Here is a 112646-nt window from a genome sequence, read left to right as displayed (position 1 = left end):
GGCCCCCACTGTCAACGCGATCGACGCCACCGGCGCGGGTGACTCGGTGATGGCCGCGCTGATCGCCGACCTGCTCCTCGACGGCGAGCCGGAGGGCCCGGCGGGCTGGACCGACCGGGTGGCCTTCGCCCTGCGGGTAGCCGGTCTGGTCTGCGAATCCCCGGGCGGTGCCACCGCCATGCCCACCCGAGCCGCCGTGCAGAAGCGCTTCAACCCCTAACCCCACCCCCGTGCCCCGCGCCCCGGTGGCCCCGTGGCCCCACCCCAACCCCCGCGCCGATCTTGCACTTTCGGTTGGCGTTTGGTCCGTCTTGCCCTTGTTTCTCCCCGCACAAAATGCAAGATCGCGGCAGGAGTGGCGGCGGGGGTCAGGCCGTACCGGTTAGTTCGAGGTAGCCGCGGTGGGCGGCGATCAGGGCGGGGCGGGCGCCGAAGGGGGCCTCGGCGGCCACCCGCTCCGGCGGGGCACTGCCGGTGTGCGCGGCCCGGATCAGCCAGGCCAGCTTCGCCAGCTCCGCGTGCTGGGCTCGGACGAAGTCGACGTCCACCGGGTCGCCGTGGCCCGGGATGACCACAGTGCGCGCGGTCGTCAGCCGCAGCAGGTCCGCGACCGCGTCCGGCCACTGCAGGGGGTACGAGTCCTCGAAGGCGGGCGGGCCGCTCTGCTCCACCAGGTCCCCGGCGACCACCACGTCGGCGTCCGGCACGTGCACCACCAGATCGGCCTCGGTGTGCCCCCGCCCCGGGTGTCGCAGCAGCACCCGCCGGCCGCCCAGGTCGAGGGTCGTCTCGACGTGCACGGTGTGCGTCGGCGCGAGCAGCGGGGTGTCGGCCAGCTCGGCGGCGAGCGCCGGGTGCTCAGTCCGCAACTCCTCGTACGCCTCCCGGCGCAGCCGCTCCGGCTCCTCGCGCAGGGCGGTGGCGGCCAGTTCGTGCGCGTACACCGGGCGGGGTGGGTCGCCGGCCAGGACGGCGTTGCCGAAGCAGTGGTCGTAGTGGTGGTGGGTGTTGACGAGCGTCAACGGACGGTCGGTGACCGCCCGGACGGCCGCGGCCAGCTCGGTGGCCTGGGCGGCCGACGAGAGCGTGTCCACCAGTAGCGCCTCGTCGTCACCGACGACAAGTGTGACGTTGACCCGCAGCAGCGGCTCGACCAGCACGTGCACCCGGTCGGCCACCTCGACGAAACCGGCGTTCACGACGCCCGCCCGGCGCGCTCGACGAAGCGTCCCCGGTCGACAAGGATCCGGTCCACCCGACCCCGGGCCACCGTCTGGTCGCCGTCGCTGACCGTGACCTCGAACGACAGTCGGCGACCGTCGACGGTCGCCAGCAGCGCCTGCGCGCGGACGGTCCGGCCGACCACTGTCGGCGCCAGGTGCTCCAACTCGACCCGGGTGCCCACTGTCGTCGAACCGGGCGGCATCCCGGTCGCCGTCGCCGCGACGGTGGCCGCCTCGGCCAGCGCCAGCACCCGGGGAGTGCCCAGCACCGGTACGTCCCCGGAACCGACCGCCTGGGCGGTGTCCGCGTCGGTGACGGTCAACTCGACCTGGGCGGTCAGACCCGGCGCGAAGGCCGGCTCGGGCTGCTCCTGCATGGTCGTCAGCCTAGGTGCTCGCCGGACGCGTTGAGCACGCGCCCGGTGATCCGGGCGCGCCCACCTCCAACGCCCAACGGGTGGTCCCCGTCGGTCGATGCCGTACCCGTCGTTAACCTTGACCCCGATGGCCGTCGTGACTGACCCCCAGCCCCCCGCCCGGACCGACCCGCCCGCGTCCCCGGACGGGGGTCGGCGGCGCGTCGTCGCCATGACCGTCTGGGCGGTCGCCTTCGTCGCCGCGTGGCTGGCCATCGGGCTGCCCACCGACCCGGCGTACGCCTTCGTCTGGATCTGGCTCGCGACCATCGCCTGGAACAGCGAACGGCCCTGGCGCAGCCACCTGCGCTTCGCCCGGGACTGGGTGCCGGTGGTGCTGCTCTTCGTGGTGTACAACCTCTCGCGGGGGTTCGCCGACAACGGGGCCACGCCGCACGCGATGGAGCTGATCGTCGCCGACCGGTTCATGTTCGGCTGGGCCACCGGCGGTGAGGTGCCCACCGTCTGGTTGCAGCAGCACCTCTACCACCCGCAGGTGCACTGGTGGGATGTCGCGGCGAGCTGGGTGTACTTCTCCCACTTCGTGGTGGCGCTGACCGCCGCCGCGGTGCTCTGGTTGCGCGACCGGCACCGCTGGGCCGCGTACATGCGGCGTTGGGGTTTCCTCTGCGCGGCCGGCCTGGTCACCTACTTCATCTACCCGGCGGCCCCGCCCTGGTGGGCGGCGCAGAACGGCCTGCTCACCGAGGTCGCCCGGATCTCGACCCGGGGTTGGAAGGCGTTCGGCATGCACGGCGCCGGCAACGTCCTCAACGCCGGCCAGATCGCCTCCAACCCGGTCGCGGCGATGCCGTCGCTGCACACCGCGTGGGCGTTGTTCGTGGTGCTGTTCTTCCTGACCGCCACGCGTCGTCGCTGGTGGCCGCTGCTGCTCGCGTACCCGCTGGCGATGACGTTCACCCTGGTCTACTCGGGTGAGCACTACGTGATCGACGTGCTGGTCGGCTGGGCGTACGTGGGGCTGACCTTCCTGGCGGTCGGTCTGGCGGAACGCGGTTGGGCGGCGTGGCGCGTCCGCCACCCGAAGGCAGCGGCCGAACGGCCCGAGAACCAGGCCGCCGACCCCGTCGCACCCCCGCCCGGCCAGCCCGAGCCCCCAACACCACGCGAGCCGGACACGACCACCCACCCAACAGTCCCCGCCGACCACTAACCCCACCCACCCACCCACCCCGGCCCCACCCCACCCCACCCACCCCCGGCCGGTCTCAGCCCGGTGATCATGAAGTTATTGCCCCGACACGCCGTGCGGGAGGGCAATAACTTCATGATCAACGAGGAGGGGGGCGGGGGAGGGGCGCGGGGTGGGGGTGGGGTCAGGGTTGGGTGCGGGCTTTGTGAGCTCTGGTGATTAGCTCGTCTGCCAGGGCCCAGGCCTCGGCCAGGTCGCGGTCCTGGGCGATGGCCCCGGAGCCGCCCGCGGTGTCCGCGTGTACCGAGGCCAACCCGAGACGGCGCTGGATGGGCCCCTGGACCACCCGCACGCTCTGGATCCGGGCGTACGGCACGATCACCAACTGCCGGGTGAGCCGCCCGGACCGGGTGGCGAACACCCGCTCGAACAGCCCCGCGCCGAACGCGGAACGACCCAGCGGGTGCAGCCAACGGGTCCGGCGCGGTGGTGGGCTGAGTGTGAGCGCGTCGAGGCGTACCCCGGGAAGCACCTCGGCGACGATCATCGTCGCCGTCGGCAGGTCGCCGACCGGCAGCAGCCGGTCGGGCCGGTTGCGGTCGTCGGCCTCCGCGACGGAGTAACCGGCCACCTCCAGCCGTAGCCGCAGCCAGCCCTTGGCGCGCCACAGCAACGGCCAGGTGGCCCGCACGGTCTGCACGCGCTCCAGCGGCACGGTCTGCGCCCGCGTCTCCAGCAGACCGTTGTGCACCCGCAGCGTGCCGCCGTCGCGGGCCAGTCGGAAGTTCCAGTCGTCGAGGACCCGGCGGATCGGTTGCAGCAGCACACCCGCCATCGCGGTCAGTGTGCTCGCCACCGCGACGAACGACCACGACCCGGCGGTGAGGAACTGCACCACGACGAAGGCCACACCGAACGGGAGCAGGAACGCCTGCGGCGTGAGCAGTTGGCTGACCAGGAGGTTCTGGTTGCGTACCGCGTGCAGTGGCCGGCCCGGCACCACCGCCGGCGGCGCCGTCGCACCCGGCGCCACCGGGGCCGCCGCGTCACCGGGCGCGGGCCGCTGCGCCACCCGCCCGGCCAGCGCCAGCAGACGCTCGCGCAGCACCGCCGCGTCGGCCACCCCGAGGTACGCCAACGGCGCCTCGGTCTTGCCTCCGCCGACCACCTCCAGGCGCAGCTCGGCCAGGCCGGTGAGCTGGGCGAGCAGCGGCCGGACCACCTCCACGGCCTGCAACCGTTCCAGCGGGATGGCCCGGGTACGCCGCCAGAGCAGCCCTTCGTACACCCGAAGCTCGCGGCCCACGACGTGGTAGCCGGTGTTGTACCAGCTGACCACCGAGAGCACTGTCGCGCCGAGCGCCAGCACCGCCACCATGGCGGCGAACCAGCCGAAGCCCACCCGGGACAGCGTCGACCAGGACAGCCCGGCGATCACCACGACCAGTGACTTCGCGCCGTGCAGGACCGGGCTGAGCGGATGCAGTCGCTGCCGCGGCTCGCCCTGATCGCCGCCCGGTGGTGCTGGCCACGGCGCGGGCACCCCCGCCGGCACCGGCCCGGACGGCGCCACGCCATCAGGTGCCGCGCCGGTCGGCAGCGGCCCGGCAGGTGCCGCGCCGACGGGCAGCACCGGCCTCGGGGGCGTCGGGCCGGTGGGTGGCACGGTGCTCGGCTCGGCGGGTCCGTCGCTCATCGGAGCGGCCCTCGACGCGGTCGGCGGTTGGCCGCGCGGGTGCTCACAGCCCCTCCGCCCGGTCCTCGCCGAGCGCGGTGAGTCGATCGCGTAGCCGGGACGCCTCCGCCGGGCGCAGCCCGGGCACCCGGGCGTCGCTCGCCGCCGCGGCGGTGTGCAACTGCACGGTGGCCAGATCGAAGGCGCGTTCCAACGGCCCGGCGCTCACGTCGACGAACTGCATCCGCGAGTACGGCACGATGGAGAGCCGGCGGACCAGCAGCCCGTGCCGGACGAGCAGGTCGTTCTCCCGCTCGGCGTACCCCCAGGCCCGGACCGCGCGGACGATCGCGACAGCCCGCCACGCGCCCAGCAGCAGCACGAGGGCGACGGCGAGCCCGAACAGCCAGTGGCCGCTGAACGCCCAGCCGACGGCCGTCACCGCCAGCCCGATGGCGACCACGATCGCCAGCCGGATCAGCTCAACCCAGATCAGGTCGGTGGAGATCGGCTGCCAGTTGACCGTGTCCGGCCAGGGCTCCAGCGGACCCCGGCCACCCGGCGCGGCCGTCAGCAGGGCGCCAGGGTCGGACGCGCCAGGGCCGGGGTCGGGCGGCAGGAGGCCGGGGGCCGGCAGGTCGGGTGCGCGCTGGTCAGCGGCGGGCGTCGGCCGGTGCCCGGGCGGCAACGCGCCCGGTGGCAGCGGGGCGGGCGTCGGGACATCCGGTGCGGCGGGCTCCGGGCCGAGCGTGCCGGGCGCCGGGAACGCGCCGGGCGGCGGCTCGACGCCGGGTGGGGCGGTGGCCGGGGTGGGCGGCCAGGACGGGGAGGTGGGGCCGGGGGAAGCCGGAGGGTCGCCGCTCACAGGTCGAGCGTAGGCGATCCGGGCACCGGAGTGACGGCACGCAGGAAGCCTCGTGCATCCAGGAAGTCACCGAGGCTGCCCCGGTGCTCGGCGCAGGCCAGCCAGGTCTTGCGCCGATCGGCGTCGTGCAGACGGGGATTGTTCCACTCCAGCACCCAGACGGCGGCGGACCGGCAGCCCCGGGCCGAACAGACCAGGGCCTCGTCGGCGGGGGAGGGGATGCTCATCCCGGCCAGTCTAGGGCGGCGGGACGGAGAGCTTGAGCGCCGGGCGACCACGGGGGGAGCCGCCCGGCGACGGGGTGAATCGTACACGCGGCGGGCCGGTCTTCGCACACCCGCGATGCGCGATTCGGCTGCTGGGGACGGCGCGGCCAAAATCGGCTTCTCCCCACCTCGACACTCAGCAAGGCGTGCGAGTCTTGATACCGCACGAACCGCGACGACCGACAAACGCTGTGGAGGACCGGTGGCCCAGCCGACCATGCCCGACGCCCCGACGCCGAACGGAGCGGCACCTGCGCCGGTGACCACACCCGCACAGGACGCCACCCTGCTGGAGAAGGGCCTGTTCGAGATCAAACGTGTGATCGTCGGGCAGGACCGAATGGTGGAGCGGATGTTCGTCGCGCTGCTCGCCCGCGGTCACTGCCTGCTCGAAGGTGTGCCCGGGGTGGCCAAGACCCTGGCGGTGGAGACCCTCGCCAAGGTCGTCGGCGGGTCCTTCGCCCGGGTGCAGTTCACCCCGGACCTGGTGCCCGCCGACATCATGGGCACCCGGATCTACCGGCAGTCGAGCGAGAAGTTCGACGTCGAGCTGGGCCCGGTCTTCGTCAACTTCCTGCTCGCCGACGAGATCAACCGGGCGCCGGCGAAGGTGCAGTCCGCGCTGCTGGAGGTCATGAGCGAGCGGCAGGTGTCCATCGGTGGGGAGAGCCACCGGGTGCCGGACCCGTTCCTGGTGATGGCCACCCAGAACCCGATCGAGCAGGAGGGCGTCTACCCGCTGCCGGAGGCGCAGCGGGACCGGTTCCTCATGAAGATCGTGGTGGGCTACCCGACCGACGCGGAGGAACGGGAGATCGTCTACCGGATGGGCGTGGCCCCGCCCGAGCCGACAGCGGTGTTCGACACCCCGGAGCTGATCGCCCTGCAACGCAAGGCGGACCAGGTCTTCGTCCACAACGCCCTTGTCGACTACGCGGTGCGGTTGGTGCTGGCCACCCGCGCCCCGGCCGAGCACGGCATGCCCGACGTCGCGCAACTGATCCAGTACGGGGCCAGCCCGCGCGCCTCGCTGGGCCTGGTCCGGGCGACCCGCGCCCTGGCGCTGCTGCGCGGGCGGGACTACGCGCTGCCGCAGGACGTGCAGGACATCGCACCGGACATCCTGCGGCACCGGTTGGTGCTCAGCTACGACGCGCTCGCCGACGACGTGCCCGCCGACCACATCGTGCAGCGGGTGATGTCGACGATCCCGCTCCCGGCGGTCGCTCCCCGCCAGCAGGCCACCCCGCCGTCGATCGCGCCGCCGCCCGGCGCTGGCTGGCCCGGGCAGCGGCCGTGACCTCACCCACCCCTCGTCCCGCCCCCCTCGCCGACCGCAGCGAGGCCGTGCTGTCCCGGTTGCAGCTGCTCGTCACCCGCAAGCTCGACGGTCTGCTCCAGGGCGACTACGCCGGCCTGCTGCCCGGACCGGGCAGTGAGGCGGGGGAGTCCCGGGAGTACCGCGCCGGCGACGACGTGCGCCGGATGGACTGGCCGGTCACGGCACGGACCACCACACCGCACGTGCGGCGTACGGTCGCCGACCGGGAACTGGAGACGTGGCTCGCGCTGGACCTCTCCGCCAGCCTGGACTTCGGTACGGGGCAGTGGCTCAAGCGGGAGGTGGTGGTGGCCGCCGCGGCCGCCATCACCCACCTGACCGTGCGCGGGGGTAACCGGATCGGCGCCGTGATCGGCACCGGCGGTGGGGTGTCCGCGCCGGCCCGACGCTGGCGCGGCGGACCACCGCCGGCCGGGCCCGGGGTGCTCACCCGGCTGCCGGCGCGCTCCGGCCGCAAGGAGGCGCAGGGTCTGCTGCGTGCCGTCGCCGGCACCGCCATCCAGCCCGGCCGTGGTGACCTGGGCGCCCTGATCGAGATGCTCAACCGTCCGCCCCGCCGTCGCGGGGTGGCGGTGGTGGTGTCGGACTTCCTCGCGCCGGCCGAGCAGTGGGCGCGGCCGATGCGCAAGCTGCGCGTCCGCCACGACGTGCTGGCGATCGAGGTGGTCGACCCGCGCGAGCTGGAGCTGCCCGACGTGGGCGTGTTGCCGGTGGTCGACCCGGAGAGCGGCGAGCTGCACGAGGTGCAGACCGCCGACCCACGGCTGCGGCAGCGCTACGCCGATGCCGCCGCCGCCCAACGGGCCACGATCGCCGCCGCCCTGCGCGGCGCCGGCGCGGCCCACCTGCGTCTGCGTACCGACCGAGACTGGCTGCTGGACATGGTGCGATTCGTGGCCGCGCAGCGGCACGCGCGTACCCGGGGGACGACACGATGATCCGTTTTCTGCAACCGTGGTGGCTGCTGGCTGTGCTGCCGGTGTTCGCCCTCGCCGCGTTCTACGTCTGGCGGCAGCTGCACCGCCGGGCGTACGCGATGCGGTTCACCAACGTGGACCTGCTGCGTACGGTGGCGCCGAAGGGCCTGGGCTGGCGTCGGCACGTCCCGGCGACCGCGTTCCTGCTCTGCCTGCTGGTGCTGGCCACCGCGCTGGCGCGTCCCGCGGTGGACACCAAGGAGCCGCTGGAGCGGGCCACCGTGATGCTCGCCATCGACGTGTCGTTGTCGATGCAGGCCGACGACGTGGCGCCGAACCGGCTGGAGGCGGCCCAGGAGGCGGCCAAGCAGTTCGTCAGTGAGCTGCCGAAGAGCTACAACCTGGGCCTCGTGTCGTTCGCCAAGGCGGCGAACGTGCTGGTGCCCCCGGGCAAGGACCGGGACGCGGTGACCAGCGCCATCGACGGCCTGGTGCTGGCCGAGGCGACAGCGACCGGCGAGGCGGTGTTCACCTGCCTGGAGGCGATCCGGTCGGTGCCGGCCGATGGCGCGGCGGGTATTCCGCCGGCCCGGATCGTGCTGCTCTCCGACGGTTTCCGGACCTCAGGTCGAGCGGTGGAGGAGGCGGCGGCTGCCGCGCAGGCCGCCAACGTTCCGGTCTCCACCATCGCCTTCGGCACCGACACCGGTCAGGTCGACATCGGTGGACAGTTGCAGCGGGTGCCGGTGGACCGGATGGCCCTCGCCGAGCTTGCCGAGACCACCGAGGGTTACTTCTACGAGGCGGCCTCGGTGAGCGAGCTGAAGCAGGTCTACCAGGACATGGGCAGCTCGATCGGGTTCCGCACCGAGCCGCGCGAGGTGACCCAGTGGTACGCCGGGGTGGCGTTGCTGCTGGCGCTCTGCGCGGGCGCGTTCAGTCTGCTCTGGTCGTCCCGGATGCTGTGACCCGGGTGCCGGCGGCGGTCAGTGACCGCCGCCGGCGAGCACGAAGACGATGGCCACCCAGACGGCGGCGAGGGTGAAGCCCAGCGGGGCGACGTAGCGGCTCATGACGGCTCCGGGTGGCGGCTGGACGGTCCGCGTGCGGGGGCGGACCGCAGGGGGTGGGGACGCGCACACGAAGTCGTGACCGGGCGGCTCCCGGCGACCGCCCGGGATCGGGCGGCGCGGCACACTCACCCCGGCAGGTGCCGAAGCGGTGGGGAGCGGAGCGGGGTCAGCTCACCAGACTGAGTCGTGGCTCAGCGGGTCTGACCATCGGCCCGGCCACGACTGGGAGGATCGCTATCTCGCACAGCGATCACCTCCTGCAAGTCGGGCCGGCCGGAACGTCGATGATCGTACACCTGCGGTGCCGACAGAACGCACTCGGCCGACCGGCCGGCGACCCCTCCACCGCCCGGTTGGTGACCCCGTTCACCACCAGCCCGTACGCCCCGGCGCGGGAGCGACCTCGGCTGGCCGACCCGCACGACCGTGACCAGCGCCGCCGCGAGCAGCGGCAGCCAGCAGCAGCGGGCCAGCACCCAGCCGGCGTCGTCCGGGACGGTGTGCAGACCGGGCAGGGCCAGCCCGCCGCGGGCGGTGAGGGCTGTCACCGCCACCAGTACCGGCTGGTGCCACAGGTAGATCCGGACCGCGGAGCGGTTCACCTCGGTCACCGCTCGGCCCGGCAGCGGCCGGGTCAGCAGCCGTTCCAGCGCCGGCCGCGCGAGCAGCCCCAGCCCGACCTGGGCGACCGCCAGCGCCACGACGAGCAGCGACGGCGGGTTCAGGTTGGACACCCCGTCGCCGGGCACGCCCACCGCGCTCACCGGGTAGCCCAGCGCCAGCAGCGCCGCCAGCGCGACCGCCCCACCGGCCGCCAGGGTGCCTCCGGCCCGCCGGCCGTCCAGCCGGCCGTCGGCGTGTGCCACGCCCAGCAGGTACGGCACCGACCAGGCCGCCAGCACGGTGACCGGGGGCAGGTAGGTGTCGGCCGGCAGCAGCCTGGTGGCCAGGTCGACCGCGGCGACCACGGCCACCGCCGGCGTCACGCAACGCGTCACCCCCCACCGGCGTACGGCGGCGCGCAGCGGGCCGGTCACCGCGACCAGGATCACCAGCGGTAGCAGGAACCACAACGGGCTGACCGCGAGCCGCAGCGCGACGGCGAGCGTGTCGTCCGAGGTGCCGACGACTGTGGCGGCGAGCAGCACGGCGGCGCCCACCCCGAGCAGCGCGACAGTGGGCAGCAGCAGCCGACGCAGCCGACCGGCCAGCCAACCGCCCGCGTCGCCCGGGTAACGGGCCAGCGACCGGGTCGAGCCGAACCCGGCGGTGAAGAAGAACAACCCGAGCGTCTGCAACACCCAGGTCACCGGGGCCAGGTCGGGCAGGGCGGTCAGCGGACTGGCCTGGCGCAGCGCGCCGTCGCCGGTCAGCACCAACCCGGTGACCAGCCAGTGCCCCAGCACCACCCCGCCGATGGCGTACGCCCGCAGCGCGTCGACGGCACGATCCCGGCTCACCGGGCATCCCCGATCGGGTCGGCGTCGACGTCGCCCAGCACGACCGCCGCCACCGCGACCAGCGCGGCGCTGCCCGGAGCGAGGTAGCCGTCGTGCCCCGCCACCCCACCCACCGGCAGCGGTCGGGCGCCGAACGCCGGGTCGCCCGGTCGACGGCCGAAGCCCAGGCCGGGCAGCCGCACCGGCGGTACCCGACGGATCCAGTCGGTCGGCGCCTCGGCCGCCCAGAACCGCCGCCCACCGGGCAGGTCGTCGGCGCGCTGCACCCCGGCGCCGACGCCGCCGAGGCTGACCACGTCGGTGACCTGGGGCGGGCCGTCCGCCGCTGCCAGCGACACCACGAGCGCCCCGTAGCTGTGCCCGACCAGCGTGATCGTCGCCGCCGGACGCCGCCCGGCCAGGTCCCGCAGCAGCATGGCCAGCCCGGCCGCGCCGCGCCGGGCGCTGACGCCACCTGCGGCCGTCAACACCCCGTCGGGCGGGTCGTAGCCGAGCCAGGCCAGCACCGCGACCCGCGCCGCCGGGTCGGTCGCCCGCAACTCCCGGAAGAGCTGCCCGGCCTGCACCGCCGGCGCCCGCCGGGCCACCCCGCCCAACCCCTGTCGAAGTCGGCGAGCGTGCTGCCGACCCCCGGCACCAGCACGACGATCCGGTCCGCGTCGGCGAGGTCGCCGAGCACCTCCACCGCGCGGCCGTCACCGCGCTCGTCGAACAGCAGGAACCGGCGTCCGTCGGCCGCCCAGTCCGCGTACGGGGGGCCGGCCGCACGCATCGCCGCCGCCATCACGGGGTACGCCTCGACGAACCCCGCCGCCGTGGCCGGCTCGGGTCGGGTCGGCAGGACCAGGTTCACGCCGAGCAGCGCGGCCACCGCCACCCGGCTGGCACCTCGTCGTCGCATCACGTTCTCCCTCCGGAATGTCGTCCAGAGGGAGAGTGCGCGGGTGGCTGCGGCCCGGTCGTCGTCCCGCAGAGCCGTTCCCGTGCTGGCTCCACGGGGCTACTCGCCGGCTGCCACCAGACCCGTCTCGTACGCCAGCACCACGGCCTGGGCCCGGTCGCGCAGACCCAGCTTGGCCAGGATCCGCCCGACGTGCGTCTTCACTGTCTGCTCGGCCACCACCAGGTCGCCCGCGATCTCCGCGTTGTTGCGGCCCCGGGCGATCAACCGCAGCACCTCGGTCTCGCGCGGGGTGAGCCCGGCCAGGTCGGTGGGGCGCGGGCGGCGGCGGTCCGGACGGGCCGCGAACTCGGCGATCAGCCGGCGGGTGACCGCCGGGGCGAGCAGCGCGTCCCCGGCCGCCACCACCCGTACCGCCTGCACCAGGTCGGCCGCCGGGGCGTCCTTGAGCAGGAACCCGCTGGCCCCGGCGCGCAGCGCCTCGTACACGTAGTCGTCCAGGTCGAAGGTGGTGAGGATGAGCACCCGGGGTCGCTGTGCCGACCGGTTACCGAGCAGCTTGCGGGTGGCCTCCAGCCCGTCCATGACCGGCATCCGCACGTCCATCAGCACCACGTCCGGGTCGAGGTGGCGGGCGGCGGTCACGGCCTGCGCCCCGTCGGCGGCGTCCCCCACCACCAGCAGATCCGGTTGGGCGGCGAGCAGCGCCCCGAAACCCTGCCGGACCATCGCCTGGTCGTCGGCGATCAGCACCCGGATCATCGGTCCCCACCCTCCGCGTCGTACGGCAACTCGGCAGCCACCGCGTAACCCCCGTCGGGCAGCGGCCCGGCGGTGAACGTACCGCCCAGCGAGGTGGCCCGCTCCCGCATGCCGGTCAGCCCGTGCCCGGAGCCGGCCTCGCCCGGCCGGGAGCCCGCCTCGGCGGGTGGCGCGTTCTGGACGCGTACCCGCAGACCGGACGGACCGGCGCGGACGGTGACCCGCACAGCGGCGCCGGCCGCGTGGCGGGCCGCGTTGGCCAGGCATTCCTGCACGATGCGGTACGCGGCCAGCCCGACCGGCGCGGGCACCTGGTCGTCGTCCACCGGATCGGCGTCCAGGGTCACCGGCAACCCGGCCCGACGTGCCGCGTCCACCATCGCGCCCAGGTCGGTCAGGTCCGGCTGCGGCGCGGTCTGCGGCCCGCTGTTCTCGCTGCGCAGCACCCCAGCAGCCGCCGCATGTCGGTCAGCGCGTCGCGGGCCGACGCGGCGATGGCCACGAACTCCGCGGCCGCCGGGGCCGGCACGTCCGTCAGCCGGTACGGGGCGGTCTCCGCCTGCACCGCGATCAGCGACATGTGGTGGGCCACCACGTCGTGCAGCTCGCGGGCGATCCGGGTGCGTTCCTCCAGCACCGCGCGGCGTTCCTGCTCGCGTTCGCTCAGCTCGGTCTGGGCGGCCAGCGCACGCCGGGACAGCCGGTTGCGTCGGATCAGGTCGCCGACGATCGCCAGCGCGCCGAGCAGCAGCAGGACCGGGACCTGGTTGTTGGGGTGGACCAGGGTGAGCACCGGCACCGTGCTGATCGTCACCACCCAGGCCAGCACCGGCCGGTCGACCCGCGCGACGACCACCGCCAGCACCGCGATCGACCCGAGCGCCAGCGTCGGGGTCCACGGCCAGGGCTGGTCGGCTGGGGCGTTGAACGTGCAGGTCAGCAGGGCCACCACCGTCAGCCGCCAAGCCAGCAGCGGCCGCCGGGGCAGTGCCAGCAGCGGTGCCACGGTCATCGCCGCGAACAGCATCGCGACCGGTAGCGGCAGGCCCCACTCGGTCTCCACGGTCAGCGTGATCAGGAAGAGGCCGAGGGCGGCGAGCAGACCGACCGGGGCGGCGTAGCGGGCCGGCCCCGGCCACCGGGCCAGCAGCGGCCGTTCGACCGGGGCGTCCGGGCCCAGCAGGGTCTGTCGCAGGGCCCGCAGGGGCGCGGCGATCGGTTGCCGGTTCACCACCCGGAGGCTACGGGCCGACCCCGTCACGAGGCGTGCCACCAGGGGTTGATCCCGGTGTCGTACCCCAGTGTGACGCGACTCCCGTTAGCGCTTACCTGCCGGTAACGCCTAGGCTCCGACGCGTCCGTGCTGACCATTCGCAAGGGGGAACAGTGGCTCGCACCGTGCTGGTGACCGGGGGCAACCGGGGGATCGGCCTGGCCATCGCGCAGGCCTTCGCCAAGCAGGGCGACCGGGTGGCGGTCACCCACCGCAGCGGCGAGGCGCCCGACGGGCTGTTCGGCGTCCGCGCCGACGTCACCGACGCCGCCTCGATCGACGCCGCGTTCACCGCCGTCGAGGCCGAGCTGGGGCCGGTAGAGGTGGTTGTCGCCAACGCCGGTATGACCGCCGACACGCTGCTGCTGCGCATGACCGAGGAGCAGTTCACCGACGTGGTGGACACCAACCTCACCGGCGCGTTCCGGGTCGCGAAGCGGGCCTCCGGCAAGATGCTCCGCGCCAAGTGGGGCCGCATGATCTTCATCTCCTCGGTGGTCGGCCTCGCCGGCGGAGCCGGGCAGGTCAACTACGCCGCCAGCAAGGCCGGCCTCGTCGGCGTCGCCCGCTCGATCACCAGGGAGCTGGGCAGCCGCAACATCACCGCGAACGTGGTGGCGCCGGGCTTCATCGACACGGACATGACCGCCGGCCTCACCGGCGACCGCAAGGCGGAGATCCTCAAGTCCATCCCGGCCGGCCGGATGGCCAGCCCGGACGAGGTCGCCGCTGTGGTCACCTGGCTGGCGTCCGACAGCGCCGGGTACGTCTCCGGCGCCGTCATCCCGGTCGACGGCGGCCTCGGCATGGGCCACTAACCCTTTTGACTACGGAGGAAATCTGCGATGTCCGGACTGCTCGCCGGTAAGCGGCTGCTCGTCACCGGTGTCATCACCGACGCCTCGATCGCCTTCTCGGTGGCGAAGCTCGCTCAGGAGAACGGCGCGCAGGTCGTGCTCACCGGCTACGGTCGGCTCTCCCTGGTCGAGCGGATCGCCAAGCGGCTGCCCGAGCCCGCGCCGGTCATCGAGGTGGACGTCACCAACAACGAGCACCTCGCCGGTCTCGCCGACCGGGTACGCGAGCACGTCGACGGCCTCGACGGTGTCGTGCACTCGATCGGCTTCGCCCCGCAGAGCTGCCTCGGCGGCGGCTTCCTCGACGCGCCCTGGGAGGACGTGGCGACCGCCCTGCACGTCTCCACCTTCTCGTACAAGTCGCTGGCCATGGCGGCGCTGCCGCTGATGTCGCCCGGCGGCGCGGTGGTGGGCCTGACCTTCGACGCGACGAAGGCGTGGCCGGTCTACGACTGGATGGGCGTGGCGAAGGCCGGCCTGGAGTCCGCGTCCCGCTACCTGGCGCTGCACCTGGGCAAGCAGGGCATCCGCAGCAACCTGGTGGCCGCCGGGCCGCTGCGCACCATCGCCGCGAAGTCGATCCCCGGCTTCGACCAGTTCGAGGAGGCCTGGGCCGAGCGTGCGCCGCTGGGCTGGAGCCTCACCGACCAGGAGCCGGCCGCGCGGGCCTGCCTGGCGCTGCTCTCCGACTGGTTCCCGGCCACCACCGGCGAGATCGTCCACGTCGACGGCGGCTACCACGCCATCGGTTCCTGACGCCGCACCGCGACGCTCCCTGGCCACCGTCCGCGTGATCTACGCGTCCGGACCAGGGGGCGTCGCCGGGACGTCCCGGCCGAGGGGCGAGAATGACCTCATGTCGTACGACGCGGTGGTGCTGGTGTCCTTCGGCGGGCCCGAGCGGCCCGAGGACGTGATGCCGTTCCTGCAGAACGTGACCCGGGGCCGGGGTGTGCCGCCCGAGCGGCTGGCCGAGGTCGCCGAGCATTATCAGCACTTCGGTGGTGTGTCCCCGATCAACGAGCAGTGCCGGGACCTGCTGGCCGCCGTCCGCGCCGACTTCGCCGCGCACGGTGTCGACCTGCCCATCTACTGGGGCAACCGCAACTGGGACCCGATGCTCGCCGACACCGTGACCCAGATGCGCGACGACGGGGTCACCCGGGCGCTGGCCTTCGTCACCAGCGCGTACGGCGGTTACTCGTCCTGCCGGCAGTACCAGGAGGACATCGCCGCCGCCCGTGCCGCCGTCGGCCCGGACGCCCCGGTGATTGAGAAGCTGCGCCAGTTCTGGGACCACCCCGGCTTCGTCGAACCGCACGTCGACGCGGTCCGGGCGGCCCTGGGCCAGCTCGACCCGGCGAAGCGGGACACCACCCGGCTGGTCTTCACCGCCCACTCCATCCCCAGCTCGATGGCGGCCAACGCCGGCCCACACGGCGGCCGGTACGAGGCGCAGCTGCACGAGACCGCCCGGCTCGTCGCCGCGGCCGCTGCACCCGACCTGGCGTACGACCTGGTCTGGCAGAGCCGTTCCGGGCCGCCGCAGATGCCGTGGCTGGAACCGGACATCAACGACCACCTGGCCACTCTCGCGCAGGGCGACACCACGGGCGTGGTGGTCAGCCCGATCGGGTTCGTCTCCGACCACCTGGAGGTCGTGTGGGACCTGGACACCGAAGCGCTGGAGACGGCGAAGCAGCTCGGCCTGGAATTCGCCCGGGCCGCCACGCCGGGCACCGACCCGCGCTTCGTGACCATGGTGCGTGAGCTGGTCACCGAGCGGACCGACCCGGACGGCGCGCAGCTGCGCCGCCGCCTGGGCGAGCTGCCCATGTGGGACACCTGCCCCACCGTCTGTTGCGTGCCGACCCGTCGCCCCTGACCTCTGAGGATCATCATGCATGACCGCAAGCCCGTGCAGAGTTGGCTGACCGACATGGACGGCGTGCTGGTGCACGAGGGCCAGCCGGTGCCCGGCGCGCCGGAGTTCATCAACCGGATGCGCGCCTCCGGCAAGCCGTTCCTGGTGTTGACCAACAACTCGATCTACACCCCACGGGACCTGACGGCCCGGCTCAGCCGGATGGGCCTGGACGTGCCGGAGGAGTCGATCTGGTCCTCCGCCCTGGCCACCGGCCAGTTCCTCGCCGACCAGCGGCCGGGCGGCACCGCGTACGTCATCGGTGAGGCCGGGCTGACCACGGCGCTGCACGCCGTCGGCTACGTGCTGACCGACTTCGCCCCCGACTACGTGGTGCTCGGCGAGACCCGCACCTACAGCTTCGAGGCGATCACCAAGGCCGTCCGTCTGATCAACGACGGGGCCCGGTTCATCTGTACCAACCCCGATGTGACCGGCCCGTCCGTGGAGGGCGCGCTACCCGCCGCCGGCTCGGTCGCCGCCATGATCTCCAAGGCGACCGGGGTCGAGCCGTACTTCGTCGGCAAGCCCAACCCGATGATGATGCGTTCGGCGCTCAACACCATCAACGCGCACTCGGAGAGCACCGCGATGATCGGTGACCGGATGGACACCGACATCCTGTGCGGCCTGGAGGCGGGGCTGGAGACCATCCTGGTGCTCACCGGGATCAGCAGCCGCACCGAGGCGGAGCGTTACCCGTACCGCCCGTCCCGGATCATCAACTCGGTCGCGGACCTGCTCGACGAGATCTGACCGGCCGGCCCTGGCGGGCCGCATTGCCGATCATGGTCGCCTGCCGTCAGGGGCGCAGTGGGGCGTTGCAGGCGGCCACCAGCGCCTGACGGCACGCCGCGGTGAGCGGCCGCAGTGCCGCGTCCCGCTGCTGCGCCTCGTAGTTGTTGATCGCGCCGCCCGGGGCGGCGTGCCCGGCCAACGCCAGCACCCGGTCGAGCACCGCTGCTCGGGCGAAGAGCCGGCGGGCGCGTGGGTCGAAGCCCGGTGGCAGGTCGGTGGTGCCGTCCGGGCGGCGCAGCGCGGCCAGCGCGCCCGCCAGCTCGGGCCGCCACTGGGCCACGTCGAGGCGGGTCAGCACGGCTGTCGTCTCGGCCAGCGCGGCGGCCAGCTCGGCCTCGGCCTCGGCGGCACCGGGCAGTGCGAGTGAGGCGGCGGGCGCGTTGGCCGGCAGCGGGTAGACCCGCCACAGCACCGTCTCGAAACAGTCCCCCGAGCCGGAGGTGTGCAACCGCACCTGGGGAATCAACCCGAGCCCGCCGGCGACCACCGCCTCGCCGGTGACCAGCGCCGCACCGGCGAAGTCGCCAGGGCCGGGCAGCCCTCGCGGGTCGCCCGGCGCCGGCAGCACCAGGCGGATGTCGTCCGGGGAGAGCTTGGCCAGAGTGGGCAGCGCGGCACCGAGCGGGACGTCGGTCCAGGTGCCGGGGGCGTCCGCCACGAGGTGCTCCTCGCCGCCGGCGATGGCGTCGGCGACCTCGTCGTACGGCACCAACCCGGCGCGCCACGCGCGCACCCAGGCAACGAACCGGCTGGACCGGCGCGGCGCGAGTGTGGCCGCGCCCGTTGCGGGGGTGGACATGCCGAAAGGGTACGTGGTCACGACCGGCCCTGTCTCGACTGCCGCTCCGGTCGCCCGGCCTGCCCCCAACTGCCCTGTTCGCCCCAATCCACGCTCGTGGCGGGTGGGTGACGCCGGTGTGCGGTGGGTGGGGGAGGACGCGGGGCGGTGTGTCGGGGGCCGGGGTGGGCGCGGGCTGGGGTTAGCGTGATCGACATGGCGGGGCGATACGGCGAGGACGTGTTGGCGGGCGACTGGCGGCGGCGCAAGGTCACCCCCGAGGTGGACGCCGAACCAGATCTCGTGGTCGAGGATGCCGACTCCGGGTTCTGCGGAGCGGTGGTGGGTGTCGAGGCCGGCGCGGTGGTGTTGGAGGACCGGCACGGCAAGCGGCGCAACTTCCCGCTGCTGCCGGCGGCGTTCCTGCTCGACGGCCGCCCGGTGACGCTGCGCCGCCCGACCCGCGCGGCGGTGCCGGCGGCCCGTCGCCGGACCGCGTCCGGTTCGGTCGCGGTGGACAACGTCCGGGCCCAGGTGGCGAAGGCCAGCCGAATCTGGGTGGAGGGCATCCACGACGCCGCGCTTGTCGAGCGGATCTGGGGCGACGACCTACGGATCGAGGGCGTGGTGGTCGAGCCGTTGGACGGCATCGACGCTCTCGACGCCGAGGTACGCGACTTCGGCCCCGGCCCGACCCGACGACTTGGCGTGCTCGTCGACCACCTGGTGCCGGGCAGCAAGGAGAGCCGGATCGTCGCCCGCGTGAACTCGCCGCACGTGCTGGTGACCGGGCACCCCTACGTGGACGTGTGGCAGGCGGTCAAGCCTGCGGCGTTGGGCATCGCGGCCTGGCCGGTGGTGCCGCCGGGACGGCCGTGGAAGGAGGGGGTCTGCGCGGCCCTCGGGGTGGCCGAGCCGGCCGACATGTGGCGGCACATCCTGTCCCGGGTGAACAGCTTCGCCGACGTGGAGACACCCTTGATCAACGCCATGGAACGCCTCATCGACTTCGTCACCGAGCCAGCCTGACCCGCTCGCCCCGGCGGGCTGCACCGCCGGGGCGACGGACGGGAGGCTCAGGGCTCCTGGTCGGGGGTGCGGGTGTAGACGAAGGTGGCGATGTCCAGCGCCACCGCTGCGCCGTGCTCGTCGCGGCGGACCGTGAGGATCTCGCCGTCCTGCTCACCGGCCCGACCCCGCCAGCGATCCGGGCCGTCGGGGACGAACCGCAGGTTCGGTCTGCCCATCCGGCCGGCGCGCAGGTTGCCGTCGGCGTCGGCGTACACCTCGATCGTGGTGCCCATCCACCACCAGCGGCCGGTCAGCTCGGCGAGGTCGGCGGGCGGCGGGGCGGCTGCCGGCCGCCAGGGGGTGACCGGCGCGGGTTCGGCGTCCAGCACCAGGGTGAGCAGTTGCCGTCCGAGGACGCCGAGGTGCACACCCCGCAGGGTGTACGCGTTGACCAGGCCGATCACGGCGGTCCGGCTGGGCCGGTGTACGGCCAGCGAGGCACCGTATCCGGGCATCGAGCCGCCGTGCCCGACGTACACCCGGTTGCCTTCCCGGAAGAGTTCCAGCCCGAGACCGTGGCCGTGGGTCCAGGCCTCCAGGTCGCTGATGACCACGGGGGAGCACATCTCGGTCAGGGTTTCGGCGGCCAGCACCGACGGGTCGGGTTCGGCCAGGAACGCGGCCCAGCGGCCCAGGTCCTCGATCGTCGACCAGAGTTGCCCGGCGGGGGCCATGGCGCCGGTGTCGGTACGGGGTTCCTCGCGCAGCGTGTCGTGCCAGGGGTGGACGACGTAGCCGCGGGCGTACGGCTCGGTGGCCGCGTAGGTGGTCCGGCGCAGGCCCAGCGGGGTGAGGATCCGTTCGTCGAGCAGGTCGGCCCAGGGTGTCCCGGTGAGCCGTTCGAGCAGCCCGCCGAGCAGCCCGTACGCCAGGTTGGAGTAGTGGTACGTGCGGTGCGGCGAGTAAGCGATCTTGTCGGCGCTGACGTCGGCGAGCAGGGCGTTCAGGTCGACGCCCGCGGCCCGCTCCCACCAGTCGCCCTCGGGTTCGCGTTGGATGCCGCTGGCGTGGCTGAGCAGTTGGCGCAGGGTGAGCGCGCCCACACCGGTGCCCGGCAGGTGCTGCTCCAGCCGGTCGTCGAGGGCCAGTCGGCCGGCGTCGCGCAACTGCATGATCAGGGTGGCGGTCATCGTCTTGCTGATCGAGCCCAACCGGTACTGCAGGTCGACGTCCGGGCGGGGGTGCTCGCCGGCGACTGCCACATGCGCCAGCGTGCCGTCGCGGACCACGCCCAGCACCAGCGACGGGGCGTGACCGTCGGCCTGTGCCTGGGCGACCCGGGTGTCGATCTGGCGGGCGGTCTCGGGTAGCAGGGTCACTGGGATCTCCTCGGGTCGGGCCGCCGATTCGTGGTGTTTTGTTGAGCCGGAAAGGGTCTCGCCGAGCGTACTGATCTTCGCGAAGAAGCCGCGCGTGCATTTGCGTGTCACGATCGTGGTGTGGACGCCGTGGTGTGGATCGTTTTGGGTGTGCTGCTGGCCGTCGCCGAGATCTTCACGACGACGCTATTTCTGATCATGTTCGGGGCCGGAGCCTTCGCCGCCGCCGGTGCGGCCGCCCTGGGCGCGCCGGTCGCCGTGCAGGCGCTGGTCTTCGCGGTGGTGTCGGCGTTGAGCCTGGTGGTGGTCCGACCGGTCATCAAGCGGCACAGCCGCTCCGCGCTGGAGAGCGGCGAGCAGCCGTTCGGCGTGGAGGCGATCGAGGGCTCCACGGCGCTGGTGCTGGAACGGGTGGACGCCGAGCACGGCCTCGTCAAGATCGACGGTGAGTTGTGGAGCGCCCGGTCGTACGACACGACACAGGCATACGAAGCCGGTCAACGGGTTCGGGTGATAAAGGTCCGGGGCGCGACTGCCCTGGTGTGGCAGGACGATGTTTCTTCCGCCGGCGAGCTGCCGGAATCGAGAGGGTGAACGGGATGACCTTAATCGGGGTGGTGGTGATCGCGGTGGCGTTGATCGCCGTGATAACGCTGGCCAAGGCGGTGCGGATCGTGCCGCAGCAACGCCAGGACGTGGTGGAACGGCTCGGCAAGTACAAGCGCACCCTCAGCCCCGGCCTCAACCTGCTGGTGCCGTTCATCGACGCGGTCCGTACCAAGGTCGACATGCGGGAGCAGGTGGTCAGCTTCCCGCCGCAGCCGGTGATCACCTCGGACAACCTGGTGGTCTCGATCGACACGGTTCTCTACTTCAAGGTGGTCGACTCGGTCCGGGCGACCTACGAGATCTCCAGCTTCCTCCAGGCCATCGAGCAGTTGACCGTCACCACGTTGCGTAACGTGATCGGCTCCCTGGATCTGGAGCGCGCGCTGACCAGCCGCGATGAGATCAACCGGCACCTCTCGGGAGTGCTGGACGAGACCACCGGCCGGTGGGGCATCAAGGTGACCCGGGTCGAGATCAAGGCGATCGAGCCGCCGGCCAGCATCCGCGACTCGATGGAGAAGCAGATGCGCGCCGAGCGGGACCGCCGCGCGGCGATCCTGACCGCCGAGGGCCACAAGCAGTCGGTGATCCTCACCGCCGAGGGCGACAAGCAGTCGGCGGTGCTGCGGGCCGACGGTGACCGGCAGGCCCGCATCCTGCAGGCCGAGGGTCAGGCGAAGGCGATCCGGACGGTCTTCGACGCGATCCACCAGGCCAACCCGAGTCAGAAGGTGCTCGCGTACCAGTACCTGCAGGCCCTGCCGCAGATCGCCCAGGGCAGCGCCAACAAGGTCTGGATCATCCCGGCCGAGCTGACCAAGGCCCTGGAGGGGATGGGTGGCGCGCTCGGCGGGCTGAGCCAGATGGTGGGGGACCTGCCCGCACCGGAGGCCGCGGACCAGGCGAGCCAGGTCGAGCGCGAGGCAGCGGAGGCGGCGCAGGCCGCGGCCGCCGCCGCTCAGCAGATCCACGACGAGGTACGCGTCGCCGAGGCGCAGGCCACCGGCAACAAGGGGTCGAAGGGGCTGCCCGCGCCGGAGCCGGTCTCGCCGACCAGCCTCGTCGAGGACCCGGCCGACCAGCGCGAGCGCGGCTGATCACCGCCTTAATACGAGAAAGACTCATGGGGCGCTCCGACGCCTGCCACGATCGGTCCTAGGACGGGTGGTGACCAGGCAATCGGGGCGCCCCGGCGCGTCGGTGCACCGCTCGACGACGAGCGAGGTGACGCATGAAGGATCCGGCGAATCGGATGTGGTCCTCGGCCCCGGTGCCCGGCGCGCACGACCCGGTCGCCCCGCTGGGCTCCCGGCGCAGCGGTGGCGGGTTCGGCGTACTGCCCTTCGTCGGCGAGCCGACCCCGGGCGCCCCTGCCACGAACGCCAGTTGGGCCTGGTCGGTGCGCCGGTTCGCGCGGGCGGCGGTCTGGCTGCTGCCCGCGTACGCGATCCTCTACGGCGCGGTGGCGATGGCCAGCGACGGCGGGGTCGGCAACGACCCCTATCCGGCCGACGGCCGAGCCGTGTACCTCATCGGTTGGGTGGCCGCGGTCTGGCTCGGCCTGCTCGCGCTGCTGGCCCTAACCGGGCTGCTGGCCGCGACCCGCAGCCGCCGGGTGGCCGCCGCGGGGCTGCTGGTCAGCATCGCCGGCACCGTGCTCATGCTGCCGTTCGCCGGGTTCGAAGAGCAGACGCCGGTCTTCGGCGCCACCGCGCGGTCGCTGGTCCTGCTCGGCGCGACGTTCTACAGCGTGGGCTGGTTCCTCACCGGGTGGGCGGTGGCCCGCTCGGGCACCTTCAGCCTCGGCGACGGCGTCATGTTGATCATCGCTGCGCCGCTGCTCGGCCTCGGTGGTGCCCTGATCGGCTCGTTGCAGACGTTCGGCGCGATCTTCGTGCTGATCGCCGGCATCGGCATCGGCTACCGCTCCGGCCGCCTGATGCCCCGCGAAGCCGCCAGAGACGCCGCCAGCGCCAGCCTGAACACCCCAACCCCCTAACCCACCCGCCCTGCCCCCGGTGATCATGAAGTTATTGCCATCCGCGTCGGCGTGTCGTGGCAATAACTTCATGATCAACCGGGATGGGGGTGGGTGGGAGTTGGCTGGTTGGGGGGCGTGAAGTTGCTGACAATTGCGGGGCTGGGGTGGTCGGTTGGCGGCTTTCGTGGCAATCCTGGGGAACATGGCCGCCCCCCGCTCGCCGCTGTCGCGGCTGTTCACCGTGCTGCTCGCCGGCGTGTTGGCCGGGCTTGTCCTGGCAGTCGCCGCGCTGCCGGGCAATCTGCTGCTCGGGCTCACCGCCCGCTCCGCGCTCGGGTCGTACGCCGCGTTGCCGGCCTCGCTGACGACCCCGGCCACGCCGCAGCGCTCGTACCTCTACGCCAACGACGGCAAGACGCTGATCACCACGTTCTACGACGTGAACCGTACCGACGTCCCGTTGTCGGAGATCGCGCCGGTCATGCGGCAGGCGATCGTGGCGGCCGAGGACCGGCGCTTCTACGACCACGGTGGCGCGGACCTGCGCGGCCTGGCCCGGGCGCTGGTGGCCAACGTCAAGGGCGGCGGCACCGAGCAGGGCGGCTCGACGCTGACCATGCAGTACGTCCGTAACGTGCTCAAGACCGACCCCACCCGCACCGCCGAGGAGCGCGCCGCCGCGACCGACCCCACCGTGGGCCGCAAGATCCAGGAGATCCGGTACGCGAGCGCGCTGGACAAGAGCCTCGGCAAGGACGAGATCCTCGACCGGTACCTGAACATCGCCTACTTCGGCTCCGGCGCGTACGGGATCGCGGCGGCCAGCCAGCGGTACTTCGGCAAGCCTCCTGCGCAGTTGACCCTCGGTGAGTCGGCCCTGCTGGCCGGTCTGGTGCAGTCCCCGGACGCGTACAGCCCGATCAGCGGGGACAAGGACGAGGCGGTGGCCCGCCGCTCGTACGTGCTGGACTCGATGGTCGCCACCAACGCGATCACCGCCGGGCAGGCGGCCCAGGCCAAGGCGGAGCCGCTGGTCCTGCACCCCACCGCGCAGCCCAACGGCTGCACCGGCGTGTCCCAGGGCCACGACGGCTGGGGCTACTTCTGTGACTACCTGCGGCAGTGGTGGCTGACCCAGCCGGCCTTCGGGGCGACGGTCGCGGAGCGCGAGCAGGCGCTGCGCTCGGGCGGCTACACGGTCGTCACCTCGCTGGACCCGAAGATCCAGGCCACCGCGCAGCAGCAGGCCACCAAGGTCTACGGGTACGACAACAAGCGCGCGCTGCCGATCGCGGCGGTCCAGCCGGGCAGCGGGCGGGTGTTGGCGATGGCGGTCAACAGGCACTACAGCCTCGCCGACAACCCGGCCGGGCAGGCGAACTACCCGAACACCGTCAACCCGTTGATCTCCGGCGGGTCCAGCGTCGACGGGTACCAGGCGGGTTCGACGTTCAAGCTGTTCACCATGCTCGCCGCGCTGGAGTCGGGCCGTACCCTCTCCACCGGTTTCGACGCGCCCGCCAAGCTGCCCACCCGGTACGCCGCCGAGGGGCCGGGCAGCTGTGACGGCCACTGGTGCCCGGCGAACGCCAACCCGGACTGGATGGACGGGTACCGGATGATGTGGGACGGCTTCGGCCGCTCGGTGAACACCTACTTCGTCTGGCTGGCCGAGCAGGTCGGCCAGGACAAGGTGGTCGAGATGGCGCAGCGGCTCGGCATCACGTTCCGCGCCGACTCGGACGCCGCCTTCGCCAAGAACGACGCCGCGGACTGGGGTTCGTTCACCCTCGGCGTGGCGGCCACCACCCCGCTGGACCTGGCCAACGCGTACGCCACGGTGGCCGCCGAGGGCACCTACTGCACGCCGGTGCCGGTGGTCTCGGTGACCGCTGCGGACGGCACGAAGGTGCCGGTCGGGCAGCCCTCCTGCAAGCGGGTGCTCGACGCCGACGTCGCCCGTGCCGCGACCGACGCGGCGCGCTGCCCGGTGGGCCAGCAGTCGGCGTTCGGGCAGTGCAACGGTGGCACCGCCACCGGCGTGAACGACATCCTCGACGGCCGACCGGTCGCCGGTAAGACGGGTAGCTCGGAGCAGAACTCCACCGAGACGTTCGTGGGCTTCACCCCGCAGGTCGCGGTGGCCGGTATCGCCGCCAACCCGGACGACCCGGCGGACTCGGTGGGGTCGGCGGTGCAGACCAAGGTGATCGACGCGGTCGCCCGGGTCATCGCCACCGCCGTGAAGGGCCAGCCGGAGAAGGCGTTCGTCGCACCGAGCCACGAGCTGGCCGGCGATCCGCACCGCCCGGTGGAGCGCCCAGCGGTCCCGGACCGCCAGCAGGCCCCGCCGACCGAGGACCCCCGCTCAGCCCTCCAACGTTGGCTGGACCGCCGAGGCTGACCGGGTCAGCGGTCGCGGCGGCGGGGGCGGTAGCTGGCCAGGGTCGCGGGGAGGCCGCGACGGATGATTCCGGCCCAGTCGGTGTCGCCGCGCAGCACCGCAGCCGCCGTCTTGCGGGCCTGCTCGACGGTGAAGTGTGGTGGCAGCATCAGCTCGGCCGGATCGACCAGGGCGTTGATCACCACTGGCCGGTCGGCGGTGAGCGCCCGGTCCCAGACGTCCCGGACCTGATCCGGTGAGTCGATCAACTCGCCGTGCAGCCCGAGCACCTGCGCCCACTGGTGGTAGGCGATGTCCGGCAACTGCTGGCTGTCCGGGAACATCGGCGTCCCCTCGGTGGAGCGCTGTTCCCAGCTGACGAACGCCAGGTCCCGGTTGTTGAGCACCAGCACCACGAAGCGCGGGTCGGCCCAGCTGCGCCAGTACTTCGCCACGGTGATCAGCTCGTTGACGCCGTTCATCTGCATGGCGCCGTCGCCGATCAGCGCGACGAGCGGCCGGTCCGGGTGGGCGAACTTGGCGCTCAGCGCGTACGGCATGGCGCCGCCCATGGACAGCAGCGTGCCGGAGAGGCTGGCCAGCATGCTGGGGCGTACCTGGATGTGTCGGGCGTACCAGGCGGTGGTGGTGCCGCAGTCGACAGCGAGCAGCACGTCGTCGGGCAGCCGCTCGTTCAGGGTGTGGAAGAGCAACTGCGGGTTCACCGGGTCGGCGGTCTGCTCGGCCAGGTCCCGTTGCACCCGACGCCACGCCGAGGTGGCCTCGGTGATCTCCGCCCGCCAGGCGGTGGGCCCGGGGCCGGGGCCCAGCTCGTTCAGCAACGCCCGCAGCGTGGGGCGGGCGTCGCCGGTCAGGTTCACCTCGGTGGGGTAGCGCAGCCCGAGCTGGGTGCCGTCCAGGTCGATCTGCACCGCGCGGGCCTGCCCGGGTGGCGGGTAGAACTCCGAGTACGGCATGTTGCTGCCCACGATCAGCAGCCGGTCGCAGCCGTCCATCAGCTGCCAGCTTGGCCGGCTGCCGAGCAGCCCGATCGCGCCGGTCACCCACGGCTCGCGGTGGTCGACGGCGGTGAAGCCGAGCAGCGCGGTGGCCACGCCGGCCCCGAGCCGAGCGGCGATCTCGCGGACCTCGTCGCGTGCGCCGAGGGCACCCTGGCCGACGAGCATGGCCACCCGCTGCCCGCCACGCAGCACCTCGGCCGCCCGGCGTACGTCCGCCTCCGGCGGCACCGTCGGCGTGCTGCTCGGGGCGTTGCTGGTCTGGTAGTAGCCGTGCGCGTGCGGCGGGTTCGGGACGGCCGGCTCGTCCTGGATGTCCAGCGGCAGGACGAGTGCGGTGACGGTACGCCGGGCCAGCGCCGTCCGGCATGCCCGGTCGACGAGGTGTCGTACCTGCGCCGGGTTGTCGAGCTGGGCCAGGAACGCCGCGGCCACGTCCTTGTAGAGGGCGAGCAGGTCGACCTCCTGGTAGTAGCCGCCGCCCTCGGCGGTGGTCGCGGTGTGCCCGACCAGGGCGATGACCGGTTGGTGGTCGAGCTTCGCGTCGTACAGGCCGTTGAGCAGGTGGATGGCGCCCGGCCCGCTGGTGACCAGCGCGCAGCCCAGCGGGCCGCCGCCGTACTTGACGTGCGCGGAGGCGGCGAAGCCGGCGGTCTCCTCGTGGCGGACCTGGATGAACTGGGCCCGTCCGTTGGTGCGTTGCAGCGCGGAGGTCATCCCGTTGATGCCGTCGCCGGGATAGCCGAAGTAGCGGTGTACGCCCCAGCTGAACAGTCGCGACACGATGTGGTCAGCGACGGTCGGACGCCGGGGCAGGGTGCCCGCTTCGCCCGGCGTGGTGTCGTCTGCGCTCACCTGGCTGGTCCTTCCCGTCGAGTCCGCTGCTCCGCCGGTCATTCCCCTTCTTCTCCGGACAAAACACCCGAGTCGGCGGGCGTGGAAGCGCGACGCCGCGCGTCCGGCAGAATCGGCGGGTGCCCGTCCACGAGATCACCGACCCTGACGACGACCGGATCGCCGACTACCGGGCGCTCACCGACGTCGAGCTGCGCACCCGCTGGGAGCCACCGCACGGCCTGTTCATCGCCGAGGGGGAGCTGGTGCTGCGCCGGGCGCTGCGCGCGGGCTACCCGGCCCGGTCGTACCTTGTCGACGCCAAGCGGGTCGACCAGCTCGCCGACCTGGACACCGGCGACGCGCCGGTCTACGCCGCGACACCTGATGTGCTGCAACGGGCCACCGGCTTCCACGTGCACCGGGGAGTGCTGGCGTCGTTCCACCGCCGGCCGCTGCCGACGGCGGCCGAGGTGCTCGCCACCGCACGCCGGGTCGTGCTGCTGGAGGACGTGAACAACCACACCAACCTGGGCGCGATCTTCCGGGGCGCCGCCGCGCTCGGCGTCGACGCGGTGCTGCTCTCGCCGACCTGCGCCGACCCGCTGTACCGGCGCAGTGTCCGGGTCAGCATGGGTGAGGTCTTCGCGATGCCGTACGCGAAGCTCGACCGCTGGCCCGGGGGCCTGGACCAGGTACGGGAGGCCGGCTTCACGGTGCTCGCCATGACGCCCGCGCCGGACGCCGTACCGATGCAGCGGTTGACCCCGGCGCAGCGCGAGCGGGCGGCGTTGCTGCTCGGCGCCGAGGGGCCCGGCCTCACCGCGGCGGCCCAGGCCGCCAGCGACGTGCGGGTGGTCCTTCCGATGCGGCGTGGCGTCGACTCGTTGAACGTCGCCGCCGCGGCTGCCGTGGCGTTCTGGGAGCTGAGCCGCGACGATCCGCCGTTCGGTGGCGAGTAGATCGCTTCGGCTTGCATGGCCATGCGTTCTATTGCATAATTTTCCCCGTGTCCAAGGTTCTCACCTCCCTGCCCACCGGCGAACGTGTCGGCATCGCCTTCTCCGGCGGCCTCGACACCTCGGTCGCGGTCGCGTGGATGCGCGACAAGGGCGCGATTCCCTGCGCCTACACCGCCGACATCGGCCAGTACGACGAGCCCGACATCGCCTCGGTGCCCGGTCGCGCGCTCAGCTACGGCGCCGAGCTCGGCCGCCTGGTCGACTGCCGTGCCGCCCTGGTCGAGGAGGGCCTGGCCGCGTTGACCTGCGGCGCCTTCCACATCCGCACCGGCGGGCGGGCGTACTTCAACACCACCCCGCTGGGGCGCGCCGTGACCGGCACCCTGCTGGTGCGGGCGATGGTCGCCGACGACGTCCAGATCTGGGGCGACGGCTCGACCTTCAAGGGCAACGACATCGAGCGGTTCTACAGGTACGGCCTGCTGGCCAACCCGATGCTGCGCATCTACAAGCCGTGGCTCGACACCGCCTTCGTCACCGAGCTGGGTGGGCGTAAGGAGATGTCGGAGTGGCTGCTGGAGCGCGGCCTGCCGTACCGGGACAGCACCGAGAAGGCGTACTCGACCGACGCCAACATCTGGGGCGCCACGCACGAGGCGAAGACCCTGGAGCACCTCGACACCGGCATCGAGACGGTCAACCCGATCATGGGCGTCCGGTTCTGGGACCCGTCGGTGGAGATCCCGACCGAGGACGTCACCATCGGCTTCGACCAGGGCCGCCCGGTCACGATCAACGGCAAGGAGTTCGGCAGCGCCGTCGACCTGGTGCTGGAGGCCAACGCCATCGGCGGCCGGCACGGCCTGGGCATGTCGGACCAGATCGAGAACCGGATCATCGAGGCCAAGAGCCGCGGCATCTACGAGGCGCCCGGGATGGCGCTGCTGCACGCCGCGTACGAGCGGCTGGTCAACGCCATCCACAACGAGGACACCCTGGCGAACTACCACAACGAGGGTCGCCGCCTCGGCCGCCTGATGTACGAGGGCCGCTGGCTGGACCCGCAGGCGCTGATGCTGCGCGAGTCGTTGCAGCGGTGGGTCGGCACGGCGGTCACCGGCGAGGTGACGTTGCGGCTGCGCCGGGGCGAGGACTACTCGATCCTGGACACCACCGGCCCGTCGTTCAGCTACCACCCGGACAAGCTGTCGATGGAGCGTACCGAGGACTCGGCGTTCGGCCCGTCGGACCGGATCGGCCAGCTCACCATGCGCAACCTGGACATCGCCGACTCGCGGGCGAAGCTGGAGCAGTACGCCTCCCTCGGCCTGGTCGGCGGCGGGAACCCGCAGCGGATGATCGGCGCCGCGCAGGCCGCCTCGACCGGGCTGATCGGCGCCATGCCCCAGGGCGGCGCGGAGGCCATCGCCTCCCGGGGCGTCACCTCCGCCGAGGACGAGGCACTCGACCGTGCCGCGATGGAGTTCGGCGTCGACTGACCCCGGCAGCCGGTGGCAGGTCGAGTTCCGGCGTTACGGACGGTAGCGTGTCGGCCGTGTTCCCTACCGTCCGTGAGGTCCTCGCCCTGGACCCGGTCCGCCACGGCGCGCCGCGCGTGGTCGCCGGTGACGAGGGCCTGGACCGACCCGTCCGCTGGGTGCACGTCGCCGAGGTGCCGGACATCGCCACCCTGCTGGGCGGCGGTGAACTGGTGCTCACCACAGGCATCGGCCTGCCCGGGGACGACGCGGGACTGCGCGCGTTCATCGGCGATCTCGCCGACGTCGGAGTCTCCGGGCTCGTCGTCGAGCTGGGCCGCCGGTACGTCAGCGGGGTGCCCCGGGTGATGGCCGCCGCCGCCGAGCGGCGTGGGCTGCCCCTGGTGGAGCTGCGCCGGGCCACCCCGTTCGTCCGGATCACCGAGGCGGTGCACGCGCTGATCGTCGACGCGCAGCTCACCGAGCTGCGCGCCACCGAGGAGATCCACCAGCGGTTCAACGACCTCTCCGTCGAGGGCGCCGACGCCGCCGAGGTGATCCGCCAGGCCGCCGAGCTGTCCGGCTGCCCGGTGGTGCTGGAGAACCTGTCCCGGCAGGTGCTCGGGTACGACCCGGCGGGCGAGAGCGCCGAGCTGCTGCTGGACGGCTGGGAGCAGCACTCCCGGCGGATCCGCCCGGCCGGGCGGACCGCGTACGACGCGGACAGCGGCTGGCTGGTGACCACAGTCGGCGCCCGGGGGCAGGACTGGGGGCGGCTGCTGCTGCGCTGGCCGGCCAGCGGGGACGTGCCCAGCGCCCAGGCCAGCGAAGCGACGACGGGCTCGCCCACCCGGCTCACCATCCTGATCGAGCGGGCCGCGTCCACCCTCGCGCTGGGCCGGCTGATCCGCCGCGACGCCGAGGGCCTGGAACGCCAGATTCACCGCACCCTGCTCACCGCGCTGCTCGACCACTCCCGCCCCGTGGACGAGGTGGGGCTGCGGGCCAAGGCGCTCGGCGTGGTGCTCGACCGGCGGCACCTGGTTGGCGTGATGGTCCGGCACCGCGTCGACGACCCCGCCGGGGAGGCCGGCCCCGAGGCCGGCCAGGCCCGCCTGCGGGATCTCTCCGAGGCGGTCGGCCAGGCCCTGCGGGAGGCGAAGCTGACCGCGCTGACCAGCGCCGTCGACGACAACTCGGTGGGCGCGCTGCTGGCCCTGCCGGACCCGGCCGCCGAGGAACGCGCGCTGTCCGCGTTCGCCAGCGCACTGCGTCGGGTACGCCTCGACGCCGGCGCCGGCCGGCCCGGACCGGGTGTCGAACCGGCTCGGACTGCCTCCGGCGTCGACGTGTCCCGTCCCGCGCCCGACGCCTCCCGTGCTGATCTGGTTCGCGCGGGGGTCGAGGCCGGTCGGGCCGTTGTCGATGGTCCTCGGGGTGCTGGCCCGGGTGCCGTGATCGTGGCCGCCGGGTCCGGGGTGAGCACCCTGCGGGAGGCCCGACGGTCGCTGGTCGAGGCGCGGCAGATCGCCGAGGCGGCCCGGCGGGACCGGCGTGACCTGCCGATCTTCCGCCTGCCGCACGTCGGTCTGGCCGGGCTGCTGCACCTGCTGCGCGACGAGCCCCGCCTGCAGACGTTCGTGGAACGCGAACTCGGGGCGCTGCTGGAGTACGACGCCCTGCACCCCCGGGAGCGGCTGCTCGACACCCTGCGCGCCTACCTGGAGCAGGGACGCAACAAGTCCGCAGGTGCCGCCGCCGCCCACCTGTCCCGGCCGGCCTTCTACGAACGCCTGGCCCGCATCGCCCGCATCCTCGACGTGGACCTGGATTCGGTGGAGGCCAGCCTGTCCCTGCACGTGGCCCTGCTGGCCCTGGAGGCAGTCCGCGCCCCCTGACCCCCGTCCCTGGGTGGGTCAGGTGAGGGTGTTCAGGGCTTTGGCGTAGGTGGGGGGTATGTGGTTGGGGCCGCCGGGGGTGAAGACGTCCGAGGTTGCCACCGCGGACCAGGCCGTATCGGGGACGGCGTCGACCAGGGCCTGGATCACCGGGGCGTCGCGCCACTGGTCCTGCTCGGCGAGCAGGCCGAGGGCCACCACCGACTCCTCGACCTCGCCCACGCACTCGAACGGCTTGTGCCCGTCCACGCCCAGCAGCTCACGGTAGCCGGGGATCTGCGACTCGTCGGCCAGCAGGTCACCGCCGAAGATGCCCACCACCCGCTCCCGGGGCATGAACGGCGCCATGGCCAGGAAGACGAAGCGGCACTTCGGGCAGTCACGGCACCAGCGCTCACTCGCGTCGCGCAGCTTGAACGCCTGGTTGCAGCTGGTCACCACGTCGTCGTACCTGGTGAACTCGGCGAACAGCCGGGCGATGTGCAGCTCGGACAGCGAACGCAGCAGGGAGAAGTACGGGTCGGTCAGGCCGGCGTGCTCGGCAAGTGACGCCCGCAGCAGCCCCTCCGCCTCGACGCCCTTGGACCACTGGTGGTTGATCTCGTGGCCGTTCCAGACCAGGTTCGGGTCGGACGCCGAACGCTCGTTGGACATCACCACCGGGCCCAGCCCGTGCAGGACGGCGGTGGCCACCGCGATCAGGGAGTTGATGGCGGTGACCGGGATGTGCCCGTTCAACGCGCCGGCCGCGTTCAGGTCGAACAGCACCGGGTCGATGCGCCGCCGGGCGGCCAGCGGGATCAGCCCGGACGCCTCGTTGACGGCGACGATCACGTGGTTCGGGTTGACCGAGAACGGCACCGGGTCCATCTCGGCGCGGCGCAGCGCCTCCAGGCTGACGATCGAGTCCTTACCGCCGCCGACCGCGGAGAGCGGGCGACGGTCCGAGTCGTCGTACACCCGGGGTGACCCCGGTGTGCCGGCCGGCACCTCCGGGTGCAGCTCGAGCACGTGCGGCAGCTGGTTGCGGTACGCGTACTCGGCGAGGCCCCTGGTGTAGATGGCCGTGACGTAGTCGACGGTGGCCGCGCCCAGCGGCGCCGGCAGCACGAGCCGGGGCGGCGCGGCGGCCTTGTAGTAGCTGACCCCGGCGACGAGGTGCAGCACCTCCAGCACCCGGTTGAGGGTCGCCACCGTCTCGTCTGAGGGCGGCTCCGCCGGTAGCGGAAGTGTGATCACCTCGGTGAACCGCTGCTCACCGGCCGGGCCGGTCAGGGCGTAGTCGAACAACACCTCGCCGGTGGCGAAGTCGATCGAGTAGGACGGGAAGGTGAAGGCGTCCATCCGCCGGAGCTGCTCGTTGGGCACACGCCATACTAGGCCCTGGTTCGTCCGGCCGTGTCCGGACCGGGCCCGCCCTGCCGCCGCCGTGACCCACGAGGAGAGCCCCGTGCGCCTTTCTGACCTGCGCGGACGTACCGTCGCCGTCTGGGGCACCGGTCGGGAGGGCCGGGCCGCTGTGACCGCCATCGCCGCGCACGGCCCGGCCGAGCTGGTCGCCGTCGACGACAGCGCGAACTTCCTCTCGCTGCCCTGGGACGGCCCCCTGGCCGAGGCGGCGCCGCTGGTCACCGGCGAGGCGGGCTTCGAACGGCTGGCCGGCGCGGACGTGGTGGTCCGTTCCCCGGGTGTGCCGCAGACCCACCCGTGGCTGGTGGAGCTGCGCCGACGCGGGATCATGGTGACCCAGGGCACGGCGCTGTGGATGGCCGACCACGCCGCGCGCACCGTCGGGGTCACCGGCAGCAAGGGCAAGAGCACCACCTCCAGCCTGATCAGTCACCTGCTCACCGCGATGGGCCGGCCGAACGTCTTCGGCGGCAACATCGGGGTGCCGACCCTGGACCTGCCGGAGGCGGAGCTGTACGTGCTGGAGCTGTCCAGCTACCAGTGCAGCGACCTCACCGACTCGCCCCGGGTGGCGGTGGTCACCGCGCTCTTCCCCGAGCACCTGGACGCGCACGGTGGGGAACGGGAGTACTACCGGGACAAGCTCAACCTGCTCGCCCACGACCCGCAGACGATCGTGGTCAACGGCGGCGACCCCCGCCTCGCCGCGGAGCTGGGTGAGCTGTCGGCGATCCGGGCCGGTCGCCCCGACACCACCCACGTCGCCACCGGCGTCGACGGCACGCCCTGGTTCCACTTCGGTAACCAGCCGCTCTTCCCGCGTGCCGTGCTGCCGCTGGTCGGCCGGCACAACGAGGGCAACCTCTGTGTCGCGCTCGCCGTGCTCGACGCGCTCGGCGTGAACGTGGTGGCCGGCAAGGACCACCTCGCCGTCGCGGTCGCCGAGTTCCAGGGGCTGGCCCACCGGCTCACCGAGATCACCGACCCGTCCGGGCTGACGTTCGTCGACGACACCCTGGCCACCAGCCCCTACGCGGCCATGCACGCCATCGACGCGTACGACGGGCGGCCGTTGACGGTGATCGTCGGGGGAAACGACCGGGGTCTGGACTACACGCCGTTGGCCGAGCACCTGGCCGAGCGGGAGCTGACCGTGATCGGGATCCCGGACAGCGGCACCCGCATCGTCGAGGTGCTCGCCGGCCTGCCGAAGGTGCGTACCGAACTGGTCGACGACCTGGTGGACGCGGTCCGGCTGTCCCGTGAGGTGACCCCGGCCGGCGGGGTGGTGCTGCTGTCCCCGGCCGCGCCCAGCTACGGCCGGTTCCGCAACTTCGAGCACCGCTCCGAGGTCTTCGCCCAGGCCGTCGCCGACACCGCCGGCTGACCCCCTACCTGCCCGGGGTGTGGCGGGGTCGGTTCAGCGGGATCGGGACGGACGCCGGCGCAGCCAGGAACGGCGGGCCGGCACCACCTCGTCACCGAGGTCGGGCTGTGGTTGGCCGGTCCCCTCCCGCTGCCACCGGTTGCCCTGCTGGTCGGTGAAGCACAGCTGCACCGTCGCCGATACGTACCCGCTGAGGTCGACGCTGCGGTCGACGTTGATGAACAGCTCCGCGGCGGCCCCGCCGTCGAGCCGGTCGACGGGACCGGTCACCGTGGCCACCGGCACCTGACGGCCGCCGGGGCCCGGGGCGCCGGTGTGCACCACCGGCGTGGTGGCCAGGTCGAAGACCGGCCCGTCGCTGTCGTTGGCGACCCGCACGCGCAGGACGCCCTTGCCCTCGGTGCGGGTGGTGCTGGAGACGAGCCGCGCCTGTCGGGCCTGCGCGGCCCGGTCCTCGTGCCGCCGGGCGCGCAACTCGCGGCGCAGGCTGAGCACGCCGAAGAGGAGTGTGCCGACGGTCCCGAGGCCGCCGAACCAGTCCGGGACCGATCCCCAGTCGACGCCCCAGCCGGCCGAAACGAACGCCAGAGTCTCCACAGTCGACATGCCTCCACGGTAGTCGCGGTACGCGAGATCGCCCGCAGCTCCACCGTTCAGCGGCGCCCACCGGCCGTCCCGCCGACGGGATCGCATCTTTCATCCTGGTGCGGCTACGTGGAGTGTTGGGGTGCGCTTCAGCGGGTAGTGTTTGGGTCACGGATCACGCGGTCGGCCGCCACCCCTCGGCGTGACCGACCATCGTGGAGCCTGCCGTAACGCCCCTCCGGGAGGCCAGATGACCCACCGTCGCCCCACCCTTCACCGGTCCGGCCGGACCCGGCCGGCCCGCGTCCTGACGGGCCGTCCGGAGACGCGCCGAAGGGAGACGGGCCGCACGGAGCCGGGCCGATGACCGCGCCGGCACAGGGCTCCGGATTCTCGATCATTCCGCCTCGCCGTAACCGGCTGCCGCTGCGCGGGCGCGACGAGCTGGTCGAGACGATCCTGCGGGCCGCCGAGCCGCCCTCCGGCACCGTGCGTGCTCCGGAGGAAGCCACGCAGATCCTCTGGGGGCTGGGCGGCTGCGGTAAGAGCCTCACCGCGCAGGAGGTGGCCCGCCAGCTCGAGGAACGTGGCCGGCTGGTCTGGTGGATCTCGGCGAAGGATTCGGCGCGGGTAAGCGCCGGCATGCGCGAGGTGGCGGGCCAGCTCCAGGCTCCGGAGAACCAGCTCGACCTCGCCTGGGCCGGAAAGGCCCGCAGCCCGGTGGAGCTGGTCTGGGACCTGTTGAACAACTCCCCCCGACCCTGGTTGCTGATCTTCGACAACGCCGACGAACCGACTCTGCTGGCCCCCGCCGACGGGCAGGTCGCCGACGGCACTGGTTGGTTCCGCCAGCCGCGTACGGCCAACGGGCTGGTCCTGGTCACCACCCGCGACGGCCGGCGGGACACGTGGGGCGAGTGGTCCACGATGTACCTGGTGGACGAGTTGTCGCCGGAGGACGGCGCGCAGGTGCTCGTCGACCTCGCCGGCGCGGCCCCCGGCACGCTGACCCAGGCGAGGGGGCTCGCCGCCCGACTCAAGGGGCACCCGCTGGCGCTGCGCGGCGCTGGTACCTACCTGGCGGAGGCCAACCGCATCCCGGTCGGCACCACCCGGTCCTCGATCCGCACCTACGACGACTACCGGGAGGCGCTGGATCGGCGCACCGGCAGCGGCATGCGGCGCAACGGCTCCAGCGGCTTCGACATGGCCGTCCGTCCGGTGGTGCAGTCCTGGGAGATGTCGCTGGATCTGCTCGCCGGGCGTGGGCTCAACCAGGCTCGGCCGGTGCTGCGCCTGCTGGCCTGTCTCGGTGACGCGCCGATTCCCTACGCCGTGCTGCTCGACCCGGTCCGGCTGTCGGCCTCGCCGTTGGTCGGCGAGATCGGGGAGGACCGGCTGCGTGAGGTTCTCCGTTCGCTGGCGGACTTCGCGCTGGTCGACCTAGGGGTGATCGAGTCACTGCCGGCCCAGTCCCCGGTCGCCCACGTGGTCACCCTGCACCCGTTGGTACGCGAACTGATCCGGGACCTGCCCGACGTGGTGGCCGCTCGGGCGGAATACCACGAACTGGTGCTCGGTCTGCTGGACGCGCTCCGGCTGCGCGACCCGGACCGCCCCCGCGAGGAGGAGTTCGACCCCGACGAGCCGGACAAGTGGGCGAGCTGGCACCTGCTGGCACCACCCACGATGGGCGCGGTGTTGGATTTCCTCGACAGCGGTGACCTGCCCCGGACCCGGCCCGATCTGCTGGACGTCGCTCTCGATCTGGCCCGGTTGATCGCCCGTTACATCCTGGCCGTGGGCCTGCCCGGGCAGGCGGAGATCTTCCTGGACCTCTGCCTGGCGGGGTGCCGCCGCATCGGCGTCGACCTGAACGACCGGCCGGCGCTCAGTCTCCGCCACGAGCGCTCCCGGGCGGCACTGGAGCAGGGGCATCTGAGCTGGGCCGAGGCCGAGCTGCGCGCCATCATCCCGGCCCGGGAGGCGAAGCTCGGACGGGAGCACCGCAACACCCTGGCCAGCCGGCACAAGCTGGCCCGGACCATTCTGGAACAGGGCCGGTGGCACGACGCCGAGGACGAGCTGCGCGACATCGTCCAGGCCGAGTACCGGGTGCGCGGCCCCGAGGACCGGGACACCATGACCGCGCGGCACAGCCTGGCCCGTGCGATCGTCTACCAGGGGCGGTACGCCGACGCCCACGCCGAGCTGGCCGAGATCCTGGAGATCCGCCTGCGGCACTGGGCGCCGGACCACTTCGAGACCCTGACGGTGCGGCACACCCTTGACCTGTGCCGGCTGCGCGAGGGTGAGGTCGAGGAGGCCCTCGCCGACCTCCGCGACGTTCTCTCGACGGACAGCGCCAAGCGGCAGGTCCAGCACGTCGCGATGATCGCCGCCCGGCACACCCTGGCGGAGTGTCTCATCGCCACCGGCGCCACCGTCGAGGCGGAGAAGGTGCTGTCCGGGGTGGTCAAGGACCGGCGGCGGATCCTCGGCGACGACCACGCGGACACGGTCCGGGCCGAGACCGACCTCAGGAAGCTTCGTGGCGAGTGACGGACGGGACGTCGAGGTCCCGCTCCAGTTCCGCAGCCGGACAGCCGTACGAGGAGCTGATGTGAGCGAGCAACTGCGTCGCCGGGACCGACTGACCGCCGAGTCGCTGTGGGAGCTGACGACCGGTGCGATCGACGTGATCTGGCACCGCGAATACTATCCGCCGGAGCAGTGCGACGCCGCGTTGCCCCGGGTGGTCCGCGCCGTCGACGAAGCGAACTTCCTGCTCACCAAGGAGTTCACCAGCGTCGGCACGTCGATGGGCGAGGTGGCGAACGGCGGTGACAGTGTCGAGCGCTACCTGGACACCGCGGCCGACACGACCCGGCTGATCCGTCACGACGTGTTCGCCGAGCAGCAGTCACCCACCGACCTGATCCGGCTCGACCTGGACGAGATGTGGCCGTACGGGGCGACGGTCGGGCGGCACGACGGCCGGATGATGCTGCCCGGTGTGCTGCGTCGGATGACGCCCGGTGGTCGGGGCCGCCCGCACATCGACCGCCGGCAGATCCCGCTGCTCGACGCGTACCGGCTGCACCGGCGGTTGGGGGTGAACATCTACCTGGAGGTGCCGGAGCCCGGCGCGGGTGGCGAGATCGACTTCTGGGGGACCCTGTCCGAGGAGGAGTTCGTGGCGCTCAAGACCGACCCGTTCGACTACGGGATCGAACCGGAACGGGTCGGCCCACCACTGGACACCGTGCTGCCTGGCAAGGGCGATCTGGTGATGTTCGAGGCGGGCCGGATGCACGGCGTCCGCGAGGTGCGGGCGGGCTGCCGTACCTCGGCGGCCTGCTTCATCGGCGTTCGCACGGAGACCGACCCGCTGCTGATCTTCGCCTGAGGAGCCACGGCGCCGGTGTCACGCCGGATGCGTCAGGGCGGTGTGCAGGGCGCGCATCGAGCGGATCGCCGAGCGGATCTCCTGGAGGTAGCGCCCCGGCGTGAGCGTCTGCTCGGGCAGCACCGCCAGGTCGGCCAGCGTCGGGTCCACCCCGATCGTGTCGATGGCGCACCCGTACGGCAGGGCCAGCGTGCGCAGCGCGTCGCAGTGCTGGAACGGCACGTAGATCGGCGCGGTGACCATCAGGACCCCGTCGTCCGGGGCGAGCCGGACGTGGCCGGCCCAGAAGCGCTGGGTGTCGGCGGTGTGCGCGCGCCGCTGGTCCGGTTCGCTCGACGGCGCGGCCAGCACCCGGATCGGCGGTAGCCCGTCGGGTCGGTAGGTCCGCGACGACCAGGAGTGGTGCGGGTGCCCGGCGTCGACGCCGTCCTGCTCCGCCGGGGCGGCCACCCCGAACACCCGGCGAACGGCCGTGTCCAGCACGTCCACCTCGGTCTCGTCGGCCGGCAGACCCGCGTCGACGAGCGTGCGGCGTTCCCAGTCCGACAGCGGCCGGAAGCTGCCCAGGACGGCGACCTCGCCGCTCACCCGTAGACCGGCGCGCAGCAGGTGCGCGGCGTGGGCGACGCGGCGTACGCAGGCGTGCGCCAGGCCGCCGAGCACCACGAGGTGGGCGTACGCCGACCGGGCCGGTGGCACCGGGTGGATCAGCCCGAGCGCGGCGGCCGCGTCGAGCACCAGTCTCGCGCTGGCCGGGTCGAGGTCGGGCTCCCGGGCGTCGGGACGTTCCCGGCCGCCCCGGAAGTCCCAGTGCCCGGCGGAGAAGTCGTCGAGGAAGCGGAGCACCTCGGTGAGGTCGCCGTCGGGCCAGGTGCCGCCGAAGTGGGCGACCAGGCCGCGGAGTGGGGTGGAGCTGACCCAGGCCCGAACCTCCGACGTGATCGGCTCGTCGTCCGTCCCGGTCGACGACGCCGCGTCCGCTCTCTGCACCTGCCGGATGCTACCGGCCCGGTGTGGCGGGGTCGGTGGTTGTGGTTGCTGTCTACGCTGGCGGGAGCGGCTGATTGGGGGATCTCGATGACCCGTGACGTGGCCCGTCAGCGGTTACGGCAGAGCGGCAGCTCCACCGCGGGCTTCGTCCGCCTGGTGGCGCACACCGACCCGGTGGCGTTGGTCGGCATCACGCTGTCGATCACCCTCAGCATCGCGCTCGACCTCAGCAACGCCGCCTCCGGGGTGGAGTCGCTGTTGGCCGGCCTGATGGGCATCACCATCTCGCTGCTGGTCGACTCGTTGGCCCGCGCGGAGCGCCGCTTTCACCTGCGCACCCTGCTGGACGGCCCGCCCTGGCTGGTCCGCACCACGACGGAGCTGGCCGGGGCCATGCGGGAGGCGGCCGAGCAGCACGCCGGCACCCGGGTCGCGGTGGAGGCGCAGCGGCGGTACGAGCAGTTCCGGCTGGAGGCGGAGCAACTCGCGGACGGTCGGATCATCCGGCGCGGCGACGAGGACGAGGACCTGGTCGGCGCGACCCGCACCTGCGTGCACCGGCTGGATGCGTTGACCAACGTGATGCCCCGGGTGAGCGGGGAGCTGAGCTGGTGGCGCAGCGAGATCGGCCGGCGCTACTGGGAGGCCAACCAGGAGGCCCTGCAACGGGGTGTCCAGATCACCCGGGTCTTCGTCTACGCCACGCTCACCGACGAGTTGTCCGCCCTGGTGCAACGGCAGCGCGCGGCCGGCGCGCGGGTGGGTCTGCTGCCCCTCGGTGTGGTCAGTCCGAACCTGCACGTCAACCTGACACTCTGGGACGGGTCGAGTTGTTGGGAGGCCCACATGACCGCGCACGGCGAGATCGGTGAGAATCAGTTCTCGGTCAACCGGGCGGACGTCGCCCGGCTCACCCGCGTGTTCGACCTCTGCGCGAACGCCGCGACCTTCCAGGACTGACGGCCCCACCGGGCGGGAACGGGTGAGTCATGACGCTGAGCGCGGTCCTGCTGGTGACGGCCGTGGTCTGGGCGGTCAGCGTGATCCGTTCCGTCCGGCTCCGCGCGCTGGTCTACAGCCTGCCGCTGCCGATGACGCTCGCCCTGCTCACCACTGACTACCGGGTGGACGGCGCGCAGGTGCTCGGCGTGCTCGGGCTCAACCTCTTCTTCGTCACAGTGGCGGTCACCCACCAGCGGTGGCGTTGGCCGATCCTGCTCGCCGACGGCGCGGGGATCGCCGTGTACGTGGCGCTGAGCGCCGGCCTGTTGGCCGTCGATGTTCCGTTCGAGGCGGCCCTCGCCGGCACGCTCGTGCTCTGGCTGGCGGCCATCCTGTGGCTGCGTCGCCGCGCCCGCTCGCGCGCTGTGGTGGCCGACGAGCCGGCCACCGCGGTCGCCGCCGACGAGCGGGCCGCTTCCGCCGGGGAGGTTGTCGCCGCCGTGGAGACCCGCCCGGACGGGCTGCCGGCGTTGCTCAAGCTGGTGGTGATCTTCGTTGGGGCGATCCTCACCCAACTGCTCGGTGCCGTGCTGCGCGGAATGGTGGTGACGTTCCCGTACTCGGGGGTGCTGGTCGCGGTCGAGGCCCGCCGGCAGTTGGGTGAGTTCAGTCGACACTTCGCCCGCAACAGCCTCGCGCTGGTCGGCTTCCTCACCGCGTACCACTACCTCCAGGACGTCTCGTCGGCAGTGGCGCTGGGCGCCGGCTGGGCGGCCTTCGCGGTGGTGGCCGCCGTCCTGCACCTGCCGTTGCGTCCCCGCCGGGTTGCGCGGGCGCGGCCGGCGAGCCGGCCGTCCCGGGCACTGCGGCAGGCGACCGAGCCACCCACACCTACCGGGCGGCCCTGACCAGCTCGGCGATCCGGGTGAGCGGTTCGGCGTACGCGGGCCAGTCGAGGCCGTCGACGCTGAGCGTGGGGCGGCGGCGTACGCCGTCCACCGCGCCCACGTGCACGATCGCGGTCAGCAGGTCGTGCGACCAGGCGGGCTGCAACAGCGTCCGAAGCTCGGGTACCTCGGGGCGCAGCAGCGACAGCGCGCCGACGAGGGCGGCGGCGGCCCAGTTGGACGTGCCGCCGACGAGCAGTGCGTCAGCGTCCACCACGCACCGGATCCGCTCGCCCGAGGCGACGACCCGTCCGATCAGGTCCGCCGGCAGACGGCCCATGCCGAGTTCGTTGCCCCCGTCGCCGATGCCGATCCGGTACGCCGATCCGGAGGTGTAGAGCCGGTCCAGGGGTGCGGTGTGCGCGCCGATGTCCTCGCCGCGCATGTTGCGCGGTCGACCGTCCACTCCGGGCCCGGCCCGTTCGCAAGCGATGAGGTGGGTCAACCGGCCGTACTCGGGGAGGAGTGCGGTGGCCCAGTCCTCGTAGCCTCGCAGTGGCGCGACGTCGACCGTCAGGCCCGGCGCGGCGGCGGCGACGGCCGCCTCGACCACCGGGGCGCAGGGCTCGTCGGTGACCAGCCGGCACCGGCCACCGAGCAGGCGCAGCGCGGCGGCGATCTGCACCGCGCCGAGCGGGCCGTCGGTCTCCGCGGCGGGCGGCTCGGCGCCGGGAATGAAGAAGCCGGTGAACACCGCGGCGTCGGGCGCACCGGCGGCGGCGAGCGACCGGGCGGCGGCCAGCAGTCCACCCGCCACGGGCTCGGCCAGCGCCTCGCTGCCCCGGCCCACCTCGCGCGCGGCGACGCGTTCCAGCTCGGCGATCGTCTCTTCGATGCGCACCGCGTGCCTCCCCGGCGACAGTGGACCGACACCAGGGTAGCGGTGGGCGGCCAGGCTACGGATCGAGTGGATGCCACCCGTGAATGCTGCGGAAATCGGTGGTCAAGGCTGACCATGGCCCTGGAAACCGTTGACGTGCTGTCAGGTCGGGACGTCCTTGCGCTACACGCTGACAGTTGTTCGCGTCGGCCGGCGGTGGGAGCGTGCGGTATCCACGAACGCCGCTGAAGGGTTGCCACGATGACCGACGACCTGCTGGCCCGGCACCGGGCCGTGCTCCCGTCCTGGATGCCGCTGTACTACGCCGAGCCGATCGAGCTGGTGTCCGGCTCGGGCCGTCGGGTCACCGACGCGCAGGGGCGCAGCTACCTGGACTTCTTCGGCGGCGTGCTGACCAACATGATCGGGTACGACATCCCGGAGATCCGGGAGGCCGTCGAGCGGCAGCTCGCCACCGGCATCGTGCACACCTCGACGCTCTATCTGATCCGCCAGCAGGTGGAGCTGGCCGAGAAGATCGCCCAACGTTCCGGCATCCCGGACGCCCGGGTGTTCTTCACCAACTCCGGCACCGAGGCGAACGAGGCGGCGCTGCTGGTCGCCACCAACCACCGCCGCTCGCACCAGATCCTGGCCGTGCGCAACAGCTACCACGGCCGGTCGTACGCGGCGATGGGCGTCACCGGCAACCGCAACTGGTCGGCCAGTGGCCTCAACCCGCTCCAGGTGGCCTGGCTGCACTCCGGTGACCGGGTGCGCGGTCTGCTGTCCCGGCTCGGCGACGACGAGCAGGTCGACGCGGCGGTGGACGACCTGCGCGAGGTGCTGGCCACCCAGACCGCCGGTGACGTGGCCGCGTTGATCGCCGAGCCGATCCAGGGTGTGGGTGGTTTCGTGCACCCGCCGGACGGGCTCTTCGCCGGCTGGAAGAAGGTCCTCGACGAGCACGGCATCCTGTTCATCGCCGACGAAGTGCAGACCGGCTGGGGGCGCACGGGCGAGCACTTCTGGGGTTACCAGGCACACGGCGTCACCCCGGACCTGCTCACCTTCGCCAAGGGCATCGGCAACGGGTTCGCCCTCGCCGGGGTGGTCGGCCGGGCCGAGGTGCTGGAGTCGGTGCCGGCCATCAGCTTCTCCACCTTCGGCGGCAACCCGATCTCCACGGCGGCCGGCAACGCGGTGCTCGACTACCTGATCGAGCACGACCTGCAGGCGAACGCGGCCCGCGTCGGCGCGATCCTCGCGGACGGCCTGCGGTCCGCCGTGGGCGCGCTCGACTGCGTCGCCGAGGTACGCGGAAAGGGGCTGATGCTCGGCGTCGAGTTCGTCCGGCCGGGCGGCAGTGAGCCGGATCCGGCGCTGACCAACCGGGTCTTCGAAGCCGCTCGGGAGAATGGCCTGCTGGCCGGGAAGGGCGGTCTCTACGGCAACGTGCTGCGGATGGGTCCACCGTTGACGCTTACCGAGGACGAGGCCCGCGAGGGCCTGGCGATCCTCGTCCACGCGATCCGTTCGGCGGCGGGGGTGGCGGCATGAGCATCGGTCACTTCATCGACGGCAAGCGGGTCGGCGGCACGTCGGAGCGGCGCGGCGACGTGTTCGACCCGGCGACCGGTCGGCGTACCGCCGAGGTCGAGCTGGCCTCGACCGCGGACGTCGACGTCGCGGTGCAGGCCGCCGCCCGTGCGGCGCGGGCCTGGCGGGACGCGTCGCTGGCGCGGCGGTCGGCGGTGCTGTTCGCCTTTCGGGAGTTGGTGCACGCCCGTCGGGACCGGCTCGCCGAGGTGGTCACCGCCGAGCACGGCAAGGTGCTCGCCGACGCCGCCGGCGAGGTGCAGCGCGGCCTGGAGGTCATCGAGTACGCGTGCGGCCTGCCGTCGGCGCTGCGCGGGGTGTTCAGCGAGAACGTGTCCACCGAAGTCGACTCGTACACCATCCGGCAGCCGGTCGGGGTGGTCGCGGTGATCTCCCCGTTCAACTTCCCGGTGATGGTGCCGCTGTGGTTCGTGCCGGTGGCGGTGGCCTGCGGCAACGCGGTGGTGCTCAAGCCGAGCGAGAAGGACCCGAGCGCGGCGCTGCTGCTGGCCGAGTGGTTCGCCGAGGCGGGTCTGCCCGACGGGGTGCTCAACGTGGTCAACGGCGACAGGGAGGCGGTGGACGCGCTGCTGGACCACCCGGAGGTGCGGGCCGTGTCGTTCGTCGGCTCCACCCCGATCGCCCGGTACGTCTACCAGCGCGGCACCGCCGCCGGCAAACGGGTGCAGGCGCTCGGTGGGGCGAAGAACCACATGGTGGTGCTCCCGGACGCCGACCTGGACCTGGCCGCCGACGCGGCGGTCAACGCCGGGTTCGGCTCGGCGGGGGAGCGGTGCATGGCCATCTCGGTGCTGGTGGCGGTGGAGCCGGTGGCGGACGCGCTCGTCGAGCGGATCGCCGCGCGGGTCGCCGGCCTGCGGACCGGCGACGGCCGGCGGGGCTGCGACATGGGCCCGTTGGTGACCGCGGCGCACGCGGCGAAGGTGCGCTCCTACGTGGACGCCGGTGTCGCGGCCGGCGCGGTGCCGGTGGTGGACGGGCGGGACGTGACGCCGGACGGCGACCCGGACGGTTTCTGGCTCGGCCCGACGCTGTTCGACCGGGTCACCCCGAACATGTCGATCTACACCGACGAGATCTTCGGGCCGGTGCTGAGCGTGGTCCGGGTCGGCTCGTACGACGAGGCGGTGGACCTGGTCAACGCCAGCCCGTACGGCAACGGCACGGCGATCTTCACCAACGACGGCGGTGCGGCCCGGCGCTACCAGCACGAGGTGGAGGTCGGCATGGTCGGGATCAATGTGCCCATCCCGGTGCCGATGGCGTACCACTCGTTCGGCGGCTGGAAGTCGTCACTCTTCGGCGACCTGCACGCCCACGGCGAGGACGGGGTGCGCTTCTTCACCCGGGGCAAGGTCGTGACCAGCCGCTGGTTGGATCCGCGGCACGGCGGCGTCAACCTCGGGTTCCCCACCCAGACCTGAGCAGTCGCAGCACGCCCGCCCCGGCCAGGTACGCCACCAGCGCCGGGACGGGCGTGCCGAGCGGCTCCGTGGCCTGCTGTGGTGTCGTGCTGTTGACCAGCAGCGCGGCCACCACGGCGGCGTACGCGGCCACCGCCCACGCCGCCCGGGCCCGGGTGCCCCGACCGGTCCGACGCCCGGCGCGGTGCCGGCCGCTGCGCGCCTCCACCGGCCCGAAGATGGCGACCAGCACCGCCAGGACGACGCTGAGCAGCAGCAACCAGGGCACCCGCCAGGCCCACCAGGCTGCCGTGTCGACAGCCGGGGTGGGTAGCGTCCCGACCGCGTCGAGCAACCCGATCAACAGGATCGCGGCGGTCAGGTGCCAGAGGAAGACGGTCAGCACCACCAGGTTGACGCCGATCACCAACTGCCACGGCCCGGTGCGGCGCAGCAGCCGTTCCGCCGGGCCGCGTAGCAGCAGGATCACCCCGAGCTGACCGGCGGCGACGGCCAGCAACGCGAGGCTGGGCGGCGCGGCGTTGTCGAGCCGCTCGTCGGGCACCTTGAGCATGGCCACCGGCCACGGGCCGAGCACGGTGAGCAGCAGCACCGCGCCCAGCCCGCCGGCCAGGAACACCAGGCCGGCCCGGCGGGAGGTGGGCAGCCGCCGTCGGCGTACCCCCGCACGGTCGGGAGTCGACGGCCCGCCAGCGTCGGTCTTGGCATGTGGCGGCGCGGTCGGACCTGTCGCGTCGCTCCCCGCGTGCGGCGGTGTGGTCTGAGCGGCGGGCGGCGGTACGGCGCGGGTGTCGTGCCAGGCGAAGCCGAGCTGGTGGACGGCCAGCCAACCGAACAGGTAGTTGCCGTAACTCAGCCCCTCCGGCCCGGCCAGCCGGCCAAGGTCGCCGAGGCCGACCAGGACGACGAGCACCAGCGGTACGGCCAGGCCGAAGCGGCGGTGCAGCGTGTACATCGGTGGGGTGAGCACGACCGCCGCCAGGTAGGCGACCAGGAACCAGAGCGGAATGGTGGCGAACCAGAACACCTCGCGGACCTGGGTCGGCTCGGCGCTGCGCAGCCAGGCGACCGCCGCCGCGGCGGTGAGCACCAGCAGCAGTGTGCTGGTGGGGCGGACCAGGCGGGCGCTGCGGTCGATCAGCCAGCCGGCGGCGTCCCCGCCGCGGGCCCGCAGCCGGGTCAGCGAGGCCGCGTTGGCGTAGCCCCCGACCAGGAAGAAGACGGGCATCACCTGGGCCAGCCAGGTCAGCGGGTACGCCCAGCGCAGGTCGCCGAGCGCGGAGTGCCCGGTGGCCTGCCCGGCGTCGTCGCGCCCGATCACCGTGACGCCCCAGTGTCCGAGAACGACCATGGTGATGGCGAGTGCCCGGAGGAGGTCGACGTACCGCTCCCGCCCAGCCGGGGTGCGCTCGGCCAGCTGGCGCAGACGGCGCATCGCCCCAGGTTAGGCGACCTGGCGGCGGCTGGTGGTGATAACGGTTCGACAGTCAGGACTTGAAGTCCGGGCCCGGCTGTCGTAGAAATTCTTCAGCAACAGAGCATGAACTGAAGAGAATCACCGAGCCTCGCGCGATGGACGCCTCCCCCGCACACCGGCGATCCACCCGACCCGACCCGAGGAGAACCCATGAACAGGCGTGACATCCTGCGGCGCAGCGCCGCCGCCGGCCTCCTGGCCACCCCCGCCGCCGGCCTGCTGTCCGGCTGCGCCACCGGCGGTGGTGGTGACAAGAACGATGCCGAGACCTACAAGGGCACCAAGAGCGCGCAGAACCCGCTCGGCGTGAAGGAGGACGCCCCACTCGAGGTGGTGATCTTCGGCGGCGGGTTCGGCGAGGAGTACGCCAAGGCCCACGAGGCCATGTACAGCGAGAAATACCCCAAGGCGAAGATCAAGCACTCCTCCACTCAGGAGATCAGCAAGACCCTCCAGCCGCGCTTCGTCGACGGCTCCCCGCCGGACGTGGTCAACAACTCCGGCACCGGCCAGATCGACTTCAACGGCCTGGTCAGCCAGAACGCCCTCGCCGACCTCGGTGAGCTGCTCGCCGCCCCGAGCCTCGACGTGCCCGGCAAGACGGTCAAGGACACCCTGCTGCCCGGCGCTGTCGAGATCGGCTCCTACGACGGCACGTTCCTGGTGCTGAACTACACCTACACCGCCTACGGCATCTGGTACTCCAACAAGCTGTTCACCGAGCGCAAGTGGGAGTACGCGAAGACCTGGGAAGAGCACATCGCGCTCTGCAAGCAGATCAAGGCCTCCGGCATCGCGCCCTGGACGTACGCCGGCCTGCACCCGCGCTACATGAGCTGGCCGCTGATCTCCACCGCGATCAAGCTCGGCGGCCCGTCGGTGGCCCTCGCGCTCGACAACCTGGAGCCGAACGCCTGGAAGTCCGACTCGATGAAGGCCGCCGCCGACGCCTGGCACCAGATCGTCAAGGACAAGTACATCCTGGAAGGCTCGCCGGGCCTCGACCACAAGCAGTCGCAGACCGCCTGGTGCCAGGGCAAGGCCGCCTTCATCTCCTGCGGCTCCTGGCTGGAGAGCGAGCAGAAGGACGTCACCCCGGCCGGGTTCAACATGACCATCGCGCCGACGCCGAGCCTGGGCAGCGGCGACAAGCTGCCGTTCGAGGCGATCCGCGGCACCGCCGGCGAGCCGTTCATGGTGCCGGCCAAGGCCCGCAACGTCGCCGGCGGCCTGGAGTACTTCCGGACCATGCTCTCCAAGAAGGGCGCCCAGGACTTCACGAAGAAGGTCGCCAGCCTCACCGTGGTCGCCGGCGCCAGCGAGGGTGTCGACCTGCCGTACGGGCTGAACACAGTGGTCAAGGCCCTCGACGCGTCCGGTGCCAACGGCTTCAACTGGGTCTACAACAACTACTACCGCAAGCTGGAGCGCAACCTCGTCGACGCCGCGTGCGGCGAGTTCTTCAGCGGCCGGATCGGCCCCGCGGAGTTCCTCGAGCAGTGCCAGAAGGGCGCCGACTCGATCGCCCAGGACAGCTCGGTCAAGAAGTACAAGCGAGCGGCCTGACCGCCCGGCCGGTGGGGGAGAGGTCCGCCCCCACCGGCCGTACCCCTCCGGAAAGGTCCTCCTCGTGAAACATGGCAAGTGGCCGCTGATCGTCACGTTCCTGGTGCCACCGGTGCTGCTGTACGTGTTCTTCGTCGTCTCGCCGTACCTCCAGGCGTTCCAGATCTCCACCACCGACTGGCTCGGCTACTCGGCGGACGCCAACCCGGTCGGCCTGGCCAACTTCAAGACCCTGTGGCACGACGACTACGTGTGGAACGCGCTGAAGAACAACGTGATCCTGCTGGGCCTGGTGCCGGTGCTGACCATCGTGCTCGGGCTCTTCTTCGCCACCATGCTCGCCATGGGTGGGCGCAAGGGCAGCGCCGGCGTGACAGGCGTACGCGGCGGCGCGCTCTACCGCACCGTCTACTTCTTCCCGCAGGTGCTCTCCGTGGTGATCATCGCGCTGCTCTGGAAGGAGGTGTACCACCCCAACCAGGGGCTGCTCACCAGCGCTGTGCACGCCGTCGGCCTGCCCGCGCCGACCTGGCTCGGCGACCCGGCGACCGCCTTCTGGTGCGTACTGGCGGTGATGGTCTGGAGCAACGTCGGCTTCTACGTGGTGCTGTTCGGCGCGGCGATGTCGGCGGTACCGAAGGAGATCTACGAGGCGGTGCTGCTCGACGGCGCGTCCCGGTTCACCACCCTGCGCCGGGTCACCCTGCCGCTGCTCTGGGACACCGTCCAGGTCGCCTGGGTCTACCTGGCCATCTTCGCCCTGGACGGGTTCATCCTCGTCCAGCTGATGACCAACGGCGGGCCGAACTTCTCCACCGACGTGATCGGTGTACGGATGTACGACACCGCCTTCGGCAGCGAGACCAAGTTCGGCTACGCCTCGGCGATCGGCGTGGTGATGTTCTTCCTGACCCTCTCGGTGGCGGTGCTGTCGCTGCGGGTCGGCCGGCGCGAACGGATCGAGTACTCGTGACCACTCTGGACCAGCCCACCCCGACCGTGGTTACCAGCCGGGACCGCCCGATGCGCCGGGAACTCGGCGTCGCCAACACCCTCTCGCACGGCTTCCTGCTGCTCTGGGGCCTGCTCACCGTACTGCCACTGCTGTGGATGTTCATCAGCTCGTTCAAGACCAACGGTGAGATCCTCGCCGACCCGTGGAGCCTCCCCGGCGCGCTGCACCTGGACAACTGGGCGCGGGCCTGGACCGGCGCCCACATCGGCAGGTACTTCCTCAACAGCCTGGTCGTGGTGGCCGGCTCGGTCAGCCTCACCATGCTGATGGGCGCCACCGCCGCGTACGTGTTCGCCAGGTACGAGTTCCGCGGCCGCCAGGTCGTCTACTACCTGTTCGTCGGCGGCCTCATGTTCCCGGTGTTCCTCGCCCTGGTGCCGCTCTTCTTCGTGGTCCGCAACGCCGGTCTCTTCAACACCTGGCTCGGCCTGATCCTCGTGTACGCGGCCTACTCGCTGCCGTTCACGGTGTTCTTCCTGACCGCCTTCTTCCGGACCCTGCCAACCTCGGTGGCGGAGGCCGCACTTGTCGACGGCTGCGGTCACTTCCGGCTCTTCTTCCGGGTGATGCTGCCGATGGCACGTCCGGGACTGATCAGCGTGGCGATCTTCAACTTCCTCAGCCACTGGAACCAGTTCCTGCTGCCGCAGGTGCTGTTGCAGGGCGACGAGTCCAAGTGGATGCTGGCGCAGGGGCTGTTCGCACTGTCGGTCAGCCAGGGCTACGCCGGTGACTACGCCCGGCTCTTCGCCGGGCTGAGCATCGCGGTGCTCCCGGTCCTCGCCGTCTACGTGGCGTTCCAGCGCCAGGTCCAGGCCGGCCTGACCGCCGGCCAACTCAAGTAGGCCCCCACCCGCCACTGACCGATCCCGATCACCCCGTCCGCAGCCCGGCAACCCTCCCCGCCACCGACCGGCCACGCCGACCGGCCACGCCGACCGGCCACGCCGACCGGCCACGCCGACCGGCCACGCCGACCGGCCACGCCGACCGGCCACGCCGACCGGCCACGCCGACCGGCCACGCCGACCGGCCCACGCCGACCGGCCCACGCCGACCGGCCCACGCCGACCCCGCCTCGGCCCCAAGATCCGCGCAACTTCGGTGATGTTGCTGCCTCGGCACGTCGTGAGGCAGCAACATCACCGAACGTGCGCGGATCTTGGCCATGTCGCGACGGGCGGGGCGACTCCGGTGCGTTGCAGCGCGTCGTCGAGGCGGGTTTGGGGCGGCGGCCAGCCCCTTGATCACGCTCGATCCTGGATGTAGTCCCCTCCCTGCGGGCGCGAGGCCACTACATCCAGGATCGAGCACGATCTTGACCGGGCGCGGCGCAGGCGCGGGCGCCCGGCGGTGCGCGGGCGGGGCGCGGGCGGGGCGCGGGCGGGGCCTGGCCCGGTGGGGGCGCGGGCGGGGCCCGGCCCGGTGGGGGCGCGGGCGGGGCCCGGCCCGGTGGGGGCGCGGGCGGGGCCCGGCCCGGTGGGGGCGCGGGCGGGGCCCGGCCCGGCGGGGGCGGGGGTGTGGGTTTCGGCCCGGCGGGGGCGCGGGCGGGCCCGGCCCGGTGGGGGCGGGGGTGTGGGTTTCGGCCCGGCGCGGGCGGGGCCGGCCCGGCGGGGGCGCGGGTGTGGGTTTCGGCCCGGCGGGGCGCGGTGGGTCAGGGGGTGGGGAAGAGGTGGGCGTGCAGGGCGGCCGGGTCGGTCACCTCGGGTAGGCCGCGGGCGGCGAGCCAGGCTGCCGCGGCGGCCCCGTCTCCGGCGGTACGCAGTGGCGCGTCCGGCCAGCGTCGGGCGATCTCGGCCCGGACGGCGGCGGCGAGTGGGGTGTCCGCGGTGAGCAGGCCGCCGCCGAGCACGATCGGTGTCACAGCCCTGGCGGGGCGGATGCGGCTCACGCTTTCGCTCAGGTGCGCGGCGGCTTCGGTGATCAGCTCGGTGGCGACCGGGTCGCCGTTGCTGGCGGCGTCGACGACCAGCGGGGCGAGCCGGGCCAGTTCGATGGGGGGTCGACGGGTCACCGTCTGGATGGTGGCGTCGACGGTGTCGCGGGGGCGGGCGGCGATGTCGGCGCTGCCCAGCAGTTCGGTGAGCACGGTCGTGGTCAGCGCGCCGAGTTCACAGCCGGCGTCCAGGTCGGCGAGCAGTCGGCGCACCGCTTCCCGGCCGAGCCAGAAGCCTGAGCCGGCGTCGCCGAGGAGCCAGCCGTGGCCGTCGGCGATCCGGTCGAGGCGCAGTTCGTGGACCTGCGCGGTGATCGCCCCGGTGCCGGCGATGAGGATGGTGCCGTCCGGGGCGGCGGTGCCGGAGGCGTACGCGACTAGGGCGTCGCCGTGCACCTCGTACGGGCAGCGCAGCCCGGCGTCGTGCCAGGCCTGGTCGAAGGCGGCCCGCCCGGCCGGGTCGGCGAGCAGCCGGCCGGCTCCGGCGAGCCCGATGGTGCCGGCGGCCACCCGTGCGGGGTCGACGTCGGCGAGCGCCTCGCGGAGCGCGGTCAGCAGCTCGGCGGCGGCGCGTTCGGCGCCGTGACTGGTGGGGTTGCCGCCGCCGGCGCGGCCGGTGCCGACGCGTTGCCCGGTGAGGGTGAGGACGGTCGCCCGGGTGGACGTACCGCCGACATCGAGACCCACCACGACGGTGTCGGACATCGGCACGGGTCTCCTTGCGCGGGACGGCGATCTGGCTTGTTCATGCTGGTCGGCGGCGTCGTGTGGGGCAAGTTGTGGCGGGCGCGAGGGGTTGTGCGCCAGGTAACAGTTTGAAAACTTCGCCCACAGTCTTGACACGGAGGGCCGTTCAGTAAGAACTTTTACCACTAACAGTTAACAGTCTTTTCGGAAAGTTGAGGGAACCCATGGTTGATCACGAGGTGGACGCCGCCGCGGGGACCGCGGTGGTCGACGCCGACGTGATCGACCGGAGGACCTCGGCCTCCGACGGGGTGCTGGCCCGGGTCCGCAACGGGCTGGGCGAGCTGACCGGCGCGCTGCGCCGGGTCGCGGAGCACGTGCTCAGCGACCCGGAGGCCGCCGCCCGCTCGACAATCGTCGAGCTGGCCGAGCGCAGCGGCACCTCACCGGCGACCATCACCCGTTTCTGCCGGGCGATGGGCTTCGAGGGGTACGCCGACCTGCGGCTGGGCATCGCCTCCGAGACCGGTCGGGCGCGCTCGGCCGGGTGGACCGTCGACATCGGACGGGAGATCCAGCCGAGCGACCCGCTCGCCCGGGTGCTCGACCAGATCATGGCCGCCGACACCCGGGCCATGCACGACACTGCCACCCTGCTCGACCTCACCGAGGTGGAGCGGGCCGCGGTGGCGATCGCGGGTGCCAGCCGGGTGAACATCTTCGGGGCCAGCGGCAGCGCCCTGGTGGGCGAGGAGATGCAGTTCAGCCTGCATCGCATCGGTGTGGCGGCGTGGGCGTGGAACGACGTGCACGAGGGGCTGGCCAGCGCCGCGCTGCTGCGATCGGGGGACGTGGCGCTCGGCATCTCGCACACCGGGCAGACCCGGGAGACCATCGAGATGCTCGCCGAGGCGGGCAGCCGGGGCGCCACCACGCTCGCGCTCACCGGCTTCCCCCGCTCACCGTTGGCCGAGCTGGCCGACATCGTGCTGCTCACGGCCAGCCAGGCGACCACCTTCCGGCCGGACGCGCTCTCCGCCCGGCACCCCCAGCTGGTGGTGCTCGACCTGCTCTACATCGCCGTCGCCCAGCGCACGCACGACCGTGCGCACGCGGCCTTCCGGCGGACCGCGCAGGCCGTCGACGGGCACAAGGCAGCGAAGGGAGCCGTTTCATGATCAGCGCTCAGGGGTACGCGGACGCCGTCCGCCCGGTGCTCGACCGGCTGCTCGACTCGGAGGCCGACGGGATCACCCGGGCCGCCGACCTGATCGCCGACAGCCTGCGCGACGGCGGTGTGCTCCAGGCGTTCGGCGCCGGGCACTCCGAGGCGTTCGCCGCCGAGCTGGTGGCCCGGGCCGGCGGGTTGGTCCCCACCAACCGGCTCTCGGTACGGGACCTGGTGATGCACGGTGACGCCCCGCGCGACGTGCTCGCCGACCCGAAGCTGGAACGTGATCCCTCCATCGCCCACCAGATCTACGCGCTCGCGGCGCCCCAGCCGCGCGACGTGTTCGTGGTGGCGTCCCAATCCGGCATCAACGGCTCGGTGGTCGAGCTGGCGGCGCTGGTCACCGAGCGCGGTCACCCGTTGATCGCGGTCACCTCGGTCGAGCACACCGCACGGGTGGCTCCACGGCACCCGTCCGGGCATCGGCTCGCCGACCTCGCCGACGTCGTGCTGGACAATGGCGCGCCGTACGGCGATGCACTGCTGCCGCTCGAGGGCGGCGGCGCGGTCTGTGCGGTCTCCTCGGTCACCACGGCGCTGCTGGCGCAGTTGCTGACCGCTGAGGTCGTACGACGGTTCCACCAGGCAGGGGAGGTACCCCCTATCTACCTCTCCGCCAACGTCCCCGGCGGGGACGAGCACAACCTCGCCCTCGAGTCGCGGTACGCCGGACGTCTCCGGCGTACCGCATGACCCGAATTTCACAAGGAGAGACGACGATGTCGATTACCCCCGAACACCCGGCCGCACTCGACCGTCGCACGGTGCTGCGTCGCGCCGCCGCCGTGGGCATGCTCGCCACTCCGGCCATCGGCCTGCTCGGCGCCTGCGCCACCAGCGGCAGCGACGGTGACAACGAGCAGGTCGCCGGCGGCACGAAGAGCGAGAAGAACCCGCTGGGCGTCAAGGAGGACGCCGCGATCGAGGTGGTCATCTTCAACGGTGGCTACGGCGAGAAGTACGCCACCGACGTGCACGAGCCGCTGTACAAGAAGGCGTTCCCCAAGGCCGAGGTCAAGCACCAGGCCACCCAGGCCGTCTCCACGATCCTCCAGCCGCGGTTCGCCTCCGGCAACCCGCCGGAGTTCGTGAACAACTCGGGCGAGAAGCTGATGGACTTCGGCGCGCTCGTCGCCGACGGTCAGCTCCAGGACCTCACCGAGCTGTGGGACGCGCCGTCGGTCGACGACCCGGCCAAGAAGGTCCGCGACACGGTGGTGCCGGGCACCATCGAGGCGGGTTCGTTCAACGGCAAGCCGTACGTCCTGTACTACGTCTCCACGGTCTTCGGTATCTGGTACTCGGCGAAGCTGTTCAAGGACAACGGCTGGGCGCCGGCGAAGACCTGGGACGACTTCATCACCCTGCTCACGAACATCAAGGCCAAGGGCATCACCCCCTACGGCTACGCCGGTGCGAACGCGGCCTACTACCAGTGGAACGTGATCCTCACCCAGGCCGCCAAGATCGGCGGCACGGACGTGCTGAAGAACATCGACAACCTGGAGGACGGCGCCTGGAAGCAGGACGCCGTGAAGCAGGCTGCCGCCGCGTGGGCCGAGGTTGGAGCGAAGTTCAGCGACAAGAGCTTCGAGGGCCTCAAGCACACCGACGTGCAGCTGCGGCAGAACCAGTACAAGGTGGCCCTGTACCCCAGCGGTGACTGGCTGGAGGGCGAGCAGAAGAAGGACACCCCGGCCGGCTTCGACTACCAGCTCATGCCGGTGCCGGGCCTGACCGCCTCGGACAAGCTGCCGGCAACCGCGCTGCGCGCGACCGCCGGTGAGGGTTACTTTGTCTCGGCGAAGAGCAAGAACCCCAAGGGCGGCCTGGAGTACATGCGCCAGATGCTGTCGAAGGAGGGCGCGAAGGGCTTCACCGAGGTGGTCAAGGCCCCGACCGTGGTCACCGCCGGCTCGGAGGGCTTCGCCTTCCCGCCCGGTGTGGCCAGCTCCCAGGCCGCGCTCAAGGCGGCCGGTCAGGACGTGTTCAACCTGTACTTCGACGGCTGGTACAAGGAGCTCGACACGGAGGCGCGTACCGCCACCAACGAGCTGATGTTCGGCCGGATCAACGCGGACGCCTTCGTGGAGCGGATCCAGAAGCGCGCCGACGCCATCAAGAAGGACAGCTCCGTCACCAAGTTCAAGCGCTGATCGATCGGAGCTAGGGTCATGCGGCACGGCAAGTATCCATTCGTGATCGGGTTCCTGTTCGCCCCGGTCGCGCTGTACGTGACATTCGTGATCTGGCCGTACGCGCAGGCGTTCCAGATCTCGATGACCAACTGGCGGGGGCTCTCCGCCCCGCAGTGGGTGGGCTTCGACAACTACCAGAGGTTGCTCGACGACGGCGCCTTCTGGAAGGCGGTCCAGCACCACGGCGTACTGCTGCTTGCCTTGCCGCTGATCACCATTGCCATCGCCCTGTTCTTCGCCTTCCTGCTCAACGTGGGCGGCAAGAGCAGCGGTGGTCAACGCCAGGGGGTCTGGGGGGCGAAGTTCTACCGGGTGGTGTTCTTCTTCCCCCAGGTCCTGGCGGTGGCCATCATCGCGGTGTTGTTCCAGATGGTGTACCGGCCGAACGAGTCCGGCCTGATCAACGGTGTGTTGATGAAGTTCGGCCTGGAGCCGATCCTCTTCCTGGTCAAGCCGAACCTGGCCCTCTGGTCGATCATCGCGGTGCTGGTCTGGCAGGCGGTCGGCTTCTACGTGGTTCTCTTCTCGGCGGGGATGGCGTCCATCCCCGGTGAGATCTACGAGGCCGCCGAGATGGACGGGGCGACGAAGGTGACCCTGTTCTTCCGGGTCACCCTGCCGCTGCTGTGGGACACCCTCCAGGTGGCCTGGGTGTACCTCGGGATCGCGGCGTTCGACGCGTTCGCCATCGTGGCGGTGCTCTCGGTGGACGGTGGCGGCCCGGACGGCGCCACCACCGTGCTGGCCATGGAGATCTACCGCAACGCGTTCGTCTACTCGAAGTACGGCTACGCCTCGGCGATGGGCGTGGCGCTGTTCTTCCTCACCCTCACGTTCGCGGCGCTGACGCTGCGGCTCACCAAGCGGGAAAGCGTGGAGTACTGATGAATCCGCAGTCGACGCTGCCGCCGACACCGGCGGCGCTGCCGCCGAAGACCGGTGATCCGTCCGCCCCCGCCGGGCCGGGGCGTAAGGGCCCCCGCTCGGAGGTACGGTTCTTCTCCGGCCTGGGGCACATCGCGCTCGCCGTGTGGGCGGTGATCGTGATCGTGCCGATCCTCTGGACCTTCCTCGCCGCGTTCAAGAACACCAGCGAGATCTTCAGCAGCCCGTGGACGCTCCCGGCCGAGCTGCGCTGGGAGAACTTCGGGCGGGCCTGGACCAAGGCGCACGTCGGTAGGTACTTCCTCAACAGCGTGATCGTGGTGACGTGCAGCACGTTCCTCACCATGCTGCTCGGCTCGATGGCCGCGTACGTGCTGGCCCGCTACAAGTTCTGGGGCAACCGGGCGGTCTACTTCCTCTTCGTCTCGGGGTTGGCCTTCCCGGTCTTCCTGGCGCTGGTGCCGCTGTTCTTCGTGGTGAAGAACCTGGGTCTGCTGGACACCCACACCGGCGTGGTGCTGGTCTACACCGCGTACTCGTTGCCGTTCACCGTGTTCTTCCTGGCCGCGTTCTTCAAGACGCTGCCGTCGTCGGTGGCCGAGGCGGGCATGATCGACGGCTGCGGGCACAGCCGGCTGTTCTTCCAGGTGATGATGCCGATGGCGAAGCCGGGCCTGATCAGCGTCGCGATCTTCAACATCATCGGGCAGTGGGCGCAGTACCAGCTTCCGTTGGTGCTGCTCTCCAACGCCAAGGACAAGTGGGTGCTCACCCAGGGCATCGCCGACATCTCGGTCAACGCCGGCTACGAGGCGGACTGGTCCGGGCTGTTCGCCGCGCTGACCATCGCCATCCTCCCAATGATCATCGTGTACGCGGTCTTCCAGCGTCAGATCCAGGCCGGCCTCACCTCCGGCGCGGTGAAGTAGGGCGCCTCACCGCTCGCGGGTGTGCCAGGAGCGCCACAGGGCGGCGTACGCGCCACCGGCGGCGACCAGCTCGTCGTGGCTGCCGATCTCGGTGATCCGACCGTCCGCCAGCACGGCGACCCGGTCGGCGTCGTGCGCGGTGTTGAGCCGGTGCGCGATCGCGATGACGGTCCGCCCGACCAGCACGGCGGCCAGCGCGCGTTCGGTCCGTCGGGCGGTGGACGGATCGAGCGCGGCGGTCGCCTCGTCCAGGATCAGCGTGTGCGGGTCGGCGAGCACCAACCGGGCCAGCGCGAGCTGCTGGGCCTCGGCCGCACCGAGTTGACGGGCCCCGTCGCCGAGCTGGGTGTCCAGGTCGTCGGGCAGCCCCGCGTACCACTCGGCGCCCACGGTGCGCAGCGCGGCGCGCATCTGTTCGTCGGAGGCGTCGGGCGCGGCGAAGGAGAGGTTGTCGCGTACCGAGCCGATGAAGACGTGGTGCTCCTGGGTGACCAGGGCGATCCGGCGGCGTCGCTCGGCCGGGTCGAGGTCGGTGACCGGGCAGCCGCCGATGCTGACGACGCCCTGCCGTGGCGCGTCGATCCCGGCCAGCAGCCGGGCCAGGGTGGACTTGCCGGCGCCGGACGGGCCGACGACGGCCAGCCGCTCACCGGGCTGCACCTCCAGGTCGATGCCGTGCAGCACGTCCGGCCCGTCGGCATAGGAGAACCGCGCTCCACGGACGACGAGCCGCTCACCCCGTGACGAGGCGGTCGTGCCGGGCGGTTCCGGCGGGACCATGCCGACGCCGAGCAGTCGGGCGTACGACGCGAAGCCGCGTTGCGCCTGCTCCGTCCACTGCAACAGCCGGTCCAACGGGTCGATCGCCTGCTGCAGGTAGAGAGCTGCGGCGACCACCGCGCCGAGCGACACCATGTCCCGGGAGAGCAGGTAGCCACCGACGAGGAGGACCATGGCGACCGGCAGCGGATAGCTGGCCTCGACGACCGAGAAGAACACGGTACGCAGCGCCAGGGTCGCCCGGCGGGCCCGCCACACCATGGTGATGCGGGTGGTGCCGTGCCGGATCCTGTCGTCGGCCAGCCGCAGCGCCTCCACCGTGCGCGCGCCCTCGGCGGTGGTGGTCAGCGTCTCGGTCAGCTCGGCCGCCGCCGCGCCCTCGGTGAGGTACGCGGAGCTGGCCCGGCGCAGGTACCAGCGGGCCACCGCGACGATCGACGGGAGCCCGGCCAGCGCGGCGAGCCCGAGCAGCGGGTGCAGCAGGAAGACCGCCCCGAACAGCAACGTCAACTGCACCGTGGCGATGACGATGGTGGGCACCACGTCCCGGACGGTGGTGCCGACCGTCGACACGTCGACCGAGCTGCGGGTGGCCAGGTCACCGGCGCCGGCGCGTTCGACGACCGAGACCGGCAGCCCGAGGGTCCGGGAGACGAACTCCTCGCGCAGTTCGGCGACGGCCCGTTCACCGAAGCGGTGGCCGGCGTACTGGGCGTATCGGGAGAGCAGGGCGCTGACCAGGACGCAGCCGGCGATGGCCAGCGCCAGCCGGTCCACAGTGGCCACGCTCGCCCCCGCGGTGACCCGGTCGACGATGGTGCCCAGCAGCCACGGCGGGGCGAGCCCGGCGACGGCGGCGGCGCTGTGCAGCGCCAGCACGACCCCGACGGCACGTCGGTGCCGGCTGATCATGTCGCGCAGGGCCCGGCGTACGGTGCGGCGGTCTGCCACCGGCAGCCGGCTCACCGGTACGCCTCCTCGGTGTCGGCGGGCTGCGTCGGATCGGGGTCCTCGCTGCCCCGGGCCACCAGGTGTCGGTAGGCCGGGTCACTGTCGAGCAGGTCGGCGTGGCTGCCGGTGGCGGTGATCCGACCGGCGCTCAGGTGTGCGACACGGTCGGCCTGGCCGAGCAGCAGCGGCGACGTGGCGATCACCACGGTGGTCAGCCCGGCCCGCGCGGCCCGCAGCCGCTCGGCGATCCGTGCCTCGGTGTGCGCGTCCACCGCCGACGTCGGGTCGACGAGGATCAGCACTTCCGGCTCGCTGTGCAGCGCGCGGGCCAGGCGGACCCGTTGGCGCTGACCGCCGGAGAGTGTGCGGGCCCGGGCGTCGACAGGGGTGTCCAGCCCGACGGGCAGGGCGTCGACGATGTCCTGCGCCGAGGCGGTCCGCAGGGCAGCGCTGATCCGCTCGTTATCGTCGTCGGCCCCGGCGCGCAGGATGTCGCGCAGAGCGCCGGCGAAGAGGTACGAGTCGTGGTCGGCGACGAGGATCCGCGCGCGGACGTCGTCCAGGGCGACACCGCGCAGCGGCACGTCGCCCCAGGTGACGTCGCTGACGACGTACCGGCCGAGGCGGTCGGCCAACGCCACTGCCGCCGCCGGGTCGTCCGCCGCCACGCCGGTCAGCTGGCCGGCGCGTACGGTCAGGCCGGTCACCGGGTCGTGCAGGTCGGCCGGGCCGTGCGGCGCGGCCGGGTCACCCGGCCGGCGCGCCCCGGGCACGGAATTTGACCGGCGCGCCTCGGGCGTGGATCCCGGCCGGAGTGCCTCCGGCGTGGAACCTGGCCACCGGCGACCCGGGCCGCCGACGTCGTCGGGTGTCACGGTGAGCAGGTCGGTGATCCGCCGGGCGGCGACCCGGCCACGGATGAGCTGGTGGCTGCCCTCCAGCAGGAACCAGACCGGCACGATCAGGGTCGCCACGTAGCCGTAGACGGCGACCAGCTCGCCGATCGTGACGTCACCTGCCACCGCCATCCGGGCCGTCAGCCACACCACCGCAGCCAGGAACAACCCGGGGATGGCGACGGTCGCCGCGTCGATCCAGCTGTAGACCGCGCCGACGCGGTAGCCCTCGGCGCGCAGCTCCTGGGACCGGGCCGCGTACCGCCGGGCGAACAGGTCCCGGCCGCCCACCCCGGCGAGCACCCGCAGCCCGGCCACGATGTCACCGGACCGGGCGGTGAGGGCGCCCTGTTGCCGGCGGTAGACCGATTCGACCCGCTCCAGGCGGCGCAGCAGCGGCCCCACGACCAGACCGACCACCGGCACCCCCACCAGTACGCAGAGCGCGAGCAGCGGGGAGATCGACCAGAGCACCACGGCGATCACCCCGTACGCGACGACAGCGCCGACGCCCGGCCCGGTCAGCGTCAGCACCTGCGCCGTCCAGTCGATGTCGGAGCCGCCGATGGTGGACACCTCGCCCGCCCTGACCCGGCGAGGCAACACCGCGCCGATGCGGGCCAGGTGGCGCAGCAGGACCTCCGCCGAGCGGGCCTTGGCGTCCTCCCGGAGGAAGGTCATCGTGCGGTGCCGCATGATGCCCAGGTAGGAGAGGCCCACGCCCGCGACGACGATCGCCGCGACCCAGAGCGCCAGGGCCTGGGTGTCCCGCTCGCGCAGCCCGTCGTCGACGGCCCGTGCGATCAGATAGGGCCGTACGGACAGCCCGATCATCCAGGCCGTGCCGATCACACTGCCGCGCAGCACCCGCCAGGGTTGGCGGCGGGCCAGCCACCAGAGGTAACGCATCGGACCCCGGGTGTCGGGAGTGCCAGGATCGGGATGCGGGATCTGTGGAGGCACCCGATCACGCTACCGAGCATCTCCGACACCCCACCGACCCGAAGCGGGTGAGGTGCGCCTCCGTTCCTGTCGGAGGGGAGAGGCAGAATCGCGTTCGTGCTGGTGGCGGTGGTGTCCGACGAGCGGGGCGGGGGTGTGCTGTGCCCGCTGGACGCCGCCGGTCGGCCGACCGGCCCGCCCGAGGCCGTCGTCGACCTGGTCGCCGCGGTCGCCGCGCGCGAGGCCGCCGAGCACCCGCGCTGGGTCTGGTCGACCGCCGCGGCGGTCTACCCGCCGCTGCTGCGCGCCGGCGTCCGGGTCGACCGGTGTCACGACGTGGAGCTGACCGAGGCGCTGCTGCTCGGGCACGCGGGCCGCTGGGGTGAGCCCCGCTCGGTGGCCGCCGCATGGGCCCGGCTGACCGGTGCGGCGGTGCCGCCCGACCCGCCGCCGCGCGCCGCCGCGCCGCCCGGGCACGGGCAGGGCGCGCTCTTCGACACCCTGCCCGGTCCGCCGGGCCCGGGCATCGAGGCACTGACCCGGGTGTACGCCGACCAGCTCGCCCGCGTCGCCGCGACCGAGCACCCCGGCCGGTTCCGGTTGCTGGTGGCCGCCGAGTCGGCGGGCGCGCTGATCGCTGTGGAGATGGGCGTGACCGGGCTGCCCTGGCGCGCCGACGTGCACAACGAGATCCTGCACGAGCTGCTCGGTGAGGCGTCCCCGGTCGGTGGGCCGCCACGCCGGCTTGCCGAGCTGTCCGCCCGGATCGCCGACGCGCTCGGCGTACGCCGCCTGCACACCGACTCCCCGGCGGAGCTGCTGAAGGCGTTCGCCCGGGTCGGGGTGGAGCTGCCCAATACCCGGGCCTGGGTGCTGCGTGGGGTGGACCATCCGGCGGTGCCGCTGGTGCTGGAATACAAGGAGCTCTACCGGATCTGGACGGCGCACGGCTGGGCCTGGCTCGACCAGTGGGCGCGGGGTGGCCGGTTCCAACCGGAGTACGTGCCGGGTGGTGTCGTCTCCGGTCGGTGGGCCACCCGCGGTGGTGGGGCGTTGCAGATCCCGAAGGTGATCCGGCGGGCGGTGGTGGCCGATCCGGGCTGGCGGTTGGTGGTCGCCGACGCCGGTCAGCTGGAGCCTCGGGTGCTGGCCGCGGTGTCCGGCGACGCGCGGTTGGCGGCGGCGGGCGGTGCCGGCGACCTCTACGCGGCCCTTGCTCGGGACTCGTTCGGCGGCGACCGGGCCAAGGCCAAGGTCGCCCTGCTCGGGGCGATGTACGGGCAGACCGGCGGGGCCGCGGTGCCCGCGTTGGCGGTGCTCAAGCGCAGCTACCCGACGGCGTTCGGTTACGTCGAGGCGGCCGCGCGCACCGGTGAGACGGGTGGGTTGGTGCGGTCGTGGCTGGGGCGGACGTGCCCGCCCGGCTCGGCCGGGTTCGGTGATCTCGACGACGAGCCCTCCGACCCGGAGGGGGCGGCCGATCCGCACAGTCCGCGGGCACGTGCCGCGCGGTCCCGGGGGCGCTTCACCCGTAACTTCGTCATCCAGGCCACGGCGGCGGAGTGGGCATCCACGTTGCTGGCAACGCTACGGACGGAGCTGTCCGGCACCGACGCCGAGCTGGTCTTCTTTCAGCACGACGAGGTGGTCGTGCACGCTCCCGCCGATCAGGCCGGCGCGGTAGCCGAGGCTGTCCACCGGTCCGGCGAGCGAGCCTCCGCACTGCTCTTCGGTGCGACGCCGGTCCGGTTCCCACTGGACCTGTCCATCGTCGACTGTTACGCCGACGCCGCCTGACCTGCGGGCCGCGCACGGGCAGGGGCACACGCGGGGTGGCGCCGCGGTTAGTCTCGTCCGGGTCGTGCCGCCGTCGGAATGGGAGGGTGCGCCATGGTCGTCGGAGTCGTCCGTCATCTGGTGGGGATGGCCGCCGCCTGCCTGGTCCTCGTCGCCGAGGCGGTCGTGGGCTACCTCGGTCTGCTGGCGTACGCGCTGGCCACCGGTTCCGGGGTGGGTGGTCCGCTGGCCGGGCCGATGTTCGTGGTGATCGCCGCGGTGCTCGGCGTGGTCCTGATTCCCCTGCTCTTCCTGCCGGCTGTGGCGGTCGCGGAGGCCGCCGGGCGGCATCGGGGGACCGGTCGGGTGGTGGCGCTGTCCGTGCTCGTCGCGGTCGTCCTGGCCGCCGGGTACGCCGTGGGCGGGGCGATTGTCAGCGGAGTGCCGGCCGGCTACGTGCCTCTGGTCGCCGGAATCGCCGTGCTGCTCATCGTTGCTCCGGTGGTTCTGTACGCGCTCACCGCGCGCGGGCTCGGCTGGGTGGCGCGATGGGTGCCCCGGCGTTGGGGCGGCACTGCGGCCGCGCTGTCCGCAGAGGCGGGTTGATCGCCGCACTCTTCTCGGTGACCAACCGGTGCTCGTGCCGGGCGATGCCGGTCGTGTAACGGTTGTGCTATTTCTCCTTTTCGCCCCGCCACCCTCGGCTGGCCGTCCTCGTTGCAGTGTCCGTAGGAGGGGACGGATCGGTCACGGTCCGTGCCGTGCTGGAGGGGGCGCAGCTGAACCGGATCGCAGGAATGATCATCGCCGCAGGCGGGGGCCGACGGATCGGTGGTCCCGAGGCGCTGCTGCACCAGGGGGACAAGCCCCTGGTCAATCAGATGATCGACACGATGACCGAGGCGGGCTGCGAGCAGATCGTGGTCGTGCTGGGTGCCGCCGCCGAGCAGGTGCAGGAGACCGCCGACCTGGGCAAGGCCACCGTTGTGATCAACAAGGCGTGGGGCACCGGGGTCGGCTCGTCCATCCGGGCCGGCCTGGCCGCCATGGACGACGAGGGGATCGAGGCGGTGGTGGTGGTCCCGGTCGACATGCCGGGCCTGACCGCCGAGGCGGTCAGCCGGGTGGCCGCGCTGCCGTACCCGGACGTGCTGGTCTGCGCCACCTATGACGGGTTGCGCGGCTACCCGATGCTGTTCGGCCGCCGGCACTGGTCCGGCATCGCCACCCTGGCCAGCGCGGACGTGGGCGCTCGACCGTATCTGTTGGCGCACAAGGATCAGATCGTCGACATCGCCTGTGACTCGGTGGCCGACGGCAGCCGGGTCGACACCCCGGAGCTGATGGAGATGTACGGGCTCACCGTCCCGCCTCAGCGCGTGGGCGTCTAGGCGGTCGAGGGGCGGGCCACGCCACATCGTCGATCGCGAGCCACGGCGCGGCGGCCACCGCCGTGGGCGTCTGCCCGGCGAACTCCACCACGTCGCGATGCAGGTGTGACTGGTCGACGTAGCCACTCTCGGTGGCAACCGTGGCGGCCGGGTGGCCTGCGGCAAGAAGGTGCGCGGCGTGGTCGAAGCGCACCAGGCGGGCGGCGCGTTTGGGTGTGATGCCCAGCTGGGACCGGAAGCGGGACAGCAGGCGCTTGCGGCTCCAACCGACCTCGTCGGCCAGGCTGTCGACCCGTACCCGGCCTCGGCTGGTGCGGGTCCGCCGCCAGGCGTGGGCGACCTCTGGATCGGCCGGTCGACGGGCGTCCAGCCGCCGGCCGAGGATCTCCGCGGCAGCGGCGAACCGTTCGTCCCACGACGCTGTGGCGCGCAGCCTGGCCTCCATGTGTTCGGCGGCGCGGCCCCAGAGGTGGTCGAGGGTGACCACCGCCCCGCAGACCTCCGTCGACGTGCCGAGTACGGCGGCCGCGGCGACCGGCTCCAGCCGGATCTGGAGGCACTCGCCGAACCCTCGGCCCGTCGCGCGGAGGTCGCCGGGGAGCAGGCCCACGACGACGCTGCCACTTCTGTGCTGGCCGTCCACGGCGTAGGTGAGGCCCGTCTCCCCGCTGAGGTCGACGAACAGGGTGATCGACGGGTGCGCGACCATGGCGATGTCCACCGGTGCGCAGGCACGATGTCGGAACCCGGCCATGCGGACCCCCGGCAACCGGGCCGACGGACGCGGGACCACCACGTCCACCAGTGACCAGTCGAGCGGGTTCGTCGCCATCGGCGGCATCCGTCGAGTCTAGGCAGCCGGGGGTGCCGGTGGAGTGCCCGTGGCCGGTGCTGTGAAGCCCAGCAGCAGCCTGCTGGTTGCCTCGGGCGCTTCCAGCATGGGTACGTGTCCGACGCCGGGCAGCAGCTCGACGCGCGCCTTCGCCGCCGCCTCGTACCGGTGCGCGGACGACGGGTCCCAGCGGGGGTCGGCAGCGCCGAAGACCACCAGCACCGGAACGTGGAGAGCGGCGAGGCGCTCGGGCACGTTCCGCTCCTCGATGTACGCGTCGTAGGCGTGCAGCACCGACCTCAGCGTGCGGTACGTGAGACGTCGGAGGTCGCTGACCAGATCGTCCGGGACGTCGATCGGGCGCGCGCAGGTGACGCTGATCCCCCTGCGGATCATTGTGTCCGATCGCCGGGCCCAGAGGAGCGAACCGAGCGGCGGTGCCAACAGGGCACGGAGCAGGACCGGCTGTGGAAGAAGAGCATCGGGACTCGGGCCGGTGCTGACCAGTACGAGCGAGCGCACCAGGTCCGGCCGTCGTTCGGCGAGCGCGGTTGCGATGTAACCGCCGCTGGAGTGCCCGATGGTGACGACGGACCGGATGCCGAGGTTGTCGAGCACTGCCGCCACCCGGTCCGCCTGGTCGGACACCTCGTACGACGGCGGCACCGGAGACCGGCCACAGCCCGGGAGGTCTACGCGGATGACGTGGTGGTGGCCGGCGAGCGCTGGTACCAATGGATTCCAGGACGCGCCCGACATCCCCGATCCGTGGATCAGCAACAGCGGCGGCTTCTCCGGCGGGCCGTCGTGCACCACGTGCATTCCCTGCGACCGCGCACCGTCGTGTTCGCTCATGGGCATGACGATGCACCGGCCGCCGGTCGTCCGTCTTGGACAAATGTCGCCGCGACGCTCACCGGGGTGCAGGCGGCCCGGTGTGCGCCATCCTGGCCGCGCTGTCGTACTCGGCCGCCCGGGCGATCACCTCGGGGGTCGCGCGGGATGGGTGGCCGCTGTCGAATGGCGGTTGTGGGTCGTACTCCATCCACAGCTGGATGGCCTCTGCGGTCGTCCGGTCGGTGAGGAGTTCGACGAGCCTCAGCCCCATGTCGATGCCGCTCGACACACCGGCCGCCGTGATGATGCGGGCGTCCGGTTCTTCGACGATCCGCTGGTCCGTCGGCTCGGCGCCGAAGCGGACCAACTCCTGGGCTGCGAGGTAGTGGCTGGTGCCCCGTCGGCCCCTGAGTAGCCCGGCGGCCCCCAGCAGGATCGAGCCGGAGCACACGGAGGTCGTGAACGTCGTCGTCTCGTGGATCCGTCTGATCCAGCCCGGCAGCGGCCCGGTGAGAGCCTGAACTGTTCCTGGTCCTCCCGGAACGACGAGAACCTCGGCCGCTTCCACGTCTTCGAGCGCGGTCTCGGCCAGCAGGGAGACCATCCCGCAGTCGTCCCGGACGGGGCCGGGGCGTTCGGCGACCAGGACCACGTCAATGCCCGGGGTGAGGGCCAGTGGCTGATAGACGCCGATGACGTCCAGCGCGGTGAATCGCTCGTACAGAGGGATGACGACGTGGGTCACCAGAGGTCCTTTCGGTGCGGAGCGATGGGCTGTGTGCTGCGGTCAGAGCATCGAGAAGCGTTCGCGGAACGCGCCAGGGGTCGTGCCGAGTCGTTCGCCGAAGACACGTCGAAGCGACTCGGCGGACCCGAAACCCGACCTGGCCGCCACCGCATCGAGGGCGAGGTCGGACTGCACCAGAAGGCGTTTGGCGCTCTCCAGGCGAAGCTCGGTGAGGTAGCGCCCGACGGTCAGTCCCGTCTCACGTGCGAAGAGACGCTGGAAGTGTCGAGGTGACATGGCGAACTGCGCGGCAAGGTCATCGACGCGGTGCGTCGCCGTCGGGTCGGCCTCGATGGCACGCTGAACGGCGGCTACCCGCTTCTCCGTGGCGCGTTCCAACCACACCGGGCCGGAGAACTGGGTCTGCTGTCCGGGCCGATGCAGGAACATCACGAGCCAGCGCGCGATCTGCTGAGCGACTGGTGCTCCGTGGTCGGCCGCCACGACAGCCAGTGCCAGGTCGATTCCTGCCGTGACACCACCCGATGTCCATACCGGGCCGTCGTGCACGTAGAGAGCGTCGTGGTCGACGGTGAGATCGGGGAACCGCCGCCCGAGGTCCCTGGACACGGACCAGTGGGTGGCAACCCGGTGACCGCTGAGCAACCCGGCGCGTGCGCAGAGAAACGCTCCGGAACAGATCGACAACAACCGGGTGGGACGGCACTCCCGCAACCAGGCGACGAGGTCGGCGTGCTCGTCCCCGGCGGCCGCCGTACGGCCGCCGGGGACGACGAGGGTGCCGACCCGGACAGGCTCTCCGAGCGCCTCGGCCACCATGACGAGGCCGCTCTCGGACGTCACCTTGGGTTCCGTGCCCGCCAGCCTCAGGTCATACGCGGGCTGCTCACCACGTGCTGCCCAATGCCGGTTCGCCCCGGTCAGGACCTCCCACGGCCCGGCGATGTCGAGGGACTGCACACCCGGAAAGGCGACAACGGTGACGCGCTCAACCATGCCCTGAGTCTGTGGGCCGGGCGATCATGGCGCAATGACGCCGTACCCACGGATAGTGACACCCTGCTGGAGGCGTCAGTCGAGACGACCGGTGGCGGCGAGGCGCTGGTACCAGTGGGCGCTGTCCTTCCAGGTGCGTACCTGGGTGTCGTAGTCGACCCGGATGATCCCGAAGCGACGGTCGTAGCCGTAGCCCCACTCGAAGTTGTCCAGCAGCGACCAGACGAAGTAGCCGCGCACGTCCGCGCCCTGCGCGCGGGCGTCGGCCATCGCGCCGATGTGCCGACGCAGGTAGTCGATCCGCCGGTCGTCGTGGATGCGGCCGTCGGCCGACACCTCGTCGTCGAACGCCGCGCCGTTCTCGGTGATCATCATGGGCTGGCTGGGGTATTCGCGCTGGAGGCGCAGCAGCAGCTCGGTCAGCGCCGGCGGGTCGATGTTCCAGCCCATCGCCGTGTACGGGCCGGGCTGCGGCAGGAAGTCGACGTTGTCCGCGGCGACCCACGGCGTCGACGTCGACGCCCCGTGCCCGTCGGCGTCGGAGCGGGCCGACACCCCGTCCCAGGCCCGGACCAGGGTGCTGGAGTAGTAGTTGACCCCGAGCACGTCCAGCGGCACCGCGATCTGCTTCTCGTCGCCTTCCCGGACGAACGACCAGTCGGTGACGGAGGCGGTGTCGGCGAGCAGGTCGGCCGGGTACTCCCCGTCCAGCATCGGGCCGAGGAACGCCCGGTTCGCCAACGCGTCGATCCGCCGGACGGCGTCCTGGTCGGCTGCCGAGTCGGACGCGCCCCGGATGACGTGCAGGTTCAGCGTCACCGACAGCTCGGCGGACGGGGCCAGCTCCCGGACCACCCGGCCGGCCAGGCCGTGCGCGAGGTTGAGGTGGTGCACCGCGGCCAGCGCCGCCGCCGGCTCGGTCCGACCGGGCGCGTGCACCCCGGAGGCGTAGCCCAGGTACGCGGAGCACCACGGCTCGTTGAGCGTCGTCCAGGTGTGCACCCGGTCGCCGAGCGCACCGACGATGCCGGCCGCGTACTCCTGGAAGCGCAACGCGGTCTCCCGCACCGCCCAGCCGCCGGCGTCCTCCAACTCCTGCGGCAGGTCCCAGTGGTACATGGTGGCGACCGGGCGGACGCCCCGCTCCAGCAGCCCGTCCACCAGCCGCGAGTAGAAGTCGATGCCGGCCTGGTTGAACGGGCCCGAACCGCCGGGCTGCACCCGGGGCCAGGAGATGGAGAACCGGTACGCCCCGAGCCCGAGGTCGGCGATGTGCCCGAGGTCGTCCGCCCACCTGTGGTAATGGTCGGCGGCCACGTCACCGGTGTCACCGTTGAGGGTCCGGCCGGGCGTGTGGCTGTAGGTGTCCCAGATCGACGGTCCGCGCCCGTCCTCGGTCGCGGCACCCTCGATCTGGTACGCGGCTGTCGCCGAGCCCCAGACGAAGCTCTCCGGGAAGTGGTGTTGCGTCATCGTTCCGTCCCCTGGATCTCGCAGATGTAGCCCGTCGAGGTGCCGGCGGCCAGTTCGGCACTGGCCGTCCCACCCTCGTAGCGCACGTCAAACTCGGCGCCCGGCCCGTTGCCGGGTGACGGTACCCGTACCCGGGTCCGCTGCCCCTCGGTCGGTGCGTACACCCGTAGCCGCACATCGTCGGCCCACTCGTAGTCCGGTCGGTCGGTGCGGGAGCCGAACGGGATGACCGCCCCCGGTCGGGCCAGCACCGGCAGGCTGTCGAAGCCGTGCTTCTCGGTCACCCAGGCCGGGCCGGTGACCTGCGCGCCGGTGACCAGGTGCGTCCAGGTGCCGGCGGGTACGTAGTACGTGACGTCGCCGTCGGCGCTGAGCACCGGGGCGACGAGCACGTCCGGGCCGAGCATGTACTGCCGGTCCAGGTGCGCCGTCGCCGGGTCGTCCGGGAACTCCAGGAACATCGGCCGCATCACCGGCGTCCCGTCGCGGTGCGCCTCCTGGGCGGCTGCCGCCAGGTACGGCATCAGGCCCAGCTTGATGTGGGTGAAGTGCCGCAGCACGTCGACGGCCTCCTCGTCGTACGCCCACGGCACCCGGTAGGAGCCGGACCCGTGCAGCCGGGAGTGCGAGGAGAGCAACCCAAAGGCGACCCACCGCTTGAACACCGCCGGGTCGGGAGTGCCCTCGAAGCCGCCGATGTCGTGGCTCCAGTAGCCGAAGCCGGACGCCGCCAGGGACAACCCGCCGCGCAGCGATTCGGCCATCGCGACGAACGTCGACTCGCAGTCGCCGCCCCAGTGCACCGGGAACTGCTGCCCGCCGGCGGTGGCCGAGCGGGCGAACAGCACCGCCTCGCCCTCCCCGCGCTCGGTCTCCAGCAGCTCGAAGACCGCCTTGTTGTAGAGGTACGAGTAGTAGTTGTGCATCCGCTGCGGGTCGGAGCCGTCGTGCCACACCACGTCGGTCGGGATGCGCTCGCCGAAGTCGGTCTTGAAGCAGTCGACGCCCATGTCCAGCAGCGCCTTGAGCTTTCCGGTGAACCAGCGGACGGCGTCCGGGTTGGTGAAGTCGACAAGCGCCATGCCGGCCTGCCACTTGTCCCACTGCCAGACCGAGCCGTCCGGGTTGCGCACCAGGTAACCGGCCTCGCGGCCCTCCTCGAAGAGGTACGAGCGCTGCGCGATGTACGGGTTGATCCAGACGCACACCTTCAGGTCGCGTTCGCGCAGCCGGCGCAGCATTCCCTCCGGGTCGGGGAAGGTCGCCGGGTCCCAGACGAAGTCGACCCAGTGGAACTGACGCATCCAGAAGCAGTCGAAGTGGAACACCGACAACGGCAGTCCGCGCTCGGCCATCCCGTCGACGAACTCGGTCACGGTCTTCTCGTCGTACGAGGTGGTGAACGACGTGGACAGCCAGAGCCCGTACGACCACGCCGGGATCCGGGCCGGACGGCCGGTGAGCGCGGTGTACCGGCGCAGCACGTCCTTCGGGTGGGGCCCGTCGATGACGTAGTAGGTGAGCGACTGGCCCTCGACGCTGAACTGGGTCTGCGTGACGACCTCGGAGCCGACCTCGAACGACACGTGCTCCGGGTGGTCCACGAAGACCCCGTAGCCGGCGCTGCTGAGGTAGAACGGCACGTTCTTGTACGCCTGCTCGCTGGCGGTGCCCCCGTCGGCGTTCCAGATGTCGACGGTCTGCCCGTTCTTGACGAACGGGCCGAAGCGCTCGCCCAGCCCGTACACCGTCTCGCCGACACCGAGGGCGAGCCGTTCGTGGACGTGCGGGCGGCCCTCGGCGTCGGTGACGATGCCGATGCTGCGCCCGGTGGACGCGGTGACGAGCCGGTCGCCGTGCAGGAAGTCGACCCGCCACCCGTCGATCAGCGCGACCCGCGCGGTCAGCTCGCCGGTGGTCAGCGTCGCGCTGAGCCCGGTGACGTCGACGCTGACCTGGTGCGTCTCGTCGGTGTTCAGCCCGAAGTGCGGCTCGCGGGGCAGCCCTCCGGTGTGGTGGGCGATGGTCACTCCGATGACGCCGGGGGCGGGGGAGAAGAACCGGACGGTGACCAGGGGGCGGTTGAGGGTGTCGCCGCGTCCGGTGATCTGACCGGTCGGTGCGAAGACGGTGAAGCCGCGCTCGTCCGGCTCGACCGACTCCACGGTGCCGGGGCGCAGGACGCTGACGCCGGGGCGCAGCTGCCAGTACCCGTCGGTGAACTTCACTTCTCGGCTCCTGCCGTGATGCCGCGCGCCAGAGTGCGCTGGAAGATGAGGAAGAAGAGGATGGCCGGCACCAGGCTGATCAGCGCGCCGGCGTTGGTGGTCGGAGCGTCCATCAGCCGGTCGCCCTGCAACGACGCGAGCGCGACCGGAATGGTCTGCGTCCGGTTGTCGATGAGCATGACCAGCGGGATGAGGAACTCGTTCCAGGTCCAGATGAAGAAGAAGATGAGCAGCACCGCGAGGGTGGGCCGCAGGTTGGGGAAGACCACCCGCCACAGCACCGTCCACTTGCCGGCGCCGTCGAGCGCGGCGGCCTCCAGCAGCGAGCGCGGGAACGTGCTCATCACCGAGGCGAGCAGGTAGGTGCCGAACGCGCTCTGGATCACGGTGAAGATGATGATCACCGAGAGCTGGGTGTTGTAGAGGCCGACCTGCTTCGCCACGTAGTACAGCGGGTAGATCAGCGCCTCCTGCGGCAGCATGTTGGCCAGCAGGAAGAGACCGACGATCCACAGCCGGCCACGGACCCGGCCGATGCCCAGGGCGTACGCGTTGAGCAGCGAGACGGCGACGCCGAGCACGGCCACGGAGCCGGCGATGAGCGCCGAGTTCCAGAACTTGAGCGGGAAGTTCACAGTGGTCCAGTACGTGCGCAGACCCTTGGTGTAGAACTCCGTCGGCCAGCTCAGCGGGCCGCCCGACGAGTAGTCGCCGGGCGACTTGAACGCGTTGAGCAGCATGAACGCGAATGGCACCAGCATGACGAGCGCGCCGAGGGTGACCAGGGCGAGCACCACCCAGCGGCTGACGCCACGGTGGTGTCGATCGCGTACGGGCCGGGCCGGGATCACCGGCGCGGTGCTCGGTGTGAGCGTGACAGCCATGTCAGAACCCCCGGTCCCGGCGCTCGCTGCGGGCCTGCATCCAGATGAAGACCCCGGCCACCACCACGATGATCAGTGTCAGCACCATCGAGATCGCGGAGCCGTAGCCGACCTGCAGCTTCTTGAAGAACGTGTAGTAGGCGAAGTACGACGGCACGTTCGTGGCGTTGTCCGGGCCGCCCCGGGTCAGGGCGAAGATCGGCCCGAACACCTTCAACGCGGCGATGGTGCAGGTCAGGGCCACCACGAAGGTCTCCGGCCGGATCTGCGGGAGGGTGATCGCCCGGAACCGGTGCAGCCAGTTCGCGCCGTCGACCTCGGCCGCCTCGTACAGCTCGGGGTCGACCCGCTGCAACGCCGCCATGAAGACGACCACCGGGTAGCCGATCTGCACCCAGATCATCACGGCCATCACGGCCGGCAGGGCGGTGCCCGGGTCGCCGAGCCAGTCGTGGCGTAGCGCGCCGAGACCGACCGCGTCGAGGAGGCTGTTGAACGCGCCGTCGGGGCGGAGGATCCAGCCCCAGACGATGCCGGCCACCACGACGGGCAGCACCTGCGGGAGATAGAACGCGGCCCGCAGCGCGGCGGCGGTGCGGGGCTTGAACCGGCGTCCGATGACGTCGAAGAGCACCGCGGCGAGCAGCAGCCCGAGCACTGTGGGCACCACCACCATCGCGACGAGCATCCAGACGGTGTTGCGGAACGACGCCCAGAACACGTCGTCGTGCAGCAACTGCTGGTAGTTGGCCAGGCCGACCCACCTGGGGTCGCCGATGCCTGACCACTTGGTCAGCGACAGGTAGAGGGTGCCGACCAGCGGCGCACCGATGACCAGGAGGAAGAGCACCGCTCCGGGGAGCAGGTAGAGCCAGTACGCCGCGTTGCGGCCGCGGCGTCTGCGGCTGGGCGCGGGCGGGGTGGGGGTCGCGGCCGGCGGTGTGGCGGCGACCGTCTCGGAGACTGCCATGGAAGATCCTTCCCGGCGGGGCGGGCGGGCGTGCCGGTCGTGCCGGTCACGCCCGCCGCTCGCCGTGTCACTTGCCGGTGATCTCCTTGACGCCATCGGCGTACGGCTTGGCGATCGTGTCGAGGACCTGGTCGGGAGACTTCGAGCCGTTGATCAGACCCTGGAAGCCGGAGACCAGCACGTCGTAGTAGCCGGGGACCGGCCAGTCCGGGTAGAAGGCGAGCCCGTCCTGCTTGCTGACCGTGTTGAAGTCCTCGATCAGCTTGCGGTCCTTCGGGTCGGTGATCTTCGACGCGTCGGCGGCGACCGGAACACCACCGTTGTTGCCGATCAGGTCCTGGATCTCCGGGCGCAGGGTGATGTCGATGAAGTCGTACGCCAGGCTCTTGGCCTTGCTGTTCTCCGGGACCACCCAGAGGTTGCCGGAGGAGCCGGCCTGCAGGGTGTTGCCGGGGAAGAGGAAGGTGTCCCAGTTGGCCTTCATCTCGGCCTTGAACCGGCCGTACCACCAGCTACCCGAGACGATCATCGGGACCTTGCCGCCGATGAAGGCGGTGCCCATGTCCTCGGCCTTGAGGCTGGCCGAGTTCTTCGCGACGTAACCCTTCTGCACCCACTGGGCGAAGGTGTCCGCGCCGTACTTGAGCGGGTCGGCCTTGAAGTCGACAGGGTTCTTGTAGAGCTGGTAGTTGTCGACGAACTGCCGGTCGCCCTTGGAGAGGGCGAGCTGGTAGAAGAGCTGCCCGGCCGGGTACTCGGCGCCGGCCATGCCCAGCGGGGTGACGCCCTTGCCGACGAAGGTGTCCATCGCGGCGGTCATCTCGGCCATGGTGGTCGGGACCTTCACGCCGTTCTGCTGGAACAGGTCCTTGTTGTAGTAGACAGTGACGTACTCGCCATAGTTCGGCACACCGAACCACTTGCCGGAACCCATCACGCCCTTGTCGCTGTACCGGGCGGTGGTCTGCAGGCTGGGGCTGAGCTTGCCGGCCCAGCCGCGCTTGTCGGCCTCGCTGCTCAGGTCGGCCAGCAGGCCCTGGGAGGAGAGCAGCCCGGCGGTCGCGTTGCCCTTGTTGTACTCCATGATGTCCGGGCCTTCGGACGAGTTGATGATCATGCCGGCGTTCTGCTGGATCTGCTCGAACGCCTTGCGCTCGAAGCGCACCTCGACGCCCGGGTGCTCGGACTTGAAGATCTCGATGGCCCGGTCCCAGCCGACCCCCATGGCGCTGTTCTCGCTCTCGTAGTGCCAGAGCTTCAGAACCTTGGCGTCGCTGCTGTCCCCGCTGTCACCACCGCCGCAGGCGGCCACGGTGGTCGTCGCGGTCGCGGCCAGGGCGATCGCGGCGACGAGCCGGTGGAATCGCTGCATTACCATCCTCCTCGTTGAGTATCTAGCCGGTACTTCACGGGGCCCGTCGTCGCGTTGCAGCGCGGCGGCGGGCCATTTACTGATCAGCCCCCAGTGGTTGGCGGCTTCGTGGCGCGGCGGTCGACCCCCGGACCTCCAGCGCGCACGGCAGCAGTTGCTGGTGACGAAGGTCCGCGGGGCCGTCCAGGTGGCGCGTCAGCGCCTCGATCGCGATCCGGCCGAGCGCCGAACCGGGTGACGTCATCGCGGTCAGCGCCGGGGTGGCCAGTTCGGCGACCTGCGGCGAGGTGACCATCGAGACGACGGAGACATCGTCGGGCACCGACAACCCGCGGCCGGTCAGCTCGCCGAGTATGCCGAAGATCGCCGTCTCGTTCATGGCCAGCACCGCGGTCAGCTCCGGGGCCTGCGCGAACGCGGCGGCCAAGGCGGCCCGCCCGCCGGCGGCGCTGTCCTCGGCCGCGATCATCACCGGCTCCAGGCCGTGCCCGGTCATCGCCGCGGTGAAGGCGTCCCGGGTACGCAGCGCGGGCCCGTAACCGCTGGCCAGCGTGGCGGCCGAGTGGTTGACGTAGACGATCCGCCGGTGCCCGAGGCCGACCAGGTGCGCGACGGCCTCCCGGACGGTCTGGTCGAAGTCGATGTCGACGTAGGAGAGCGTGCTGGTGTCGCCGGTACGGCCGATCAGCACCAGCGGCACCCCCGCTTCCTGGAGCACGGTGACCCGCTCGTCGGCCAGCTGGACCTCCATCAGCACGACCCCGTCGAGCATCCGCTGGCTGGCCAGCCGACGCAGGTCGTCGAGGTCGCCCCCGCCGACCGGCGAGAGCACCAGGTGGTAGCCGGCGACGCTCGCGGCGGCGGCGGCACCGGTCACGAAGGCCGTCTCGGTGGCGCCGAGGCCGCGTTCGTCCATCGGCATCAGCAGACCGAGGATCCGGCTGCGGCGACTGGCCAGCCCCCGGGCCATCGCGTTGGGCTGGTAGTCGAGCTTTGCCATCGCCGCGAGCACCTTGTTGCGGGTGGCCTGCGAGATCGGCCGGGTGCCGGTGAGCACGTACGAGACGGTGCTGACCGAGACCTGCGCGAGGCGGGCGACGTCGTGCATGGTGGCCACCGCGCACCTCCTCCGGCCTGGGGTGGGACCGCTCCCGAACCTTCGTCGAAGCGTTTCGACGAAGCGGTTCGACAGGACGCTAGGCCACCTGTTACGGCGACGTCAATAGCCGATGTCGAAAAGAATTCACCGGTCCGGCGGCACCGTGCGCGTGCGTCCCGAGAGGGGCGCTCCTCAAGATCGCGCTCGATCCCGGATGTAGTCCCCTCGGGCCGCCGCGGACGCCACTACAACAAGGATCGAGCACGATCTTGCGGGGCGCGGGGCGCGGGGCGTGGGGCGTGGGGCGTGGGCGTGGGGCGCGGGGCGCGGGGCGGCCCGGGGGTCAGGGCAGGTCGAAGAGGGCGGCGGCGCTGTTCCAGCAGACCGCGCGCAGCCAGTCGTCGCCCAGGTCCAGCCGGGCCAGCCCGGTCAACTGGTCGGCGTACGGGTAGGGGATGTTCGGGAAGTCGCTGCCCAGCAGCACCTTGCCGGCCAGCCCCAACTCGCGCAACCGGGGCAGCTCCTCGGTGGGGAAGGGGATGAACTGGTCGAAGAAGGGTGTGAAGGCCATTGTGGTGTCCAGCCGGACGTGTTCGTACGTCTCGGCGAGGTCCAGGAAGGCCCGGTAGTCCGGGGCGCCCATGTGCGCCACCACGGCGGTCAGCCGAGGGTGGCGGGCGAGCAGGTCGGCGAACGGGTCCGGGCCGGTGTGGGCGGTACCCACCGGGGCGTGTCCGGCGTGCACCACCACCGGCACGCTCGCGTCCGACAGCATCCCCCACACCTCGTCGAGCGCGGGATCGGTCGGGGCGAAGCCACCGACCTGCAGGTGCAGCTTGAACAGTCGGGCGCCTTCCGCGAGGGCCGCCTCGACGTACCCGGGGGCGTCCGGCTCGGGGTAGAACGTGGCCGAGGCCAGGCACCCGGGGGTGTCGCGGGCGAAGTCCAGCGTCCAGCGGTTGAGTTCCGCCGCCATGCCCGGCCGGTGCGCGTACGCCAGGGCGCTGAACGCCCGCACCCCGAGCCGCCGCAGGTGCGCGACCCGGTCGGCGTCGCTCCACCGGTAGAGGATCGGCCATTCGGTGCCGACCAGCGGCCCGGCGGCGTCGAAGTAGGCCCACACCCGGCGCAGCAGTCGCGGCGGCAGGAAGTGCACGTGCACGTCGGCGAGGCCGGGCAGTCCCAGGGCGCGGCAGAACTCCGGTACGCGTTCGTCCGCGACCGGCGGGACTGCCGGCGCCGGATCGGTCATATGTCGATGTCGAATCGGCTCAGCACCGAGGGCGCGATCAGGCCGACTGTCGCGAGCGCCGAGACGACGGTCAGTGCGATGCGCATCCCGACCACTTCGGCCTTGCTGCCTACGCGCAGGGCGATGCTGTTCGGCAGGCCGATCATCATCCACATGCGCCGCTTGATCGGGATCGGCCAGAGGATCGGCACGCCGGCTCTGGTGATCATGTCGCCGAGGATGTGCACGAAGCAGCCCACACCCAGCGCGGTGCCGATCAGCGGATAGCCGCGTCCGCCGGGCAGGTTGGCGAAGGTGAACCAGGCCGCCCCGGCGGACGCGAGAGTGATGATGACCCAGCCGGCCCGCTCGGCCCAGTCGTCGAACAGCCCGCGCAGCGCCAGGCCGAACATGAAGAACAGGATGGTGATGACCGCCCACTTGCCGTACGCGGCGCAGAGCGCGGTGGTGCCCCAGCCGACCAGCACGGTGAACGGCAGCGTGTGGGTCAGCGTCCGGTGCCCGTTGTTGCGGCGTGGGTCCCTGCTGAGCTTCGTGGCGTAGTAGACGCCGAGGGAGACCTTCTCCATCACCTCGGCGGCGAAGAGTGAGAAGACTCCGAAGGTGCGGGCCACGGTGGCCCCACCCTGGTTCTTGGTCACCTTGCCCGACATGTCGAGGTCGGGAAAGAGCGCGCCACCGGCGCACACCGCGGTGCCCACCGCCAACGCGAGGGGCGACTGGTGGTAGTCGGCGAACTGCTCCAGTGCCCAGGAGCCAGCCAGCCACACCGCCGCGCCGGACAGCGCGTGTTGCGGTCCCATCATCTCGGCTCACCCTCCCCAGGGATCTTGAGCGCCCAAAACTACGCCACTGTAGTCAGCGTCGGCGCCGCAGGGGCATCACCCGGAAGGTCCACATCGGACCGCGTTACAGGGTGGGGGTGAAGCTCTGCCGGATCATCGGCAAGTATGCCGCGTTGACCTGCCAGTCGAACTCTTCTGTCAACCACGAGACGGTGTAGGAACGGTCGGCCGAGGTGTTGGCCAGCAGCCGGAAGCTGTGCACCGCAACGCCGAGGGCGTTCTGCCAGCCGCACTCCCACACCGCGCCACCCTCGAAGATGTCCATCGCGGAGATGTCCACCTTGCGATAGCCCGGCAGCGCCCCACTCGCGGTCAGCCGAGCCTCCTCGGCCGTCCAGTGCGCCACCGGGTCCGCGCGGGCCGGGCCCGCCTCGACGCTGAGCACCCGGGACCCACTCGATTTCCGGAAGCAGGTCACCGCGCCCTCGGTCCAGCGCGCCCAACCCACCGGCGCGGCGATCCGAAACCCGGTCGGGTCGTCGTACCAGGTCCAGCCCTCGCGCAGCCCGTATTTCACGTCGGCCGGCGGTGACACCGACACCACCGGCGTCGCCGACGGTGGCGGGGCCGACGCGCAGGCGAACGCCGCCGGCCGGGAGGTCGGCGCGCCACCACCCGAGCCGGACGGTGGGGTCCGCTCATCGTGCCGGTTGACCAGGGCCAGCGTGATGCCTCCCGCGACGAGCAGGGCGGTGGCCGCGCCACTCAGGGCGATCAGTCGCCGTCGCCGGCCGGGTCGGCGCGACGGGCGCGGGGTCGGGGTCGCCGGCTCGCCCCACGGGGCCACCGGTTCGACCGGGTGGGGCGCGACGGCCCGGCTGGCGCTGCGGACCGCCGCGACCGCCGAGGACCGGACCGGCAGGGGCTCGTCGGGGTCGCCGCCGCGCTGCGCAGCAGCGGCTCCGCCTCGGCGGCGGTCAACCGCCGCCAGGGGTCGCGCTGCAACAGGCCGGTGAGGGCGGGACGCAACGGACCGGCCCGACGCATCGGATCCGGGGGTTCGGTGGCCAGCGCGCTGAGCGTCGCCATCGCGCTCGACCGGGCGTACGGTGACTGCCCCTCGACGGTCGCGTAGAGCGTCGCGCCCAGCGACCACATGTCGGTACGCGCGTCGGAGACCCCTTCGCGGGCTCGCTCGGGGGCGACGAACTGCGGTGAGCCGAGCACCGTGCCGGGCCCGGTCATCGCACCGTCGCCACCGTCGAAGGTGGCCAGCCCGAAGTCGGTGAGCACCACCCGCCCGTCGTCGGCCACCAGCACGTTGTGCGGCTTCACGTCGCGGTGCAGGACTCCGGCGGCGTGCGCGGCCCGCAAGGCGGCGAGCACCGCCAGCCCGATCCGGGCGGTGCGCTGCGGGCTCAGCGGCCCCTCGGCGCTGATGATCTGCTGCACCGACCGGGATGGCACGTACTCCATCACGATCCAGGGGCTCTCCCGGTCGTGCACCACGTCGTAGAGGCGGACCACGTTGGGGTGGTTGAGCCGGGCGGCGGTGCGTGCCTCACGCAGGGTCCGTAGCCGCAACTCCTCGCGTTCGGTCTCGGCCAGCCAGGACGGCGGCACGACTTCCTTCACCGCCACGTCGCGATGCAGCATCTCGTCGCGAGCAAGCCACACCCGGCCCATTCCGCCGGTGCCGACCAGGTCGAGCAGCCGGTACCGACCCGCGATCAGCAACTGATGCACGGTCGCTCCCCCTCGGTCACCCCGGGATCCACGATAGCCACCAATGCCGGCTTTCTCATCCACTGAGCGGCCTCGATCCACGCCGGACGGTGGTCCGGATCATGGCCATACGGTGCAGGTCAGCGGGGTGGTCGGAAACTTTTTCGCACGATTTCCCAGTCGGCGGCGGCCCTGGCCCAGTCCTCGTCCCGGATGATCCAACCCAGCGTCCAGCGGTTGGCGACGAGGATCTGCTGCCGGGCGTGCAGCCAGCTTCCGTGCGGTGTCCGCCAGCGGAACTCCCACTCGGCTCCGCCGCCGCCCGCGGCGAGCCGGATCTCGTCGTACCCCGGCAAGGAGCCCGCCCCGGCTGCCGCGTCGCGGACGGTCCGCAGCCGTTGCAGGGGATCGGTGGCGCCGCCCTCGACGACGCTGAAGGCCCGGCCGGTCGCCGGGTCCTGGAAGCACGCCACCCCGTCGTCGCGGGAGAACACCCACGCGGCCGGTACGGAGACGCGGAAGCCTGCGGTGTCGGCGTGCCAGACCCAGCCGGGCGGCGGCCGGAACTCTTCGCCCGAGTTGGGTGTGCCGGCCTGCACGGGCGTGCCGATGATGTCCGGGCGGACACAGGCGAACGGCGGTGGGGGGACGTCTCGCCCGTCGGGCGGTGGGCCGGGTGGCGGGCCGGGGCCGAACGGCCCGCCGTTGGGCGGGCGGTACGGCGGCGGCGAGGACCAGCCGGTGGTGTCGCTGGGCTTGTCGCCGGTGACGGTCAGCGCGGTGCCGACCCCGGCCACGACGGCTACCAGCAGCGCCACGGCGACCACCGCCACCCGACGCGCGGTACGCCCGGCGGCCGCCGGATCCGGGGCCGGCGTGGGCAAGGCACCGCTGGCTGTGGCTGAGGCGTCCGGGCCGACGGCCGGGTCGGGCAGCGGAACGGTGGGGTCCTGGTCGTCGGAGTCGTCGGCGGCGGGCTGGGCGACCAGCCCCGGCGCCGGCCCGTCGACCGGGGGTCGGTCGGTCGCCGGCGGTGGGTCGGCACGGCCGGTCGCGGCCGCTCTGAGCAACCGGCGGGCCGCGTCGTGGTCGAGGCGGTCGCGCGGGTCGCGGCGCAGCAGCCCGTCGAGCACCGGCGCGAGCGCCCCGGCGTGCGGGGCGGGGTCCGGTGGGCCGGCGGCCAGTGCGCTCAGGGTGGCCATCGCGGTGCTGCGGGCGTACGGGGACTGCCCCTCCACCGCGGCGTGCAGGGTCGCGCCGAGCGACCACAGATCGGCGGCCACCGTGGACGCCCCCTCCGCGGCCCGCTCCGGGGCCACGTACTGCGGGGAGCCGAGGACCATGCCGGGGCGGGTCATCGCGCCGTCGCCGCCGTCGAAGGTGGCCAGCCCGAAGTCGGTGAGCATCACCCGGCCGTCGTGCGCCACGAGCACGTTCTGCGGCTTGATGTCGCGGTGCAGCACCCCGGCGGTGTGCGCGGCCTGCAGCGCGTCGAGCACGGCCAGGCCGATCCGGGCGGCGCGGGCCGGCTCCAGGGGCCCCTCGGTGTCCACGACGTCCTGCAGGGTGCGGGACGGGACGTACTCCATGACGATCCACGGGTTGCCGTCGACCGCGACGACGTCGTAGAGCCGGACCACGGCGGGGTGGTTGAGTCGGGCCGCGGCGCGCGCCTCGCGCATGGTGCGCGAGCGCACCTCGGCCCGTTCCGGATCGGCCAACCAACTCGGTGGAACGATCTCCTTGACCGCTACCTCGCGGTGCAGCATCTCGTCGCGGGCGCGCCACACCCGACCCATGCCCCCGCGACCCACCAGGTCGAGCAGCCGGTACCGACCGGCGATCAGCACCTGTGCACGCTCCTCCTCAGCCGCTGTCCGGGCTACACCCTAACCAGCGGATCGGAAGTCACCTATCGGTCGTCCGACTCAGCTCAGCATGCGGCGTGGTCGGCGGCGGCGGTCAGCAGGTTCCCCTCCGGGATGGCGATCCGGGGCCGCCCGCCGGCCAGTCGGGCGGCGGCGCGTCGGGCCTGCACGGGGCCGTGTTCGCGACGGGCGGTGGCGTAGCTGGCGGCGGTGCGGGCCGCGATGGTGGCCCAGCCGTACCGCTCGCCGACCATCGTGCGGGCACGGCGGGCCAGCCGCCGGGCGAAGACCTCGTCGCCGAGGAGTTGGCCGACCGCGCCGGCGAGCGCGTCCGGGTCGCTGTGCGGGAACGTCACCCCGGTCACCCCGGACTCGACGATCTCGGCGAGGCCGCCGGTACGGGCCACCGCCAGTGGTGCTCCGGCGGCCGCCGCCTCCAGCGCCACCATGCCGAACGGCTCGTAGAGGCTGGGGACCACCGTCGCGTCGGTCGCGCCGAGCATGGCCGGCAGTTGGGTGGAGTCGAGGAACCCGGTGAACCGGACGGTCGAGCTGAGCGCCAGCCGCCGGGCCTCCGCCTCCAACTCGGTGCGGTACGGGCCGTCGCCGGCGATCACCACGCGCAGCCCCGGGTGTCGTTCACGGAGCCGGGGTACGGATTGCACCAGGTGCTGGACGCCCTTCTCGTAGACCAGCCGTCCGGCGTACCCGACCAGAGGGCCGTCGCCGGCGAACCGTGCGCGGGCCGACGCGACAGCCCGTGGACGGGCCCGCCAGGCCCGGTCGTCGACCCCGTTGGGTACCACGTCGACCTGGGTGGCCGGTACGTCGAACAGCGCTGTCACCTGGTCGCGCATGTACCCGGAACAGGTGATCACCCGAATGGAGGAGCCGCTGAGCCAGTGCTCGACGCCGTGGATGGTGCGGTTCATCTCCTCCGGCAGCCAGCCCTGGTGCCGGCCGGCCTCGGTGGCGTGCATGGTGGTGACCAGGGGGAGGTCCAGGTGCTCGGCGAGGGTGACGGCGGTGTGCGCGACGAGCCAGTCGTGGGCGTGGATGACGTCGTAGGCGCCGGCCTGGGTGGCGCGCAGGGCGGTGCGGGTGAGGGTGTGGTTGAAGGCCATGGTCCAGGCCAGCAGTGAGCCGGTGGCGAGGGGGAAGGTGACCGGGTCCTCGGGGGCGCGCAGGATGCGCACGCCGTCGGCGTACTCCTCGAGGGGTGCGCCCTCGCAGTGGCGGGTGACGACGGTGACCTCGTGGCCGGCGGCGGCGAGGGCGACGGAGAGGGCGTGCACGTGTCGACCGAGGCCGCCGACGAGCACCGGCGGGTACTCCCAGGAGAGCATCAGCACCCGCAGCTGTCGGGCGGGGTTGATGTCGATCACGTGGGCATCGAGTGACATGCGGCCCCCTTTGAGTTGTCCCCGGGCGCGCGCCGACCGACACCGGATTCGATGTCGCCGTCGCGTCTGGATCGAGGCCAATCCTGCCGGGATCGCGATAACCAGCGGCGACACCACCGTTGCGGTCGTGTAAAGCGCTACTGGCTCTTTCGCCGCACCCGCAGCAGCTCGGCCACCGACCATGCCTGGAACGGGCAGCCGGTAGCGGTGTGCGGCGCGAGGCCATCTGCCGTCTCGCTCACTGAGCCTATCCCAAATTCCATCAAATGAGCCTCAATGCCGACGAATACGTCATCGACGGACATCTTTCCTCGGCGTGCGGCGTCCACGTACGGGCCGAGCAGCCACGGCCAGACCGTGCCCTGGTGGTAGCCCCCGTCCCGGTCGGCCGGACCGCCCCCGTGCCGGCCCACGAACTCCGCGGAGTCCGGGGCGAGACTGCGCGGGCCGAGTGGGGTGAGCAGCCCGCCCGCGATCCGCCGCAGCGTCGCCTCGTCCGGCTCCATCGGCGCGTACGGCAGCGACCAGGCCAGCAGCTGGTTGGGGCGCAACGCGTCGTCGTCGTGCAGAGCGGCGCCACCCAGCGGGTACGCCGGCGCGGGCGCGTCCAGCACGTCGTGCAGCCACCCGGTCGGCGCGGGGAACCGCTCCCGGAACGACGCGGTGGCCTGCGCGTGGCGTCGCCACAGCTCGCCCGCGTCCCGCCCGGCCAGCTCGGTCAGCTCCGCGAGCCCCGCCAGCCCGTTGATCCACAACGCGTTGACCTCGACCGGCTTGCCGGTTCGCGGGGTGACCGGCACCCCGTACACCCGGGCATCCATCCAGGTCAACGCGGTGCCGGCGGCGCCCTGGGTGAGCAGCCCGTCGGCCGGGTCGACGCGGATCCCGTACCGGGTGCCGGCCGCGTGAGCGTCGATCACGGCGCGCAGCGCGGGCAGCAACTCGTCGCCGAGGTCGGTGTCGCCGGTCACCGTGACGTGCCGGCTCACCGCGTGCAGGAACCACAGCGTGCCGTCGACGGTGTTGTACTCCACCCGGCCGGTGTCGGCAGTGTTGGCGAGCATCCCCTCGGACAGCGTCGCCGCGTACGCCCGCAGCAGTTCCCGACCCTCGTCGGCGCGACCCGTGCAGAGGAACAGCCCCTCGTACGAGATCATCGTGTCCCGCGACCACGCCCCGAACCACGGGTACCCGGCGACCACGTCGACCGCCGCCTGGTTGGTGCGCACCACGAACGCGTCGGCGGCCAGCACCAGGGTGGCCTCCACGTCGTCGGCCGGCTTCGCCGTCGCCACCACCCGCCGGTTGCGCCGCCGGGCCGCCGCCACGATCTCCGTGGCCGGCGGTGGCTCCTCGTCGAGTCGACCGGCCCAGGCCCGCACCGAGACGGTGTCGCCGGGGCGTTCCAACTCACCGGAGAAGCGGCCCGCGTACCAGAGGTCCTCGTCCGGGTGCAGCCCCCGGTTGGCCTCCTCGCGGTGGTGCACGCCCAGCCACCACTGCCCCTCGGGCGCCCACCCCGGCCCGGCGAGCCGGTACGCGCCCTCGACCACCGCGCCGTCGGCCACCGCCTCGACCTGCGGGATCGGGCCGTCGGCCCGCCGTTCGCCGTGCGCGTCCCGCCAGGTGCAGGCGGCCGACAGCTCCAGCCGGACGGGACCACCGGCGACCAGCCGGTGCACCACCGCGACGCAGGAGCGGCCGGGCAGCATGGCCAGCTCCCGTTCGATCACCACAGCGCCGATCCGCCACCGCCACCGGGGCAGCCCGTCGACCAGGTCGAAACGCTCCAACAGCTCGAAGCCGCGCGGGTCCACGTCGCCGGAGGCCCACTCGTGCGCGCCGAGGCGCACCCGCGCGCCGGACGGCAGGGTGACCGCCGGGTCGAGACTGACCAGTCCCACCTGGCGGGACGCCGGCGTTTCGCCGGGAACCACCAACAGACCGTGGTAGCGGCGAGTCCGCAGCCCTCCGACCGTGCCCATCGCATAGCCGCCGAGGCCGTCGGGGACCAGCCACTCCCGACTGGCCGCGCTGGTCAGATCGCCGCAGACCTGCGGGCCGAAGTGAATGTCGATCAACTTTCCTCCACCGGCGGCGGGGTGTAACACGCCACGACGAGAATGGCCGCTGTGGTCAAGTACCGCGGCGACGTCAAAGATGTGCACGTGATCACTGACCGATCGTCCTCCGACGCCTCGCCACCCGACGCTGAGCGGCTCCGGCTCGCCCAGGCCGACTCGGGGGAGCAGGACTGGCGTGCATGGGGTCCCTATCTGTCCGAACGGGCGTGGGGGACGGTACGGGAGGACTACAGCGAGCACGGTACGGCCTGGGACTACTTCCCGCATGACCACGCGCGGTCCAGAGCCTACCGGTGGAATGAAGACGGGATGGCCGGCGTCTGCGACGAACGACAGACCTTCGCGTTCGCCCTGGCCCTCTGGAACGGCAAGGACCCGATCCTCAAGGAGCGGATGTTCGGCCTCGGCGGCGACGGCGGCAACCACGGCGAGGACGTCAAGGAGTACTGGTGGTACGAGGACTCCACGCCCACCCACTCCTGGATGCGCTGGCGCTACCACTACCCGCAGGCCGCCTTCCCGTACGACGAACTCGTCGCGGTGAACGCGTTGCGCGGCCGCGACGACACCGAGTACGAGCTGGTGGACACCGGGATCTTCGACGACGACAGGTACTGGGCGGTGACCGTCGACTACGCCAAGGCGTCCCCGACCGACCTCTGCATGGTGGTGACCGTCGCCAACCGGGGCGACCGGGCGGCGACCCTGCACGTCCTGCCCACCCTGTGGTTCCGTAACACCTGGTCCTGGGGCCTGCCCGGCGGCGACCGGATCCCCCGGCTGACCGGCCAGGGCACCCGGCTCGTCGGTGAGCACCGGGTGCTCGGCCAACTGCTGCTGGAGGGCGACGGCGGCCCGGTGCCGCTGCTCTGCGACAACGACACCAACGCCGAACGGCTCTGGGGCCTGCCCGGCCGCTCGCCGTACCCGAAGGACGGCATCAACGACCACGTCGTCAACGGCGCGGCCACTGTCAACCCGGCCCGCGAGGGCACCAAGGGCGCGCTGCACTACGTGCTCGACGTACCGGCCGGCGAGCAGCGCCAGATCCGGCTGCGGCTGACCCGTACCGCGTCGCCGCCGGCCGCCGCGCCGCCACCTCCGGCCGACCTCAGCGACGGCTTCGAAGCCGTGGTCTGGGCGCGGCGGGCCGAGGCGAACCGGTTCTTCGCCGGAGTGATCCCGCCGGCCGCCACACCCGACGAGGCGCTGGTCGCCCGGCAGGCCATCGCCGGGCTGATGTGGGGCAAGCAGTTCTACCACTTCGACGTCAAACGGTGGCTCGACGGCGACCCGGGCTCGACACCACCCCCGGCCGGGCGTCGACACGGGCGCAACAGCGCCTGGTGGCACATGACCAGCTTCGACGTCATCTCCATGCCCGACCCGTGGGAGTACCCCTGGTACGCGGCCTGGGACCTGGCCTTCCACTGCGTGAGCATCGCCCGGGTCGACCCGGGCTTCGCCAAGGAGCAACTGCTGCTCCTGCTCCGCGAGTGGTACCTGCACCCCAACGGGCAGATCCCGGCGTACGAGTGGGCGTTCGGTGACGTGAACCCGCCGGTGCACGCGTGGGCGGCGCTGAAGGTGTTCGAGATCGACGGCGGAAGGGACTACGAGTTCCTGGCCCGGGTGATGCACAAGCTGCTGCTCAACTTCACCTGGTGGGTCAACCGCAAGGACACCGGCGGCAACAACGTCTTCGAGGGTGGCTTCCTCGGGCTCGACAACGTCGGGCCGTTCGACCGCTCGGCGGCGCTGCCGGTCGCCGGTGTGCTGGAGCAGTCCGACGGCACCGGCTGGATGGGCATGTACGCGCTCAACCTGCTGGACATGGCCATCGTGCTCGCCGAACACGACAGGACCTGGGTGGACACCGCCACCAAGTTCTTCGAGCACTTCGCCTACATCGCCGCCGCCGCGTACGAGCAGGGGTTGTGGGACGAAGAGGACGCTTTCTTCTACGACGTGCTGCGCCTCGCCGACGGCACGAAGGTGCCGCTGAAGGTCCGCTCCGTCGTCGGGCTGCTGCCGTTGGCCGCCACCACCCGGCTCACCGCCAGGACCCTGCACCACCTACCGGAGCTGGGAGCCCGGCTGCGGTGGTTCCTGACCAACCGCCCGGAGTACGCCCAGGTGATCGGCACCCGCCGGCTCGGCCCCGACGGTCGGCAGCAGCGGCTGCTGTCCATGGTCGGCCCGGAACAGGTGGTCCGCCTGCTTGCCCGGATGCTCGACCCCGACGAGTTCCTCTCCGACTTCGGCCTCCGTACGCTGTCCCGCGCGCACCTGGACAAACCGTTCTCGGTCACCCTCGGCGGGCAGGAGTTCTCCGTCGGCTACGAGCCGGCCGAGTCGACGAGCGGCCTCTTCGGCGGCAACTCGAACTGGCGCGGTCCGATCTGGATGCCGACGAACTTCCTGCTGATCAGCGCGCTGCGTGACTACGCGGCGTTCTTCGGCGACGACCTCCAGGTGGAGTACCCGACCCGCTCCGGAGTGAAGCACACCCTGGACGAGATCGCCGACGACCTCTCCGCCCGGCTGATCTCGCTCTTCACCCAGGACGACTGGGGCCGACGGCCGATCTACGGCGCCGCCCAGATGTTCCAGACCCACCCGGACTGGCGTGACCTGATCGCCTTCCCCGAGTACTTCCACGGCGACAACGGTGCCGGCCTGGGCGCCTGGCACCAGACCGGCTGGACGGCCCTGGTCGCCGACCTGATCCTCACCCTCCGCCGCTGACGTGGAGGTCCTATCGGACCACCAACCCGACAGTGCGGATCGTGCGGCGACCGCCGAAGGAATGGCAATGAACTGGACTGACCGGATCGTTGACGCGACCAGATGGCGTCAGGAGTCGATCGAGGGCGACTGGGGCGACGTCGAGTCCGAGCTTGGGGTGGCGTTGCCGACCGATTACCAGGAGTTGTGTCAGCGTTTCGGACCGGGATCGTTTTCGGCGTACCTGCACGTTCTGCCACCGACGGCGGAGCAAGGTTCGTCGTCACTACTCGGGACCTGGCGGAGGTATCGGCAGGACAACCGCGAGGGCGGCATGATCGAGCAGTTCCTCGCGCCCTACGGGTTGTATGAGCCGGACAGAGGGCCGGGTCTGGTCCGCTGGGCTTCGGACCAGACCGAGGGCGAGTACTTCTGGCTGACTGACCGCTCGGTGGACGCCGATCAGTGGCCAGTGATCGCACGGAAGGACCCGCTGGAGTCATGGCACCGGTTCGACGTATCCACCACGGAATTCGTCTATCGGTTGCTTGCGGATCCGGAGTTCACGCCTTTCACGGTGGCCGATCCGCCGCGCCGGGCGTTCTATCTGCCAACCGGGCAGACGATCTCCAGCGCCGAAGAATGGGATGCCCTTACCAGCCCGAACCGGTAGAGCTGAACCAGTTGGCCGGAGTCCTGCCCAGGCAGGTCTGAGGACCGACTGGGACAACGGTTGCTGACAGGCGGGTGCCCGACCTGCTCAAGACCCACGGCATCAAGGGATTGTTCGATCAGTGAGCCGTTGGCGAGGCGCACTGTAACCGCTGCTGCGCCGGTACGGGGCGCGGGCCCGAAAGGGTTCACTGATAGCCGATGCGGACGATCAACTTGCCCTCTCTGGGTTCGGCCCCGACGTAGACGGACGCGGGGTCGAACAGGGTCGGCGGCAGGCTCAGCTCCTCGGAGAGGCCCATCTCGCGTGCCAGATCCTCCGGTGCCTGCCCCGCCGCGGGCACCACGGTTATCGTTCGCCAGCATCCACCGGAGGCGCACTCCGTGCCCTCGTCGACGACGCTGGCTCCGGACGGCACCTCCGGTAGCCGCGACTTCGGTGGCAACGCTCCCTCGGTCCCGAACACCTGCAACCACAGGAACGACAGGACCCACAGGCACGACAGCAGGCCCAGCGGGACGGCCACGGCCACGAGAACGTGTTTCGTGCGTCTCCGCAGCGCGGTCCGCGAGGTCATCGCGCGAGGATAGCGGGGCAAGGCCGACCAGCCGGGGCGGCAGTGGGCCCAGGTCAGCCGGAGAAGGGCTCGGGTCCGAGGCGGCCCCAGGCCACGAACGCGGCCACCGCGAGGTAGATCAGATTCAGCCCGATGAACCTCGCCTCGTCAAGGCGCAGGTGGGTGATCATCGCGCCGACCATCAGCAGGACCCAGCAGATGGCGGTCACCGGCACCAGCACCGGTGCGATGTCCAGCGCGGCGGGCAGGATGAGACCGACCGCGGCCAGGAATTCAAGGACTCCGAGGGCCTTGACGAAGCCGACGCTGGCACCGCCGGTCCACCCTCCGCCGTTGATCGCGGCCAACTTCTCCTTGGGTACGAACATCTTGGTGATGCCTCCGGTCAGGGCGACCGCGGCCAGCAGTCCGGCCGCGATCCACAGAGCCAGGTTCATGAGTTTCCCTCCGTATCGGGTCAGACAGGAGACACCTCCGGTCGGTGCGCTGTGACAGTTCGTCGGGTGACGAGGAGCACCGGCGCCTGGCGTCACAGAAGGCGGGTGGCCGGTGTCTGGTGGGCGGCGCGGTCGAGTTCGACGAGACTGGAGGACACATGGACGCTGGGGCGGAATCATGAGTGCGGACGGCCACGGTGACCGCGCTGTCGACGCGTTCGTCACCCACCGGAACCTGCTCTTCACCGTCGCCTACGAGATGCTCGGCTCGGCCGCCGACGCGGAGGACGTACTCCAGGAGACCTGGCTGCGGTGGGCGGACGCGGACCTTCCGGCGGTGCGGGACCAGCGTGCCTACCTGGTCCGGATCACCACCCGACTGTCGCTCAACCGGCTCCGGGCGGTCGGCCGGCGCAGGGAGTCCTACGTCGGCTCCTGGTTGCCGGAGCCGCTGCTGACCACACCCGACGTCGCCGACGACGTCGAACTCGCCGAGAGTGTCTCGATGGCGATGCTGCTGGTGCTGGAGACACTCGCGCCGACCGAGCGGGTGGTGTTCGTACTCCGTGAGGTCTTCGACCTTGGATACGACGAGATCGCCGAGGCGGTCGACAAGAATTCGGCAGCGGTCCGCCAGATCGCCCACCGTGCGCGGGCGCATGTCGCCGCGCGGCGGCCCCGTGGGATGGTCTCGCCGGCCGAAACCCGACGTGCGCTCACGGCGTTCCGGCTCGCGATCGAGACCGGCGACGTGCAGGCCCTGCTCGACGTCCTCGCGCCGGATGTCGTGCTCCTCGGCGATGGCGGCGGGATCAAACAGGCCGTGCTCCGGCCTGTCGCCGGGGCCGACAAGGTGGCCCGGCTGCTGTGCAGCACACACGTCAGGACCACGACCATGTCGCTGCACCCCGCCCAGGTCAACGGTCACCCGGCGCTGGTTCTGCGGCTCGACGGCGAGGTCGACACGGTCCTCACGCTGCGTATCGACGACGGTCTCATCAGCGGGGTCTACGCCGTGCGTAACCCCGAGAAGCTGTCGCACATGCGGAGCGAAACGGTCCTGCGCCGCTGACGGTCTGGCCGAGAGCGCCGACTAGTACGGGGGCGTGGGTGTCTCCGGCGACCGGTGGTGTGAGCGTCGCGCGTCTGCTCCGGCGACGCCGAGCAGCACCACGGCGGCGACCGCGCCGGCGGTGAGCGGCTGGAGGTGAAGTGCCACCGGTGTCAGCAGGCCGAGGGCCAGCAGGCCGGCGAGCCGGGACCGGGAGACCCGGCCGAAGACCTGGTATTCGAGGGTCGATCGTCCGGTCAGGAAGAGCCCCGGGCCGCCGACGATGGCGATGAGCCAAGCCGCCGGGAGGTGCCCGAGCGGCTCGGTGATGAACAGCTCGAAGCCGACGCCGGTCAGCACGATCCCCGCGATCATGACCATGTGGGCGAACGCCATGTCTGTCGCGAGCCGGGCCGCATTGCGGGAACTGTCGATGGCCGCGTCCAGCACCCCGCCCGCCACGTGGAAGTAGATCCGCCAGAGCAGAACCGTGGTCGCCAGCGCCAGGACGAAACCACCCGTCTGGTCGGTGTGGAACTCGCTGCCGCTGAAGGCGAGCCCGATGACGAAGATCGCCTCGCCGAGAGCGATGAGGAGGAACTGTTGGTACCGCTCGGCCAGGTGTTCGGCCGCGATGGTCTGGATGCCGAGTCGTTGCGCGCCGAGTCGAGGGGTCGGCCAGCCGAGGAACAACCCGGTGTAGTCGATCAGCACGGCGAGGGTCCAGAGCGCCCCGCGAACCGTGCCGTCGTTGACCAGCCCGCCGACGACCCAGAGCGGTGCGCTCAGGACGAACCAGAACAGGATGCGGATGGACTGTTGTGGGTCCGGCCGGCCGTGCCCGGCGACGTGGAAATACACCACTCGGCCGATCTGGAGGGTCACCAGGGTGATGGCGAAGAGTGCGGCCCGTGCGCCGAAGGCATCGGGTACGGCGACGGCCATCGTCATGGCACCGACCAACGTCATGATGATGACGGTCTGCACGATCGGGGCGTCCGGGTCCAGCCAACTGGTCGACCAGACCGTCACCGACCACACTGCCCACAGCGCCAGGAACAACAGCAGGGCCTGGCCGAGGCCCGCGTACACGCCGCGCTGGCCGTCGGTGAAGTCGACGATCAGCCGCGCGGAGATCCGGGTGAGGGCGAAGACGAAGACCAGATCGAGGAAGAGTTCCAGGAAGGTCGCCCGCTGGCGAGTGGCGTCGTCGCGAAGCAGCCGTACGCCGCTCGTGTTCCTCATCGGCCCGCCCCGCGCCGGTGCCGCCGAACGACCACGTGTCCTCCCGTCGCGGTGATCTCCTCGCCTAACGAGCCAGGAGGCGGCAGTGGCACGTGGAGTGGGGGGAGCGGCGCGCCACAACAGTCACCAATCCGTCACCCGGCCGCTACGGCAGGCGTACGCCCTTACGCTCGTGGGCGTGCCCGGACCTGCCGAGAAGGCCACTGAACAGGACCGGCGTGACCTCATCGTCACGGTCGCGCGAGAGTTGGCCGAGACGGAGGGCTGGGCGGGTGTGACCACCCGACGGCTCGCCGAACGGACCGAGATCGACATGGGTGACATCTATCGGCACTTCGCCGATCTGGAGGCGCTGATCGCCGCCGTGGCGGTGTGCGCCTTCGCCGATCTGGCGGCCGATCTCGCCGAGGCGCACGCGGAGACCGTTGGCAGCCCCGAGGGGGTCTGGCCGGCGGTCGCGAGCGCGTACCTCGACTTCGCGTACACGAATCCGGAGGTCTATGACGCGATGCTCGCGCTGACCCCCGACCTCGCCCTCGGCGTGGATGGTGTGCCGGCCGCGCCGCGCGCGGTCTTCGCCGAGCTGCGGGCGGCCCTGACCCCGCTGGCCGAGGGCCGGGACCCGGACACCCTCGCCGAGGTGGGCTGGAGCCTGCTGCACGGGGTGGTGATGCTGACCCGGGGCGGCCGGCTCCGACCCGAGGGGCAGGAGGAACGCGAAGCGTTGATCGCGCAGCGGCTGCTGCGGTGGCCCGTGACCGCGCCGCCGCCGACACCCCCGATCGTGGTCAGTTGACGGGCTGGCGGTCGGCCGGGCCCTTGTCGGCGAACCGGAACGTGGTGTTCAGCGCGGCGTTGCCCAACTCCTTGAGCACGAGGCCGTTGCCGGGGAGGTGCTGGAGGAACCGGGTCTCGCTGCCGATCGCGTACGTGCCGTTGCCCTTGGCGATGATGGTGAACCGCTGGATCGGGTCGTCCTGGTCGCAGACGACGCCCCCGATCGTCAGTTCGGGTTCGATGTCCAGGCCGTTCACCTGCCAGCAGGATGGGTCGTCGTTGGCGGGGTGGCCGTCCTTCGCGCCGAATGCCCTGATCACGTACCGGTCCCCGCCGATCGGTGTCGGCACGAACAGGGTGCGACCGCCGGTGTCGCCGCCCTCTTCAAGCCGCCCGCTGAGCTCCAGCGCGTCCCCCGAGCCCTGCACCCGGGTGATGGTGACCTCGCGCTTGCCGGACAGCAGCGGGTCGGCCGCCGCTGCCGCCGAGGTGGCCGGAGCCCCCGCCGTCGGTGTGCTCGTCACCGCGCCCGACGGCGTCGGCGTGCCCGCCGCGGTGCCTGGTGCCTTGTCGGCGCTGCCCTGGCACGCCACCAGCGTGCTGGCGCAGGCCAGCACCGCCGCGCCGGTGACCCACTTCATGGTGACCATGCCGTACTCCTCAGGAGCCGTCCCGAACCTGTCGAGTGGAGGAAAAATCATGGGCTTCGCCGTTCGTCTGCCGCCTATCCTGTCTCCCGGTCAACCGGGTGGTGGGCGCGGGGAGGGGATTGGCATGACGGTCGGCGTGGCGGCGCGGCGGCAGGCGCAGGTGTTGATCTTTGATGCGGACGACACGTTGTGGGAGAACAACGTCGTCTTCGAGCGGGTGATCGACGACTTTTTGAGCTGGTTGGACCACCCCACCCTGGACCGGGCCGAGCTGCGGGCCGTCCTCGACGACATCGAGCGGGCCAACGCGGTGGCGCACGGGTACGGCAGCAAGGTCTTCCTGCGCAGCCTGGCGGAGTGCCTGGAGCGGCTGCGTGAGCGGCCGGCCACCGACGCCGAACGCCAGGAGATCGACCGGCTGGCGGTAGCCCTCGTCGAGCATCAGGTGGAGCTGATGCCCGGGGTGGCCGACGTGCTCGACGAGTTGGCCGGCCGGCACGAGCTGCTGCTGCTGACCAAGGGCGACCAGGAGGAGCAGCAGCGCAAGCTGGACGCCTGCGGCCTGCTGCACCACTTCGGGGCCGCGCACATCGTCGCGGAGAAGAACGTCGACACGTACCGGTGGCTCACGCGGGAGCACGGTTTCGCGCCGGCCGGCGCGTGGATGATCGGCAACTCCCCGAAGTCCGACATCCTGCCGGCGCGGGCGGCCGGGTTGAACGCGGTGTTCATTCCGAACGCGAACACGTGGGTGCTGGAGGAGGACGAGCTGGACCCGACCGACGGCGGGGTGCTGCGGCTCGCCGCGTTCCGTGACCTGCTGGGGCACTTCTGACCGTGGCGAAGCCAAACAGCGTCGCCGATCATGATCGTGTTACGCCGACCTGCCCGATTTTCACTGTGGGGTCAGTCCTGCCGTCGGCCGGCCGACGCGGCTTGTCCGGCCGATCGGAGCCTGCCTAGCCTGGGCCGGCGCTCACGGCCCTCCGGGGTGTGTCGGGGCGCGTCGGCGTTCGGCGGGTGAGCACCGTGGAGCTGAGTGCGGAGTGGCCGGCTCACCCCGTTCCGGCGCGCGGCGTCGTGTCACGCCCGCGCGGGCGGGGTGCCGGAGCTGTCCGCTCCTCCGCCGGACGGCCGAGGGTCAGGGCCGGGTAGTTGCGGACTCGGTCCTGACCCGCCCGCGAATCGTTCAAGCGCGCGGAACGGGGCAGACCGCGCGTCGGTTCGACTGTCAGGATGGCGGCATGAAGCGCAGATCTCTCCTGCTGGGCGCGGCGGCAGGTCTGGCCGCCCCGGCCGTGCTCACTCCGGCCGCGCCCGCGCTCGCCGGAAGCGGGCCGCTGCGGCCGACGTGGAGCACGGGCCCGGGGCAGCGACCCGTGCCGGGCCAGCACCGCCCGAACCGGGCCCGCGAACTGACCACGCTGCCGGCGGCGACGAAGCAGGTGATCATCGTCGGCGCCAGCAGCTACTCCACGACCTACGCCACGCTGGAGGCGTACGTGCGGGTCTGGAACGGCTGGCAGCCGGCCTCGGAGGTGCTGCCCGCCCGGATCGGCTCGAAGGGCTTCAGCGACAACCACGTGGAGGGTGTGCCGACCACGCCGACCGGTGTTTACTCGATCGGCCCCACCATGTACGGCATCTCCGCCAACCCGGGTGTGCGATTCCCGTACCACCGGCTGGTCAGCGGTGACTGGTGGAACGAGAATCCGTCGTCGTCGCGCTACAACACCTTCCAGCACAGTGACACGAACCCGGGCGGGGCCAGCGAGGCGCTGTGGAAGGAGGTCCCCGCGTACACGCACTTCGCGGTGATCACCTACAACATGCCGCCGAACGTGCCGAAGCCGGTGCCGAATGCGGGCAGCGGGATCTTCCTGCACCAGTTCAGCACCAGCGCGGGCAACGCCACCGCCGGTTGCGTCTCCCTCGCACACGGTCACCTTGTCGACGTGCTCAACTGGCTGGACCCGGCGCTGTCACCACGCATCGTGCTCAGCCCGTACGCCCAGCTCAGCCGATATTGACAGCCGCTGCGGCTCAGCCGGCCTCGCGCCGGACGATCGCCACCGCCACCCGGCAAAACTCGTCCATGTCCGGGTTGAACCCGGCAGCGATGTCGGGATGCAACCCGGAGCGGGTCTCCTCCAACAAGCGCTGGCAGACCTGCTCGACCGGTTCACCGGCGTAGTCGGCGCGGACCCGGTCGGTGGCCGCCTGAAGCGCCGAGGTCAGCTGCTCCTCCAGTGGGCCGCGCAGCTTCTGCTGCACAGGGTCGAGCCCGCGGGGGTCGAGCGTGACATGTGGCTCCGACATCGGTGCTCCCTTCGTCGGCGTCCGCGATACCCCACCGCGGACGTCGGTCAAACCCCGGTCGGTACGGCGGCGACCCGCACCTGGTACGAGAAGTCCTCCGCCGGCTCCTCGTGGTACGACAACCTGCGGATCTGCCGGTCGTCGTCGTAGAGGGCGACGTCCACCAGGACGCCGAGGTGGGTGAGGCCGATGGTCGACACCCGCTTCTTGTCCTGCAGCACCGTGCACACGCCGCCGAGCAGGGTGCTGGCGTCGGACGTACGGTGCCCGGGCGGGCATCGCAACACCAGATCCACCTCGATCGGCCCGGGCAACGGCGTCCAGCCGGTGCGCTGGGCCGCGACGAGGGCGGCCTGGAGCAGGGTGCGGACCCTCGTCGCCTGCCGATGCCCGGCGGCGAAGATGGACAACGCTTCGGTCTTGACCGGTGGCAGGCCGCTCACCTCGAACGTCAGGGCGAGAGCGCGGGTGTCCTGCACGACGGCACCTCCTCGTTGGGACGATCCTGCCGAACCGGGGGTGCGGCGGTGGGGTGTTCCCGCGATTACCAACCGATCGGGCAGGCATGGGGTCGGCCGGAGGCGTGTCGACGGCGGCGGCGAACGCGCCGGCTACGGCGCTAGGAAAACGCTAGCCGACGACGCCCGCGCTGGGTAGTCGGTCGTTCACCCGGTGGGGCGTGGTGCGAAGGCGCAGAACTCGTTGCCCTCGGGGTCGGCCAGGATCCACCACCAGTGCGCGTCGTCGAGCGGCTCCCGCAGCAGCGTCGCGCCCGCCGCGATCAGCGCCATCGGCTCCGGGTCGGTCAGGTCGACGTCCCAGTGCAGGCGGTTCTTGACCGTCTTGGTCTCGGGCACCGCGGCGAAGACCCAGTACTCCCAGGGGAACCCGGCCGCGCCGACCAGCGAGGAGGTGGTCGACTCGTGTTCCACGGTGCCGCCGAGCACGCCGGCCCACCAGGTCGCCTGGGCGGCTGGGTCGGCCGAGTCCACGACCAGCTCGAACGGGCCCGGTCGGGTGCCCTCCCGGGCGGGGAACGCGCAGAACTCGTTGCCCTCCGGGTCCTCCAACACCCACCAGGTGTCGTCGCCGGCCGGTTCGCGGACCAGCCGGGCGCCGGCCGCGAGCAGCGCCGCCGGGTCCGCGTCGGCCACCCGCAGATCCAGGTGTACGCGGGTCTTGCCGACCCGCGGCTCGGGCACCTTGTTTACCCAGATCGACTCGGCTTTCGAGCGCGCCGAGCGCGGGTCCACCCGGGTGTCGTCGTCACCGGCGTCGGCCACGTCCCCGTCGAGCATCCGGGCCCAGAAGCCGCCGAGCGCGAGCGGGTCGGTGGCGTCCAGGCAGAGGTCCTTGAAGCGCGCGATCATGTGTCGGCGCTGCTCAGTGCTGCTTGGCGTACGCGACGAACGCCTTCCAGGCTGTCGGGTCGAGGTGCAGGGTGCCGCCGTCGCGGTCCTTGGTGTCGCGCACCAGCACGACGCTCGGCAGGTTGTCGGCGACCTCGACGCAGGCCCCGCCGTTGCCGCCGGACCGGGTCGACTTCCGCCACTGTGGGGTCAGCATGCCCATGACTTCGCCACTTCCTTGATCAGCTCGGTTGACTGCCGGCGGGGGAGCGCCTCGTTCCGCACGATCTCCCACGTCTTCGCCAGCTTAGCGACGTCGGCCGGTGCATCGACGATCTGTGCGGTGAGCTGGTTGTCGGCATAGGTCACGCGCTCACCGTCCGGCATCTCGGCGATGATGAACTGACCGCCCATTCCCAGATACATCCCAGCATCCGTCGGGACGATGTGCACCTGGATATGCTCCGCCGTCGCCAACTGGACCAGGTGTTCACACTGCTCGACCATCAGCCCCGGCTGGTCGAGCACCGGTCGGCGCAGCACCGCCTCGTCCAGCACGGCGATGAGCTGCGGCGGGCGCGGGCGGTGCAGGATCGCCTGCCGCTCCAGCCGGGAGGCGACGATCCGGTCCACGTCCTCGGCGTCGAAACGGCCACCGGCAAGCGTCGCGCGGGCGTACCGCTCGGTCTGGAGCAGGCCCGGCACGTACGCCAACTCGAACCAGCGCAGCGTGGTCGCCTCCCGCTCGAACTCGATCCACTCGCGCAGCCAGGCCGGCTCGGCGTCGAGCCGGGCCAACCCGTCCAACATGCGGAGGAAGCGCCCGCCGGTGTGGTGCTGGTTGTCGACCGCCCTCATGTACTCCTTCGTGGGCGGTCGCCCGCCGGTCTCCACCGAGCTGACGTGCGAACCCGAATAGCCGATGCCCCTGCCGAAGTCGTCCTGACTGAGCCCTAACCCCGTCCGGAACAGGCGCAGTTCCTCCAGCACGTAGTCGGTGACGGTCCCCATCGATTCCCCAACCTTCGCTCAGTCTGGCTCGGCGTGTCCCTCACGGGTGCTCACCTGGACCGCTGAGCTGCACGGATGGCGCGAGCACGTATCGACGGTAGTCGCCTCATCACCAGACTGTCACCAGTGGCGGGTCCGCTGGTGGCCGGAATGGCGGCGGTGGGCCCTGCCCTCCGGGGGTCGCTCCCGTTTCCCCCTTGCGGGAGCGGCCCCTTCCCCGTCCCCGAGGAGGTCGATGTGCTCACCCCGACAGTCCAGCAGCCGTCGGCGCGGTGGCGGTGATGGTGGTCCGGCCGCCCGTACCGCACGTCGCCATGCGCCCGCTGTGGCGGTGCCGGAACTGTGGCAAGGAGTGGCCGTGCCAGCCGGCCAAGCTTGCCCTGCTGACGGAGTACCGGACCAGCAGGACGGCGCTGCTGATCTATCTCGGCACCCTGATGCACGAGGCGACGAACCAGCTCACCCAACTCCACCCGGATCATCCACCGGCCAGGATGACCGAGCGCTTCCTCTCCTGGGCCAGGGCCCGGAGTTGACGCCCGGCCCGCCGTCGTTCATCCCGGAAAGTGGATCAGTGGCACCCCGTCGGAGTATCCGGGCCCCTCACTGGTCAGCACCGCGGCGTCGTGGGTCAGGCCCGCCACGGCGGCCGCGGCCAGGTCGAAACGGTGGGTTCTGCGCTGCCAGAAGGTCAGCTCCGGTAGATCCTCCGCCTGCTCGGGCAGTAGCGCGCAGGAAGTCAGGGCCAGCAGCTTGTGCAGCAGGGCCAGGTCCTTGCCGGTCGCGATGGTCAACGCTTCGGTCGCTGCCACCACCGGCACCCCAAACCGCACCCCGTCCTCAATCACCTCGTGGACGGGCTCGCCCACGTGCACCGTCCGGAGGACGGCGTATCCCAGCAGGGCCGACCGGTCCAGGATGAGTCGAACTGGTGGTGTTGTCTCCGAGTTCATGCGGCGTCGGCGCGGGGTGCGGTGTCGTCACCGTTCATCTCGGCCTCCATGGCGGCGCGGATCGTGGCGCGCTCCGCCTCGAAGCGCTCCGCAGACCACTCAGCCTCCACGCCCAGGCGGCGGGCCCGAGCCTCGGCCACACCCTGCTCGCTGACGTGAATACCGGCGGCGAGCAACAACTCCTTGTGCTGCTCCACCCGCTTGCGCCGACGCACCGACTCCGTGACGTAGGCACTGGCCATGCGGTTGCCCTGGCTCTCCAGGATCTGACTCACGTCCGGGGGGACGGAGATCGTGAAGCGACGCTGAGGCTCTGTCATACGCGCAGCTTACACCTGTCATACTCCAGGCTGGCGCTGCTCGTACCGTCAGGCGGGTTCGACTCTGGTGGCGTCCGGGTGCGGGCTGCCGGAGGCGGTCCGGCCCTCGCGCAGTGACAAGCGACGCGCCAACGCCGTGGCGGCCGCGAGCGCGGCCAGGACCATGGCGATCTCCGCGACCACCACCGGTGGTGCTGTTTGGCGTCGCGAAATACCAAAGCCGACCTCCGCTGTGACAGCCAGGTTTCGCGACTTCACGGGTGGGGCAGAGTAGCCGCAAAGAGCTTCCGGGCCGGGCGTTTCCGCAGCTTGCCGACTCGGAGTCGGCTCGCCGTGCGCCGGGGCACGGATGCCCTCCCCGGTCTTTCGCCGAGGAGAGGGGGAGGGCGATGACGGACCCCGAAACGGCTCGACACCGACGCCGACCGGTTGTTCGGCTGGGCGCGGCGGCTGCCGCGCTGGCACTCGTCGCGCCGCTGGCCGCGTGCGGCGCGGACGACGCTGGTGGCCCACCGACGATCAACCTGTACTACCCGCCCGAGCAGAACCTGCAGAAGGTCGTCGACGACTGCAACGCGCAGGCCCAGGGACGGTACGAGATCGCCTACCGGGTGCTGCCCCGGCAGGCCGACGACCAGCGGGTGCAGATGGTGCGCCGGCTGGCCGCCGAGGACAGCGGGATGGACCTGCTCGGGCTGGACGTCACCTGGACCCAGGAGTTCGCCAGCGCCGACTGGATCCGCGAGTGGACCGGCCAGGACAAGGCCGAGGTCGAGCAGGGCACCCTCGCCGGGCCGTTGGACACCGCCCGGTACGAGGACAAGCTGTACGCGGCGCCGAAGAACACGAACGTCCAGTTGCTCTGGTACCGCAAGGACCTGGTGCCGCAGCCGCCGACCACCTGGGACCAGATGATCAGCGCGGCCCAGCAGCTCAAGGACCAGGGCAAGCCGTACCAGGTGCTCACCATGGGTGCGCAGTACGAGGGTCTGGTCGTCCTCTACAACACCCTGGCCGAGAGCGCCGGTGGGAAGATCCTCAACGACGACGGTACGAAGGCCGTGATGGACGACGGCACGGTCCGCGCGTTGGAGCAGCTGAAGAAGTTCGCCACGTCGGGCGTGACCTCGCCGTCGTTCAGCAACGCCACCGAGGACCCGGTCCGGTTGGAGTTCCAGTCCGGCTCGGGCGCGTTCCAGGTGAACTGGCCGTTCGTCTACCCGGCCCTGCAGGAGGCGAACCCGGAGCTGGCCAAGCAGGTCGGTTGGGCCCGGATCCCGGGCATCGACGAGGGCACCCCCAGCAAGGTCACCATCGGCGGGGTCAACCTGGCGGTCAGCTCCTACTCCAAGCACCCGGAGCAGTCCTTCGAGGCGGCCCGGTGCATTCGCAGCGCCGAGCACCAGAAGTTCTCCGCCATCAACGACGGCGTGCCGCCCACCATCGAGGCGGTCTTCGACGACCCGGAGATGACCGAGGCGTACCCGATGAAGGACACCATCCTGGAGGAGCTGAAGGAGCCGGCGACACGCCCGCTGACCCCCGCCTACCAGAGCATCTCCACAGTGATGTCGGCGATCCTGTCGCCGCCGTCCGGGATCCGTCCGCAGCAGACCGCCGACGAGCTGCGCGGCGCCATCGCCGACGCGCTCCAGTCCAAGGGGGTCCTGCCATGACCCGGCCCGCCACCACTGAAACGCCCGAGCAGACCGACGGCCAGCGCGCCACAGTGCCCGCCCAGCGGGGCGGCCGTCGCAAGGCCCCGTTGAGCGAGAACAAGAAGGCCGAACGCAAGCTCGGCCTGCTGCTCTGCGCGCCGGCCGCGCTGGTCATGATCGCGGTGACCGCGTACCCGATCATCTACTCGGTCTGGCTGTCGTTGCAGCGCTTCGACCTGCGCTTCCCCGACCAGCGCAAGTTCATCGGGCTGGACAACTACGTCACCGTGTTGACCAACGAGTTCTGGTGGACCGCGTTCGGGGTGACCATGCTGATCACGGTGGTCACCGTGGCCGTCGAGCTGGTGCTCGGTATGGGCCTGGCGATCATCATGCACCGCACCCTGGTCGGCCGGGGCCTGGTCCGGACCTCGGCGCTGATTCCGTACGGGATCGTCACGGTGGTCGCGGCGTTCTCCTGGCGGTACGCCTGGACGCCCGGCACCGGCTACCTGGCCGACCTGTTCAGCGACGGCGCGCCGCTCACCGAACGGGCCAGCTCCCTGGCGATCATCATGCTGGCGGAGATCTGGAAGACCACCCCGTTCATGGCGCTGCTGCTGATGGCCGGGCTGGCGCTGGTGCCGGAGGACCTTCTCAAGGCGGCGTCCACCGACGGCGCGAGCGCCTGGCAGAAGTTCACGAAGGTGATGCTGCCGGTGATGAAGCCGGCGATCCTTGTCGCGTTGCTGTTCCGCACCCTGGACGCGTTCCGGGTCTTCGACAACATCTTCGTGTTGACCGCCGGCGGCAACGAGACGTCGTCGGTGTCGATGCTCGCCTACAACAACCTGATCCGGGGCCTCAACCTCGGCATCGGTTCGACGATGTCGGTGCTGATCTTCATCACCGTGGCGATCATCGCCTTCGTCTTCGTGAAGCTGTTCGGCACCGCTGCCCCGGGCAGCGACGACGGGGAGAGGCGCTGACATGGCTGTCGAAACCACTACCAGGGCAAAGCTGCGCTGGGGTCTGCTCGACGTCCTCGTGGTCGTCTTCGCGCTGGTCCCGGTGCTGTGGATCGCGTCGCTGTCGTTCAAGACCCCGGCCACCCTCACCGACGGGAACTTCATCCCCCGGGAGTGGACGCTCGACAACTACCGGACCATCTTCGACACCGACCAGTTCGTCCGGGCACTCGTCAACTCGATCGGCGTCGCGCTGATCGCCACGCTGATCGCTGTGGTGCTCGGCGCGATGGCCGCGTACGCGATCAGCCGGCTGGACTTCCCCGGCAAGAAGCTGCTGGTCGGTGTCTCCCTGCTGATCGCGATGTTCCCGCAGGTGTCACTGGTGTCGCCGCTGTTCGAGATCGAGCGTCAGCTCAAGATCTTCGACACCTGGCTCGGGCTGATCCTGCCGTACATCACCTTCGCGCTGCCGCTGGCGATCTACACGCTGTCGGCGTTCTTCAAGCAGATCCCGTGGGATCTGGAGAAGGCCGCGAAGATGGACGGCGCCACCCAGGGGCAGGCGTTCCGGCGGGTGATCGCGCCACTTGCCGCGCCCGGGCTGTTCACCACGGCGATCCTGGTCTTCATCTTCTGCTGGAACGACTTCCTGTTCGCCATCTCGCTGACCTCGACCGAGCGGTCCCGCACGGTGCCGGCCGCGTTGTCGTTCTTCACCGGCGCGTCGCAGTTCGAGGACCCCACCGGGGCGATCTGCGCCGCCGCCGTGGTGATCACCGTGCCGATCATCCTGTTCGTCCTCTTCTTCCAGCGTCGCATCGTGTCCGGTCTGACCTCCGGCGCAGTCAAGGGATAGGTGAGTAGTCATGGCTGACATCGTGCTGGACAAGGTGAGCAAGAGCTTCCCGGACGGGACCGTCGCCGTGCAGGACGTCGACCTGGAAATCGCCGACGGCGAGTTCGTGATCCTGGTCGGACCCTCGGGCTGCGGAAAGTCCACCACCCTGAACATGATCGCCGGGTTGGAGGACATCAGCTCCGGTGAGCTGCGCATCGCCGGGCAGCGGGTCAACGACAAGGCTCCCCGGGACCGGGACATCGCCATGGTGTTCCAGTCGTACGCGCTGTACCCGAACATGACAGTGCGGGAGAACATGGCGTTTCCGCTGCGGCTGGCGAAGCTCGACAAGGAGACCATCAACCGCAAGGTCGACGAGGCGGCGAAGGTGCTGGAGCTGACCTCGCTGCTGGACCGCAAGCCGGCCAACCTCTCCGGCGGCCAGCGTCAGCGGGTGGCGATGGGCCGGGCAATCGTCCGGCAGCCGAAGGCGTTCCTGATGGACGAGCCGTTGTCGAACCTCGACGCCAAGCTGCGGGTGCAGATGCGCACCGTGGTGTCCCGCCTGCAGAAGCAGCTCGGCACCACCACCGTCTACGTCACCCACGACCAGACCGAGGCGATGACCCTCGGCGACCGCGTGGTGATCATGCGCGGGGGCGCGGTGCAGCAGGTCGGCCCCCCGCAGGAGCTGTACGACCACCCGCGCAACCTCTTCGTGGCCGGCTTCATCGGCTCGCCGTCGATGAACTTCCTGCACGCCGCCGTGCAGGACGGCGAGCTGCACACCGCCCTGGGGCAGGTGCCGCTCGGTGACCGGGTCCGCCGGGAGTTGGAGGCGGCCGACGCGCCCCGCGAGCTGATCCTCGGCATCCGGCCCGAGCACTTCGAGGACGCCGAACTGGTCGACGACGACACCCGTCGGCGGGGCATGGAGTTCGAGGCGCCGGTGGACATCGTCGAGTCGATGGGCTCGGACAAGTACGTCTACTTCACTGTCGAGGGCGAGAAGGCCAGCGCCGCCGAGTTGGAGGAGTTGGCTGCGGACGCGGGCGCGGCCGACTTCGCCGGTGCCGGCGGCAACCTGGTGACCCGGTTGTCGGCTGAGTCCCCGGTCGCCGAAGGGCAGACGCGGCGGGTCTGGTTCAACCTGGAGAAGATCCACCTGTTCGACCCGGCCAACGGCCGCAACCTGACCCTGCACGAGGGTAAGGCGGCAGGCGCGCTCGCCGACTGACCAACCCGATCGCGCCGATCTTGCACTTTCGGATGTCGACATCTGTGGAATGCCCCTTGTGTCGGGACAGAAAGTGCAAGATCGGCGCTGTGGGGGCGTGCCCTGCGCGGCGCGGCCGGGCGTGGGAGGGTGGTTGCAGGTCGCGTCGTGGGGCGGGGGATGGGATGAATCGACGATTGGCCGCGCTCGCCAACGCGCACGGTGTTTCCACCTGGTACGAGGATTGGCGGCACCGCCGCGTCGAGGTCGCACCGGAGACAGTGGTGGGTGTGCTGGGGCTGCTCGGGGTGGACGCCACCAGCCCGTCGGCGATCGCCGACGGGCTCGCCGCCGCCCGTGCGGTCGACCGGGGCGTCCTGCCGGAGACGGTCGTGCTCACCCACGGCCGCAGCCGGGCGCTGCCCGGCCCGGGTGTGGTGACAGTGGAGGACGGTGGTCGCCGCGCGGTCGACGGTGAGCTGCCGGCCGACCTGCCGCTGGGTTGGCACCGGCTGGCCTGCGCCGACCGGGAGGTGACGCTTGTGGTGGTGCCGCGCCGGCTGCCGGTGCCGCCGCGGACCTGGGGGTGGATGCTCCAGCTCTACGCGCTCAGCTCGGAGCGCTCCTGGGGCATGGGCGATCTCGGTGACCTCGCCGAGTTCACCGGGTGGGCCGGTGCCACCGGGGCGGGGCTGGTGCTGCTCAACCCGCTGCACGCGGTGGGGCCGGCGCACCCGGTGGCCACCTCACCGTATTCGCCGGCCAGTCGACGCTTCGTCAATCCGCTCTACCTGCGGGTCAGCGACACCGCCGCGTACCGTGCGACGGACCCGGCGACTCGCGCGGTGGTCGACGCGTTGCGTCCCGACCGGGGTCCCCTGATCGACTACGACGAGGTGTGGGCCGCCAAGCGGCACGCCCTGGAGTTGCTGCACCCGTACGCCCAGCCGGTGGATCTTGCTGCGGACCCGGCGCTGGCCAGCTTCGCCACCTGGTGCGCGCTCGCCGAGCGGCACGGCAACGACTGGCGTGCCTGGCCGGCGGAGCTGCACCATCCCGACGGCCCGGCGGTCGCCGAGCAGCGTCGGCAGCTCGCCGATCGGGTCGCCTTCCACGCCTGGCTGCAACACCTCTGTGACGAGCAGCTCGACGCCGTCACGGCGGCGGCCCGCGCGGCGGGGATGCCGGTCGGCGTCGTGCACGACCTGGCCGTCGGGATCGACCCGGGTGGCGCGGACGGGTGGCAGCTCGCCGACGTGCTGGCCCAGGGTGTGCGGGTCGGCGCGCCGCCGGACGACTTCAACCAGCTCGGCCAGGACTGGGGGCTCGCCGCGTGGCGTCCGGACCGGCTCGCGGCCACCGGCTACGCCGCCTACCGGGACATGCTGCGGCGTGCTCTGCGGCACGCGGGTGGTCTGCGGGTCGACCACGTCGCCGGCGTGTGGCGACTGTGGTGGGTGCCGCCGGGTGGGGGCGCGGCCGAGGGCACCTACGTGCGCTACGACGCCGAGGCGATGCTCGGCATTCTCGCGTTGGAGGCGCACCGGGCCGGCGCGGTGGTGGTCGGTGAGGATCTCGGTACGGTCCAACCGGCGGTGACCCGAGGGTTGCGGGGGCGCAACATGCTCGGCTCGACAGTGCTGTGGTTCGCCCGCCACGACGCGGGTGACTTCGTTCCGCCGGCGCGGTGGCCGCGTAACGCCCTCGCCACGATCTCCACCCATGACCTGCCCACGGCGGCGGGCTTCCTGACCGGTGAGCATGTGCGGGTGCGCGACGAGTTGAAGCTGCTCGGCGCCGACGTGGCGGTGGAGCGGGCCCGGGCCGCCGCCGATCGGGAGCGGCTGCTCACGATGTTGGCTGCCGAGAACCTGCTGCCCGAGCCGGCTGTGGGGTCTGCGTCGGCTGTGGGGTCTGCGTCGGCTGAACCGGCGAAGACGCCCGACGACGGCGAGGTGGTGGTGGCGATGCACGCCGCGCTCGCGGCCAGCCCGACCCGGCTGCTCGGCGTCTCCCTCTACGACGTGCTGGGGGAGGTGCGCCAACCCAACATGCCGGGCACGGTGGACGAGTACCCGAACTGGCGGCTGCCGCTGCCGGCCAGCGTGGCGCAGATCCGCGCGGACCCCCGGGTGACCCGGATCGTGGACCTGCTCAGCGCCGCCCGCCCGGGACCGGCCGCACCGACACCTGCCGCCGAGGAGTGACGCGACCGGGTCAGGTCAGCCAGTCGAAGCGGGGAGGCAGCCCGAGGAAGTCGGCGTAGCGCCCGAGCGCCTGCTCCACCCGTTCCCGCGCGGCGGCGTCGAGCGTGGTGAGCGGTTGGATGGTCACGGTGACCGCGGTGCGGCCGACCTTGCGTTTCCACACGCCCACCACCCGGCCGGCGCGGACCACTGTGGCCTGGAAGATGCCGTTGTTGCCCGGCACCACTGCCGCCTGGTGGGCGGGGTCGAGCATCAACGTGCGGTCCCGGAAGCCGAGCAGGTACTCGTCGAAGCCGGGCAGTGCCAGCATGTCGTCGGGCGTGGGGCGCGGCGCGTCGGCCAGGGCCGCGTCGACGTACATCGGTGTGCCGTCGACGCGTACCGTGCTCAGCGCGTCGGCGGCGGCGGTCAGGCCGCGTCGGGCGTCGGTGAGGGTGAGCCCGCTCCACGTGGCGAACTCGCGGTCGGTGACCGGGCCGTGGCCGCGAACGTAGCGGTGGGCGAGCAGGGCCAGCGCCTCGTCCCGGTCCAGCCGGTGGGAGCGGGGCGCCCACTCGTCGAGCAGGGCGAAGGTCTGGTCGGTGCCGACGTTCGGGGCCACGCAGGTCACGCCGCGAACGCTCGCATACCACAGCAGGTGGTAACCGCGCTGCCCGTCGGTGCCCAGGCCGGCCGCCCGCAGGGTGGCCAGGCACTGCGCGCGGGTGAGCCGACCGCCGCCGGCCAACGCGGTGCCGAGGACGTCGACCGCCCGGTCCGCGTCGGCCTCGGTGAGCCCGAGCTGCGCCCGGCGGGTCGCCGCGCCGGCCAGCGACCGTACGCCGGTCAGCTCCAGCATCCAGCGGGCGTCGGCGGGCGGGACGAGGTGCACGGTGCCGCGCATCGGCCAGGTGCGCAGCGCCTCACGCCGCTCCAGCGCCGCCTGCACGTCGGCGACGCTCCGGCCGGGTAGCCGTGCGCCCAGCGACCACAACCCACTGGCCAGGTCCTGTGCCTGCATCGCGCCGAACCACTCGACCACCTCGGCGACGGTGTCGGGTCGGGTGCTCGGGTGCGGGCGCAGCAGCAGGCTGGTCATCCGCAGCGCCAGCGCGTCGGCCGCGCTGAGGTCGACAGGCATCGGGCGCTCCTTATCGTGGCCGGGCGGTCAGCCTAGGGCCGAGCACCGACACTTCTGCTGGTGGGAGGCGTAACGGCGGTCGTCGGGGGAATGCGGCTCGCCGGAAGTACGCGCGCCGCGCGTACGGAAGGGAATCTCATGACTGCCGCAAGCGAGCCGGCCCGGGGTTCCGGCGTAACGGCCGGGTCCCGCAGCCATCGGGGGGACACCCGCGCCAAGACGAGCGCCGCCGCGACCTTCGCCCTGGTGTTCGGAGTGGCCGCCCTGTTCAGCGTGTTGACGGCGATCCTGGCCTGGCTGGGGCTGGTGCTCGGCATCATCGGGATCATCCTCGGCATCGTCGGTCTCAAGATGGCGAGCCGACCCGGGGTCACTGGCCGTGGCGTGTCGATCGGCGGCCTGGTGCTCAGCATCCTGGCCGTGCTGATCGGCCTCGGTCTGGCCGCGGGGATCACCACGTTCGTCAACAACGAGAACGCGGTGGACCGCCTGCAGACCCAGGTCGACAAGCTGCGCGACAAGCTCGACTGACCCGCGCGGGCCGGTCCGGGCCGGCCCGCCACCCGTCCCGGTCGGTCACAGTAGGGTGGGCGGCGTGCTCCGCCAGGTCACCGCGATCCGCTACGTCACCCCGCTGCGCGAGGGTGGGTCGCTGCCGGGCGTGGTGGAGGCCGACGACCTGGGCACCTACGTGGCGAAGTTCCGCGGCGCCGGGCAGGGCCCCAAGGCGCTGATCGCCGAGGTGATCTGCGGTGAGTTGGCCCGCCGGCTGGGGTTGCGGGTGCCGCCGCTGGTGGTCCTCGACATCGACCCGGTGATCGGGCGGGCCGAGCCCGACCAGGAGGTGCAGGAGCTGCTGCGCAACAGCGGTGGCGCCAACCTGGGGATGGACTTCCTGCCCGGGGCGTTGGGCTTCGACCCGGTGGCGCACCCCGTCGACCCGACGCTGGCCTCCCGGGTGCTCTGGTTCGACGCGTACGTGGAGAACGTCGACCGGAGTTGGCGCAATCCGAACCTGCTCGTCTGGCACCGGGAGCTGTGGCTGATCGACCACGGCGCCTCGCTGTACTTCCACCACAACTGGCCGCGCGCCGAGGCCGCTGTGCACCGGGCCTACCGCGCGGAGGATCACGTGCTGGCGCCGTACGCGTCGCGGCTGGCCGAGGCCGACGCCGAGCTGGCCCCGCAGGTCACCCCGGAGTTGCTCACCGAGGTGCTGGCCCTGGTGCCGGGGGAGTGGTTGACCGCCGCCGACTTCGAGACGGCCGACGCGGCGCGCGACGCGTACCTCACGCACCTGTCGGCCCGCGTCGCCCGCACGGCCGACTGGCTGCCACCGGGGAGCGCGGCATGAGGCAACCCTTCGAGTACGCGTTGATCCGGCTCGTGCCCCGCATCGAGCGCGGCGAGCAGATCAACGTCGGGGTGTTGCTCTACTGCCAGCAGCGCGACTTCCTGGCCGCGCGGACGCACCTGGACGCCGACCGGGTTCGCGCGCTGGCACCCGACGTCGACCTTCCGGCGGTGGCCGCGGTGCTCGACTCCTGGGACCGGACCTGCTCCGGTGACGGGCCGGCGACCCGGATGCGGCTCGGCGAGCGGTTCCACTGGCTGGCCGCGCCGCGTAGCACGATGATCCAGACCGGGCCGGTGCACACCGGTCTCACCGTCGACCCGGCGGCCGACCTGGACCGGCTGATGGCGACGTTGGTCCGCTGAGCCGAGGCGGGGGCGCGGGAGCGGTCCTCCCCTGATCGCGCTGCGCCAGCGCCGTTGCCGGCGGAGCGCGATCCCCCGTTCAGGTGCCCGGTGCGGGGCGGCGGCTCGATCCCGCCGGCACCGATGGCATCAGGATCGTCGTCCACGCGCGGCGTCGGGCCGGAACGACCGGGAAGTTGCGGAAAACTTGAGCCGGCGGACCGGTGTCCGGGAGCGCGTGGGCCGGTCGTTAGAGCGCGCCCGCAGCGGGTAGTCGCGGGAGCTGACTCGCGACGAGAAGGGGACACTCTGATGGCTGCCCAGACCAAGGTAGCGGTGATCTACTACAGCGCCACCGGCACCACCTACCAGATGGCGCAGGCCGTGTGTGAGGCTGCCGGGGATGCCGGCGCCGACGTGCGTCTGCGCAAGGTGCGCGAGTTGGCGCCGGACGAGGCGATCCGCTCCAACTCGGGGTGGCAGGCGCACCACCTGGAGACCCAGGACGTGCCCGAGGCGATGCTCGACGACCTCACCTGGGCCGACGTGGTGATCCTCGGCGCGCCGACCCGGTACGGCCTGATCGCCGCCCAGTTGAAGCAGTTCATCGACACCACCGGCCCGCTCTGGTCCCAGGGTGGGCTGGTCAACAAGGTCTACTCCGCCTTCACCTCGACGGGCACCTCGCACGGGGGGCAGGAGACCACGTTGACCTCGTTGTTCAACGTCTTCTACCACTGGGGCGGTGTGGTGGTCACCCCCGGCTACACCGACACCAGCCAGTTCATCGCCGGTAACCCGTACGGCCCCTCGCACACCAGTAACAACGGGGAGATCGCGCCGGACGCCGTGGCGCTCGAGGCCTGCGCGCTCACCGCCCGTCGCGCGGTGCAGCTCGGCGCTGCGCTGAAAGCGGGCCTGGCCCGCTGACCGGCGATCGGACGAGGGCGACCGGTGACGCGGTCGGGGGCTCTCGGCCCGGCCGCGCCACCGGTCGATCCAGCCCTACCCCCGGGCCGGGGCGACTATGCGCGTCCGCGCGTCGCGGACAGTTCGTCGGTACGTGACGCGGGCAGCAGATCGGTCAGCAGCTCGCTCAGCACGGCCAGCCCGTCGGGGCTGAGCACCGACTCCGCGTGGAACTGCACTCCGGCGAAGCCGCGCCCCCGCAGGGCGTGCACGGCACCGTCGCCCGGGTCCCGGGCCAGCTCCACCGGCCCGTACGCGGTGGCCAGCCGGTCGGCCTCGGCGCGGGCGGTGAACGTCGAGTAGAACCCGACCCGGCGGGCCTGGCCGAACACCGGCACCTCCCGCTGCAACCCCTGGTAGGGCGCCTCCCGGCGGTGCAGCGCCAACCCCAGCAGCCCGGCCAGCACCTGATGGCCGAGGCAGACCGCGAGGGTGGGACGGCCGGTCGTCAGCAGCCCGGTCAGCAGCTCCCGCAGCGCCACCATCTTCGGCTCGTCCACGCTGCCGGGGTCGCCGGGCCCGGGTCCGGCGACCACCAGGTCGTAGTCGTCGACCGGGCCGCTCGCGTGCCACGGCCGCGTGGTCACCGTGAGACCCAACGCGCCCAGTTGGTGGGCCAGCATGCCGGTGAAGGTGTCCTCGGCGTCCACGATCAACACCCGGCGGCCGATCAGCCCGGGCAGTCCGGGCGCGTCCGGTGACCGCTGGTCCAGCCAGAACCGGGCCAGCGGCGCGTTGCGGGCGGCGAGCGCGTCGCGTACCGCCGGGTCGTCGGTCAACCGCGCGACCGGCCCGCGGTCGCCGACGGACGCCGCGGGCGCGAGGCCGAGCGCGGCCAGCACGCCGGCGGCCTTGGCGTGCGTCTCGGCCACCTCGCCGGCCGCCGTCGAGTGCCGGACCAGGGTCGCGCCGACCGGCACCCGCAGTCGGCCGGTGGGGGAGATCTCGGCGGTTCGGATCAGGATCGGGGCGTCGAGTGTCTGCCGGCCGGCCTCGTCGTGGCCGAGCAGCGCCAGCACGCCCCCGTAGTAGCCGCGGCCCCGGCGCTCGTGCCGGGCGATCACCCGGCAGGCGTTCTCGATCGGGCTGCCCGTCACGGTGGGCGCGAACATCGTCTCGCGCAGTACCTCCCGCACGTCGCGGGTGCCCCGCCCGGCGAGCAGGTACTCGGTGTGCGCCAGGTGCGACATCTCCTTCAGGTACGGCCCGATGACCTGCCCACCGTGCTCGGCGACGGTGGCCATCATCTTCAGCTCCTCGTCGAGCACCATGTACAGCTCTTCGATCTCCTTCGGGTCGGCGAGGAAGCGCAGCAGGGCTCCCCGGTCCGCGACGCCACCGGGGCAGCGGAAGGTGCCGCTGATCGGGTTCATCAGCACCAGTCCGTCGTCGACGCTGACGTGCCGTTCCGGGCTGGCGCCGACGAGCGTCCGCGTGCCGGTGTGCACCACGAACGTCCAGTACGCGCCGCGCTCGGCGATCAGCAGCCGGCGCAGCGCGGCCAGCGCGGCCCGCAGCGGCGGGCCCTGCACGGTGGCCTGCAGGGCGCGGTGGATGACGAAGTTCGCGCCCTCACCGCGGCCGATCTCCTCGGACAGCACCCGCTGCACGGTCCGCGCGTACTCTTCGTCGCTGACGTCGAAGCCGGCGTCGGCGGTGTGGACCGGTTCGTCGGGCAGCGCGGCGAGGACGTCGGCCAGCGTGATCCGCTGGTGCTCGCGGACCTGGAGGAACTCCAGCGGGGCGTCGTCGTCGACGCAGGCGAAGCCACGCTCGGTGATCTGCCGGTACGGCACCAGGGCCAGCGTCCGTGCCCCGGGAGGGCCCGGCGGCAGTGGAATGTCGGTGAGCGCTTCGACGGTGTCGACCGGGCCGGTGAACAGGTCCAGTTCGTCCGCGCCGTCGCGGCGCAGCAGCGCGAAGGGGCCGGGGTCGTCGCCGTGGGCGACGGCGGCGAGCAGGTCGGTCAGGTGGGGCATCGGAGTCTCCGTCGGGCTCGGCGCCGCCGTCGGGCGGCCCTGGAGCCGGGAGATCCGGCGACCGCCTCGATGGCGGCCGCGTGGATGGTGCTACGCGCGGGAGATGGCCGCCGGGTCGGCGGGCCACCAACTGGTCAACTGCGCGAGCATGTGATCCACCCTACGCGCCCGTCGGCCGGCTGGCACGGGGTAACTTGACCGGCGATGAACATTCTCGCGCTCGACCTGGGCACCTCCTCGGTACGTGGGCTGGTGCTGGACGCGGACACCCAGCCGCTGCCCGGCGCCCTGGCCCGCCGCAAGGTCGACCTCGCCATCGGCGACGACGGCACCGGCACGCTGTCCGGTCGGGACTACCTGGCGAGCCTGGTCGAGTGCCTGGACGAGCTGGCCGAGTCGGGGCACCTGCGCGACGTGGGTCTGGTGGCGGTCTCCGCCCAGTGGCACTCGGTGCTGCCGCTGGACCGCGACGGCGCCCCGCTGGGCCCGGTGGTCACCTGGCTGGACACCCGGCCCGCCCCGGTCGGGCGCACCGCCGGGCCGACGGATCCGGACGGCTTCCACCAGCGCACCGGCTGTTGGTGGCACCGTTCGTACTGGTCGATGCGGTTGCCCTGGTTGCGGGAGCAGTCCGGCACCCCGATCGCCCGGTTCGTCGGTCTGCCCGAGTACGTGCTGGGCGAGCTGCTCGACACGGCGCCCATGTCGATCTCCCAGGCCTCCGGGACCGGTCTGCTGGACCTGCGCACCCTGCGTTGGGACGAGGAGGCGCTGACGCTGGCCGAGGCGCGACCGGAGGATCTGCCGCCCCTCGGTGAGCTGGACTGGCACGGCCGGCTGCGTGTCGACCTGGCGCGTCGGTGGCCGCAGTTGGCGCAGGCGCGGTGGTCGCCGCCGGTGGGCGACGGTGGGGCGTCGAATGTCGGCTCGGGCTGCGTCGACCCGAGCCGGGCCGCCGTCACCGTGGGCACCTCCGCCGCGGTACGGCTGATGCAGCGGATCCCGGCCGGTGAGCCGATGCCCCGCCTGCCCGAGCGGCTGTGGCGTTACCGGGTCGACCACGACCACGTGGTGACCGGGGCCGCGTACGCCAACGGGGGCAACCTGTTCGCGTGGGCGGACCGGGAGCTGCGGTTGCCCCGGGGCGCCGAGCTGGACGCGGCGTTGGCGCTGGTGCCGGCGGGCGGTGGCCGGCCGGCGGACTCCCGCTTCGGTGGTGACCGGGCGCCGGGGCTGGCGCCGGCGGGCAGTGGTGAGCTGCGCGGCCTCAGCTTCAGCACCACCTCCGTCGACATTCTGGCCGGGTTGATGCAGGGGCTGTGTGAGCTGGTCGCCGAGGATCTCGGGGTGCTGGAGTCCACCATCGACAAACCTGTCGGCGTGGTGCTGGGCGGCGGCGCGGTGGCTGCCTCGGTGTGGTGGCGGCAGGCCTTCGCGACCGCGCTGGCACCGCGACCGGTGTCGCATCAACGCAACCCGGAGATCGGCGCCACCGGTGCCGCGTTGGTGGCGTTGGGGCGCTTCGGTGACGCGATCGAGCTCGCTGACATCGGCCGGACGGACGAGCTGGTTTTGCCGACCACGGCAGGAGGTTCCCACCCGCAGTATCCTTCCTGAACCTTGGCCTCGCCCGGGCCGTTGACAGCGGTACCGAGCCTGGTTGGATGGACTGCGCTCCCCCGACCGCGGTGGACGCGGTAGGACGGAGGAGACAGGGTGGCGGCAGGCCCCGACCCGGCGAACGGCGCGGTGTCGAACCATCGCAGACGCCGCTTCGATGTCCGAGTCGTTCCGCATCGACGGCGGTCTCCGTTCCGGCTGCGCGACTGGCGGATGAGCACGAAGCTCGCCACCGTGCTGCTGGTGCCGTCGATGGCGTTCCTCCTGCTCGCCGGTGTGCAGACCAGCACGCTG

The 112646-nt window shown here is 71.8% G+C and carries 107 protein-coding genes (2 of these 107 running past the window's edge); 53 read left to right on the top strand and 54 right to left on the bottom strand.

The features are described 5' to 3' along the window. Positions 1-220: the end of a PfkB family carbohydrate kinase gene (locus tag ACQP0U_RS22620; protein WP_433310422.1), read on the top strand. Its footprint begins 716 nt before the window's first position; the window shows 220 of its 936 coding nt (coding positions 717-936); the start codon falls outside the window, past its left edge; it ends in the stop codon at positions 218-220. 148 nt (positions 221-368) lie between these two features. Here the strand turns inward: ACQP0U_RS22620 and ACQP0U_RS22615 are convergent, their stop codons facing one another. Both ACQP0U_RS22615 and ACQP0U_RS22610 read right to left on the bottom strand, forming a co-directional pair. Then, positions 369-1199 (bottom strand): MBL fold metallo-hydrolase, encoded by an 831-nt coding sequence (locus ACQP0U_RS22615; RefSeq protein ID WP_433310420.1) that lies wholly within the window; start codon positions 1197-1199, stop codon positions 369-371. Next, entirely contained in the window at positions 1196-1600 is a 405-nt protein-coding gene (locus tag ACQP0U_RS22610; protein ID WP_030488289.1) for a thioesterase family protein, read from the bottom strand. Before ACQP0U_RS22610 ends, ACQP0U_RS22615 begins: the two co-directional genes overlap by 4 nt. A 127-nt stretch (positions 1601-1727) precedes the next feature. Here ACQP0U_RS22610 and ACQP0U_RS22605 point away from each other — a divergent pair, with 127 nt between their 5' ends. Continuing rightward, positions 1728-2813 (top strand): phosphatase PAP2 family protein, encoded by a 1086-nt coding sequence (locus ACQP0U_RS22605; protein ID WP_433310417.1) that lies wholly within the window; start codon positions 1728-1730, stop codon positions 2811-2813. 163 nt (positions 2814-2976) lie between these two features. Here the strand turns inward: ACQP0U_RS22605 and ACQP0U_RS22600 are convergent, their stop codons facing one another. From ACQP0U_RS22600 to ACQP0U_RS22590, 3 genes are all read right to left on the bottom strand, one after another. After that, positions 2977-4488 (bottom strand): PH domain-containing protein, encoded by a 1512-nt coding sequence (locus ACQP0U_RS22600; RefSeq protein WP_433310414.1) that lies wholly within the window; start codon positions 4486-4488, stop codon positions 2977-2979. A gap of 43 nt (positions 4489-4531) precedes the next feature. Then, on the bottom strand, positions 4532-5044 hold the full coding sequence (locus ACQP0U_RS22595; RefSeq protein WP_433321047.1) for a PH domain-containing protein: 513 nt from the start codon (positions 5042-5044) through the stop codon (positions 4532-4534). A 284-nt stretch (positions 5045-5328) separates the two neighbouring features. After that, positions 5329-5559 (bottom strand): hypothetical protein, encoded by a 231-nt coding sequence (locus ACQP0U_RS22590; protein ID WP_327041420.1) that lies wholly within the window; start codon positions 5557-5559, stop codon positions 5329-5331. 241 nt (positions 5560-5800) lie between these two features. Here ACQP0U_RS22590 and ACQP0U_RS22585 point away from each other — a divergent pair, with 241 nt between their 5' ends. The 3 genes from ACQP0U_RS22585 to ACQP0U_RS22575 are packed head-to-tail and all read left to right on the top strand — an operon-like array spanning position 5801 to position 8825. Next, positions 5801-6898 (top strand): AAA family ATPase, encoded by a 1098-nt coding sequence (locus ACQP0U_RS22585; RefSeq protein WP_366341774.1) that lies wholly within the window; start codon positions 5801-5803, stop codon positions 6896-6898. Further along, a complete protein-coding gene (locus ACQP0U_RS22580; protein ID WP_433321044.1) occupies positions 6877-7878 on the top strand; it encodes a DUF58 domain-containing protein in 1002 nt (333 codons plus the stop codon). Before ACQP0U_RS22585 ends, ACQP0U_RS22580 begins: the two co-directional genes overlap by 22 nt. Continuing rightward, positions 7875-8825, top strand: a complete 951-nt coding sequence (locus ACQP0U_RS22575) for a VWA domain-containing protein (protein ID WP_433310409.1) — start codon at positions 7875-7877, stop codon at positions 8823-8825. The genes ACQP0U_RS22580 and ACQP0U_RS22575 overlap by 4 nt, the downstream gene beginning before the upstream one ends. Positions 8826-8843: 18 nt before the next feature. On the opposite strand, the gene ACQP0U_RS22570 is transcribed toward ACQP0U_RS22575, so the two are convergent. The 7 genes from ACQP0U_RS22570 to ACQP0U_RS22540 all read right to left on the bottom strand — a co-directional run bounded on the left by ACQP0U_RS22570 (position 8844) and on the right by ACQP0U_RS22540 (position 13284). Next, entirely contained in the window at positions 8844-9059 is a 216-nt protein-coding gene (locus ACQP0U_RS22570) for a hypothetical protein (protein ID WP_196925116.1), read from the bottom strand. Between the two features lie 62 nt (positions 9060-9121). After that, the gene (locus tag ACQP0U_RS22565) at positions 9122-10390 is read right to left on the bottom strand and encodes an acyltransferase family protein (RefSeq protein ID WP_433310407.1); all 1269 of its coding nucleotides are present in this window, start codon (positions 10388-10390) and stop codon (positions 9122-9124) included. Beyond that, on the bottom strand, positions 10387-10896 hold the full coding sequence (locus ACQP0U_RS22560; protein ID WP_433321041.1) for an alpha/beta hydrolase: 510 nt from the start codon (positions 10894-10896) through the stop codon (positions 10387-10389). Before ACQP0U_RS22560 ends, ACQP0U_RS22565 begins: the two co-directional genes overlap by 4 nt. Continuing rightward, positions 10854-11291 (bottom strand): alpha/beta hydrolase, encoded by a 438-nt coding sequence (locus ACQP0U_RS22555; protein ID WP_433310404.1) that lies wholly within the window; start codon positions 11289-11291, stop codon positions 10854-10856. Before ACQP0U_RS22555 ends, ACQP0U_RS22560 begins: the two co-directional genes overlap by 43 nt. Before the next feature lie 99 nt (positions 11292-11390). Further along, positions 11391-12053, bottom strand: a complete 663-nt coding sequence (locus tag ACQP0U_RS22550) for a response regulator (protein ID WP_433310401.1) — start codon at positions 12051-12053, stop codon at positions 11391-11393. Further along, a complete protein-coding gene (locus ACQP0U_RS22545; protein WP_433310398.1) occupies positions 12050-12499 on the bottom strand; it encodes a sensor histidine kinase in 450 nt (149 codons plus the stop codon). The genes ACQP0U_RS22550 and ACQP0U_RS22545 overlap by 4 nt, the downstream gene beginning before the upstream one ends. Beyond that, a complete protein-coding gene (locus tag ACQP0U_RS22540) occupies positions 12448-13284 on the bottom strand; it encodes a sensor histidine kinase (protein ID WP_433310396.1) in 837 nt (278 codons plus the stop codon). Before ACQP0U_RS22540 ends, ACQP0U_RS22545 begins: the two co-directional genes overlap by 52 nt. Positions 13285-13439: 155 nt before the next feature. Between ACQP0U_RS22540 and fabG the strand changes: the two genes are divergently transcribed. From fabG to ACQP0U_RS22520, 4 genes are all read left to right on the top strand, one after another. Then, positions 13440-14144, top strand: a complete 705-nt coding sequence (gene fabG / locus ACQP0U_RS22535; protein WP_433310393.1) for a 3-oxoacyl-ACP reductase FabG — start codon at positions 13440-13442, stop codon at positions 14142-14144. A 27-nt stretch (positions 14145-14171) separates the two neighbouring features. Next, positions 14172-14939 (top strand): enoyl-ACP reductase FabI, encoded by a 768-nt coding sequence (gene fabI / locus ACQP0U_RS22530; RefSeq protein ID WP_433310390.1) that lies wholly within the window; start codon positions 14172-14174, stop codon positions 14937-14939. 100 nt (positions 14940-15039) lie between these two features. Further along, complete coding sequence (locus ACQP0U_RS22525) at positions 15040-16068, top strand: ferrochelatase (RefSeq protein ID WP_433310387.1); 1029 nt, start codon at positions 15040-15042, stop codon at positions 16066-16068. 15 nt (positions 16069-16083) lie between these two features. Further along, the gene (locus ACQP0U_RS22520) at positions 16084-16863 is read left to right on the top strand and encodes an HAD-IIA family hydrolase (protein ID WP_091403868.1); all 780 of its coding nucleotides are present in this window, start codon (positions 16084-16086) and stop codon (positions 16861-16863) included. A gap of 46 nt (positions 16864-16909) precedes the next feature. Here ACQP0U_RS22520 and ACQP0U_RS22515 read toward each other — a convergent pair whose 3' ends face one another. Beyond that, positions 16910-17704 carry a hypothetical protein gene (locus tag ACQP0U_RS22515; RefSeq protein ID WP_433310384.1) on the bottom strand — a complete coding sequence of 265 codons (795 nt, stop codon included), beginning with the start codon at positions 17702-17704 and terminating at the stop codon, positions 16910-16912. Between the two features lie 195 nt (positions 17705-17899). On the opposite strand from ACQP0U_RS22515, the gene ACQP0U_RS22510 reads away from it, so the two are divergent. Next, positions 17900-18712, top strand: a complete 813-nt coding sequence (locus tag ACQP0U_RS22510; protein WP_433310381.1) for a DUF3097 domain-containing protein — start codon at positions 17900-17902, stop codon at positions 18710-18712. Between the two features lie 47 nt (positions 18713-18759). On the opposite strand, the gene ACQP0U_RS22505 is transcribed toward ACQP0U_RS22510, so the two are convergent. Further along, the gene (locus ACQP0U_RS22505; RefSeq protein WP_433310378.1) at positions 18760-20073 is read right to left on the bottom strand and encodes a serine hydrolase domain-containing protein; all 1314 of its coding nucleotides are present in this window, start codon (positions 20071-20073) and stop codon (positions 18760-18762) included. A 120-nt stretch (positions 20074-20193) separates the two neighbouring features. Between ACQP0U_RS22505 and ACQP0U_RS22500 the strand changes: the two genes are divergently transcribed. The 4 genes from ACQP0U_RS22500 (at position 20194) to ACQP0U_RS22485 (ending at position 25067) form a co-directional block, all read left to right on the top strand. Beyond that, on the top strand, positions 20194-20667 hold the full coding sequence (locus ACQP0U_RS22500) for an NfeD family protein (protein ID WP_433310375.1): 474 nt from the start codon (positions 20194-20196) through the stop codon (positions 20665-20667). Positions 20668-20672: 5 nt separating this feature from the next. Further along, positions 20673-21779 carry an SPFH domain-containing protein gene (locus ACQP0U_RS22495; protein ID WP_433310373.1) on the top strand — a complete coding sequence of 369 codons (1107 nt, stop codon included), beginning with the start codon at positions 20673-20675 and terminating at the stop codon, positions 21777-21779. Between the two features lie 134 nt (positions 21780-21913). Then, positions 21914-22681, top strand: a complete 768-nt coding sequence (locus ACQP0U_RS22490; protein WP_433310370.1) for a hypothetical protein — start codon at positions 21914-21916, stop codon at positions 22679-22681. 184 nt (positions 22682-22865) lie between these two features. Continuing rightward, positions 22866-25067 (top strand): transglycosylase domain-containing protein, encoded by a 2202-nt coding sequence (locus ACQP0U_RS22485; RefSeq protein WP_433310368.1) that lies wholly within the window; start codon positions 22866-22868, stop codon positions 25065-25067. Positions 25068-25072: 5 nt separating this feature from the next. On the opposite strand, the gene ACQP0U_RS22480 is transcribed toward ACQP0U_RS22485, so the two are convergent. Next, positions 25073-26920, bottom strand: coding sequence for a thiamine pyrophosphate-requiring protein (locus ACQP0U_RS22480; RefSeq protein ID WP_433310365.1), 1848 nt, complete (start codon positions 26918-26920; stop codon positions 25073-25075). Positions 26921-26946: 26 nt separating this feature from the next. On the opposite strand from ACQP0U_RS22480, the gene ACQP0U_RS22475 reads away from it, so the two are divergent. Genes ACQP0U_RS22475 through ACQP0U_RS22465 form a run of 3 tightly spaced genes read left to right on the top strand, consistent with a single transcriptional unit; the run spans position 26947 to position 31237 of the window. Continuing rightward, the gene (locus ACQP0U_RS22475; RefSeq protein WP_433321039.1) at positions 26947-27861 is read left to right on the top strand and encodes a TrmH family RNA methyltransferase; all 915 of its coding nucleotides are present in this window, start codon (positions 26947-26949) and stop codon (positions 27859-27861) included. Between the two features lie 47 nt (positions 27862-27908). Beyond that, positions 27909-29360: an argininosuccinate synthase gene (gene argG / locus ACQP0U_RS22470; protein ID WP_433310362.1), complete on the top strand. Its 1452-nt coding sequence runs from the start codon at positions 27909-27911 to the stop codon at positions 29358-29360. A 47-nt stretch (positions 29361-29407) separates the two neighbouring features. Continuing rightward, complete coding sequence (locus ACQP0U_RS22465) at positions 29408-31237, top strand: PucR family transcriptional regulator (protein ID WP_433310359.1); 1830 nt, start codon at positions 29408-29410, stop codon at positions 31235-31237. An 18-nt stretch (positions 31238-31255) separates the two neighbouring features. On the opposite strand, the gene ACQP0U_RS22460 is transcribed toward ACQP0U_RS22465, so the two are convergent. Continuing rightward, on the bottom strand, positions 31256-32605 hold the full coding sequence (locus ACQP0U_RS22460) for a hypothetical protein (protein ID WP_433310356.1): 1350 nt from the start codon (positions 32603-32605) through the stop codon (positions 31256-31258). An 82-nt stretch (positions 32606-32687) separates the two neighbouring features. On the opposite strand from ACQP0U_RS22460, the gene murD reads away from it, so the two are divergent. Beyond that, positions 32688-34034 carry a UDP-N-acetylmuramoyl-L-alanine--D-glutamate ligase gene (gene murD / locus ACQP0U_RS22455; protein ID WP_433310353.1) on the top strand — a complete coding sequence of 449 codons (1347 nt, stop codon included), beginning with the start codon at positions 32688-32690 and terminating at the stop codon, positions 34032-34034. A gap of 33 nt (positions 34035-34067) precedes the next feature. On the opposite strand, the gene ACQP0U_RS22450 is transcribed toward murD, so the two are convergent. Beyond that, positions 34068-34640, bottom strand: coding sequence for a hypothetical protein (locus tag ACQP0U_RS22450; RefSeq protein ID WP_433310350.1), 573 nt, complete (start codon positions 34638-34640; stop codon positions 34068-34070). Between the two features lie 342 nt (positions 34641-34982). On the opposite strand from ACQP0U_RS22450, the gene ACQP0U_RS22445 reads away from it, so the two are divergent. Beyond that, positions 34983-37181 carry a tetratricopeptide repeat protein gene (locus tag ACQP0U_RS22445; RefSeq protein ID WP_433310347.1) on the top strand — a complete coding sequence of 733 codons (2199 nt, stop codon included), beginning with the start codon at positions 34983-34985 and terminating at the stop codon, positions 37179-37181. A 61-nt stretch (positions 37182-37242) separates the two neighbouring features. Further along, positions 37243-38028: a 2OG-Fe(II) oxygenase gene (locus ACQP0U_RS22440; protein ID WP_433310345.1), complete on the top strand. Its 786-nt coding sequence runs from the start codon at positions 37243-37245 to the stop codon at positions 38026-38028. An 18-nt stretch (positions 38029-38046) separates the two neighbouring features. On the opposite strand, the gene ACQP0U_RS22435 is transcribed toward ACQP0U_RS22440, so the two are convergent. Then, positions 38047-39018, bottom strand: coding sequence for a hypothetical protein (locus ACQP0U_RS22435; protein ID WP_433310343.1), 972 nt, complete (start codon positions 39016-39018; stop codon positions 38047-38049). Between the two features lie 87 nt (positions 39019-39105). Between ACQP0U_RS22435 and ACQP0U_RS22430 the strand changes: the two genes are divergently transcribed. Then, positions 39106-39978 (top strand): hypothetical protein, encoded by an 873-nt coding sequence (locus tag ACQP0U_RS22430; RefSeq protein WP_433310340.1) that lies wholly within the window; start codon positions 39106-39108, stop codon positions 39976-39978. Between the two features lie 29 nt (positions 39979-40007). After that, on the top strand, positions 40008-40868 hold the full coding sequence (locus ACQP0U_RS22425; RefSeq protein ID WP_433310338.1) for a hypothetical protein: 861 nt from the start codon (positions 40008-40010) through the stop codon (positions 40866-40868). Here the strand turns inward: ACQP0U_RS22425 and ACQP0U_RS22420 are convergent. Then, entirely contained in the window at positions 40852-41748 is an 897-nt protein-coding gene (locus ACQP0U_RS22420) for a glutamate cyclase domain-containing protein (RefSeq protein ID WP_433310335.1), read from the bottom strand. The two genes, ACQP0U_RS22425 and ACQP0U_RS22420, sit on opposite strands and share 17 nt — an antisense overlap. A 240-nt stretch (positions 41749-41988) precedes the next feature. On the opposite strand from ACQP0U_RS22420, the gene ACQP0U_RS22415 reads away from it, so the two are divergent. Both ACQP0U_RS22415 and ACQP0U_RS22410 read left to right on the top strand, forming a co-directional pair. After that, positions 41989-43287, top strand: a complete 1299-nt coding sequence (locus tag ACQP0U_RS22415) for an aspartate aminotransferase family protein (RefSeq protein WP_433310333.1) — start codon at positions 41989-41991, stop codon at positions 43285-43287. Continuing rightward, complete coding sequence (locus tag ACQP0U_RS22410; RefSeq protein ID WP_433310330.1) at positions 43284-44771, top strand: CoA-acylating methylmalonate-semialdehyde dehydrogenase; 1488 nt, start codon at positions 43284-43286, stop codon at positions 44769-44771. The genes ACQP0U_RS22415 and ACQP0U_RS22410 overlap by 4 nt, the downstream gene beginning before the upstream one ends. Here the strand turns inward: ACQP0U_RS22410 and ACQP0U_RS22405 are convergent. Next, a complete protein-coding gene (locus ACQP0U_RS22405; protein ID WP_433310327.1) occupies positions 44743-46206 on the bottom strand; it encodes an acyltransferase family protein in 1464 nt (487 codons plus the stop codon). The two genes, ACQP0U_RS22410 and ACQP0U_RS22405, sit on opposite strands and share 29 nt — an antisense overlap. A gap of 192 nt (positions 46207-46398) precedes the next feature. Between ACQP0U_RS22405 and ngcE (ACQP0U_RS22400) the strand changes: the two genes are divergently transcribed. The 3 genes from ngcE (ACQP0U_RS22400) to ACQP0U_RS22390 all read left to right on the top strand — a co-directional run bounded on the left by ngcE (ACQP0U_RS22400) (position 46399) and on the right by ACQP0U_RS22390 (position 49674). Beyond that, on the top strand, positions 46399-47814 hold the full coding sequence (gene ngcE, locus ACQP0U_RS22400) for an N-acetylglucosamine/diacetylchitobiose ABC transporter substrate-binding protein (protein ID WP_433310324.1): 1416 nt from the start codon (positions 46399-46401) through the stop codon (positions 47812-47814). Positions 47815-47878: 64 nt separating this feature from the next. After that, on the top strand, positions 47879-48787 hold the full coding sequence (locus tag ACQP0U_RS22395; RefSeq protein WP_433310321.1) for a carbohydrate ABC transporter permease: 909 nt from the start codon (positions 47879-47881) through the stop codon (positions 48785-48787). Positions 48788-48837: 50 nt separating this feature from the next. Next, positions 48838-49674, top strand: coding sequence for a carbohydrate ABC transporter permease (locus tag ACQP0U_RS22390; RefSeq protein WP_433321036.1), 837 nt, complete (start codon positions 48838-48840; stop codon positions 49672-49674). A gap of 809 nt (positions 49675-50483) precedes the next feature. Here the strand turns inward: ACQP0U_RS22390 and ACQP0U_RS22385 are convergent. Next, the gene (locus tag ACQP0U_RS22385) at positions 50484-51470 is read right to left on the bottom strand and encodes an N-acetylglucosamine kinase (RefSeq protein ID WP_433310318.1); all 987 of its coding nucleotides are present in this window, start codon (positions 51468-51470) and stop codon (positions 50484-50486) included. A gap of 206 nt (positions 51471-51676) precedes the next feature. Here ACQP0U_RS22385 and ACQP0U_RS22380 point away from each other — a divergent pair, with 206 nt between their 5' ends. Genes ACQP0U_RS22380 through ACQP0U_RS22360 form a run of 5 tightly spaced genes read left to right on the top strand, consistent with a single transcriptional unit; the run spans position 51677 to position 56695 of the window. Continuing rightward, on the top strand, positions 51677-52630 hold the full coding sequence (locus ACQP0U_RS22380; protein ID WP_433310315.1) for a MurR/RpiR family transcriptional regulator: 954 nt from the start codon (positions 51677-51679) through the stop codon (positions 52628-52630). Beyond that, complete coding sequence (locus ACQP0U_RS22375; protein WP_091403970.1) at positions 52627-53376, top strand: sugar isomerase domain-containing protein; 750 nt, start codon at positions 52627-52629, stop codon at positions 53374-53376. Before ACQP0U_RS22380 ends, ACQP0U_RS22375 begins: the two co-directional genes overlap by 4 nt. A gap of 26 nt (positions 53377-53402) precedes the next feature. Beyond that, positions 53403-54839, top strand: a complete 1437-nt coding sequence (gene ngcE, locus ACQP0U_RS22370) for an N-acetylglucosamine/diacetylchitobiose ABC transporter substrate-binding protein (protein ID WP_433310313.1) — start codon at positions 53403-53405, stop codon at positions 54837-54839. Between the two features lie 18 nt (positions 54840-54857). After that, positions 54858-55766 (top strand): carbohydrate ABC transporter permease, encoded by a 909-nt coding sequence (locus tag ACQP0U_RS22365; protein WP_433310310.1) that lies wholly within the window; start codon positions 54858-54860, stop codon positions 55764-55766. Next, complete coding sequence (locus ACQP0U_RS22360) at positions 55766-56695, top strand: carbohydrate ABC transporter permease (protein WP_433310307.1); 930 nt, start codon at positions 55766-55768, stop codon at positions 56693-56695. Before ACQP0U_RS22365 ends, ACQP0U_RS22360 begins: the two co-directional genes overlap by 1 nt. 6 nt (positions 56696-56701) lie before the next feature. On the opposite strand, the gene ACQP0U_RS22355 is transcribed toward ACQP0U_RS22360, so the two are convergent. Then, positions 56702-58387, bottom strand: a complete 1686-nt coding sequence (locus tag ACQP0U_RS22355) for an ABC transporter ATP-binding protein (RefSeq protein WP_433321033.1) — start codon at positions 58385-58387, stop codon at positions 56702-56704. 50 nt (positions 58388-58437) lie between these two features. After that, entirely contained in the window at positions 58438-60231 is a 1794-nt protein-coding gene (locus tag ACQP0U_RS22350) for an ABC transporter ATP-binding protein (protein ID WP_433321030.1), read from the bottom strand. A gap of 120 nt (positions 60232-60351) precedes the next feature. Here ACQP0U_RS22350 and ACQP0U_RS22345 point away from each other — a divergent pair, with 120 nt between their 5' ends. The 3 genes from ACQP0U_RS22345 to ACQP0U_RS22335 all read left to right on the top strand — a co-directional run bounded on the left by ACQP0U_RS22345 (position 60352) and on the right by ACQP0U_RS22335 (position 63431). Beyond that, positions 60352-62061 (top strand): bifunctional 3'-5' exonuclease/DNA polymerase, encoded by a 1710-nt coding sequence (locus tag ACQP0U_RS22345; protein ID WP_433321027.1) that lies wholly within the window; start codon positions 60352-60354, stop codon positions 62059-62061. 93 nt (positions 62062-62154) lie between these two features. Next, positions 62155-62646, top strand: a complete 492-nt coding sequence (locus ACQP0U_RS22340) for a hypothetical protein (RefSeq protein ID WP_433310304.1) — start codon at positions 62155-62157, stop codon at positions 62644-62646. A 191-nt stretch (positions 62647-62837) separates the two neighbouring features. Continuing rightward, a complete protein-coding gene (locus ACQP0U_RS22335; protein WP_433321024.1) occupies positions 62838-63431 on the top strand; it encodes a nucleotidyltransferase family protein in 594 nt (197 codons plus the stop codon). Here ACQP0U_RS22335 and ACQP0U_RS22330 read toward each other — a convergent pair. The 17 genes from ACQP0U_RS22330 to ACQP0U_RS22250 all read right to left on the bottom strand — a co-directional run bounded on the left by ACQP0U_RS22330 (position 63400) and on the right by ACQP0U_RS22250 (position 83984). Beyond that, complete coding sequence (locus ACQP0U_RS22330) at positions 63400-64263, bottom strand: helix-turn-helix domain-containing protein (protein WP_433310301.1); 864 nt, start codon at positions 64261-64263, stop codon at positions 63400-63402. The two genes, ACQP0U_RS22335 and ACQP0U_RS22330, sit on opposite strands and share 32 nt — an antisense overlap. A gap of 18 nt (positions 64264-64281) precedes the next feature. Further along, the gene (locus ACQP0U_RS22325) at positions 64282-65118 is read right to left on the bottom strand and encodes an alpha/beta fold hydrolase (protein ID WP_433310299.1); all 837 of its coding nucleotides are present in this window, start codon (positions 65116-65118) and stop codon (positions 64282-64284) included. Positions 65119-65176: 58 nt separating this feature from the next. Further along, entirely contained in the window at positions 65177-65845 is a 669-nt protein-coding gene (locus ACQP0U_RS22320) for a DJ-1/PfpI family protein (RefSeq protein ID WP_433310296.1), read from the bottom strand. Between the two features lie 42 nt (positions 65846-65887). Next, positions 65888-66844, bottom strand: a complete 957-nt coding sequence (locus ACQP0U_RS22315; protein ID WP_433310293.1) for a GlxA family transcriptional regulator — start codon at positions 66842-66844, stop codon at positions 65888-65890. A 75-nt stretch (positions 66845-66919) separates the two neighbouring features. Then, the gene (locus tag ACQP0U_RS22310) at positions 66920-68317 is read right to left on the bottom strand and encodes a GH1 family beta-glucosidase (RefSeq protein ID WP_433310290.1); all 1398 of its coding nucleotides are present in this window, start codon (positions 68315-68317) and stop codon (positions 66920-66922) included. Further along, positions 68314-70545 (bottom strand): alpha-xylosidase, encoded by a 2232-nt coding sequence (gene yicI / locus ACQP0U_RS22305; RefSeq protein WP_433310288.1) that lies wholly within the window; start codon positions 70543-70545, stop codon positions 68314-68316. The genes ACQP0U_RS22310 and yicI overlap by 4 nt, the downstream gene beginning before the upstream one ends. Further along, the gene (locus ACQP0U_RS22300; protein WP_433310285.1) at positions 70542-71429 is read right to left on the bottom strand and encodes a carbohydrate ABC transporter permease; all 888 of its coding nucleotides are present in this window, start codon (positions 71427-71429) and stop codon (positions 70542-70544) included. The genes yicI and ACQP0U_RS22300 overlap by 4 nt, the downstream gene beginning before the upstream one ends. A gap of 1 nt (position 71430) precedes the next feature. After that, the gene (locus tag ACQP0U_RS22295) at positions 71431-72399 is read right to left on the bottom strand and encodes a carbohydrate ABC transporter permease (RefSeq protein WP_433310282.1); all 969 of its coding nucleotides are present in this window, start codon (positions 72397-72399) and stop codon (positions 71431-71433) included. A 67-nt stretch (positions 72400-72466) separates the two neighbouring features. Beyond that, entirely contained in the window at positions 72467-73771 is a 1305-nt protein-coding gene (locus tag ACQP0U_RS22290) for an ABC transporter substrate-binding protein (RefSeq protein WP_433310279.1), read from the bottom strand. Positions 73772-73847: 76 nt separating this feature from the next. Continuing rightward, positions 73848-74879 (bottom strand): LacI family DNA-binding transcriptional regulator, encoded by a 1032-nt coding sequence (locus tag ACQP0U_RS22285; RefSeq protein WP_433321021.1) that lies wholly within the window; start codon positions 74877-74879, stop codon positions 73848-73850. Between the two features lie 334 nt (positions 74880-75213). After that, the gene (locus ACQP0U_RS22280) at positions 75214-76122 is read right to left on the bottom strand and encodes an amidohydrolase family protein (RefSeq protein ID WP_433310276.1); all 909 of its coding nucleotides are present in this window, start codon (positions 76120-76122) and stop codon (positions 75214-75216) included. After that, the gene (locus ACQP0U_RS22275; protein ID WP_433310273.1) at positions 76119-76928 is read right to left on the bottom strand and encodes a metal-dependent hydrolase; all 810 of its coding nucleotides are present in this window, start codon (positions 76926-76928) and stop codon (positions 76119-76121) included. Before ACQP0U_RS22275 ends, ACQP0U_RS22280 begins: the two co-directional genes overlap by 4 nt. Positions 76929-77031: 103 nt before the next feature. Continuing rightward, a complete protein-coding gene (locus ACQP0U_RS22270; RefSeq protein ID WP_433310270.1) occupies positions 77032-77754 on the bottom strand; it encodes a hypothetical protein in 723 nt (240 codons plus the stop codon). Beyond that, a complete protein-coding gene (locus ACQP0U_RS22265) occupies positions 77682-78653 on the bottom strand; it encodes a serine/threonine-protein kinase (RefSeq protein WP_433310267.1) in 972 nt (323 codons plus the stop codon). The genes ACQP0U_RS22270 and ACQP0U_RS22265 overlap by 73 nt, the downstream gene beginning before the upstream one ends. Before the next feature lie 119 nt (positions 78654-78772). Further along, positions 78773-80482 carry a serine/threonine-protein kinase gene (locus ACQP0U_RS22260; RefSeq protein WP_433310264.1) on the bottom strand — a complete coding sequence of 570 codons (1710 nt, stop codon included), beginning with the start codon at positions 80480-80482 and terminating at the stop codon, positions 78773-78775. 83 nt (positions 80483-80565) lie between these two features. Next, positions 80566-81903: a glycosyltransferase family 4 protein gene (locus ACQP0U_RS22255; RefSeq protein ID WP_433310261.1), complete on the bottom strand. Its 1338-nt coding sequence runs from the start codon at positions 81901-81903 to the stop codon at positions 80566-80568. A 137-nt stretch (positions 81904-82040) separates the two neighbouring features. Continuing rightward, positions 82041-83984: an amylo-alpha-1,6-glucosidase gene (locus ACQP0U_RS22250; protein WP_433310258.1), complete on the bottom strand. Its 1944-nt coding sequence runs from the start codon at positions 83982-83984 to the stop codon at positions 82041-82043. 42 nt (positions 83985-84026) lie between these two features. On the opposite strand from ACQP0U_RS22250, the gene ACQP0U_RS22245 reads away from it, so the two are divergent. Further along, positions 84027-86735: an MGH1-like glycoside hydrolase domain-containing protein gene (locus ACQP0U_RS22245; RefSeq protein WP_433310255.1), complete on the top strand. Its 2709-nt coding sequence runs from the start codon at positions 84027-84029 to the stop codon at positions 86733-86735. 67 nt (positions 86736-86802) lie between these two features. Further along, complete coding sequence (locus ACQP0U_RS22240; RefSeq protein ID WP_433310252.1) at positions 86803-87387, top strand: hypothetical protein; 585 nt, start codon at positions 86803-86805, stop codon at positions 87385-87387. A 187-nt stretch (positions 87388-87574) separates the two neighbouring features. On the opposite strand, the gene ACQP0U_RS22235 is transcribed toward ACQP0U_RS22240, so the two are convergent. Together ACQP0U_RS22235 and ACQP0U_RS22230 are read right to left on the bottom strand one after the other, a co-directional pair. Continuing rightward, positions 87575-87964: a hypothetical protein gene (locus ACQP0U_RS22235; RefSeq protein ID WP_433310249.1), complete on the bottom strand. Its 390-nt coding sequence runs from the start codon at positions 87962-87964 to the stop codon at positions 87575-87577. A gap of 53 nt (positions 87965-88017) precedes the next feature. Further along, positions 88018-88401 (bottom strand): DoxX family protein, encoded by a 384-nt coding sequence (locus tag ACQP0U_RS22230; protein ID WP_433310246.1) that lies wholly within the window; start codon positions 88399-88401, stop codon positions 88018-88020. A 178-nt stretch (positions 88402-88579) separates the two neighbouring features. Here ACQP0U_RS22230 and ACQP0U_RS22225 point away from each other — a divergent pair, with 178 nt between their 5' ends. After that, positions 88580-89473 (top strand): RNA polymerase sigma-70 factor, encoded by an 894-nt coding sequence (locus ACQP0U_RS22225; protein WP_433310243.1) that lies wholly within the window; start codon positions 88580-88582, stop codon positions 89471-89473. Between the two features lie 21 nt (positions 89474-89494). Here the strand turns inward: ACQP0U_RS22225 and ACQP0U_RS22220 are convergent, their stop codons facing one another. Next, positions 89495-90697 carry a low temperature requirement protein A gene (locus tag ACQP0U_RS22220; RefSeq protein ID WP_433310240.1) on the bottom strand — a complete coding sequence of 401 codons (1203 nt, stop codon included), beginning with the start codon at positions 90695-90697 and terminating at the stop codon, positions 89495-89497. A gap of 178 nt (positions 90698-90875) precedes the next feature. Between ACQP0U_RS22220 and ACQP0U_RS22215 the strand changes: the two genes are divergently transcribed. Beyond that, positions 90876-91493 carry a TetR/AcrR family transcriptional regulator gene (locus ACQP0U_RS22215; RefSeq protein WP_433310237.1) on the top strand — a complete coding sequence of 206 codons (618 nt, stop codon included), beginning with the start codon at positions 90876-90878 and terminating at the stop codon, positions 91491-91493. Here ACQP0U_RS22215 and ACQP0U_RS22210 read toward each other — a convergent pair. Next, a complete protein-coding gene (locus tag ACQP0U_RS22210) occupies positions 91486-92124 on the bottom strand; it encodes a hypothetical protein (RefSeq protein ID WP_433310236.1) in 639 nt (212 codons plus the stop codon). The genes ACQP0U_RS22215 and ACQP0U_RS22210 overlap by 8 nt on opposite strands. A 124-nt stretch (positions 92125-92248) precedes the next feature. Between ACQP0U_RS22210 and ACQP0U_RS22205 the strand changes: the two genes are divergently transcribed. Both ACQP0U_RS22205 and ACQP0U_RS22200 read left to right on the top strand, forming a co-directional pair. Then, a complete protein-coding gene (locus tag ACQP0U_RS22205) occupies positions 92249-92959 on the top strand; it encodes an HAD family hydrolase (protein ID WP_433310233.1) in 711 nt (236 codons plus the stop codon). A 409-nt stretch (positions 92960-93368) separates the two neighbouring features. Then, positions 93369-94154, top strand: a complete 786-nt coding sequence (locus ACQP0U_RS22200) for a L,D-transpeptidase family protein (protein ID WP_433310230.1) — start codon at positions 93369-93371, stop codon at positions 94152-94154. Positions 94155-94167: 13 nt separating this feature from the next. Here ACQP0U_RS22200 and ACQP0U_RS22195 read toward each other — a convergent pair whose 3' ends face one another. The 5 genes from ACQP0U_RS22195 to ACQP0U_RS22175 form a co-directional block, all read right to left on the bottom strand. Further along, on the bottom strand, positions 94168-94443 hold the full coding sequence (locus tag ACQP0U_RS22195; RefSeq protein WP_030491206.1) for a hypothetical protein: 276 nt from the start codon (positions 94441-94443) through the stop codon (positions 94168-94170). Positions 94444-94490: 47 nt separating this feature from the next. Then, entirely contained in the window at positions 94491-94922 is a 432-nt protein-coding gene (locus tag ACQP0U_RS22190) for a hypothetical protein (RefSeq protein WP_433310227.1), read from the bottom strand. 186 nt (positions 94923-95108) lie between these two features. Further along, positions 95109-95813, bottom strand: a complete 705-nt coding sequence (locus tag ACQP0U_RS22185; protein ID WP_433310224.1) for a VOC family protein — start codon at positions 95811-95813, stop codon at positions 95109-95111. A 13-nt stretch (positions 95814-95826) separates the two neighbouring features. Beyond that, complete coding sequence (locus tag ACQP0U_RS22180) at positions 95827-96009, bottom strand: DUF397 domain-containing protein (RefSeq protein WP_433321018.1); 183 nt, start codon at positions 96007-96009, stop codon at positions 95827-95829. After that, positions 96003-96803 (bottom strand): helix-turn-helix domain-containing protein, encoded by an 801-nt coding sequence (locus tag ACQP0U_RS22175; RefSeq protein WP_433310221.1) that lies wholly within the window; start codon positions 96801-96803, stop codon positions 96003-96005. Before ACQP0U_RS22175 ends, ACQP0U_RS22180 begins: the two co-directional genes overlap by 7 nt. 281 nt (positions 96804-97084) lie before the next feature. Between ACQP0U_RS22175 and ACQP0U_RS22170 the strand changes: the two genes are divergently transcribed. After that, entirely contained in the window at positions 97085-97339 is a 255-nt protein-coding gene (locus ACQP0U_RS22170; RefSeq protein WP_433310218.1) for a flavin reductase, read from the top strand. 18 nt (positions 97340-97357) lie between these two features. Here the strand turns inward: ACQP0U_RS22170 and ACQP0U_RS22165 are convergent, their stop codons facing one another. From ACQP0U_RS22165 to ACQP0U_RS22155, 3 genes are all read right to left on the bottom strand, one after another. Next, a complete protein-coding gene (locus ACQP0U_RS22165) occupies positions 97358-97615 on the bottom strand; it encodes a hypothetical protein (RefSeq protein ID WP_433310215.1) in 258 nt (85 codons plus the stop codon). A gap of 137 nt (positions 97616-97752) precedes the next feature. Continuing rightward, positions 97753-98076 carry a hypothetical protein gene (locus ACQP0U_RS22160; protein WP_433310213.1) on the bottom strand — a complete coding sequence of 108 codons (324 nt, stop codon included), beginning with the start codon at positions 98074-98076 and terminating at the stop codon, positions 97753-97755. A gap of 48 nt (positions 98077-98124) precedes the next feature. Continuing rightward, positions 98125-98262: a hypothetical protein gene (locus ACQP0U_RS22155; RefSeq protein WP_433310210.1), complete on the bottom strand. Its 138-nt coding sequence runs from the start codon at positions 98260-98262 to the stop codon at positions 98125-98127. A 203-nt stretch (positions 98263-98465) separates the two neighbouring features. Here ACQP0U_RS22155 and ACQP0U_RS22150 point away from each other — a divergent pair, with 203 nt between their 5' ends. The 5 genes from ACQP0U_RS22150 to malQ all read left to right on the top strand — a co-directional run bounded on the left by ACQP0U_RS22150 (position 98466) and on the right by malQ (position 104966). Further along, positions 98466-99752, top strand: a complete 1287-nt coding sequence (locus tag ACQP0U_RS22150; RefSeq protein ID WP_433310207.1) for an ABC transporter substrate-binding protein — start codon at positions 98466-98468, stop codon at positions 99750-99752. Further along, complete coding sequence (locus tag ACQP0U_RS22145) at positions 99749-100723, top strand: carbohydrate ABC transporter permease (RefSeq protein WP_433310204.1); 975 nt, start codon at positions 99749-99751, stop codon at positions 100721-100723. Before ACQP0U_RS22150 ends, ACQP0U_RS22145 begins: the two co-directional genes overlap by 4 nt. Before the next feature lies 1 nt (position 100724). Next, positions 100725-101561 carry a carbohydrate ABC transporter permease gene (locus ACQP0U_RS22140; protein ID WP_350853661.1) on the top strand — a complete coding sequence of 279 codons (837 nt, stop codon included), beginning with the start codon at positions 100725-100727 and terminating at the stop codon, positions 101559-101561. Between the two features lie 10 nt (positions 101562-101571). Beyond that, positions 101572-102780: an ABC transporter ATP-binding protein gene (locus ACQP0U_RS22135; protein WP_433310201.1), complete on the top strand. Its 1209-nt coding sequence runs from the start codon at positions 101572-101574 to the stop codon at positions 102778-102780. A 164-nt stretch (positions 102781-102944) separates the two neighbouring features. Continuing rightward, positions 102945-104966, top strand: coding sequence for a 4-alpha-glucanotransferase (gene malQ / locus ACQP0U_RS22130; RefSeq protein WP_433310198.1), 2022 nt, complete (start codon positions 102945-102947; stop codon positions 104964-104966). A 10-nt stretch (positions 104967-104976) separates the two neighbouring features. Here the strand turns inward: malQ and ACQP0U_RS22125 are convergent, their stop codons facing one another. Next, positions 104977-106086 carry a winged helix DNA-binding domain-containing protein gene (locus ACQP0U_RS22125; protein ID WP_433310195.1) on the bottom strand — a complete coding sequence of 370 codons (1110 nt, stop codon included), beginning with the start codon at positions 106084-106086 and terminating at the stop codon, positions 104977-104979. 138 nt (positions 106087-106224) lie between these two features. Between ACQP0U_RS22125 and ACQP0U_RS22120 the strand changes: the two genes are divergently transcribed. The 4 genes from ACQP0U_RS22120 (at position 106225) to wrbA (ending at position 108714) form a co-directional block, all read left to right on the top strand. Then, complete coding sequence (locus ACQP0U_RS22120) at positions 106225-106617, top strand: hypothetical protein (protein ID WP_433310192.1); 393 nt, start codon at positions 106225-106227, stop codon at positions 106615-106617. A 64-nt stretch (positions 106618-106681) separates the two neighbouring features. After that, positions 106682-107440, top strand: a complete 759-nt coding sequence (locus ACQP0U_RS22115; RefSeq protein ID WP_433310190.1) for a HipA family kinase — start codon at positions 106682-106684, stop codon at positions 107438-107440. After that, positions 107437-107805 carry a DUF3037 domain-containing protein gene (locus ACQP0U_RS22110; protein WP_433310187.1) on the top strand — a complete coding sequence of 123 codons (369 nt, stop codon included), beginning with the start codon at positions 107437-107439 and terminating at the stop codon, positions 107803-107805. Before ACQP0U_RS22115 ends, ACQP0U_RS22110 begins: the two co-directional genes overlap by 4 nt. 291 nt (positions 107806-108096) lie before the next feature. Further along, a complete protein-coding gene (gene wrbA / locus ACQP0U_RS22105) occupies positions 108097-108714 on the top strand; it encodes an NAD(P)H:quinone oxidoreductase (RefSeq protein WP_433310185.1) in 618 nt (205 codons plus the stop codon). Between the two features lie 95 nt (positions 108715-108809). Here wrbA and ACQP0U_RS22100 read toward each other — a convergent pair whose 3' ends face one another. Continuing rightward, complete coding sequence (locus tag ACQP0U_RS22100; RefSeq protein WP_433310182.1) at positions 108810-110732, bottom strand: anthranilate synthase family protein; 1923 nt, start codon at positions 110730-110732, stop codon at positions 108810-108812. Positions 110733-110936: 204 nt separating this feature from the next. Between ACQP0U_RS22100 and ACQP0U_RS22095 the strand changes: the two genes are divergently transcribed. Continuing rightward, positions 110937-112349, top strand: a complete 1413-nt coding sequence (locus ACQP0U_RS22095) for an FGGY family carbohydrate kinase (RefSeq protein WP_433310179.1) — start codon at positions 110937-110939, stop codon at positions 112347-112349. Between the two features lie 216 nt (positions 112350-112565). Beyond that, a protein-coding gene (locus tag ACQP0U_RS22090) for a nitrate- and nitrite sensing domain-containing protein (protein ID WP_433310176.1) crosses the window boundary here: on the top strand, positions 112566-112646 show its 5' portion. It continues 2340 nt past the right edge of the window; the window shows 81 of its 2421 coding nt (coding positions 1-81); it begins with the start codon at positions 112566-112568; the stop codon falls past the right edge of the window.

This window comes from Micromonospora sp. CA-269861, assembly GCF_050948505.1.
GTDB lineage: Bacteria > Actinomycetota > Actinomycetes > Mycobacteriales > Micromonosporaceae > Micromonospora.
Note: the sequence above shows the minus strand (reverse complement) of the source record. Positions and strands in the feature narration are given on the sequence as shown.

Bases quoted from the DNA above. Each gene is read 5' to 3' on its own strand.
- ACQP0U_RS22150 (WP_433310207.1), top strand. From the start codon at position 98,466: ATGACGGACCCCGAAACGGCTCGACACCGACGCCGACCGGTTGTTCGG.
- ACQP0U_RS22255 (WP_433310261.1), bottom strand. From the start codon at position 81,903: ATGTCACTCGATGCCCACGTGATCGACATCAACCCCGCCCGACAGCTG.
- ngcE (WP_433310324.1), top strand. From the start codon at position 46,399: ATGAACAGGCGTGACATCCTGCGGCGCAGCGCCGCCGCCGGCCTCCTG.
- ACQP0U_RS22425 (WP_433310338.1), top strand. From the start codon at position 40,008: ATGACGCTGAGCGCGGTCCTGCTGGTGACGGCCGTGGTCTGGGCGGTC.
- ACQP0U_RS22600 (WP_433310414.1), bottom strand. From the start codon at position 4,488: ATGAGCGACGGACCCGCCGAGCCGAGCACCGTGCCACCCACCGGCCCG.
- ACQP0U_RS22430 (WP_433310340.1), top strand. From the start codon at position 39,106: ATGACCCGTGACGTGGCCCGTCAGCGGTTACGGCAGAGCGGCAGCTCC.
- ACQP0U_RS22340 (WP_433310304.1), top strand. From the start codon at position 62,155: ATGGTCGTCGGAGTCGTCCGTCATCTGGTGGGGATGGCCGCCGCCTGC.
- ACQP0U_RS22575 (WP_433310409.1), top strand. From the start codon at position 7,875: ATGATCCGTTTTCTGCAACCGTGGTGGCTGCTGGCTGTGCTGCCGGTG.
- ACQP0U_RS22120 (WP_433310192.1), top strand. From the start codon at position 106,225: ATGACTGCCGCAAGCGAGCCGGCCCGGGGTTCCGGCGTAACGGCCGGG.
- ACQP0U_RS22310 (WP_433310290.1), bottom strand. From the start codon at position 68,317: ATGACGCAACACCACTTCCCGGAGAGCTTCGTCTGGGGCTCGGCGACA.
- ACQP0U_RS22110 (WP_433310187.1), top strand. From the start codon at position 107,437: ATGAGGCAACCCTTCGAGTACGCGTTGATCCGGCTCGTGCCCCGCATC.
- ACQP0U_RS22450 (WP_433310350.1), bottom strand. From the start codon at position 34,640: ATGTCGACTGTGGAGACTCTGGCGTTCGTTTCGGCCGGCTGGGGCGTC.
- ACQP0U_RS22375 (WP_091403970.1), top strand. From the start codon at position 52,627: ATGATCAGCGCTCAGGGGTACGCGGACGCCGTCCGCCCGGTGCTCGAC.
- ACQP0U_RS22490 (WP_433310370.1), top strand. From the start codon at position 21,914: ATGAAGGATCCGGCGAATCGGATGTGGTCCTCGGCCCCGGTGCCCGGC.
- ACQP0U_RS22195 (WP_030491206.1), bottom strand. From the start codon at position 94,443: ATGTCGGAGCCACATGTCACGCTCGACCCCCGCGGGCTCGACCCTGTG.
- ACQP0U_RS22140 (WP_350853661.1), top strand. From the start codon at position 100,725: ATGGCTGTCGAAACCACTACCAGGGCAAAGCTGCGCTGGGGTCTGCTC.
- ACQP0U_RS22555 (WP_433310404.1), bottom strand. From the start codon at position 11,291: ATGCGACGACGAGGTGCCAGCCGGGTGGCGGTGGCCGCGCTGCTCGGC.
- ACQP0U_RS22295 (WP_433310282.1), bottom strand. From the start codon at position 72,399: ATGGCAGTCTCCGAGACGGTCGCCGCCACACCGCCGGCCGCGACCCCC.
- ACQP0U_RS22365 (WP_433310310.1), top strand. From the start codon at position 54,858: ATGCGGCACGGCAAGTATCCATTCGTGATCGGGTTCCTGTTCGCCCCG.
- ACQP0U_RS22095 (WP_433310179.1), top strand. From the start codon at position 110,937: ATGAACATTCTCGCGCTCGACCTGGGCACCTCCTCGGTACGTGGGCTG.
- ACQP0U_RS22210 (WP_433310236.1), bottom strand. From the start codon at position 92,124: ATGGTCACCATGAAGTGGGTCACCGGCGCGGCGGTGCTGGCCTGCGCC.
- ACQP0U_RS22200 (WP_433310230.1), top strand. From the start codon at position 93,369: ATGAAGCGCAGATCTCTCCTGCTGGGCGCGGCGGCAGGTCTGGCCGCC.
- ACQP0U_RS22285 (WP_433321021.1), bottom strand. From the start codon at position 74,879: ATGCACGACGTCGCCCGCCTCGCGCAGGTCTCGGTCAGCACCGTCTCG.
- ngcE (WP_433310313.1), top strand. From the start codon at position 53,403: ATGTCGATTACCCCCGAACACCCGGCCGCACTCGACCGTCGCACGGTG.
- ACQP0U_RS22385 (WP_433310318.1), bottom strand. From the start codon at position 51,470: ATGTCCGACACCGTCGTGGTGGGTCTCGATGTCGGCGGTACGTCCACC.
- ACQP0U_RS22170 (WP_433310218.1), top strand. From the start codon at position 97,085: ATGGTGGTCCGGCCGCCCGTACCGCACGTCGCCATGCGCCCGCTGTGG.
- ACQP0U_RS22220 (WP_433310240.1), bottom strand. From the start codon at position 90,697: ATGAGGAACACGAGCGGCGTACGGCTGCTTCGCGACGACGCCACTCGC.
- ACQP0U_RS22510 (WP_433310381.1), top strand. From the start codon at position 17,900: ATGGCGGGGCGATACGGCGAGGACGTGTTGGCGGGCGACTGGCGGCGG.
- ACQP0U_RS22290 (WP_433310279.1), bottom strand. From the start codon at position 73,771: ATGCAGCGATTCCACCGGCTCGTCGCCGCGATCGCCCTGGCCGCGACC.
- ACQP0U_RS22515 (WP_433310384.1), bottom strand. From the start codon at position 17,704: ATGTCCACCCCCGCAACGGGCGCGGCCACACTCGCGCCGCGCCGGTCC.
- ACQP0U_RS22360 (WP_433310307.1), top strand. From the start codon at position 55,766: ATGAATCCGCAGTCGACGCTGCCGCCGACACCGGCGGCGCTGCCGCCG.
- ACQP0U_RS22410 (WP_433310330.1), top strand. From the start codon at position 43,284: ATGAGCATCGGTCACTTCATCGACGGCAAGCGGGTCGGCGGCACGTCG.
- ACQP0U_RS22100 (WP_433310182.1), bottom strand. From the start codon at position 110,732: ATGCCCCACCTGACCGACCTGCTCGCCGCCGTCGCCCACGGCGACGAC.
- ACQP0U_RS22495 (WP_433310373.1), top strand. From the start codon at position 20,673: ATGACCTTAATCGGGGTGGTGGTGATCGCGGTGGCGTTGATCGCCGTG.
- ACQP0U_RS22160 (WP_433310213.1), bottom strand. From the start codon at position 98,076: ATGACAGAGCCTCAGCGTCGCTTCACGATCTCCGTCCCCCCGGACGTG.
- ACQP0U_RS22380 (WP_433310315.1), top strand. From the start codon at position 51,677: ATGGTTGATCACGAGGTGGACGCCGCCGCGGGGACCGCGGTGGTCGAC.
- ACQP0U_RS22225 (WP_433310243.1), top strand. From the start codon at position 88,580: ATGAGTGCGGACGGCCACGGTGACCGCGCTGTCGACGCGTTCGTCACC.
- ACQP0U_RS22390 (WP_433321036.1), top strand. From the start codon at position 48,838: ATGCGCCGGGAACTCGGCGTCGCCAACACCCTCTCGCACGGCTTCCTG.
- ACQP0U_RS22350 (WP_433321030.1), bottom strand. From the start codon at position 60,231: ATGCGTTACCTCTGGTGGCTGGCCCGCCGCCAACCCTGGCGGGTGCTG.
- ACQP0U_RS22125 (WP_433310195.1), bottom strand. From the start codon at position 106,086: ATGCCTGTCGACCTCAGCGCGGCCGACGCGCTGGCGCTGCGGATGACC.
- ACQP0U_RS22445 (WP_433310347.1), top strand. From the start codon at position 34,983: ATGACCGCGCCGGCACAGGGCTCCGGATTCTCGATCATTCCGCCTCGC.
- ACQP0U_RS22325 (WP_433310299.1), bottom strand. From the start codon at position 65,118: ATGAGCGAACACGACGGTGCGCGGTCGCAGGGAATGCACGTGGTGCAC.
- malQ (WP_433310198.1), top strand. From the start codon at position 102,945: ATGAATCGACGATTGGCCGCGCTCGCCAACGCGCACGGTGTTTCCACC.
- wrbA (WP_433310185.1), top strand. From the start codon at position 108,097: ATGGCTGCCCAGACCAAGGTAGCGGTGATCTACTACAGCGCCACCGGC.
- ACQP0U_RS22280 (WP_433310276.1), bottom strand. From the start codon at position 76,122: ATGACCGATCCGGCGCCGGCAGTCCCGCCGGTCGCGGACGAACGCGTA.
- ACQP0U_RS22520 (WP_091403868.1), top strand. From the start codon at position 16,084: ATGCATGACCGCAAGCCCGTGCAGAGTTGGCTGACCGACATGGACGGC.
- ACQP0U_RS22235 (WP_433310249.1), bottom strand. From the start codon at position 87,964: ATGACCTCGCGGACCGCGCTGCGGAGACGCACGAAACACGTTCTCGTG.
- ACQP0U_RS22300 (WP_433310285.1), bottom strand. From the start codon at position 71,429: ATGGCTGTCACGCTCACACCGAGCACCGCGCCGGTGATCCCGGCCCGG.
- ACQP0U_RS22205 (WP_433310233.1), top strand. From the start codon at position 92,249: ATGACGGTCGGCGTGGCGGCGCGGCGGCAGGCGCAGGTGTTGATCTTT.
- ACQP0U_RS22485 (WP_433310368.1), top strand. From the start codon at position 22,866: ATGGCCGCCCCCCGCTCGCCGCTGTCGCGGCTGTTCACCGTGCTGCTC.
- ACQP0U_RS22590 (WP_327041420.1), bottom strand. From the start codon at position 5,559: ATGAGCATCCCCTCCCCCGCCGACGAGGCCCTGGTCTGTTCGGCCCGG.
- ACQP0U_RS22525 (WP_433310387.1), top strand. From the start codon at position 15,040: ATGTCGTACGACGCGGTGGTGCTGGTGTCCTTCGGCGGGCCCGAGCGG.
- ACQP0U_RS22245 (WP_433310255.1), top strand. From the start codon at position 84,027: ATGGCCGCTGTGGTCAAGTACCGCGGCGACGTCAAAGATGTGCACGTG.
- ACQP0U_RS22180 (WP_433321018.1), bottom strand. From the start codon at position 96,009: ATGCTGACCCCACAGTGGCGGAAGTCGACCCGGTCCGGCGGCAACGGC.
- ACQP0U_RS22415 (WP_433310333.1), top strand. From the start codon at position 41,989: ATGACCGACGACCTGCTGGCCCGGCACCGGGCCGTGCTCCCGTCCTGG.
- ACQP0U_RS22405 (WP_433310327.1), bottom strand. From the start codon at position 46,206: ATGCGCCGTCTGCGCCAGCTGGCCGAGCGCACCCCGGCTGGGCGGGAG.
- ACQP0U_RS22275 (WP_433310273.1), bottom strand. From the start codon at position 76,928: ATGATGGGACCGCAACACGCGCTGTCCGGCGCGGCGGTGTGGCTGGCT.
- ACQP0U_RS22550 (WP_433310401.1), bottom strand. From the start codon at position 12,053: ATGATCCGGGTGCTGATCGCCGACGACCAGGCGATGGTCCGGCAGGGT.
- ACQP0U_RS22175 (WP_433310221.1), bottom strand. From the start codon at position 96,803: ATGGGGACCGTCACCGACTACGTGCTGGAGGAACTGCGCCTGTTCCGG.
- fabI (WP_433310390.1), top strand. From the start codon at position 14,172: ATGTCCGGACTGCTCGCCGGTAAGCGGCTGCTCGTCACCGGTGTCATC.
- ACQP0U_RS22230 (WP_433310246.1), bottom strand. From the start codon at position 88,401: ATGAACCTGGCTCTGTGGATCGCGGCCGGACTGCTGGCCGCGGTCGCC.
- ACQP0U_RS22135 (WP_433310201.1), top strand. From the start codon at position 101,572: ATGGCTGACATCGTGCTGGACAAGGTGAGCAAGAGCTTCCCGGACGGG.
- ACQP0U_RS22145 (WP_433310204.1), top strand. From the start codon at position 99,749: ATGACCCGGCCCGCCACCACTGAAACGCCCGAGCAGACCGACGGCCAG.
- ACQP0U_RS22330 (WP_433310301.1), bottom strand. From the start codon at position 64,263: ATGGCGACGAACCCGCTCGACTGGTCACTGGTGGACGTGGTGGTCCCG.
- ACQP0U_RS22610 (WP_030488289.1), bottom strand. From the start codon at position 1,600: ATGCAGGAGCAGCCCGAGCCGGCCTTCGCGCCGGGTCTGACCGCCCAG.
- ACQP0U_RS22335 (WP_433321024.1), top strand. From the start codon at position 62,838: ATGATCATCGCCGCAGGCGGGGGCCGACGGATCGGTGGTCCCGAGGCG.
- ACQP0U_RS22355 (WP_433321033.1), bottom strand. From the start codon at position 58,387: ATGATCAGCCGGCACCGACGTGCCGTCGGGGTCGTGCTGGCGCTGCAC.
- ACQP0U_RS22240 (WP_433310252.1), top strand. From the start codon at position 86,803: ATGAACTGGACTGACCGGATCGTTGACGCGACCAGATGGCGTCAGGAG.
- ACQP0U_RS22605 (WP_433310417.1), top strand. From the start codon at position 1,728: ATGGCCGTCGTGACTGACCCCCAGCCCCCCGCCCGGACCGACCCGCCC.
- ACQP0U_RS22185 (WP_433310224.1), bottom strand. From the start codon at position 95,813: ATGATCGCGCGCTTCAAGGACCTCTGCCTGGACGCCACCGACCCGCTC.
- ACQP0U_RS22315 (WP_433310293.1), bottom strand. From the start codon at position 66,844: ATGGTTGAGCGCGTCACCGTTGTCGCCTTTCCGGGTGTGCAGTCCCTC.